Here is a 115,343-nt window from a genome sequence, read left to right on the forward strand (position 1 = left end):
GTGATGTGCGACTTGGTTTCGCCGATGGCTGGATAGACCACGGTTTCCGCCACCGGAATACCGTTGATCAGCTTCGAAATCCCAAGGCGCTCGGTCTTCTCGGTCAGGTTGACCGGCTTGCCATCCTTGAGCTGGAACAGGTAGCCCTGCATGACGAACTGGCCGTCGGCACTCGCGTACAACACACGGCTGCCCTTGAGCTTGACTTCATAGAGGCCACTCAACGGGCTGGCAGTGATGCTCTCCACCGGGGTCTCCAGTTGGAGGCTGCCGAGGCTCTTGCGGATCGCCTGTTCGGCCGCGTCGTCGGCCAGGGCGAAGGTACTGGCCAACGCCAGGGCGGCGGCGGCGAAAATCTGGATCAAGCGCATGGGAACTCCTGATAGCGGGCACGGGGCCAGACTGGTCTGTCCATTCTGAAACGGAGCGACTGCAAGCGCCCGCATAGCAAACCGCTAGAGCCTAACACATAAGCCCGGCCGGGCCGAAGCCCGTATGGATCAACCGCGCGGGTGATGCCTGGCATGCATGTCCTGCAGGCGGGCACGGGCGACATGGGTGTAGATCTGGGTCGTCGACAGGTCGCTGTGGCCGAGCAGCATCTGTACCACCCGCAGGTCCGCACCATGGTTGAGCAGGTGGGTGGCAAAGGCGTGCCGCAGAGTATGCGGCGACAACGACTTGCTGATCCCGGCGACCTGGGCCTGGTGCTTGATCCGATGCCAGAAGGTCTGGCGGGTCATCTGTTCGCCACGCTGGCTGGGAAACAGCACGTCGCTGGGTCGCCCGCCGAGCAGTTCGCCACGGGCATCGCGCAGGTAGCGCTCGACCCAGACGATCGCCTCCTCACCCATCGGCACCAGGCGCTCCTTGCTGCCCTTGCCCATCACCCGCAGCACGCCCTGGCGCAGGTTGACCTGCTCCAGCGTCAGGCTGACCAGTTCGGTCACCCGCAGACCGCAGGCGTACAGCACCTCGAGCATGGCGCGGTCGCGCTGGCCGATGGCTTCGCTCAGATCCGGGGCGTTGAGCAGGGCCTCGACGTCGGCTTCCGACAGGGATTTGGGCAGCGGCCTGCCCAACTGCGGCATCTCGACCAGCAGAGTCGGGTCGACGGCAATCAGCTTTTCCCGCAGCAGGTAGCGGTAGAAGCCACGCGCACCGGAGAGAAAACGCGCCGTGGAGCGTGGCTTGTAGGCCTGTTCCACGCGCCAGGACAGGTGGTCGAGGATCAGTTCCCGCCCGGCACTGGCCAGTTCCAGGCCCTTTTCCTGCAGCCAGCCATTGAACAGCGCCAGATCGCTCCGATAGGCATCGCGGGTATTGTCCGAGAGACCTTTTTCCAACCACAGGGCGTCGAGAAACTGGTCGATGAGAGGGTGATCGATGGCTGGCATAAAGACTCGAAACGCGTGACACGGCAAACGAAGTCAGAGTGCCCAAGGATAAAAATCCAGGCAACAAAAAAGCAGCCCGTAGGCTGCTTTTTTCTGCATCGGAAGCTGGACTCAGGCCAGTTTTTCCTTGATGCGAGCTGCTTTACCCGACAGGTCGCGCAGGTAGTACAGCTTGGCTTTACGTACGTCACCGCGACGCTTGACAGCCATGCTGTCGATTTGCGGGCTGTAGGTCTGGAAGGTACGCTCTACGCCAACACCGTTGGAGATTTTACGTACGGTGAACGCGCTGTTCACACCGCGGTTACGCTTGGCAATTACCACGCCTTCGAAGGCCTGCAGACGCGAACGATCGCCTTCCTTCACTTTCACCTGAACGACAATGGTGTCGCCCGGGGCAAAGGCTGGGATCTCTTTGGTCATCTGCTCGGCTTCGAGTTGCAGAATGATTTTGTTGGTCATGCTGTGCTCCTAAGGTAAATCGTCGGATCTACCATCGATACGTTGTTAACTATCGTCCCGCTCGCGGATGTATTCCTCGAGCAGCTTCTTCTCTTCTCCAGAAAGCGAGCGTCTTTCCAGAAGATCGGCGCGTCGTTCCGAGGTCCTGCCAAGGGACTGCTTCAGACGCCAACGCCGGATATGTGCGTGGTTGCCACTGAGCAACACGTCGGGAACACGCTGATCCGCATACACCTCCGGACGGGTGTAGTGCGGGCAATCCAGCAAACCATCCGTGAAGGAATCCTCCTCCGCGGAGTCCGCATGCCCTAAAGCTCCGGGCAGCAGTCGTGTAACCGCATCTATCAGGACCATCGCCGGCAGCTCGCCACCGGACAGGACATAGTCCCCAATCGACCACTCTTCATCGACATGCGCCTCAATGAAACGCTCGTCGATGCCTTCATAACGACCAGCAATGAGGATCAAGGCATCCTCTTTCGCCAGGTCGCGAACCGCCAACTGATTCAGCTGCCGGCCCTGGGGCGACAGGTAGATCACCTTCGCCGCCTCCCCCGCTGCCGCCTTGGCCTGAACCAGGGCATCCTCGAGAGGCTTGATCTTCATCACCATGCCCGGACCACCGCCAAATGGGCGATCATCCACAGTGTGATGTCGATCCGTCGTATAGTCCCGCGGGTTCCAACAGGTCAGTTGCAACAACCCCTGTTTCACCGCACGACTGCTGATGCCGTAGTCGCTGATGGCGGAAAACATCTCGGGAAACAGCGTAATCACTTCTACGCGCAGGCTCGCCATTGCTTAGAAGTCCGCGTCCCAATCCACCTTCATCTCGCCAGCGGCAAGGTCGACAGCCAACACGCATTGCTCGGTATACGGCAACAGGCGTTCGCGATCATCCAGGCTGCCCGGACAAGGCTTGACCACCATGACATCATTCGAGCCGGTTTCGAGCAGGTGATCGATCTTCCCGAGCAGTTGCCCGAGGGTGTCGATGACCTTGAGACCTTCCAGCTGGTACCAGTAGTACTCGCCGTCGGTCAGCTCAGGGAACAGGCTGCTTGGCACGCAGATCTCATAACCGGCCAGAAGACGGGCTTCTTCACGATCATCGAGACCCTTGAGCTTCGCGACCAGGAACTTTTCGTTCCCGCGTCCACTGACCAGCTCCACCTGTTTCACACTGCCCTCGCGCTTGAGCGTCCAGGTCTTGTAGTTCAACAGGTTCTTGATCGGATCCGTAAAGGAATAAACCTTTACTTCGCCGCGAACGCCATGAACAGAGTAGATCTTGCCGATAACGATCAGATCATCGGTAGAAGCAGGCGTCGCGTTCATATCGCTCAGGCCGCAGCCTTGGCGTTTTCCTTCAGCAACTGAGCAACACGCTCAGAAGGTTGTGCACCAACGCTCAACCAGTAGTTGACGCGCTCCTGGTTCACGGACAGACGAACTTCCTGGCCGCGAGCAATCGGGTTGAAGAAACCCACTTGTTCTTTGTGCGAACCGTCACGAGCGTTGCGGCTGTCGGTGACGGTCAGGTGGTAAAACGGGCGCTTCTTGGAGCCGCCAAGGGCAAGACGGATTGTTAGCATGTGAACATCGTTCCTGTAGTCGGTGCTGCAAATCTAAATGCACAGCGGGCATGGGTGCCCGAAAGGCCGCATATTCTAAGGAATATCCGGACTTTTGCCAATGCCTTTTTCCGGCGTCCAGCGCCGTGCAATAGAGACCTGCCATGAAGCCGTTGCGATGAACGGCGGATCAGCCCCCGCCAATGCGGGTTTGCTGGAGTTCCCCGCATCCCTGCGGGGCAACGCCGACACGACGGCCGGCGCAGATTCCTTACATTTTCGGTATGCCACCACCCGGCAGCATGCCACCAAGACCGCGCATCATCTTGGCCATGCCGCCCTTGGCGGTGAATTTCTTCATCATCTTCTGCATCTGCTTGTGCTGCTTGATCAAGCGGCCGATGTCCTGCACCTGGGTGCCGGAACCCAACGCGATCCGGCGCTTGCGCGAGCCGCTGATCAGCTCGGGATCGCGGCGCTCGGCCGGGGTCATGGAATTGATGATGGCTTCCATCTGCTTGAATTGCTTCTCCGCCGCATTCTGGGCGTTGCCCATCTGCGCCAGGTTCACGCCGCCGATGTTCGGCAGCTTGTCCATCAGGCCGCCGAGGCCGCCCATGTTCTTCATCTGTTGCAACTGATCGCGGAAGTCTTCGAGGTCGAAGCCCTTGCCCTTCTTCAGTTTCTTGGCCAGCTTGTCGGCCTTTTCCTTGTCGAGGGTCTGTTCGGCCTGCTCGATCAGGCTGAGCACGTCGCCCATGCCGAGGATTCGCGACGCGATCCGGTCCGGGTGGAAGGGATCGAGCGCTTCGCTCTTTTCACCCATACCGATGAACTTGATCGGCTTGCCGGTAATGGCGCGAACCGACAGCGCGGCACCGCCACGGGCATCACCGTCGACCTTGGTCAGGACCACGCCGGTCAGCGGCAGCGCATCGCCGAAGGCCTTGGCCGTATTGGCCGCGTCCTGGCCGGTCATGGCGTCGACGACGAACAGGGTCTCCACCGGTTTGATGGCCGCGTGCAACTGCTGGATCTCGACCATCATCTCGGCGTCGACGTGCAGGCGGCCGGCGGTGTCGACGATCACCACGTCGATGAACTTCAGCCGCGCTTCCCGGATAGCCGCTTCGGCGATGGCCACCGGCTTCTGGCTGATGTCGGACGGGAAAAAGGTCACGCCGATATCGTTGGCCAGGGTTTCCAGCTGCTTGATCGCGGCCGGGCGGTAGACGTCCGCCGACACCACCATCACGCTTTTCTTCTTGCGCTCTTTGAGGAAGCGCGCCAGCTTGCCGGCGGTGGTGGTCTTGCCCGCGCCCTGCAAACCGGCCATCAGGATGACCGCAGGCGGCACGGCGGCGAGGTTCAGGTCCTCGTTGGCCGCGCCCATCAGGCTTTCGAGTTCGGCCTGGACGATCTTCACGAACGCCTGGCCCGGCGTCAGGCTGCGCGAGACTTCGGTACCGACCGCGCGCTCCTTGACCGAATTGACGAAGTCCTTCACCACCGGCAGGGCGACGTCGGCTTCGAGCAACGCCATGCGCACTTCACGCAGGGTGTCTTTGATATTGTCCTCGGTCAGCTTGGCCTTGCCGGTGACATGGCGCAGCGTCTGCGAGAGACGGTCGGTCAGGTTTTCAAACATGCGCGATCCTTTGAAGCCACTGAGGTAATGGGCCGCCGGCGAACGGAAAAATGCGCCTGGCGAGCCTGCAGCGTGGGCAGATCGCGAATTATAACGAGACTGCGTGCGCGGCACTAGCGCCACGGTCTTTCGTGGACTGGCGGTTATATGCCAAACTCAGCCCCTTTCGGGCTTGCTTCACAGGACTTATGTCTCCTCTGTCACCCAGTTTTCTGACCAGCATTGCCGCAGCTTGCCTGTATGCCGCCGCGGCCCTCTATCAAGGCGCGCGTCTGCGCCAGCGCGCCAAGGCCGACAAGCGCCTGCTGGTCGGGCTCGGCGCCTTCGCCGTACTGGCCCACGCCATCGCCTTGTGCGCCCACCTGGCGACCCCGGTCGGCCTGGGCCTGGATTTCTTCAATGCCGCCAGCCTGATCGCCGTCGCGGTGATTGCCCTGACCCTGGTCGCCTGCCTGCGGATTCCCGTGGAGAACCTGCTGCTCCTGCTGTTCCCGCTGGGACTGCTGACCGTATTGCTCGCGCAGTTCGCGCCATCGGGCACGGTACAGATCATCGACGAGGAGCCGGGCATCCTCGCGCACATCCTGCTGTCGATCCTCGCCTACGGCATGTTCACCATCGCGGTGTTCCAGTCCTTGCTGCTGCTGTTGCAGGACCACCAGTTGAAGAACAAGCACCCCTCGGGCCTGATCCGCAACTTCCCGCCGCTGCAGACCATGGAAAGCCTGCTGTTCGGTTTCCTCTGGGCCGGCTGGACCCTGCTGTCACTGTCGCTGATCTCCGGCTGGCTGTTCGTCGAGAACCTGTTCGCCCAGCACCTGGTGCACAAGACCCTGCTGGCCTGCCTGGCCTGGGTGGTGTTCAGCGTACTGCTGTGGGGGCGCAACCGCCTCGGCTGGCGCGGGCACAAGGCAATCCGCTGGACCCTGGCCGGCTTCTGCCTGCTGATGCTGGCCTATTTCGGCAGCAAGCTGGTTCGCGAATACATCCTGCACATCTGACGGGCCGAGAACATGGACAACCTGCCCGCCGGGCCGATGCTCGCCGTATTGGCCCTGCTGATCCTGTGGTCGGCGCTGTTCACCGCCATCGAGGTCGCCCAGCATCTGCTCACGGCCCAGCGTCCGGCCTCCCGCGCCGGGGACAGGCCAGCCGCCCGCCTGAGCTTCCCGCGTGAAAGCCTGATCCTCTGCAACACCCTGTGCCGCATCGTCGTGGTGATCATCGCCACCCTGCTCTCGCTGCTGCTCTGGGGCAACCACGGCCCCTGGCTGGCCTGCCTGGGCAGTACCGTTGCCCTGCTCGTGCTGGCCGATTACCTGCCGCGCCTGCTCGCCGCCCGCTACCCCGAAGCCATGCTCGCGGTCGGCAATGCCCTGCTCGGCATTCCCCTGAAGATCGTCTATCCCGCGGCCTGGTTGCTGAACGGCAGCGCCCGCCTGCTGCTCAAGCCCTTCATCAGCAAGGCCGGCGCGGTCAGGCAGAGCGACGAGGACATGCCGCCGGTCGACCTGGAGGAGCCCGGCAAGGAACATTCGACCCGGCCACAGTTGCTGTCCGGGATTCACGCGCTGGACAACATCACGGTCAATGACATCCTGGTGCCGCGCAGCGAAGTGGACGGGATCAACCTGGACGACCCGATCGAAGACATCATCGTGCAGTTGCGCAACAACAAGCGCACCCGCCTGCCGGTGTTCCACAGTGATATCAACCAGGTCGAAGCGGTGCTCAACACCCGCCAGGTCCGCCATCTGCTGCCCGATGCCAGCCTGACCCTGTCCGCCCTGCTGAGCGCCTGCCATGAGCCCTACTTCGTTCCGGAAAGCACCCCGCTGCAATTGCAGTTGCTGAATTTCCACAAGCAGCAGCGGCGCCTGGGCATGGTCGTGGACGAATATGGCGAAGTGCTGGGCATCGTCACCCTGGAAGACATTCTCGAAGAGATCGTCGGCGAATTCGAAAACGAGCACAGCCTCGACAACCCGCACATCCACCCCCAGGCCGATGGCCGACTGGTGATCGAAGGTGCCGCCTCGATCCGCGAGCTGAACAAGAGCCTGGGCTGGCACCTGCCCTGCGACGGCCCCAAGACCCTCAACGGGCTGGTCACCGAAGCCCTGGAGACCATCCCGGAGAGCGCGGTCTGCCTGAAGATCGGCCGTTATCGCCTGGAGATCCTCGAAACCGAGGACAACAGGGTCAGCCGGGTGCTGGCCTGGCATACCAGCGCAGCCCCCACGCCTCCGTCTCCCTGACGAAGCAGCACCTTCACTTATGGGCATTCAGCCCTGTCTGCCCATGGTGCCGGCGAGAACGCCCTCGCCAGCAAGCCGGCTCCTGCAGGAGCGGGTGCTACACGGGTGAGCGGTGCTCTTGTTCGATGCATGGGCGGCTTCCTATAATCGAATCGGCTTACCCAGCCTCACCGGACCGCCTGCCCACCCGCAACCCGCCCTCCGGCCCTGCACGCTGCAACTCCCCCGGCGCCGGACAGAACCCCGACCGACCCGGCACAAGCCCTTATCCCTGGGTGTTCACTACTAACAATTCCTACGAGCAAGACTTTCAGGGAACCGCGTAATGACTTCCAGCACCACCCTCGACGCCCCATCGACCACACCGCTGAACTCCACTGCCCGGGTCGCGACCGCCAGCTTCATCGGTACCGCCATCGAGTTCTACGACTTCTATGTCTACGCCACCGCCGCTGCGCTGGTGATCGGACCGGTGTTCTTCCCCCAGACCGACAGTACCGCACAGATGCTGTCGGCGTTCCTGACCTTCGGCATCGCCTTTCTCGCCCGCCCGTTGGGCTCGATCCTGTTCGGCCACTTCGGTGACCGGATCGGGCGCAAGTCGACCCTGGTCGCCTCGCTGCTGCTGATGGGCGTGTGCACCACGCTGATCGGCGTGCTGCCCGGCTACTCCAGCATTGGCGCGTGGGCACCGCTGCTGCTGTGCCTGCTGCGCTTCGGCCAGGGCCTCGGGCTCGGCGGGGAATGGGGCGGCGCCGCGTTGCTGGCGACCGAGAACGCCCCCGAGGGCAAACGTGCCTGGTTCGGCATGTTCCCGCAGTTGGGCCCTTCGATCGGCTTCCTCGCGGCCAACGGCCTATTCCTGATCCTCGCCATGAGCCTCAGCGACGAGCAGTTCCGCTCGTGGGGCTGGCGGATCCCGTTCCTGCTCAGTGCCGTGCTGGTGATCGTCGGCCTCTATGTGCGCCTCAAACTCGAGGAAACGCCGATCTTCGCCAATGCCGTGGCACGTCACGAACGGGTGAAGATGCCGCTGGTCGAGCTGTTCAGCCGCTACTGGGTACCGGTACTGCTGGGCTCGGTGGCCATGGTGGTGTGTTACGCGCTGTTCTATATCTCGGCGGTATTCTCACTGAGCTACGGTGTCGCCAACCTCGGCTACAGCCGCGAGACCTTCCTCGGCCTGCTGTGCTTTGCCGTGCTGTTCATGGCGGCAGCCACGCCACTGGCGGCCTGGGCCAGCGACCGCTTCGGACGCAAGCCGGTGCTGATCGTCGGTGCGCTGCTGGCACTGCTGTCCGGCTTCAGCATGGAACCGCTGCTGGGCCACGGCTCGACCTGGGGCGTCGCACTGTTCCTGAGCCTGGAGCTGTTCCTGATGGGGGTGACGTTCGCCCCGATGGGTGCGCTGCTGCCGGAGCTTTTTCCCACTCACGTGCGTTATACCGGTGCTTCGGCGGCCTATAACCTGGGCGGTATCGTCGGGGCCTCGGCCGCGCCGTTCTTTGCGCAGAAGCTGGTGACAATGGGTGGTTTGAGCTGGGTCGGCGGGTATGTGTCGGCGGCGGCGGTGCTGAGCCTGATTGCCATTCTGCGCCTGAAGGAGACACGCTACAGCGATCTGGACAAGGTCGGCTGATAGCGGTGGGGTATGGCCGCCGTTGGCGGTTCGCGGCGGTGCGGCGTCCCGAGAAGCCCGGCTCCTACAGGTACGGCGGTGACCTGTAGGAGCCGGGCTTGTGCGCGAATAGGACGACGCGGTTTTAGAGTTCTACAACCACCGCCTGGGCCGCACGGGTCGCCTTGGCCCGCGCCGCTTCGATCGACTCGTCACGCGCCAGGGCCACGCCCATGCGGCGCTGGCCGTTGACTTCCGGCTTGCCGAACAGGCGCAGGGCGGTATCCGGCTCGCTCAGGGCTGCGCCGAGGTTGGCGAAAGCGGTCTGGGTCGACTGGCCTTCGACCAGGATCACGGCCGAGGCCGATGGGCCGAACTGACGGATCAGCGGGATCGGCAGGCCGAGAATGGCCCGGGCGTGCAGGGCGAACTGTGACAGATCCTGGGAAATCATGGTAACCATGCCGGTGTCATGCGGGCGCGGCGACACTTCGCTGAACCACACCTGGTCGCCCTTGATGAACAGCTCGACGCCGAACATGCCGCGACCGCCCAGGGCCTCGGTGACCGCCTTGGCGACCCGCTCCGACTCGGCCAGCGCCACCGGGCTCATGGCCTGCGGCTGCCAGGACTCCTGGTAGTCGCCCTTCTCCTGACGGTGGCCGACCGGCGCGCAGAACGTGGTGCCGCCAATGTGGCGCACGGTCAGCAGGGTGATTTCGTAGTCGAAATCGATGAAGCCCTCGACGATCACCCGGCCCTTGCCGGCACGCCCGCCTTCCTGGGCATAGTCCCAGGCCTTCTGCACGTCATCGACGCTGCGCAGCAGGCTCTGGCCCTTGCCCGAAGAACTCATCACCGGCTTGACCACGCAGGGGAAGCCGAGGTCCTGGACCGCCTTGGTGTAGTCCTCGAAGGTGTCGGCGAAGTGGTACGGCGAGGTCGGCAGCTTCAGCTCTTCGGCGGCCAGGCGACGGATGCCTTCGCGGTTCATGGTCAGTTGTGCGGCACGGGCGGTCGGCACCACGGTGAACCCTTCGGTCTCCAGTTCCACCAGGGTGGCGGTGGCGATGGCCTCGATCTCCGGCACGATGAAGTGCGGCTTCTCGGCTTCGATCACCGCGCGCAGGGCCGCGCCGTCGAGCATGTTGATCACGTGGCTGCGGTGGGCGACCTGCATGGCCGGTGCGTTCGCATAGCGATCGACGGCAATCACCTCGGCACCCAGGCGTTGCAGCTCGATCACCACTTCCTTGCCCAGCTCACCACAGCCACAAAGCAATACGCGAGTCGCGGTCGGCGACAGTGGAGTTCCGATACGGGTCATTTCAGGTCCTCGAGGAAACGGATCATCGAAGGCACCCGCTCACCGGGCACCTGCTGGGAAGAAAGGCGGGCATTTTACATGAACTGCGGCGGTTCGCCTGTATGGCCTGCGCCCCGTTCGGGCTATCCCTTCAGGACGTCCTGATGAACGGCCTTGCGCTGGCGCCAGGCCATGGCCAGCCAGACCACGGTGACCCCGGCGAACTTGGAGCCCAACGCGGTGAGAATCACCCCGGGCGTCAGGGCATCGATCAGACCGAAGAAGATGAAGGTATCCAGCGGGATGCTCAGGGCCGAACTGATCCACAGACGGTCGTGCAGAGGGCGCCGGGTGATGGTGAACACCAGCCAGTCGATGCACTCGGACACGGCGAAGGCCGTGGCACTGGCCAGGGCAATGGCCGGGTCGGAGGTGACGTAGGACAACAGCAACGCCACCAGCATGGCGACGATCGCACCATGGCCGAAGCGGGTTTGCACCATGTCCCGGAGCACGAACACCAACCCGCCCCAGGCCGACCAGATGATGTCCAGGTGCGGCGCGCTGGAAAACGCGAAGTTGATCAGCACGACGCTGGCGATGTAGGCGATGAGAAAGAACATGGAATGGACGGATTACCTGTCGATATAGCCGCACAGGGTACTGCAGGAGCCGGCGCCTGGCGACAACCGTGTGGGAGCCGTCGCCGGCCCAGGGACACTGCCGCCGGTGCAAATGCTGGACTGGGCGCAAGGCTTACGGGCGTATTCGCGGGCAAGCCCTGCTCCTACAAGGGACGGGCCGCATACAGAATTGGCGTTTGGCGCAAATCCCAGGGACGGGCCGCATACAGAATTGGCGTTTGACGCAAATCCCAGGGACGGGCCGCATACAGAATTGGCGTTTGACGCAAATCCCAGGGACGGGCCGCATACAGAATTGGCGTTTGACGCAAATCCCAGGGACGGGCCGCATGCAGAATTGGCGTTTGGCGCAAATCCCAGGGACGGGCCGCATACAGAATTGGCGTTTGGCGCAAATCCCAGGGACGGGCCGCATACAGAATTGGCGTTTGACGCAAATCCCAGGGACGGGCGTGTGCAGATTTGGCGTTTGGCGCAAATCCTGTAGGAGCAGGGCTTGCCCGCGAATACGCCCGTCAGGACACTGCGGGACTGGCTAACGTCCACAGAACGCCGGCCGCCCTGGCCCGCTCATGACAGCGCCCCAGCACCTCGCGTCGCTCGGCGTTGTCCATCCGCCCCCAGCGGCTGATTTCCCCTGCCGTGCGCTGACAGCCGGTACAGATGTCCTGCTCGTCCAGCGCGCAGATGCTCACGCAGGGCGAGGCCACCGGGCGTTCGGTCGTGCTCATGCCTGGTCTTCCTGCAGGTCCCGGGCATACCGTTGCGCGTTGTGCACGTAATGGGCCGCGCTGGCTTCGAGCATCTTCTTCTGCTGCTCGGTCAGCTCACGCACCACCTTGCCCGGCGAGCCCATGACCAGCGAGCCGTCGGGGATTTCCTTGTTCTCGCCGATCAGCGCATTGGCGCCGATGATGCAGTGCTTGCCGATCTTCGCGCCGTTGAGAATCACCGCGTTGATGCCGATCAGGCTGTAGTCGCCGACAGTGCAGCCATGCAGCATGGCGTTATGGCCGATGGTCACGCCGGTCCCGATGGTCAGCGGATAGCCCATGTCGGTGTGCATCACCGTGCCGTCCTGCACGTTACTGTTGGGGCCGATCAGGATCAGTTCGTTGTCGCCGCGCAATACGGCGTTGAACCAGACGCTGGCGCCCTCTTGCAGCCTGACCTTGCCCACCAGCACGGCATTGGGAGCCACCCAGCTCTGCGGGTGGGCTTCGACGCGAAAGTCGCCCAGACGGTATTTCATGCGGTAATCCTCACGGCTCGGGGTACGGCGCCATACTGACGATGGCTTGGATTCAGTGATTGATGAAGCGCTGCGGTGGCTGGTACAGGTCGATCCGGGTGTCATACAGCAGGTTGACCAGCTCGACGATCATGATCGCCGTCAGCCCCCAGATCTTGTACTCGCCATATCGGTAGCTCGGCACATAGCAGCTGCGGCCCTGGTAGTCGATGCGGTGGGTGTGCTCGCGCGGGTCCTCGCGAAAGAACGCCAAGGGCACATTGAACACTGCGGCGATCTCGGCATCGTTGGCCCGGTACTCGACGAAGTCCGGCACCAGGCCGACATACGGCGTGACCTTGAGACCGTACAGCGAGACCAGCGGGCTCAACGGCCCGACGATCTCCACCAGGCCCGGCGCCAGGCCGATCTCCTCCTCGGCCTCGCGCAGGGCGGTGAACACCAGGTCCGGGTCTTCCGGATCGCGCCGACCGCCGGGAAATGCCACCTCGCCGCCATGGGTCGAAAGGCCGCTGGCACGCAGGGTCAATACCAGTTCCGGCTCTTCGCTGCGCGTGATCGGCACCAATACCGCCGCCTCCGGAAAACGTCGGTCCGTTTCCAGAGGCCGGGGGGTATGCTCTCTTACACGTCGAAGTAGCTCATCCTGCATAGCTGATCTCGATGTCTGACTTACCCTGCATCATGCACCAAACCGTCAGACCGCCCAACCCCTCAACTGTTTCGTGAATGCACAACTTGCCGACAGGCAACGGCACACGCAAAAATAGGCGGATCCTCCAGAGAATAGCCCATGAAGTTCTGCAGCCAGTGCGGCAAACCGGTCAGTCAACGTATCCCCGAAGGCGACACGCGCTTGCGCTTTGTCTGCGACCACTGCCAGACCATTCATTACCAGAATCCCAATATCGTCGCCGGCTGCCTGCCGGTCTGGGGCAGCCAGGTGCTGCTGTGCCGACGCGCCATCGAGCCACGGCTGGGCTACTGGACCCTGCCGGCGGGTTTCATGGAGAACGGCGAGACCGTGGAGCAGGCCGCACGCCGGGAAACGCTTGAGGAAGCCTGCGCCCGGGTGAACGACCTGAGGATCTACACCCTGATCGACGTGCCGCACATCAACCAGGTGCATGTGTTCTATCGCGCCGAACTGGCCGACCTGGACTTCGCCGCCGGCCCCGAGAGCCTGGAAGTGCGCCTGTTCGAAGAGCACGAGATCCCCTGGTCAGAGCTGGCTTTCAGGACGGTCGGGCGTACCTTAGAATGCTTCTTCGCCGACCGCCCTACCCAGGAATTCCCGGTACGCAGCGAAGCCGTGCCGCCCATGATGCCGAAGGCGGCCGACCCACAATAAGCCGCTCTGCCACCTTTCCAGGGATATCGTTTCAATGCGTTGGTTGTTAGCCGTCTTCTGCCTGTCGTTCGCCACGCTGTCCCAGGCCTCCGCCGCCGACCCGCTGCAGGGCCGGACCATCGAAAAAGTCCTGGTTCTCAAGTCCGCCCACCAGTTGCAACTGATCAACGACGGCAAGCCACTGAAGACCTACCGGATCTCCCTGGGCCGCAACCCCAAGGGCCCCAAGCTGATCGAGGGCGACCGCCGCACGCCGGAAGGGTTCTACTGGATCGACTGGCGCAAGACCAGCGAGAAGTTCAACCTGTCGATGCACATCTCCTACCCGAACATCAGCGACGCCGCCCGCGCCCGCCGCGAGGGCGTCAACCCCGGCAGCATGATCATGATCCACGGCACACCGGACTCCGAGGACTACCCGGAGCAGTGGCTGCATACCCTGGACTGGACCGACGGCTGCATCGGCATGCGCAACGTCGACATGCGCGAGGTGTGGAACCTGGTCAAGGACGGTACCCTGGTGGAAATCCGCCCCTGAGCCTGCGTGCAACCACCCTGATACCACTCAATCGAGAAAAGCCCGGCATGCCTCCCATGCCGGGCTTTTTGTTACGCTCGGGAAAGACCACTGGCATTGACATGGTATTCAAGTGGTATTACCTTCAATGCCACTACCGAGCACAAGAACACCAATAACCGCATCGGAAAACCTGCATGGACAAGATCCTCGCCCTGCGACCTGACGAGTCCCAACCGACACCGCTGTACCTGCAACTGGCACGCAACCTCGAGGCCGCCATTCATGCCGGCCAATGGAAAGCCGAACAGGCACTGCCCTCGGAACGCAACCTGAGCGAGTTGCTGGGCATTTCCCGGGTGACCTCGCGCAAGGCCCTGGAGGTTCTCTTCGAACAGGGCCTGATCCGTCGCAACCAGGGCTCCGGCACCTTCATCACCCCACGGCTGGAACAGCCGTTGTCACGCCTTTCCAGCTTCAGCGAAATGCTCCGTTCCAAAGGCTTCGTACCCGGTTCCCAATGGCTGGAACGCCATATCACTCTGCCCAGCCACGAAGAACTGATCCGCCTGGCCCTCTCGCCCAGTGCCGAGGTTGCGCGCCTCAAGCGCCTGCGCAAGGCCGACGACACGGTGATGGCGATCGAGATGAGCACCCTGCCCGCCACGCTGCTCCCCGAACCGGAGAAGATCGGCGATTCGCTCTACGAATACCTGGACGGTATCGGCCGCCCCGTGGTGCGGGCACTGCAACATATCCGCGCGATCAATGCCTCGCCGGACTTCGCCGCCCTGGTCGGCATCGAGCCCGGTACCGCGATGCTGCTGATGACCCGCGTCGGCTACCTGGAGGACAACACCCCCATCGAACTGACCGACACCTATTGCCGCAACGACTACTACGACTTCGTCGCCGAGTTGCGACGCTAGCCAGCCTGGGGAAGCCACCATGTCCGAAGACAACATTCTGACCGCCCAAGGCTGGGTTCGCGGTCGCCTGATCCACCGGCAAGGCCGGGTGCTGCGCATCGAAGGCGAGCCCTGCGAGCCGGCCGACAACGACCTGCCCTACCTGCTGCCGGGCTTCATCGACCTGCATGTCCACGGCGGTGGCGGCAGGGACATCATGCAGGGTGGCGATGCCTTCGAGACCATCGCCCGCACCCACCTGCGCTTCGGCACCACCGCCCTGCTGGCGACCACCATGACCGCGCCATCCGAAGAGATCGGCGCGATTCTCGCCCAACTCGGCCCCTGTTGCGAACAACGCCCGCCAGGCACGGCACGTATCCTCGGCGTGCACCTCGAAGGCCCGTTCATCAACCCCGGCAAGCTCGGCGCCCAGCCGAATTTCGCCCACACCGCGATCGCCGCCGAAGTCGATGAATACCTGCGCCTCGCGCCGATCCGGGTGATCACCATCGCCCCGGAAATCGCCGGCCACGAACACCTGATCCGCAGCCTCAGCCAACGCGGCATTCGCATGCAGATCGGCCACACCCTGGGCAGCTACGAGGAAGGCGTCGCCGCCCTCGCCGCCGGAGCCAGCAGCTTCACCCACCTGTACAACGCCATGAGCCCGCTGCACCACCGCGAACCGGGCATCGTCGGTGCCGCGCTGGCCCATGCGCGCTACGCCGAGCTGATCCCCGATCTGTTGCACGTGCACCCGGGGGCGATGCGCGTAGCACTGCGCTCGATCCCCTGCCTCTACTGTGTGACCGACTCGACCGCCGCCGCCGGCATGCCCGATGGCGAGTACCGGCTCGGCAGCCACACCGTGACCAAGTGCCTGGGGGGAGTGCGGTTGGCCGATGGCACCCTGGCCGGCAGCACCCTGACCATGGACCAGGCCCTGCGCAACCTGGTGAAGATCGGCCTGCCCATCGCCGAAGCCTCGCAACGGCTCTCGCAGTTTCCCGCCGACTATCTCGGCCTCACCGAACGCGGGCGCCTGCAGCCGGGGAGCTGGGCCGACTGCGTGCGCCTGGATCGCTCACTGACACTGACCGCGGTAATGGTCGAAGGAGAAGCCGTTGACTTGCAGAATGCTTGAAGAGGCGCTGTCCTCCCATGAGGCGGTCAGCCGCCAGTTGCAGGGGCTCGATGACCAACTGATCGCCATCGGCGCGCGTCTGCGCGAGGGGCCGCCCCAGGTAGCGATGACCGTCGCCCGCGGCAGCTCCGACCATGCCGCCAGCTACTTCGCCTACCTGACCATGCAACAGACCGGCGTGCCGGTGGCCTCGCTGCCGATGTCGGTGGTCACCCTGCGGCACTCGCCACTGCAGGTCCACGGTCAGGCGGTGTTCGCCTTTTCCCAGTCCGGGCAGAGTCCCGACCTGGTCGACAGCCTGCACCTGCTGCGCGACCGCGGGGCCCTGAGCGTGGCCATGGTGAACGTCCCCGACTCACCGTTGCAGGCCGCCTGCGAATACACCCTCCCGTTGCTGGCCGGACCCGAACAGAGCGTCGCCGCGACCAAGAGTTTCATCGCCACCCTCAGTGCCAGCGCCCGGCTGCTGGGTTACTGGCAATACGACCCGGCATTGCTGGAGGCCGGCCGGGCCCTGCCCGAAGGCCTGCAACAGGCGGCGGCACAGGACTGGAGCCCGGCCCTGGAGGTGTTGCGCGCCAGCGAACGGCTGATGGTGATCGGCCGTGGCGCCGGCTTCGCCATCGCCCAGGAAGCCGCGCTGAAATTCAAGGAAACCTCGGCGATCCAGGCGGAAGCCTTCAGCAGCGCGGAGGTCCGTCACGGCCCGATGGCCCTGATCGAGGCCGGTTATCCACTGCTGGTCTTCGCCCCCCGTGGAGCGGAGCAGGCCGGGCTGCTCAAGCTCGCCAGCGACATGCGCCAGCGCGGTGCGCGGGTGCTGCTCGCCGCCCCCAGCGACATCGCCGAGCGTGACCTGGACCTGGTCTGCGCGCGCCACCCGGCCCTCGACCCGATCCTGGCGATCCAGAGTTTCTACGTGATGGCCGCGCAACTGGCCGTGGCCCGCGGCATGGACCCCGACCAACCGCGTCACCTGAGCAAAGTCACCCGTACCCACTGACGAGTACCGTGCCATGCATAACAACAATAATGAGCTCACCCTCGGCGCACCGCTGAGCGGTCCCGTAATGCCACTCCCGGCTATCGACGATGCCGTGTTCGCCAGTGGTGCCCTGGGCGAAGGCATCGCCATCGACCCGCTCAACGACAGCCTGCATGCGCCCTGCGCCGGGGTGATCGTACACGTCGCACGCACCCGGCACTCCCTGACCCTGCGGGCCGACAATGGCGCCGAGCTGTTGTTGCACCTGGGCCTGGATACCGTCGCGCTGCAGGGCGAAGGCTTTCTCCTGCTGGTCGGTGAAGGGGATCGGGTCGAGGCGGGCCAGGCCCTGCTGCGATTCGACCTGGACCAGGTCGCCCGCCACAGCAGGAGCCTGGTCAGCCCGCTGGTGCTGACCAATGGCGAACGTTACGAGCTGCGAACCCGACCACTCGACTCGGTCAAGGTCGGCGACCCCGTGTTGCAGGTCGTCCCACGCCAGTCGGCCCAGCCGTCGACGGCCATGGCGGACGACGGCGACGACGAGGTCCGCGGCAGTGCCCGGGTCGCCCACCGTGGCGGTCTGCACGCCCGGCCGGCCGCCCTGCTGCGCCAGACGGCACAGGGCTTCGACTGCAGCGCGCGACTGCATCTGGGCGATCGGTCGGCCTCTCTCGATAGCCTGATCGGCATCATGGGGCTGGGCGTCGAGGAACAGGCACAGGTGCAAGTCAGTTGCCGGGGCAAGGATCGTGAGGCAGCCATACAGGCCCTGTTGCAGGTGCTGCAAACGCCGTTGGCCGAAGACCACCACCACGCCGTCCCGCCCCAGCCAATCGCCATTCGGCCCGCCGAGGCCGGTGTGCTGCACGGGGTATGCGCCGCGCCAGGATTGGTCAGCGGTCCGTTGGCGCGGCTGCAGGCCATCCTGCTGCCACCCGACTGCGGCCCGCATGACGTCGAGGAACAACGGCAGGCCTTGACCGGCGCGCTGGAACAGGTGCGCAGGGAAATCCATACGACCCTGCAGCAAGCCATGGCGCGCGGGGATCATGCCGAACAGGCGATCTTCAATGCCCACCTGGCGCTACTCGAAGACCCGGCCCTGCTCGACATCGCCGACCAGGCCATTGCCCATGGCCGCGCCGCCACCCACGCCTGGAGCCAGGCGATCGAGAGCCAGTGCCAGGTCCTGCTGCAACTGGGCAATCCGCTGCTCGCCGAACGCACCAATGACCTGCGCGACCTGCGCCAGCGGGTACTGCGCATCCTGCTCGGCGACACCTGGCACTACGAACTGCCGCCGGGGGCGATCGTCGCCGCCCATGAACTGACACCGTCCGATCTGCTGCTGATCAGCCGGCAGAACGTCGCCGGGCTGTGCATGGCCGAAGGCGGGGCCACCTCCCATGTCGCCATTCTCGCCCGCGCCAAGGGCCTGCCCTGCCTGGTCGCCCTGGGTGCGCCGCTGCTGGAGGTCGCCCCCGGCCAGCAGGTGGTGCTCGATGCCGATCACGGCCGCCTCGAACTGACGCCCGACCAGGCTCGCCTCGACGGCGTCGCCATGGCCCGCGAGCACCATCAACTGCGCCGTCAGCGCCAGCAGGAACTCAGCCTCTCGCCGGCCCATACGCGCGACGGTCTGTCGATCGAGGTGGCAGCCAATGTCGCCTCGGCCGAGGAAGCCCAGCAGGCCCACCAGAGTGGTGCCGACGGTGTCGGCCTGCTGCGCACCGAGTTCCTCTTCGTCGACCGCCAGACCGCCCCCGACGAACGGGAACAGCTGAATGCCTATCAGGCGGTGGTCGACGCCATGGGCGACAAGCCGGTGATCATCCGTACCATCGATGTCGGTGGCGACAAGCAACTCGACTACCTGCCGCTGCCCGTCGAAGCCAACCCGGTGCTCGGCCTGCGCGGCATCCGTCTGGCCCAGGCCCGGCCGGAACTGCTGGAGCAGCAACTGCGGGCGCTGCTGCAGGTCAGCCCCATGCAACGCTGCCGAATTCTGCTGCCCATGGTCAGCGAGGTCGACGAGCTGTTGCCTATTCGCCGCTGCCTGGAGCGCCTGGCCGACGAACTGGGCCTCAGCGAGCGCCCGCAACTGGGCGTCATGATCGAAGTACCCTGCGCGGCACTGCTGGCCGGGCAACTGGCCGAGCACGCCGACTTCCTCTCCATCGGCACCAACGACCTGTCGCAATACACCCTGGCCATGGACCGTGATCATGCCGGCCTGGCGGCGCGAGTCGATGCCCTGCACCCGGCGGTGCTGCAACTGATCGCCAGCACCTGCGCCGGGGCCGCACGGCACCAACGCTGGGTGGGCGTCTGCGGCGCCCTTGCCTCGGACCCGCTGGCCACGCCGGTACTGGTTGGCCTGGGCGTCACCGAGCTGTCGGTGAGCCCGCCACAGATCGGCGAAATCAAGGAGCGGGTGCGCAGCCTCGATGCCGCCCAATGCCGCCGTATCAGTCAGTCGCTGCTCCAGCTCGGCAGCGCCGCGAGCGTGCGCGAAGCCTGCCACCAGCAGTGGCCACTGGACCGATAACAACAATAAGGAGAGCCAACATGTACCAGCTGTTTATCGAAGGCCTGCAACGTCTCGGCCGGGCCCTGATGCTGCCCATCGCCATCCTGCCGATCGCCGGCCTGCTGCTGCGCCTGGGTGACACCGACCTGCTGGACATCGCGATCATCCACGATGCCGGCAACGCCATCTTCACCAACCTGGCCCTGATCTTCGCCATCGGCATTGCCGTCGGCTTCGCCCGTGACAACAACGGCACCGCCGGGCTGGCGGGGGTCATCGGCTACCTGGTGCTGGTGGCCACGCTGAAGGTCATCGACGCCGGTATCAACATGGGCATGCTTGCGGGAATCATCAGCGGCCTGCTCGGCGGGGCGCTGTACAACCGCTTCAAGGACATCAAGCTACCCGAATACCTGGCCTTCTTCGGCGGCCGGCGCTTCGTACCGATCGTCACCGGCTTTTCCGCGGTCGGCCTGGGGCTGGTGTTCGGCCTGATCTGGCCGCCGATCCAGCACGGGATCAACAGCCTGGGACTGATGATGGTCGAAAGCGGCAGCATTGGCGCGTTCATCTTCGGCGTGTTCAACCGCCTGCTGATCGTCACCGGCCTGCACCACATCCTCAACAACATGATGTGGTTCGTCTTCGGCAGCTTCACCGACCCGGACACCGGCCGAGTGGTCACCGGCGACCTGGCACGCTACTTCGCCGGCGACCCCAGGGCCGGGCAATTCATGACCGGCATGTTCCCGGTGATGGTCTTCGGCCTGCCCGCCGCCTGCCTGGCGATGTACCGCAACGCCCTGCCCGAACGGCGCAAGCTGATGGGTGGCATCCTGCTATCGATGGCGCTGACCTCGTTCCTCACCGGCGTGACCGAACCCATCGAGTTCGCCTTCATGTTCCTCGCGCCGCTGCTCTATGTGGTTCATGCACTGTTGACCGGGCTGTCGATGGCGATCACCAACCTGATCGACATCCATCTCGGCTTCACCTTTTCCGGTGGTGCCATCGACATGGCCCTGGGCTGGGGCAAGTCCACCAATGGCTGGCTGGTGTTGCCGGTTGGCCTGGCCTACGCGGCGATCTACTACGCGGTGTTCGATTTCTGCATCCGGCGTTTCGACCTCAAGACCCCGGGACGCGAGATTATCGCCAATCCGGCGACCAACCAGACACTGGACGACAGCCAGCGGGCCGCAGCCTACATCCGCGCCCTCGGCGGCGCCGACAACCTGCTGACGGTCGGCGCCTGCACCACCCGCCTGCGCCTGGAACTGCGGGACCGGGACAAGGCCATGGACAGCGAACTGAAGGAGCTGGGTGCTCTGGCCGTGGTCCGCCCCGGCCAGGGCGGCAGCCTGCAAGTGGTGGTCGGCCCGCTGGCCGACGGCATCGCCGACGAGATCCGCCTGGCACTGCCCAATACCGCCACGCACCTCCCGGCAGCCAGCGCCCCAGTCGCCGTCGAGGTGAACGGCATCAGTCCCGACCAACTGCAACAGTGGCTGGACGCGCTGGGAGGCAGGGAGAATGTGCTGGCACTGGACTGTGTCGCCCAGACGCGGCTGCGGGTACAACTGGAGGATGTGGACAGGTTGTCCGAGGCCCAACTGAGTGCGCTCGGCTGCAAGGGTATCAGCCCGTTGACAGGCGGTGCCTGGCACCTGCTGATCGGCGTACAGGCCGCGGGAGTTGGCGAGGCCCTGCGGGCAACGCTCAGAAGTCGGCCAGACGCCAGACCTCATACGCCGGCGTTTCGTAGGGATGGCTCTGCTTGAGCGCCAGCACCACCGCCGCAATCAGTGAATCGTCGACGACCAGCTCGACCTTCCACTCGTCCACCTGCTCGACCACACCGGTCTGCCCGAGGAACGGCTGGCTGCCGTCCAGCGGGCGGAACTGGCCCTGGCCCAGCACCTGCCATGCGCAGTGGTCATAGGCGCCGATCCGTCCGCCACCGGCGGCGAATACGGCGCTCTTGACCTGCTCCACATGGCTGGGTGGAACGAAGAAGGCGAGCTTGTACATCGCCGGCTCAGTTCACCCAGACGCGCGCGTTACGGAACATGCGCATCCACGGTGCATCTTCACTCCAGTCGTCCGAACGCCAGGAGTTCTGCACGGCACGGAAGACCCGCTCAGGGTGCGGCATCATGATCATGACGCGACCGTCGCGGCTGGTCAGGCCGGTGATCCCGCGCGGGGAGCCGTTCGGGTTGGCCGGATAGGTCTCGGTGACCTTGCCGTGGTTGTCGACATAACGCATGGCCACGCAACCCGACAGATCGGCCTGCAGCAGCGCTTCCTCGCTTTCGAACTCGGCATAACCTTCGCCGTGGGCGATCGCGATCGGCATGCGCGAACCGGCCATGCCTTGCAGGAAGATCGAGTTCGACTCCTGGATCTGCACCATCGCCACCCGTGCCTCGAACTGCTCGGAACGGTTGCGCACGAAGTGCGGCCAGAACTCGCTGCCCGGGATCAGCTCGTGCAGGTTGGACATCATCTGGCAACCGTTGCACACGCCAAGGGCGAAGCTGTCGCTGCGCTCGAAGAAGCCCTGGAAGGCATCGCGGGCACGGCTGTTGAACAGTGCCGACTTGGCCCAGCCTTCGCCGGCGCCCAGCACGTCACCGTAGGAGAAGCCGCCGCAGGCGACCAGGCCCTTGAACGCGTTCAGGTCGACGCGACCGGCGAGGATATCGCTCATGTGCACATCGATGGCGCTGAAACCGGCACGGTCGAACGCCGCCGCCATCTCCACCTGGCCGTTGACGCCCTGTTCGCGCAGTACCGCCACCTGTGGGCGGATGCCCTTCTTGATGTACGGCGCAGCGACGTCCTGGTTCACGTCGTAGCTGGTCTTGTAGCTCAGGCCCGGGTTGCTCTCGTCGAGCAGGACGTCGAATTCCTGGTCGGCGCAGTTGGCGTTGTCGCGCAGGCGCTGGATGCGGTAGCTGGTTTCCGCCCACTGGCGCTGCAGCAGGCGACGCTCGCCGCTGAACACGGTTTCGCCGTTGAAGCTGATGCTGATCTCACCGTTGTTCAACGGCTGGCCGATCACCGAGACGCACTCGCCCAGGCCGGCAGCGCTGAACTGCGCCAGCACTTCGGCGGTGGCGTCCTGGCGAACCTGGATCACCGCCCCCAGTTCCTCGTTGAACAGGATGGCCGAGATGTCAGCGGCGGTTTCCGCGACGCCATCGAGGGTCAGGTTCAGGCCGCAGTGGCCGGCGAAGGCCATTTCCACGGCGCTGACCAGCAGACCGCCGTCGGAACGGTCGTGGTAGGCCAGCAGGTGACCATCGGCGTTGAGGCCCTGGATCACCGCGAAGAAGGCCTTCAGGTCTTCGGCGTCATCGACGTCCGGCGCCTGCTTGCCGAGCTTGCCGTGCACCTGGGCGAGAATCGAGGCGCCCATGCGGTTCTGGCCACGACCCAGGTCGATCAGGATCAGGTCGGTGGTGCCCTTGTCCATGCGCAGTTCCGGCGTCAGGGTCTTGCGGATGTCGGTCACGGGGGCGAAGCCGGTCACGATCAGCGACAGCGGCGAGGTCACGCTCTTGTCGACGCCGTCGTCCTTCCAGCGGGTGGCCATGGACATGGAGTCCTTGCCCACCGGAATGGTGATGCCCAGCTCAGGGCACAGTTCCATGCCGACCGCCTTCACGGTGTCGTACAGGCGCGCGTCTTCACCCGGATGGCCGGCAGCGGACATCCAGTTGGCCGACAGCTTGATGTCGGAGATCTTGCCGATACGCGAGGCGGCCAGGTTGGTCAGGGTCTCGCCGATCGCCATGCGACCGGACGCCGGGGCATCCAGCAGGGCCAGCGGAGTGCGCTCGCCCATGGCCATGGCTTCACCGGTGTAGACGTCGAAGCTGGTGGCGGTGACGGCCACGTCGGCTACCGGCACCTGCCAGGGGCCGACCATCTGGTCACGGGCGACCAGGCCGGTGATGGTGCGGTCGCCGATGGTGATCAGGAAGCTCTTGCTGGCCACGGCCGGGTGGTGCAGGACGCGCTCGATGCTGTCGGCGAGCGCCAGGCTGCTCGGATCGAAATCGTCGCCCAATTCCTCTTCGCGCTTGACCGAACGGTGCATGCGCGGTGGCTTGCCCAACAGCACTTCGAGCGGCATGTCCACCGGGCTGTTGCCGAAGTGACTGTCGGTGACGGTCAATTGCGGCTCGGCAGTGGCCTCGCCGACCACCGCGAACGGACAACGCTCACGCTCGCAGATCGCCTTGAAACGCTCGAAGTCGGCCGCGTCGACCGCCAGTACGTAGCGCTCCTGGGACTCGTTGCTCCAGATTTCGTGCGGGGCCATGCCCGGCTCGTCGTTGGGCACGTTGCGCAGTTCGAAACGGCCACCGCGGTCGCCGTCGTTGACCAGTTCCGGGAAGGCGTTGGACAGACCGCCAGCACCCACGTCGTGGATGAAGCGGATCGGGTTGTGGTCGCCCAACTGCCAGCAGCGGTCGATCACTTCCTGGCAACGACGCTCCATTTCCGGGTTTTCGCGCTGCACCGAGGCGAAGTCCAGGTCGGCCGAGCTGGTACCGGTGGCCATCGACGAGGCCGCACCGCCGCCCAGGCCGATCAGCATCGCCGGGCCGCCGAGCACGATCAGCTTGGCGCCGACGCTGATTTCACCCTTCTGCACGTGTTCGGCACGGATGTTGCCCATGCCGCCGGCGAGCATGATCGGCTTGTGGTAGCCGCGCACTTCTTCGCCGTGGGGGGTGTTGATGGACTGCTCGAAGGTACGGAAGTAGCCGGTCAGGGCCGGACGGCCGAACTCGTTGTTGAACGCGGCGCCGCCCAGCGGGCCTTCGATCATGATGTCGAGGGCGTTGACGATACGCTCGGGCTTGCCATACGGCACTTCCCAAGGCTGTTCGAAGCCGGGGATCTGCAGGTTGGAGACGGTGAAACCGGTGAGGCCGGCCTTCGGCTTGGCACCGCGACCGGTGGCACCTTCGTCACGGATCTCGCCACCGGAACCGGTGGAGGCGCCAGGGAACGGCGCGATGGCGGTCGGGTGGTTGTGGGTCTCGACCTTCATCAGGATGTGCACCGGCTCCTGCACCGCACCGTACTGGCGGGTTTCGGGGTCCGGGAAGAAACGGCCGGCGACGTTGCCGACGATCACCGAGGCGTTGTCCTTGTAGGCCGACAGGACACCTTCGTTGTGCATCTGGTAGGTGTTCTTGATCATGCCGAACAGGCTTTTTTCCTGGCTCTCGCCGTCGATATCCCAACTGGCGTTGAAGATCTTGTGACGGCAGTGCTCGGAGTTGGCCTGGGCGAACATCATCAGTTCGATGTCATGCGGGTTGCGCGCAAGGCCGGTGAAAGCGTTCATCAGGTAGTCGATTTCGTCTTCGGCCAGGGCCAGACCCAGCTCGACGTTGGCCTTCTCCAGCGCGGCGCGGCCGCCACCGAGGATATCGACCGCGGTCAGCGGCTTCGGCTCGGCATGGCTGAACAGGCCGGCGGCCTGCTCCAGGCTGCCCAGGACGATCTGGGTCATGCGGTCATGCAGGCTGGCGGCGATCAGTTCGGCCTCGGCCTCGCTGAACTGGCCGGCCACGTAGAAGGCGATACCGCGCTCCAGACGCTGGATTTTCCCCAGGCCACAGTTGCGGGCGATGTCGCTGGCCTTGCTCGACCAGGGCGAAATGGTGCCGAAACGCGGCAGCACCAGGAACAGACGACCGCTTGGCTCCTGAACCGGCACGCTCGGGCCGTATTTCAGAAGACGGGCCAGCACTTGCTGTTCGTCGCCGGTCAGGTCGCCGGTCAGGTCGCCGGTCACTTCGGCGAAGTGGGCGAACTCGGCATACAGGCCACTGACAGCCGGAACTTTCTGGCTCAGTTGCTCGAGAAGTTTGCCGTGGCGAAAGGCGGAAAGGGCAGGAGCACCGCGCAGGATCAACATCTTCGGGACAGCCTCGGGAAGGGGGTGTGCTTTGAGGCCGTGCATTCTAGCCTAAACCGCCCGCGACGGCACCCGAAACGGCATCCTCGCGCAGGCCGGATGTCGATTCACGCCTCGCTGCTTATTATTAAAAGGCATCAAAGGCATTCAAGACGGTTATTTTTGCTCTTCGGCGCTATCGCGAGGCCCCATTCCAGAGGCCTGCAGCCCTGCCCGGGATTCGCTAGCAGACCGGCACCCATCTGTCGAGATATGGCGGCCGAGGTCCTTTGCGTATACTGCGCACATGTTTTCCCAAACTGCTTTCCGCCAGCGCTGTGCCAAGTGGCTCATCGCAACCGGACTCTTCCTGATGCTCGGCGCCTGTGTTGAGAAACCCAGCACGCTCGAGCGCGTAAAGGAGGATGGCGTACTGCGCGTGATCACCCGTAACAGTCCAGCCACCTATTTCCAGGATCGCAACGGCGAAACCGGCTTCGAGTACGAGCTGGTCAAACGCTTTGCCGATGACCTGGGGGTCAAGCTCGAGATCGAAACGGCCGACAACCTCGACGATCTGTTCGGCCAACTGGGCAAACCCAACGGCCCGGTCCTGGCGGCCGCCGGCCTGGTGGGCAGCGACGAGCGCCAGCAGCAGGCGCGCTTTTCCCATCCTTACCTGGAAGTCACCCCGCAGATCATCTACCGCAATGGCCAGCCACGCCCCACCACGCCTGCGGACCTGGCCGGCAAACGCATCACGGTTCTGAAGGGCAGCACCCACGCCGAACAGCTGGCCGAACTGAAAAAGCAGAATCCCGCAATAGAATACGAAGAATCCGACGCGGTCGAAGTCGTCGACCTGCTGCGTATGGTCGACGAGGGGCAGATCGACCTGACCCTGGTGGATTCCAACGAAGTGGCGATGAACCAGGTCTACTTCCCCAACGTCAGGGTCGCCTTCGACCTCGGCGATGCCCGCAACCAGCGCTGGGCCGTGGCTCCCGGCGACGACAACAGCCTGCTCAACGAGGTCAACGCCTACCTCGACAAGGTGCAGAAGAACGGCACCCTGCAACGCCTGAAGGACCGCTACTACGGGCACGTCGATGTCCTCGGCTATGTCGGCGCCTACACCTTCGCCCAGCACCTGCAGCAGCGCCTGCCCAAGTACGAGAAGCACTTCCAGGCCGCGGCCAAGGAAGAAAAGATCGACTGGCGCCTGCTGGCGGCCATCGGCTACCAGGAATCGCTGTGGCAGCCGGACGTCACCTCCAAGACCGGCGTGCGCGGCCTGATGATGCTGACCCAGAGCACTGCCCAGGCCATGGGCGTGTCCAACCGCCTGGATGCCAGGCAGAGCATCATCGGCGGCGCCAAGTACCTGGCCTACATGAAGGACCAGCTCGACGAGAAGATCGAGGAGCCGGATCGCACCTGGTTCGCCCTGGCGGCCTACAACGTCGGCAGCGGTCACCTCGACGACGCGCGCAAGCTCGCCGAAAACGAAGGGCTGAACCCGAACAAGTGGCTGGATGTGAAAAAGATGCTGCCACGCCTTTCGCAGAAGCAGTGGTATCGCAAGACCCGCTACGGCTATGCCCGGGGCGGCGAGCCGGTGCATTTCGTCGCCAACATCCGCCGCTACTACGACATCCTGACCTGGGTGACCCAGCCGCAGCTGGAGGGCAGCCAGGTCGCCGAAGGTGCGCTGCACATACCGGGCGTGGACAAGACCAAGCCGACCGAGCAGCCGTCGCAGCTCTGAGTCAGGCCTTGGCCGCAGCCGCCAGGATCAGCGCCTTCATTTCCGCCACGGCCCCCTTGAAGCCGACGAACAGCGCATGAGCCACCAGCGCATGGCCGATGTTCAGCTCGTTGATCCCCGCAATCGCCGCCACCGCCTCGACGTTGTGGTAGTGCAGGCCATGCCCGGCATTGACGATCAACCCCTGGCCCACGCCAAACGCCACGCCATCGGCGATACGCTTCAGCTCCTCGGCCACCTCGGCCGGGGTTTCGGCATCGGCATAACGCCCGGTGTGCAGTTCAATCGCCGGAGCGCCAACCTGTTTGGCTGCCGCGATCTGCCGCTCGTCGGCATCGATGAACAGCGACACCTCGCTGCCAATCCGGCTCAGGCGCTCGACCGCCGCCCGAATCCGCTCGATCTGACCGGCCACGTCCAGGCCGCCTTCGGTGGTCAGTTCCTGGCGGGTTTCCGGCACCAGGCAGATGTGGGCCGGACGGATGCGCTCGGCAAACGCCATCATTTCCTCGGTCACACCCATCTCGAAGTTCATACGGGTTTGCAGCACATCCTTGAGCAGCAACACGTCGCGCTCCTGGATATGGCGGCGGTCTTCGCGCAGGTGCACGGTGATGCCATCGGCTCCGGCTTCCTCGGCGTCCAGCGCGGCCTTGACCGGATCAGGGTAGCGGGTGCCCCGGGCCTGACGCAGGGTGGCAACGTGGTCGATATTCACGCCGAGAAGGATGCGGGTGCTGGTGCTCACGGAAAGGCTCCTGAAGAGTGGAAGATTCGCCCCACAGCATACACGGGACGCAGGCCCGCACGTTCAGTTCCATCGATCAAATTCACGCAGCCGCCCTGCCCGCTCAGGGTTTGCGGAATAACTCGCGACTGACCAGCGGCTTGCCACCCAGATGCACGGCGAGCGCCTGGCGCATCAGCCGCTTGGCCGCAGAAAGAGCGCCGACCGCGCTCCAGTCAGCCTCGGCCATCGCCAGCAGCTCACTGCCCTGGAACAGCCCGGGCTGCAACAGGTAGACCCGTTCCAGACCGGCGTCGACCTGTAGCCGATACATGCCGTCCGCTGCCAGTGGCTCGCCATGGAGGTCCACGTTCAGGGCAAAGCCATAACCGAGATCGTCCAGCAGCCGCCATTCGAATGAACGCAGCAGCGGCTCCAGCGGACGGCCTTCGGCCAGGGCCAGCAGGGTCAGGGCGTAATGCTCGAACAGTGCCGGGTGCGGATCCTCGGCAGGCAGCAGGCGGATCAGCAACTCGTTGAGGTAGAGACCGCTGAACAGCGCGTCGCCGCTCAGCCACACGGCAACCCCGGCGCTCTCCATGCGGCCGACATTCTTCAGTTCGCTACGCCCCCGGAACTCGACCTCCAGCGGCACGAACGGCCGCGCCAGGGTTCCGGCCTTGCCCCGCGCATTGCGCAGCACCGCGCGCAGCCGGCCCTGGGGCGTGATGAAATCCACCAGGGCGCTGTTTTCGCGGTAGGCGCGGGAGTGCAGGACATAGGCCGGTTGGCCGGGTGGAGGATTGGCGGACATGAAGCCTCGCGGGGGAGCTTTTACTTGTGGGAGAGGCCAATCGAGATCAGTTGCCCGCGAGACAGGTCGGCGGGACCTGTCTCGCGGGCAAGCCCTGCTCCTACAGGAAGAGTTAGAGGTCGCCGTAGCCCAGCGAACGCAGGGCACGCTCGTCATCGGACCAGCCGCCCTTCACCTTGACCCACAGGTTGAGCATGACCTTCGAATCGAACAGCAGCTCCATGTCCTTGCGTGCTTCGCTGCCGATGCGCTTGATCCGCTCACCCTTGTCACCAATGATGATCTTCTTCTGACCATCGCGTTCGACGAGGATCAGCGCATGGATGTGCAAGGTGGCGCCCTGCTGCTTGAACTCCTCGATCTCGACGGTGATCTGGTAGGGCAGTTCCGCCCCCAGTTGACGCATGATCTTCTCGCGCACCAGTTCGGCGGCGAGGAAACGGCTGCTGCGGTCAGTGATCTGGTCTTCCGGGAAGAAGTGCTCGTTCTCTGGCAGATGCTGGGCGATCAGGCCTTCCAGGGTATCGAGATTGTGCCCCTGCTGCGCGGAGATCGGCACGATCTGCGCCTTCGGCAACTGCTCCTGCAACCAGCTCAGGTGCGGCATCAGCTCGGCCTTGTCCTCGATCCGGTCGGTCTTGTTCAGGGCAACGATCACCGGGCCCTCGACGTACTGGATACGCTCCAGGACCAGTTGGTCCTCATCGGTCCAGCGGGTACGATCGACGACGAAGATCACAACGTCGACGTCTTTCAAGGCCGCCGAGGCGGTCTTGTTCATGTAGCGGTTGAGCGCCTTCTCGTTGCTCTTGTGCATGCCCGGGGTGTCGACGTAGATCGCCTGGATCTCGCCTTCGGTCTTGATCCCGAGCATGTTGTGGCGGGTGGTCTGCGGCTTGCGCGAGGTGATCGCCAGCTTCTGTCCGAGAATGTGGTTCAGCAGCGTGGACTTGCCCACGTTCGGCCGGCCAACGATGGCGACATAGCCGCAGCGTGTTGCAGTTGAATCAGTCATTGCCATTCTCCACGCCCAGGGCGATCAGTGCTGAAGCGGCCGCCACCTGTTCGGCAATACGACGGCTGACGCCCTGCCCACGGCTCTTCTCGTTCAAAAGGGTGACTTCGCACTCGACGAAGAAGGTCCGGCAATGCGGCTCACCCTGGATATCCACCACTTCGTAACGCGGCAGCTCGCAGGCCCGCGATTGCAGGAACTCCTGCAGGCGGGTCTTGGGGTCCTTGTTGGTATCGACCAGCGTCAGGCTGTCGAACTCCGAGGCCAACCAGGCCAGCACGCGCTCACGGGCCACTTCGATGCCGGCATCCAGGTAGATCGCACCGATCAAGGCCTCCAGGGCGTCGGCCAGGATCGACTCGCGGCGGAAACCGCCGCTCTTGAGCTCGCCGGAACCCAGGCGCAGGTAGTCGCCCAGTTCGAAACCACGGGCCAGTACGGCCAGTGTTTCACCTTTTACCAGGCGTGCGCGCAAACGCGACAACTGACCTTCGCGGGCCTGGGGAAAACGCTCGAACAGCGCCTCGCCAGCCACGAAGTTGAGGATCGCATCGCCCAGGAACTCCAGGCGCTCGTTGTTGCGCCCGGCAAAGCTGCGGTGTGTCAGGGCCAGGAGCATCAGCTCCTGGTCCTTGAAGGTATGGCCGAGCTTGCGCTCGAGACGGCTCAGGGACAGGCTCACGGTTTACCCACGCTGAATTCGTGGTCGAATTTCACCACCAGATCGATATTCTGGATCAGCGCGACGCGCTGCTCGTATTTCAGATGGGCAAGAAATCGGCTGCCCTCCACCGTTACGTTTAACGCCTTGTTCAAATCCACATCCTGAATACTGTTGACCTGCATGCCACGGGCAACATGGGTGTAAAAGTCGTTGACGGTGGTCACGTCCGCCGCCTTGTCGGTTTCCACCGACATGATGATTTTCTTCATCGACAGATAGTCGAGGTAAAACGGAACCACCTTGAATGCCGTGCTGCTGACGAAGGCCACCAGCGCGAGGGCCAGCAACCAGCCCACAAACGACAGGCCCTTCTGGGAAGCGGCGGACCGCATAGTCACTCTCATCGTCTTCAAGTACCTGAAAAGCATTCGGCGCTGTATTCAACAGCGCCGTTTGGGCTACTTGATCAAGCCGACACGCGAAAAGGTCGGCATGCGGCTGAACTTGGGATCAGGCCAGCTCATCCAGACCGCGAAGGCCTTGCCGACGATATTCTCGTCGGGAACCATGCCCAGCAGCTCCTTGGGAATGTTGGGGTCATCCCAGTAGCGGCTGTCGTTGGAGTTGTCGCGGTTGTCGCCCATCATGAAGTAATGGCCGGCCGGTACTTTCCACTCGTGATCCGGCGGCGCGCGATAACGGCCCATTTCCTTGCGGATCAGGTGCTCGACGGCGCCCAGCTTCTCTTTATAGAGTTCGGCACTGCCCAGCATGCCCGGCTCGTTGCCCACCAGTTGCTCGGCCACCGACTCACCGTTGACGAACAGCCTCTTGTCGCTGGTGTAGCGCACCGTGTCACCCGGCAGCCCGACTACACGCTTGATGTAGTTGACGTTCGGATCGCTCGGATAGCGGAACACCATGACATCCCCGCGCTGCGGATCACCGACCGGGATCACCTTCTTGTCGATCACCGGCAGGCGAATCCCGTAGGAGAACTTGTTCACCAGGATGAAATCACCCACATCCAGGGTCGGTTTCATCGAGCCGGATGGAATCTGGAACGGCTCAACCAGAAACGAGCGCAGCACCAGCACGATGAACAGCACCGGGAAGAAGGACTTGCCGTACTCGACCAGCAAGGGCTCCTTGTTCAGCTTCTCGACCACGGCCACGTCAGGCTGCGCGACACTGCCCTGGTAGCTGGCGATCGCCGCCCGCCGCCGTGGAGCCAGAAAGACCAGATCGAGCAACGCCAACAGACCGCAGACAGCGACGGCAATGACCAGCAACAGCGGGAAATTTAGTGACATAGGACCTAACTATCCAACCTGAGCACCGCAAGGAAGGCTTCCTGTGGAACTTCCACGTTACCTACTTGCTTCATGCGTTTCTTACCGGCCTTCTGCTTTTCCAACAGCTTGCGCTTACGGCTCACGTCACCGCCGTAGCATTTGGCCAGTACGTTCTTTCTGAGCGCCTTGACGGTTGTCCGCGCCACGATCTGGCCGCCGATGGCGGCCTGGATGGCAACGTCGAACATCTGACGAGGAATCAGTTCTTTCATCTTTTCGGTCAACGCACGGCCTTTGTAGTGCGCGTTGTCCCGATGCACGATCAACGCCAGGGCGTCGACCTTCTCACCATTGATCAGCACGTCCAGCTTGACCAGGTTGGCCGACTGGTAGCGATCGAAATGATAGTCCAGCGAAGCATAGCCGCGACTGGTGGATTTGAGACGGTCGAAGAAGTCCAGGACCACTTCGTTCATCGGCAGATCGTAGGTGACTTGCACCTGTGAGCCGAGGAACAGCATGTCGTGCTGGATCCCGCGCTTTTCGATACACAATGTAATGACGTTACCCAGGTGCTCCTGCGGCACAAGGATGTTGGCCCGTACGATCGGCTCACGCATGTCCTCGATGGCGGACAGGTCCGGAAGCTTGGACGGGTTGTCGACGTAAATGGTTTCACCGTTCTTGAGCTTGAGCTCGAAGATTACCGTCGGCGCGGTGGTGATCAGGTCCAGGTCGTATTCGCGTTCCAGGCGCTCCTGGATGATCTCCATGTGCAGCATGCCGAGGAAGCCGCAACGGAAACCGAAGCCCAGTGCATCCGAACTTTCCGGGGTGTACTGCAGCGAGGAATCGTTGAGGGTCAGCTTCTGCAGGGCTTCGCGGAAGTCCTCGAAGTCGTCGGAACTGACCGGGAACAGGCCGGCATAGACCTGCGGCTGGATACGCTTGAAGCCCGGCAGCACGTCGACGTCAGGCGTCGAGCTGAGAGTCAGGGTGTCACCGACCGGCGCCCCGTGAATGTCCTTGATGCCGGCGATAATGAAGCCCACCTCGCCCGCCTTCAGGTCGGCGGTGGCGGTGTGTTTCGGGTTGAAGACGCCGACGCTGTCCACCAGGTGGATCTTGCCGGTCGACTTGACCAGGATCTTGTCGCCCTTCTTCACGCGGCCGTGGCGCACACGCACCAGGGACACGACGCCCAGGTAGTTGTCGAACCACGAGTCGATGATCAGCGCCTGCAGCGGATCGTCGATATTGCCTTCCGGTGCAGGAATGGTGGTCACCAGGCGCTCGAGCACCTCGTCGACCCCCAGGCCGGTCTTGGCACTGCAGGTGACGGCGTCGGTGGCGTCGATCCCGATGATCTTCTCGATCTCTTCCTTCACCCGCTCCGGCTCGGCCTGCGGCAGGTCGATCTTGTTCAGGACCGGCATGACTTCCAGGCCCTGCTCGATCGCCGTGTAGCAGTTGGCCACGGACTGGGCTTCGACACCCTGGCCGGCGTCGACCACCAGCAAGGCACCTTCACAGGCCGCCAGGGAACGGCTGACTTCGTAGGTGAAGTCGACGTGACCCGGGGTATCGATAAAGTTCAGCTGGTAGGTGATGCCGTCTTTGGCCTTGTAGTACAGGGTAACGCTGTGGGCCTTGATGGTGATCCCGCGCTCGCGCTCGAGGTCCATGGAATCCAGCACCTGCGCTTCCATCTCGCGCTCGGCCAGGCCGCCGCAGATCTGGATGAAGCGATCGGCCAGAGTCGACTTGCCATGGTCAATGTGGGCGATGATGGAGAAATTGCGGATATGACTCAAATCACTCACGGGTCAACACTCAAAAAGGTTGCAGGCAGACTGCCCGCCGAAAAATAGCCGGGAATTGTACCTGATGCGCAAGCAAGGCGTCACGTCAACCGGCGGGGCGACAGGTACAAAAAAGCCCCTGCCGGTCGGCAGAGGCTTTTTTCGGGCTATCCCGAGCGGTGCGAGGCGTCTATCCGGCGCGTCGCAGCAGCCAGAAGCCGGCAATCGCACAGATCCCCGCCGGCACCAGCACCGCGAACAGCGGCGGGAAGCCGAACACCAGGCTCGACGGGCCGAGCAGGTCCTGGGCGATGCGGAAGGTGAAACCGACCAGCACCCCGGTGAACACCCGCTGACCGAGGGTCACCGACCGCAGCGGACCGAAGATGAACGAGATAGCCATCAGCACCAGTGCCGCAGTGACCAAAGGTTGCAGGATCTTGACCCAGAACGCCAGCCAGTAGCGACCGTTGGCCAGCCCCTGGTCCGCCAGGTAGTGGATATAGCTCCACAGACCACTGATCGAAAGCGCCTCGGGCACCATCACCACGGTGCTCAGCAGGTTCGGCTGGAGGGACACGCCCCAGGTCTCCTGCGGCGTGTTGATGACTTCGGTGTGATCACCACGGAAATGGGTGGTGGTCACGTCCGTCAGGTTCCAGTGATCCTGTTCGAAGCGCGCCAGCTTGGCGAAACTCGAGGATTGCAGACGCCGCTGGTCGTCGAACTGGTAGCGGGTCACCCCGTAGAGCAGGCCATTGGGCTGCACGGCGTTGATATGGATGAACTCGTCACCCTGGCGGTGCCACAAGCCATGCTTGGAACTCTGGGCATCGCCGGAACCCTGGGCCAGCGCCCGGTCGGCCTGGGCCTTGCTTTCGGTGACCGGCGCCACGTACTCGCCTACCAGCACACCGACGAGCATCAGCACCAGCATGGGCTTCATCACCGCCCAGACGATACGCCCGATGGACACGCCCGCCGCGCGCATGATGGTCAGTTCGCTGTTGCTGGCCAGGCTGCCCAGGCCGATCAGGCAACCGATCAGCGCGGCCATCGGCAGCATGTCGTAGACCCGTCGTGGCGCGGTCAGCAGCACGAAGCTGAGCACGTCGCCCCAGGTGTAGGTATCGCTGATGTTGCCCATCTCGTCGATGAAGGCGAACAGCGAGGCCAGGCCGAGGATGATCCCGAGCACGGCCAGGATCGCCATGAACACGGCACTGCCAATGTAGCGGTCGAGCTTAACCACGAGCCATCTCCTTCATGCCGCGACGACTCGCCAGCTTCAAACGCAACGGTTCCCAATACAGCAGTCCCAGGCCGATCGCCAGGAACAGCCCATGCACCCACCACAGGCCGAGCAGCGGCGACAGCTTGCCCTTCTCCAGGGCGCCGCGGGCGGAAATCAGCATGGTCAGGTAGGCCATGTACAGCAGAATCGCCGGCAGCAGCTTGAGGAAGCGCCCCTGACGCGGATTGACCCGCGACAGCGGCACCGCCATCAGTGTGACGATGAACACCAGCAGCGGCAACGACAGGCGCCATTGCAACTCGGCAATCGACTTGCGCTCACTGCTGCCCCACAGGTCGTGGGTGGCCAGTGCATCGCGGTCGGTCACCTCGTTGCTGATTTCCGGTTTGTCCATCTGTACGCCGTAGGTGTCGTACTTGATCACCCGGTAGTCGGCCTGCCCCGGGCTGCCGTCATAGCGATAGCCATCCTCCAGGACCAGGAAACGATTGCCGTCCGGCTTGACCTCGAGGCGGCCATGGTCGGCAACCAGCACCGAGATACCACGGTCCTTCTTGTCCTGGCCCAGGCGCTTCTCGGAAATGAACACGCCACCCAGATGGGAACGGTCATCGGAGAGCTTTTCGGTGTAGGTGATGCGCGAACCGTCATTCAATGCCTGGAAGCGCCCCGGCTCCAGGACGTCGAACTCGGTCAGGGCATCCTGCTTGTTCAGCACCAGTTGAAACTGGTAGGCGCCCTGGGGGGCCAGGGACAGGCTCAGCCAGGCCACCAGCAGCGCCACCAGCAATGCCGGAGCCATGGTCATGCCGAGCAGCCGCTGCTGGCTCATGCCCGTGGCGGACAACACGGTCATCTCGCTTTCCAGGTACAACCGGCCATAGGCCAGCAGAATCCCGAGGAACAGACCCAGTGGCAGGATCAGTTGCAGGAAGCCGGGCAGGCGAAACCCCATGATCAGGAACAGCGAACCCGGGTCCAGGGCACCCGAAGCGGCCTGGGCGAGAAACTTGACGAAGCGCCCGCTCATGGTGATCACCAGCAGGACGGCGCTGACGGCACTCAATGTAACCAGGACTTCGCGAGACAGATAACGAAAGACGATCAAACCAGACACTCCAGGGTTGTCAGGCTAAGGCGGCCAAACAAGCAAACAGGGCGGCCTGCACTGCGAGCCACCCGAAAGGATGGCGCATTATCCTGTGATTGACCGCCCCTGTCACTGCGCACGCTCAACCGCGCACGCAAAGCTGCAACGCAGGGTTGTCAGCAGCGGTCGGCGAGGTTCAAACTGCCGCCTTTGTCGCTTGCGCGCCACAGTGTCGCCAAGCCACCCAGCGCAGAGCCCCGCTGTGCGCCAACTGACCTTATATTCAGGGACCCAGACATGGAACTGGTTGTAAAAAGCGTTAGCCCGGAAACGTTGAAGACCGCCACCCTGGTAGTCGCCGTCGGCGAAGGCCGCAAGCTCGGCCCTGTCGCACAGAAGCTCGACGAACTGGCGGGTGGCGCCATCGCTGCCATCCTCAAGCGCGGCGACCTGGCCGGCAAGGTCGGCCAGAGCCTGCTGCTGCAGAGCCTGCCGAACCTTAAGGCAGACCGCGTACTGCTGGTGGGCGTGGGCAAGGACGCCGAACTGGGCGACCGGCCGTTCCGCAAGATCGTCTCCAGCATCCTCGGTGCCCTCAAGGGCCTGGGCGGCAGCGACGCCGTGCTCGCGCTCGACGAAGTGGTGGTCAAGGGTCGCGACAGCTACGGCAAGACCCGCCTGCTGGCCGAAAGCCTGCTCGATGGCGAGTACAGTTTCGACGCCTACAAGAGCCAGAAGGCCGAACCGCGCGCCCTGAAGAAAATCACCCTGGTCACCATCAAGGCCGCCCAGGCCGAAGTCGAGCGCGCCGTGACCCATGCCAAGGCCATCGCCAGCGGCATGGCCTTCACCCGCGACCTGGGCAACGCGCCACCGAACGTCTGCCACCCGAGCTACCTCGCCGAACAGGCCAAGAGCCTGGGCAAGGCCCACAAGGGCCTGAAGGTGGAGATCTTCGACGAGAAGAAGATCAAGGAAATGGGCATGGGTTCGTTCTATGCGGTCGGCCAGGGCAGCGACCAGCCACCCCGCCTGATCGTCATGCAGTACCACGGCGGCAAGAAATCCGAGAAGCCATTCGCCCTGGTCGGCAAGGGCATCACCTTCGACACCGGCGGCATCAGCCTGAAACCGGGCGCCGGCATGGATGAGATGAAGTTCGACATGGGCGGTGCCGCCAGCGTCTTCGGCACCCTGAAGGCCGTGCTGGAACTCAAGCTGCCGATCAACCTGGTGTGCATCCTGGCCTGCGCCGAGAACATGCCGAGCGGCGGCGCGACCCGTCCGGGCGACATCGTCACCACCCTCAGCGGCCAGACCGTGGAGATCCTCAACACCGACGCCGAAGGCCGCCTGGTGCTGTGCGATGCCCTGACCTACTCCGAGCGCTTCAAGCCGCAGGCGGTGATCGACATCGCCACCCTGACCGGCGCCTGCATCGTCGCCCTCGGCTCGCACACCTCGGGCCTGCTGGGCAACAACGACGAACTGATCGAGCAACTGCTGAGCGCCGGCCGCCAGGCCGATGACCGCGCCTGGCAACTGCCGCTGTTCGACGAATATCAGGAGCAGCTGGACAGCCCGTTCGCCGACATTGCCAATATCGGCGGACCGAAGGCCGGCACCATCACTGCCGCCTGCTTCCTGTCGCGCTTCACCAAGAACCTCAACTGGGCCCACCTGGACATCGCCGGCACTGCCTGGATCAGCGGAGGCAAGGACAAGGGCGCCACCGGTCGTCCGGTTCCGCTGCTGACCCAATACCTGCTGGACCGTGCCAAGGCCTGACCCTGAGCCTGCCGGGCGGCGTCCGTCAACGCCGCCGCCCGGCCCGCGGAATTCCCCATGACCCAAGTCGACTTCTATATCCTTCCCAGCGCGGATCCCATGGCGCGCCTGGATTTTGCCTGCAAGCTGACCGAAAAGGCCTGGCGCCTGGGCCACCGGATCTACCTGCATTGCAGCGATGCCGCGCAGCGCGAGGAGCTCGACGCCCGGCTGTGGCGTTTCAAGGGCGAAAGCTTCGTGCCTCACGGCCCCGCCGAAAGCGAGCCGCAAGGCAGCGTCGTGCTGGGGCTGGGAGACGATCCCGGCCCTCACCAGGACCTGCTGGTCAACCTGGACAAGCGGGTCCCGCCGTTCGCCTCGCGGTTTGCCCGCATCGCGGAAGTGGTGGTGGAAGATCCGACCATCCGCCAGGCGGCGCGGGAGAGTTTCCGCTTCTACCGCGAACAGGGCTATCCTCTGCAAGATCACCGTCTACAGCGACTTTGAGCAATCCGATGGACACTCCAAAACAATCACAAAAGGCCGCTCCCCTGCTGGACGAGCTCGAGTCGATCCGCAAGCTGCTGGGTGACGAAACCCTGCAACCGCCGCTGCTGACCGAAACCGTCCCTGCCGAAGGGCAGATTCCGCTGCTGTTCGACATGGTAGGCAGCAAGACCAGGACCGAAGTTCAGGTCGAGGCCGCCAGGGTAGAGGCTCCAATCGAAGCCGACAGACCGGCCGTCACCCAGCCTGCACCGACGCCCGAGCCGGCGACCGCCGCTCCCGCCGCCGAACCTGCCCGTGGCAGGAACCAGGATGCCCTGCTGCATCTGGACAGCGAACTGCGTGCCGCCGCACAACTGATCATGCAGGATGTGATCGACGATTTTGCGCCGCATATCGAGGCCGAGATCAAGCGCCGCCTGGACGCCCGGATGGAGCGCCTGCTCAGCCAGTACCCTTCCTGAAATGAGGTCTACGCCCCGCGCCATATCCCCGTTATACTTGCCGGCTTTCCTGAATTAATGCCTAAGGGTCCCGCCGCGCATGGATAAGACCTACCAGCCGCACGCCATTGAAACTTCCTGGTACCAGACCTGGGAGTCCGAGAACTACTTCGCCCCGCAGGGCGCGGGTGACTCCTACACCATCATGATCCCGCCGCCGAACGTCACCGGCAGCCTGCACATGGGCCACGGCTTCAACAATGCGATCATGGACGCGCTGATCCGTTTCCGCCGCATGCAGGGCCGCAACACCCTGTGGCAGCCGGGCACCGACCACGCGGGTATCGCCACCCAGATGCTGGTGGAGCGCCAGCTCGAAGCCCAGGGCCAGAACCGCCACGACCTGGGGCGCGAGAAGTTCCTGGAGAAGGTCTGGGAATGGAAGGAGCAGTCCGGCGGCAACATCAGCCGGCAGATCCGGCGCCTGGGTTCGTCGGTGGACTGGAGCCGCGAGCGCTTCACCATGGATGACGGTCTCTCCGAGGCGGTCAAGGAAGCCTTCGTCCGCCTGCACGAGGATGGCCTGATCTACCGCGGCAAGCGCCTGGTCAACTGGGACACCAAGCTGCACACGGCCATTTCCGACCTCGAGGTGGAAAACCACGACGAGAAGGGTTTCCTGTGGAACCTGCGCTACCCGCTGGCTGACGGAGCCCGTACCGCCGAAGGCCTGGACCACCTGATCGTCGCCACCACCCGCCCGGAAACCATGCTCGGCGACTCCGCCGTTGCGGTGAACCCGAACGACGAGCGCTACAAGGCCCTGATCGGCAAATTCGTCGAGCTGCCACTGGTTGGCCGTCGCATCCCGATCATCGCCGACGACTACTGCGACCCCGAATTCGGCACCGGTTGCGTGAAGATCACCCCGGCCCACGACTTCAACGACTATGAAGTCGGCAAGCGCCACAACCTGCCGCTGCTGAACATCTTCGACAAGAACGCCAGCGTCCTGCCGGCCTGCCAGGTGTTCAACCTCGACGGCACGCTGAACGAAAGCATCGACGGCAAGATCCCGGCGCAATACGTCGGCCTCGACCGCTTCGAGGCGCGCAAGCAGATCGTCGCCGACTTCGACGCCGCGGGCCTCCTGGTCAGCGTCGACGATCACGCCCTGAAGGTGCCGAAGGGCGACCGTTCCGGCACCGTCATCGAGCCCTGGCTGACCGACCAATGGTACGTGTCGACCAAGCCGCTGGCCGAACCGGCCATTGCCGCCGTGGAGGACGGCCGCATCGCCTTCGTGCCCAAGCAGTACGAAAACATGTACTTCTCCTGGATGCGCGATATCCAGGACTGGTGCATCAGCCGCCAGCTGTGGTGGGGCCACCGGATTCCGGCCTGGTACGACGAGTCGGGCAAGGTCTATGTCGGCCGCGACGAAGCCGAAGTGCGTGCCAAGCACAACCTCGGCGCGGACATCGCCCTGCAGCAGGACAACGACGTTCTCGACACCTGGTTCAGTTCGGGCCTGTGGACCTTCTCCACCCTGGGCTGGCCGGAGCAGACCGAGTTCCTCAAGACCTTCCACCCCACCGACGTGCTGGTGACCGGCTTCGACATCATTTTCTTCTGGGTCGCCCGGATGATCATGCTGACCATGCACCTGGTGAAGAACGAGGACGGCACCCCGCAGGTTCCGTTCAAGACCGTCTACGTCCACGGCCTGGTGCGCGACGGCCAGGGCCAGAAGATGTCCAAGTCCAAGGGCAACGTTCTCGACCCGCTGGACATCATCGACGGTATCGAGCTCGAGGCGCTGGTGCAGAAGCGCACCACCGGCCTGATGCAGCCCAAGCTGCAGAAAGCCATCGAGAAGCAGACCCGCGCCGAGTTCGCCGAGGGCATCGCCAGCTATGGCACCGACGCCCTGCGTTTCACCTTCTGCTCGCTGGCGTCCACCGGTCGCGACATCAAGTTCGACATGGGCCGCGTCGAAGGCTACCGCAACTTCTGCAACAAGATCTGGAACGCCGCCCGCTACGTGCTCGACAAGGGCGAGGACTGCGGCCAGAACGGCGAGGCCTACGAGCTGTCGCTGGCTGATCGCTGGATCATCTCGCAACTGCAGCGTACCGAAGCCGAAGTGACCCGCCAGCTCGACCAGTTCCGTTTCGACCTGGCCGCCCAGGCGCTCTACGAGTTCATCTGGAACCAGTACTGCGACTGGTACCTGGAACTGTCCAAGCCGGTGCTGTGGGACGAGAATGCGCCGGTCGAGCGCCAGCGCGGCACCCGTCGCACCCTGGTGCGCGTACTGGAAGTGGCCCTGCGCCTGGCGCACCCGTTCATGCCGTTCATCACCGAGGAAATCTGGCAGCGCCTGGCGCCGCTGGTCGGTGCCGAAGGCAAGACCATCATGCTGCAACCGTGGCCGGTGGCGAACGAGGAGCGCATCGACCAGGCGGCCGAAGGCGATATCGAATGGCTCAAGGGCCTCATGCTCGGCGTGCGCAACATCCGTGCCGAAATGAACATCGGTCCGGGCAAGCCGCTGGCACTGTTCCTCAACAACGCCGGTGCCGAAGACCAGCGTCGCCTGAAGGAAAACGAGGCACTGCTGAAGAAGCTGGCCAAGCTCGAATCGATCACCGTGCTGGCCGCCGGCGAAGAAGCCCCACTGTCCGCCACCGCCCTGGTCGGCGAGATGGAAGTGCTGGTGCCCATGGCTGGACTGATCGACAAGGGCGCCGAACTGGCTCGCCTGGACAAGGAAATCCAGCGCCTGCAGGGCGAAGTCCAGCGCGTCGGCGGCAAGCTGTCCAACGCCGCATTCGTCGACAAGGCTCCGGCTGAAGTCATCGAGAAGGAGCGCGCCAAGCTCGCCGAAGCCGAACAGGCCCTGGGCAAGCTGGCCGAGCAGCACGCCCGGATCTCCAGCCTGTAAGGGTGTCGGGCAATGGAAAAGGGAGGCCTTCGGGCCTCCTTTTTTGTCTGCGCTGTCCCTCGCGCAGCACACGGCGGAGCGCCTTCAAGGCCGTACAAGGTGGCGAGAAGGATTGCGCCGGTCCAAAATAGTGCGCAATTGTTCTAGACTTTCCGCGCCCGAAGCAGAATAAAATCTCGAAAAAGCCATTTTATCGAGTATTCCTCTCAAATTTTTCTACAGGCTTGCCATCTTTCACCCCACTGGTTAGGGTTGCAAGCATGAAAACGTCCCATACCCTCATTCAGCGTCGTCAACACCGCAGTCTCTGCCTCGTCAGCGCACGACTGCCGGGCTGAATCGCGGTGCCTCATCCCCAGGCTTTTTCCTGACAACGCTACACCGGCTGGCCGCCTCTTTTCGGCCCTGACAAACAAGGAATTCCCCATGAGCATGCTCAAAGACCCGTCTTCGAAATACCGTCCATTCCCGGTGATCAACCTCCCTGACCGCACCTGGCCGTCGAAAACCATCACTGCCGCGCCGATCTGGTGCAGTTCCGACCTGCGCGACGGCAACCAGTCGCTGATCGAGCCGATGGACTCGGCGAAAAAACTGCGTTTCTGGAAAACCCTGGTCAGCGTCGGCGTCAAGGAAATCGAGGCGTCCTTCCCGGCCGCCTCGCAGACCGACTTTGACTTCGTGCGTACCCTGATCGAAGACGGCCATATCCCGGACGACACTACCATCCAGGTGCTCACCCAGGCCCGTGAAGACCTGATCGCCCGCACCTTCGAATCCCTGCGCGGCGCCAAGAAGGCCATCGTGCACCTGTACAACGCCACCAGCCCGTCGTTCCGCCGCATCGTCTTCAACCAGGACAAGCAGGGCGTGAAGGATATCGCGGTGAACGCGGCCAAACTGTTCGTCAAGTACGCCGCCCAGCAGCCGGAAACCCAGTGGCAGTTCGAATACTCCCCGGAAACCTTCAGCGCCACCGAGCTGGAGTTCGCCAAGGAAGTCTGCGACGCCGTGGTCGAGGTGTGGAACGCGACCCCCGAGAACAAGGTGATCCTCAACCTGCCCGCCACCGTCGAAGTGGCCACGCCGAACGTCTACGCCGACCAGATCGAGTGGTTCCACCGCAACATCAACCGTCGTGACAGCGTGATCATCAGCCTGCACACCCACAACGACCGTGGCACCGGCGTAGCCGCCACCGAGCTGGGCCTGATGGCCGGCGCCGACCGTGTCGAAGGCTGCCTGTTCGGCAACGGCGAGCGTACCGGTAACGTCGATCTGGTGACCGTGGCCCTGAACATGTACACCCAGGGTCTCGACCCGCAACTGGATTTCTCCGACATCGACGGCGTGCGCAAGGTGGTCGAGGAGTGCAACCAGATTCCGGTGCACCCACGTCATCCCTATGTCGGCGACCTGGTTCACACCGCGTTCTCCGGCTCGCACCAGGATGCGATCCGCAAGGGCTTCGCCCAGCAGCAGGCGGACGCCCTGTGGGAAGTACCGTACCTGCCGATCGACCCGGCCGACATCGGCCGCAGCTACGAGGCGGTGATCCGCGTCAACAGCCAGTCGGGCAAGGGCGGTATCGCCTACCTGCTGGAGCAGGAGTACGGCATCAGCCTGCCACGTCGCATGCAGATCGAATTCAGCCAGGTGGTACAGCGCGAAACCGATCGCCTGGGCCTGGAAATGACCGCCCAGCAGATCCACGCCCTGCTCCACAGCGAGTACCTGCAGGCCAACACCCCGTATGCGCTGGTCAGCCATCGCCTGCAGGAAGAGAACGGCAACAGCAGCGTCGAAGTCGAAGTGGCGAGCAAGGGCCAGGGCGAGACCAATCTGCACTGGCGCGGCAAGGGCAATGGCGCCCTGGAAGCGCTGGTGGCCGGCCTGCCGGTTCCAGTGGAGATCATGGACTACAACGAGCACGCCATCGGCGCGGGCACCAACGCCAAGGCCGCGGCCTACATCGAGCTGCGCGTGAACGGTGAACGTGCGGTGCACGGCGTGGGTATCGATGAAAACATCACCACGGCCAGCTTCAAGGCGGTGTTCAGCGCCCTGAACCGCTCGCTGAGCCAGTCGACCGCGAGCAAGGCCGCGTAAGCGTACGCCGTAGTGAAAGAGGCCCCGGGGTGAAAACCTTCGGGGCCTTTTTTCAGGGTGGGATTTTTGTCGAGTCAAAGGGCCCTTTCGCGGGCAAGCCACGCTCCTACAGGGCGGTGTGTAGGCAAATTTTCCGTACAACCCCGCCTCTGTAGGAGCGCGGCTTGCCCGCGAAAGGGCCAGCCTGCCGACCACCGAATCAGGTGAACTCGAAGCTGTCGGCATCCAGATTGGCCGGAAACCGCTCGCGATAGGCCGCCAACTCGGCGGCACTCAGGCTGACCTGGAACACGCCATCGGCCTCCCCCGCCCCCAGCAACGACTCGCCCTGGAAATCCAGCACCTGGCTGTCGCCGGTGTACGAAAAGCCCTTGCCATCGGTCCCGACCCGGTTCACCGCCGCTACATAGCAGAGGTTCTCGATCGCCCGGGCCGGCAACAGGCGATTCCAGTGCAGACGTCGGGCGCCCGGCCAGTTCGCGGTATAAAGCAGCAGATCGGTGTCATGGGCATCCCGACTCCACACCGGGAAACGCAGGTCGTAGCAGATCAGCGGGCGCACCCGCCACCCGTTGAGTTCGAACTGCACCTGGCGCTCGCCAGGGGTGTAGTGGTTGTGCTCGCCCGCCATGCGAAACAGGTGGCGCTTGTCGTAGTGCCAGACCTCGCCATCCGGCCGCGCCCACAGCAGCCGGTTGCGATGGCTGCCATCGGCGGCATGCACGATCACGCTGCCGGTGACCACCGCATCGAGCTTTTTCGCCTGGCGACGCAGCCACTGGGTGGTGGGGCCATTCTCCGGCTCAGCCAGGGTCCTGGACTCCATGGAGAAACCGGTGGTGAACATTTCCGGCAGGATGATCAGGTCGGCGCCGCGGGCCTGCTCCAGCAGCACCTCGAAATGCTCCAGGTTGGCCTGTCGGTCATGCCAGGCCAGGGACGTCTGTACCAGGGCCAGCTTCAGATCGGGCAACGTACTCAGATCACGCATAATTTCTCCGCCGCTTCACGCAACGTCTCCTCGCGCTTGGCAAAACACAGGCGAACCAGCCGCTGGCCCTCGGGCGGTGTCTGGTAGAACACCGATACCGGGATCGCCGCCACGCCATGCTCGCGGGTCATCCACATCGCCATGTCGACGTCGTTCAGGTCCGGGCGGATCTGCGAGTAATCGACCAGCTGGAAATAGGTACCCGCCACACGCCTGAAGCTGAAACGCGACTGGCTGAGCAGGTCGCAGAACAGGTCGCGCTTTTGCTGGTAGAACGCCGGCAGGCGCTGCACATGGCCGGGGTCTTCTTCCATATAGTCGGCCAGGGCGTACTGCAACGGAGTCACGCCGCAAAAGCTGACGTACTGGTGCACCTTGCGCAATTCGGCACTCAGGGCCGGCGGCGCGATCACGTAGCCGGTCTTCCAGCCGGTGACGTGGTAGGTCTTGCCGAACGAACTGACGACGAACGCACGCTGATAGAGTGCCTCATGGGCCAGCACACTGGCATGCGGCACATCGTCGTAGACCAGGTGCTCATAGACCTCGTCGCTGATCAGGTAGATGTCCCGATCGGCGATCAGCGTCGCCAACTGGTCCAGTTCGGCATGACTGATCAGCGCACCACTGGGGTTGTGCGGCGTATTGAGAATGATCATCCGGGTCCGCGGACTGAGCGCATCCTCGAGTTTCTGCCAATCGATGGCGAAGTCGTCGAGGCTCAGTTGCACGTGGATGCAGCGCCCGCCGGCCAGTTCCACCGAGGGCTCGTAGCTGTCGTAGCAGGGGTCGAAGACGATGACCTCATCGCCCGGCCGAATCACCGCCTGGATCGCACAGAAGATACCCTGGGTCGCCCCGGGAGTGATCGTCACTTCCGCATCGGCGTTCACATGGACGCCATAGCTGCTGAAGATCTTCGCCGCCACCTGCTGGCGCAGGGCCGGCAGGCCGGTCATCGGCGCATACTGGTTATGGCCGCTGGCAATGTGCCGGGCCACTGCATCGCGCAAGGCTTGCGGGCCATCGAAATCAGGGAAGCCCTGGGACAGGTTCAGTGCGCCGGTTTCCGCGGCGAGCTGGGACATCCGGGTAAAGATGGTGGTGCCGACATTCGGCAACTTGCTGGTGATCATGGGGCCGTTTTCCCTGCTGAACATCCGGCTCTACACGGCACGGGAGGGTTCGAGGATAACGTATCCACCAGGCATGAAAAAGGGCGCCATGGGCGCCCTCTTCCGAGTCCGGGATCAGCGCTTGTCGCGGCGCTTCTTCTCGGCTTTCTTGTGGTGCGACATGAGGCGACGCTTCTTGTTGACCTGACGGTCGGTCAGCGTGTTCTTCTTGCCTTCGAACGGGTTCTCGCCGCCCTTGAACTCGATACGGATCGGCGTCCCCACCAGTTTCAGCACACGGCGATAGGTGTTTTCCAGGTACCGCACATAGGAGTTCGGGACCTTCTCCACCTGGTTGCCGTGGATCACGATCAGCGGCGGGTTGGCACCACCGAGGTGGGCATAGCGCAGCTTGATCCGGCGGTTGTTGACCATCGGTGGCGCGTGTTCGGACACCGCGTCCTCGAGGATCTGGGTCAGGCGGCTGGTCGGCCAGCGGGTCACCGCCGACTTGAACGAGTTCTGCACCGACTGGTACAGGTTGCCCACGCCGGTGCCGTGCAGCGCCGAGATGAAGTGGATGTCGGCGAAGTCGACGAAGAACAGCCGGCGCTCCAGCTCGGTCTTCACGTAGTCACGCTCGCCCGGGGTCATGCCGTCCCACTTGTTCAGGGCGATGACCAGCGCGCGACCGGCTTCCAGGGCGAAGCCGAGCAGGTTCAGGTCGTGGTCGACCACCCCTTCGCGGGCGTCCATCACGAAGATCACCACGTTGGCGTCCTTGATCGCCTGCAGGGTCTTCACCACCGAGAACTTTTCGACTTCCTCGTGGATCTTGCCGCGCTTGCGCACACCGGCGGTGTCGATCAGCGTGTACTTCTCGTCGTTGCGCTCGAACGGGATGTAGATACTGTCACGGGTGGTACCTGGCTGGTCATAGACGATCACCCGGTCCTCGCCGAGCATACGGTTGACCAGGGTCGACTTGCCGACGTTCGGCCGACCGATGATGGCGATCTTGATGCCATCCTTCTCGCTCGGGCCCGGAATGCGCGTGGCCTCCTCGCCTTCGGCAACCTCTTCGGCCCCGCCTTCTTCAGGTTCCGCCTCGTCCCGAGGGAAGTCACCCAGGACGATTTCCAGCATCTGGTTGATACCACGACCGTGCGCGCCGGCGATCGGCAGCGCGTCGCCCAGGCCCATGGGGCTGAACTCGGCACGTGCCATATCCGGATCGATGTTGTCGATCTTGTTGGCGACCACGTAGGAACGCTTGTTGCGCTTGCGCAGGTGCTCGCCGATCATCTGGTCGGCAGCGGTGTAGCCGGCCTTGGCATCCACCAGGAACAGCACGACATCGGCTTCTTCAATGGCCAGCAGCGACTGCTCGGCCATCTTCTCGTCCATGCCGTGCTCGTCGCCGGAGATACCGCCGGTGTCGATCACAATATAGGAACGCCCCTGCCACTTAGCCTCACCGTACTGGCGATCACGGGTCAGACCGGACAGGTCGCCGACGATGGCGTCGCGACTGCGGGTCAGGCGATTGAACAGGGTGGACTTGCCGACGTTCGGTCGGCCCACCAGGGCGATTACGGGAACCATGCGGCTCTCCACTTCGTTATTTCAGAAAATACAAAAGCCGCTGCGTGGCAGCGGCTGGTGCTCGGGGGCGGCGCCGGAAGGTGCCGCAAACCTCGCAGAGCGAGGCCGCTTGGGGATTCCCCCAAGCATAGTCAAAGCCTTACTTGATGGTCAGGGCTTCCAGTTTGCCGCTGTTGCCATACACATAAATCATGTCACCCACCACCAGCGGACGAACCCGCAGGCCATCGCTGTCGATACGCTCGCGACCGACGAAACGACCGTCCACCTGGCTCAGCAGGTGCAGGTAGCCTTCGAAGTCGCCGACCGCCACATAGCTGGAAAACACTTCCGGTGCCGACAGTTGACGGCGGGCCAGGGAGTCGTTGCTCCAGATCGCGGTAGTGGAACGCTCGTCGACACCTTCGACGGTGCCCGAGGCCAGGGCGACGTAAACGCTGCCGAAGCCCTGGGCGACACCGGCGTAGCTGGAGGCATCACGCTGCCAGAGGATCCGGCCGCTTTCCAGGTCCAGTGCGGCCATGCGGCCCTGGTAGCTGGCGACATACAGGGTGCCGCCGGACAACAGCAGGCCACCGTCGATGTCGACCACACGCTCCAGTTCCGAACGACCCTGTGGAATCGCCACCCGGGTTTCCCAGGCCGGCACGCCGTTCTGGGTATCCAGCGCGACGACCTTGCCGGTCGACAGGCCAGCCACCGCCAGGTGGTTGGTCACCAGCGGTGCACCAGTGCCCCGCAGGGTCAGTACTGCCGGCGAGCTGTCGTACAGCCAGCGCTGGTTGCCGGTGGAGGCGTCGAGACCGATCACGCGGTCATCCTGGGTCTGCACCACCACCACGTCGCCGTTGGTTGCCGGCGGAGCCAGCACCTCGCTGGTGACGCGGGAGCGCCATTTTTCTTCGCCGCTGCCGGAATCCAGGGCAATGACTTCGCCCTTGAGGGTACCCAGCAGCACCAGGCCGTAGCCGACGCCGACACCACCGGAAACCGGCAGCTCCAGGTCCTTCTTCCACTTCACGTCGCCGTTCATGCGGTCCATGGCCACCACGACGCCGCTGTCATCAGCCGCGTAGAGGGTGTCACCGTCAACCGCTGGAACCAGCAGGTTGTAGATCTTGCCCTGGCCATCGCCAATGGAGCGGCTCCACTGCTTCTGCAGAACCACTTCTTCCTTGAAGGAAGTCAGCTCGGCCGGCGGCAATTCTTTCTTGCTGTTGCTGCTGCAACCCGCGGCCAGAATGGCCAGGGCCAGCAATGCTGCATGTTTCCAACGGATCACGTCACGCATCCCCTTTGGCCAGGTCGTCGAGCTTGATTTGTAAGCCACCGACCGCCGCTTCATCGGAAAGCGCCGCCTTGGCCTTTTGGTACGCAGCATGGGCTTCATCGTTACGACCCAGTTGAACCAGCAGGTCCCCCTTGAGTTCTTCGCGACTGGCCAGGAACGCCTTGTCGGTATCGCCGTCGAGCAGCTTGAGTGCCTCGTCGGCCTTGTTCTGGGCAGCCAGCACCTGGGCCAGACGCTGACGCGCGACTTCGCCCAGGGTGGCATTGACCGGCTTGTCGACCACGGCCTTGAGCTCGGTGGCGGCATCGTCCAGCTTGCCGGTGTCGACCGCGACCTTGGCGACGAACAGGCTGCCGTATTGCGCGTAGGCACTGCCGCCATACTGGGTATTGAGCTTGCCGGCCAGGTCGGCGACGCGCGCCGGATCAGGCTTGCCGTCCGGTGTCAGGGTGCTTTCCAGCAGTTCCTGGTAGAGCACCGAGGCACCTTGCGACTGGTTGTTCTGGTACTTGTGCCAGGCCTGCCAGCCGAACACCACCACCAGCGCCAGCAGGCCACCGGTGACCAGGGGTTTGCCGTTGCGCTGCCACCATTCCTTCAACTCGGCTACGTGATCTTCTTCGGAACTCGACACCCCAATACTCCTTATTCTCTAAATCGGCTGTTCTAACAGCTTCAACCCTGCACGACGCAGGTGGACAAGTGCTCGGAAAGAGCATCCCAGGCAATGCTTTGTTGCTCGCCCTGGCCACGCAGGGGTTTGAAACCTACCACTTGCTGAGCCAATTCGTCGTCTCCGAGGATCAAGGCGTACAGCGCACCACTCTTGTCAGCTTTCTTGAACTGGCTCTTGAAGCTACCGGCACCGGCATTGATCTGCAAACGCAGGTTCGGCAACCGGTCGCGGACCTTCTCGCTCAGGGCCAGTGCCGCCAGCTCGGCGGCCTCGCCGAAGGCGCACAGGTACACGTCGACCTGGCGGGAAATCTCTTCAGGCACCTGCTCCAGGGTTTCCAGCAGCAGGATCAGGCGTTCGATACCCATGGCGAAACCGACGCCCGGGGTCGGCTTGCCGCCCATCTGCTCGACCAGGCCGTCGTAGCGGCCGCCGGCACAGACAGTGCCCTGGGCACCCAGTTGGTCGGTGACCCACTCGAACACGGTCTTGCTGTAGTAATCCAGGCCACGGACCAGCTTGGGGTTGATCACGTAGGGGATGCCGGCCGCATCGAGGCGGGCCTTGAGGCCCTCGAAGTGTAGGCGCGACTCTTCGTCGAGGTAGTCGGCCAGCTTCGGCGCATCCACCAGCACGGCCTGGGTGTCGGCGTTCTTGGTGTCGAGCACGCGCAGCGGGTTGGTCTTGAGACGACGCTGGCTGTCTTCGTCCAGTTGGTCGAAGCGCGCGGACAGGTACTCCACCAGGGCCTCGCGATAGCGGCCACGGGATTCGCTGGTGCCCAGGCTGTTGAGTTCCAGCTTGACCGCGTTGCGGATGCCCAGCAGGCCCCACAGGCGCCAGGTCAGCACGATCAGTTCGGCGTCGATGTCCGGGCCGTCGATGTTGAACACTTCGCAGCCGATCTGGTGGAACTGGCGGTAGCGGCCTTTCTGCGGACGCTCGTGGCGGAACATCGGCCCGATGTACCACAGCTTCTGTTGCTGGCCGCCACCGCTGATGCCGTGCTCCAGCACCGCACGCACGCAGGCCGCGGTGCCTTCCGGACGCAGGGTCAGGGAATCGCCGTTGCGGTCCTCGAAGGTGTACATCTCTTTTTCGACGATGTCGGTCACTTCACCGATAGAGCGCTTGAACAGCTCGGTGAATTCGACGATCGGCGTGCGGATCTGCTTGTAACCGTAGTTATCCAGCAGACGGGCGACGGTGCCCTCGAAATAGCGCCACAGCGCCGTCTGCTCGGGCAGGATGTCATTCATGCCACGAATGGCTTGCAGGGACTTGCTCACAGATATTCCTTAAATTCTTCGATCAGCCGCGGGCGATGAGGGCCGCGTCGGCTTCGACCTTTTCGGCCGCCTTCTGCCGGATGAGCTTTTCCAGCTCCTCCACCAGGTTGTCATTCGTCAGTTTCTGCGACGGCTTGCCGTCGATATAGATCAGGTTCGGTGTACCGCCGGTCAGGCCGATATGGGCTTCCTTGGCTTCACCGGGCCCGTTCACCACACAGCCGATCACCGCGACATCCATCGGCACCAGCAGGTCTTCCAGGCGCCCTTCCAGCTCGTTCATGGTCTTGACCACATCGAAGTTCTGCCGCGAGCAGCTCGGGCAGGCGATGAAGTTGATCCCACGGGACCGCAGGTGCAAGGACTTGAGAATGTCGTAGCCGACTTTCACTTCCTCGACCGGGTCGGCCGCCAACGAGATGCGAATAGTATCGCCAATCCCTTCGGCCAGCAGCATACCGAGGCCGACCGCCGATTTCACCGTACCTGAACGCAAACCGCCAGCCTCGGTGATGCCCAGGTGCAACGGCTGGACGATTTCCTTGGCCAACAGGCGGTAGGCTTCCACCGCCATGAACACGTCGGAGGCCTTCACACTGACCTTGAAGTCCTGGAAGTTCAGGCGCTCCAGATGCTCCACATGGCGCAGCGCGGACTCTACCAGCGCCGCCGGGGTCGGCTCGCCGTACTTCTTCTGCAGGTCCTTTTCCAGCGAACCGGCATTGACGCCGATGCGGATCGGGATCCCACGGTCGCGGGCCGCATCGACCACCGCACGCACCCGGTCTTCACGACCGATGTTGCCCGGGTTGATCCGCAGGCAGTCCACCCCCAGCTCGGCCACCCGCAAGGCGATCTTGTAGTCGAAGTGGATGTCGGCAACCAGCGGCACCTTGACCTGCTGCTTGATCCGGCCGAAGGCTTCGGCAGCGTCCATGTCCGGCACGGAAACCCGGACGATATCGACGCCCGCCGCTTCCAGACGGTTGATCTGGGCCACCGTGGCAGCCACGTCATTGGTGTCGCTGTTGGTCATGCTCTGCACCGCGATAGGCGCATCACCGCCCACCGGCACCGAGCCGACCCAGATTTTACGCGATTCGCGACGCTTGATTGGGGATTCGCCGTGCATGACTTATTGACCTAGCTTCAGGCGAGCAGTCTCGCCGCTGGTGAACGGGGCGACATCGACCGCCTGCCCGTTGTAGGTGACTTGTGCGCCCTTGGCATAGCCCAGGCGTACCGCGAACGGCGGCTTGCCGCTGACTTCGAGCGAATCGCCCTTGCGCTTGAGGCCGCTGAACAGCACCTTGCCACCGCCGTCGGTGACCTGAGTCCAGCAATCGGCGATGAAGGTCACATGAACCTGCCCGGCGCCGGCCACCGGCACACTGGCCGCGGCGGCCGGTGCGCTTGGAGCGCCATTGACCGGAGCGGTCGGCGACACCGGCGACACCGGGCTCGGCGCCGGCTGTGGTGCAACCACCAGCGATTGCGCCGCATGGGGCACCGGCACCACGGCCTGGGTGGCAGGCGCTGCCGGAGCCGTCGGCGCTGGAGCCGCGGTTTCGGCGGCTGGCGCGGCCGGCTCCGCTTCCGGGCTGGACTGGTTCTGGGCGACCGCCTGGTCTTCCGGCTCGTCGATCGGATGAATCTGCGTGGTGCCGTCGGCGCTTTCGACTTCGACGTGCTCCATGCTGATCGCCGCCTGATCCTTGGTGCGCTGGCTGGTCTGGTCCTGCCACCAGACAAAGCCGCCACCGATCACGGCAATCAGCAGCAACAGGCTGACGATTCGCAAAATGGTGTGAGAAACCCGCACCGGCTCTTCGATGCGACCCAGGGCATGCACATTGCTGCCCTGGGAGTCGGTGCCGGTGCACTGGTCGAACTGCTGGACCAGAACGGTCTGGTCCATGCCCAGCAACTTGGCGTAGGCACGGATATAACCCCGGGCAAAGGTATGCCCTGGCAACTTGTCGAAGGCACCGGCCTCCAGGTTGCTCAGGGAGGTGCTCGTCAGGTTGAGCTTGAGGGCCACTTCGGCCAGCGTCCAGCCATTGCTTTCGCGGGCCTGACGCAGGGTCTCACCGGGATTTACGCGAGTGGCTGCTACAACTTCTGGATGCGCCGCTTTCATCATTGCTCCGACAGGTATTGCTGATATTCCGGCGTACCGGGATAGAGTCGTTTTAATTGCAGGCCGTAACTGGCGACCTTGTCGCGATCTTCGTAAATCTTCGCCAGGCGGATACCGAGCAGCAGACTACGGGCATTCTGCTCGCTGAGCTGGCTAAACCGCTCGTAATAATCACGCGCCGGCACATAATGCCTGTCTTCGTAAGACAACTCAGCCATTTCCAGCAAGGCACGTGGCTGCTGGCGGTTGAGTCGCAGGGATTTATCCATGTTCTGCCGTGCCAGCTCCCGATCGCCCAGGGCCAGGGCGGTCAGGCCGAGGTTCTCGTAGACCCGTGAACGCTCGGGATAAAGGCTGTCGGCGGCGGCTTGCTCGAAGCGCTCGTAGGCCTGCTTGTACTGCTTGCGCTCGTACAGGAAACCACCGTAGTTGTTGAGGATCCGCGCATCGTTCGGGCGCGAGGACAACGCCTTGCGAAAATGCTGGTCGGCCAGGTCCCATTCCATCTCGGCCTGGAACACCAGCGCCAGGGCAGCGTTGGCATCGGCATCGGAGCTGTTCAGTTCCAGCGCCTTCTTCAGGGGCACCTTGGCCTGCTCGGTCTGGCCCTGCTGCAGATAGCCGATGCCCAGTTGGACATAAGCCATGCGCGCCTCATCACGCCCCTTGCCGGTACTCATCGGATCGACATTGCCAGTCGAAACGCAGCCGGCCAGCAGGCCGGCGAACAGTACGGAGAGCGCTAGGCGCAGGGTCATGGAGTTCCTCTCTCAAGATCAGCTCAAGATCAGCTCAGGTTCGACTCGAAGCGCTGCGAGGCATATCGGCATCGGCGCTCAGTTCGCGCACCGCGATATAACGCTCGCTACGACGGGTGCGATCCAGCACCTGCCCGACCAACTGCCCGCAGGCAGCATCGATGTCTTCACCGCGAGTGGTACGCACGGTGACGTTGTAGCCGGCCTGGTGCAACAGATCCTGGAAGCGCCGGATCGCGTTGTTGCTCGGGCGCTCGTAACCGGAGTGCGGGAACGGGTTGAACGGGATCAGGTTGATCTTGCACGGCGTGTCCCTGAGCAACTCGATCATCTCGACCGCGTGCTCGGGCTGATCGTTGACATCCTTGAGCAGGGTGTACTCGACCGTCAGCACGCGCTTTTCGCCCAGGCTCGACATGTAGTTGCGGCACGATTCGAGCAGCATCTTGAGCGGGTACTTCTTGTTGATCGGTACCAGCTGGTTGCGCAGCGCATCGTTCGGTGCGTGCAGGGACAACGCCAGGGACACGTCGATGTGCTTGGCCAGCTCATCGATCATCGGTACCACACCGGAGGTCGACAGGGTCACGCGGCGCTTGGAGATGCCGTAGCCCAGGTCGTCCATCATCAGGTGCATGGCGGCGATGACGTTGTCGAAGTTCAGCAGCGGCTCGCCCATGCCCATCATCACCACGTTGGTGATGGCGCGGTCGATGGTCGCCGGGACGCTGCCGAAGGATTTGTTGGCAATCCACACCTGGCCGATCACTTCGGCGGCGGTGAGGTTGCTGTTGAAGCCTTGCTTGCCGGTGGAACAGAAACTGCAGTCCAGGGCACAGCCGGCCTGGGACGAAACGCACAAGGTACCGCGCTTGCCCTGGGGAATGTAGACGGTCTCGACACAGCTGCCGGACGCCACGCGCACCACCCACTTGCGGGTGCCGTCGCTGGAAATGTCCTCGCTGACCACTTCGGGACCGCGAATCTCGGCAACATTCTTGAGCTTTTCGCGCAAGGCCTTGCCCAGATTGGTCATGGCGTCGAAATCGTCGACGCCAAAGTGGTGAATCCACTTCATGATCTGACCGGCACGGAAACGCTTCTCCCCGATCGAGTCGAAGAATTTCTCCATTTCCGGCTGGGTCAGCCCCAGCAGGTTGGTTTTAACAGCAGATGTAGTCATGGATTCACCTTCACTCGTCAGCCGTGGCTTAGCGAGTGGTTACTTCAGTAGCAGCGAAGAAGTAAGCGATTTCGCGAGCAGCGGCAGCTTCGGAGTCCGAACCGTGAACGGCGTTGGCGTCGATGGACTCGGCGAAGTCGGCACGGATGGTGCCTGGAGCGGCTTCTTTCGGGTTGGTGGCGCCCATCAGTTCGCGGTTGCGCGCGATAGCGTTCTCGCCTTCCAGAACCTGGACGACAACCGGACCGGAAGTCATGAAGGCAACCAGGTCAGGGAAGAAGCCACGAGCGCTGTGCTCGGCGTAGAAGCCTTCGGCTTCGGCTTTCGACAGCTGCTTCAGTTTCGAAGCGACAACGCGCAGGCCGGCTTTTTCGAAACGGGTGGTGATCTCACCGATGACGTTTTTTGCAACAGCGTCAGGCTTGATGATGGAGAAAGTGCGTTGAACAGCCATGGTGTAACTCCAGAAACGATAATTTGCGAAAAATTAAACCCGCGAATTATACGCGGGTTCTTGGGTATTGCCTAACTCGGGTATTGCTTGATCTTACCGCCGGATCAGTCGCGCTCCTCGATCCAGCAGCCTTGGATGGCCTCAAGGACCTTCTCGCCACCACGAGCCGGATCGTCGTCGAAATCCGGCAGGTGAATGACCCAGTTGTGCAGATCAACGAAATTGACCGACATCGGGTCGACTTCCGGTTTGCTTTCAGCCAGCTGGATGGCGATCTCCAGCACATCAGTCCACTTCAAACCCATGATAGATCCTTGAATCAGTGCGGTGCTTCGGCAGCATGGTTGAGCGAATACTTGGGAATCTCGACCGTCAGGTCCTCGGTGCCGACGATCGCCTGGCAACCCAGGCGCGACTGCGCCTCCAGCCCCCAGGCGCGATCGAGGAAATCTTCCTCCAACTCATCGGCCTCTTCCAGCGAGTCGAAGCCCTCGCGGATGATGCAGTGACAGGTGGTGCAGGCACACACGCCACCGCAGGCGCTTTCCATCTCGATATGGTGCTCGTGGGCCAGTTCGAGGATCGAGATGCCGGGCTCGGCCTCGACCACCATGCCATCCGGGCAAAACTTCTCGTGGGGCAGAAAAATGACCTGCGGCATCGTTATTCCTCAATCTCGTTCAGGTTGCGTCCGGCCAGCGCGGCTTTCACCGTCGAATCCAGGCGTCGGGCCGCAAAGGCATCGGTCACTTGCGACAGACGCTTGGTCTGCTGCTCGATGGCGTGGCCATCGGTTCCTTTTATCAGTTCGCTCAGTTCCTGCACCTGCAACTCGATGACCAGGCGCTCCTCGGCGTCGAGCAGGCGCTCGCCATCCGCCTCCAGGGCGCCCTGCACCGCCTCGATCAGACGCTGGGCGTCGACCTGCTGCTCACGCAGCACGCGAGCGACCTTGTCGTCACCGGCGTACTGGAACGAATCCTTGAGCATCCGGGCGATTTCGCCGTCGGTCAGGCCGTAGGACGGCTTGACCTGGATGCTCGCCTCGACGCCCGACCCCAGCTCACGGGCCGAAACACTGAGCAGACCGTCGGCATCGACCTGGAAGGTCACGCGGATCTTCGCCGCGCCGGCGACCATGGCCGGAATGCCACGCAGTTCGAAGCGCGCCAGCGAGCGGCAGTCACTGATCAATTCACGTTCGCCTTGCAGCACGTGGATCGCCATGGCCGTCTGGCCGTCCTTGTAGGTGGTGAAGTCCTGGGCGCGTGCCACGGGAATGGTGGTGTTGCGCGGAATCACCTTCTCCATCAGCCCCCCCATGGTTTCGAGCCCCAGGGACAGCGGGATGACATCCAGCAGCAGCAATTCGCCGCCGTCGCGCTTGTTGCCGGCCAGGGTATCGGCCTGGATCGCGGCGCCAATGGCGACCACCTGGTCCGGGTCGATCTCGGTCAGCGGCTGGCGGCCGAACATCTCGGCCACCGCCTCACGCACACGCGGCACACGGGTCGAACCACCGACCATCACCACGGCATGCACGTCTTCGAGCTCGACGTTCGAGTCACGCACGGCACGGCGGCAGGCCTTGAGGCTGCGGGCGATCATCGGCTCGATCAGCCCGTCGAAGGCTTCACGGGTCAGCGGTGCACGCCAGTCGCCATAAACCACTTCGACAGTTGCCGCATCGGTCAGCGCTTCCTTGGCCGCGCAGGCGGCCTGCAACAGGCTGCGCTGCGCGCCCGGATCGAGATCCACCGACAAGCCGGCCTGCTCGATGATCCAGCCGGCGATCGCATGGTCGAAATCGTCGCCACCCAGGGCACTGTCACCACCGGTGGCCAGTACTTCGAATACCCCGCCGGTCAGGCGCAGGATCGAAATATCGAAAGTGCCGCCCCCCAGGTCATAGATCGCCACCACCCCTTCGGCGTGCTGGTCCAGGCCATAGGCCACCGCCGCAGCGGTCGGCTCGTTGAGCAAGCGCAGCACGTTCAGCCCGGCCAGACGTGCCGCATCCTTGGTTGCCTGGCGCTGGGCATCGTCGAAGTAGGCCGGCACGGTGATCACCGCCCCGACCAGTTCGCCACCCAGGGTCGCCTCGGCGCGCTGGCGCAGCACCCGCAGGATATCGGCGGAAACCTCCACCGGGCTCTTTGGCCCCTGCACGGTGTCGATGAACGGCATGTGCGACTCGCCGCCAACGAAGCGGTAGGGCAGTTGCTCGCCCAACTGCTTGACGTCCGACAGGCCACGGCCCATCAGACGCTTGACCGACAACACGGTATTGAGCGGATCACTGGAGGCCGCCAGACGGGCCGACAGGCCTACTTCGACGCGATCGGCGTGATAGCGCACCGCGGACGGCAGGATCACCTGCCCGTCGGCATCGGCCAGGGGCTCGGAAAGACCACTGCGCAATGCAGCGACCAGCGAATTGGTAGTACCCAGGTCAATCCCCACCGCCAGACGACGCTGGTGCGGCTGTGGGCTTTGGCCTGGTTCGGCGATCTGCAGTAGGGCCATGGTTATCTGGACTTATCTGGATATCAGGCGTGCGGCAGCACGGAGTTAATCGTCGAGGCGCTCTTCTAACTGGCGCACTTCGTAGGTGAGCTTGTCGAGAAACTGCATGCGCCGCATCAGGCGTTCGGCCTGTTCGCGTTGCGCAGCATCGCTCCAGCAAGCTGCGAAGCTGTCGTTCAATTCATCCTGGGCGACCTTCAGGCGCCGCTTGAACGCGGCAATGCCCGGCAGATCGGCGTCGTCCTGCAGATCTTCGAGTTCTTCACGCCACTGCATCTGCTGCATGAGGAAATCGGGATCGTGCACGGTGACCTCCACCGGCAGCTCGCCGCCATTGAGCGCCAGCAGGTAACGCGCGCGCTTGGGCGGACTCTTGAGGGTCTGGTAGGCCTCGTTGAGGCTGGCGGAACGCTCGAGCGCCAGCCGCTGCTCACGCTCGGAGGCATCGGCGAAACGGTCCGGATGAACGGCGCGCGCCAACTCGCGATAGCGCGCGGCCAACTGATCGAGGTCCAGCGTGAAGCTCGGTTGCAGCTCGAACAAGGCGAAATGACAAGGAGTACCCACGAATAGCCTCAGACGTTGAAGCTTTCGCCGCAGCCACACTCACCGCGCACGTTGGGGTTGTTGAACTTGAAGCCCTCGTTCAACCCTTCCTTGACGAAATCCAGCTCGGTGCCATCGAGGTAGGCCAGACTCTTCGGGTCGATGATCACTTTTTCGCCGTGACTCTCGAACACCTGGTCTTCCGCCACCACCTCGTCGACGAACTCCAGCACGTAGGCAAGGCCGGAACAGCCTGTGGTGCGAACACCCAGGCGAATGCCTTCACCCTTGCCGCGCCCGTCGAGGGAGCGTCGCACGTGTCGAGCAGCCGCTTCTGTCATGCTGATAGCCATCGGGGACTCCTTAGCTTTTCGCTCAAATCATCAACGCCGGATCGGTCAGATCAGGCCTTTCTTCTGCTTGTAGTCGCGAACGGCGGCCTTGATGGCGTCTTCGGCGAGAACGGAGCAGTGGATCTTCACCGGCGGCAGGGCCAGTTCTTCGGCCAGCTGAGTGTTCTTGATGGTCTCTGCTTCATCCAGAGTCTTGCCCTTCATCCACTCGGTCGCCAGGGAGCTGGAGGCGATAGCCGAGCCGCAACCGTAGGTCTTGAACTTGGCGTCTTCGATGATGCCCTGCTCGTTGACCTTGATCTGCAGACGCATCACGTCACCACACGCCGGGGCGCCGACCATGCCGGTACCGACATCCGGGTCCTCGGCATTCATCTTGCCGACGTTGCGCGGGTTTTCGTAGTGGTCGATGACCTTTTCACTGTAAGCCATGGTACTTATTCCTCACTCATCAGGGCCGCTCTCGACCCTGCAGCTACGCCAGACATCATTTGCCGCGTCGCTACAGGATCTGTATGTGGCGGCTTCTTTATTTAGTGTGCCGCCCACTCGATCTTCGAGATATCGACGCCATCCTTGAACATGTCCCACAGCGGCGACAGGGCGCGCAGTTTGGTGACCGCCTCGCAGACCTTCTGCGCGGCGTAGTCGATTTCTTCCTCGGTGGTGAAACGGCCGAAGGTGAAGCGGATCGAGCTGTGCGCCAATTCGTCGTTGCGGCCCAGGGCACGCAGTACGTACGACGGTTCCAGCGAAGCCGAGGTGCAGGCCGAACCGGAGGAGACCGCCAGGTCCTTGAGTGCCATGATCAGCGACTCGCCTTCGACGTAGTTGAAGCTCAGGTTCAGGTTGTGCGGTACGCGAGCGGTCAGGCTGCCGTTGACGTACAGTTCTTCCAGGTGCTCGACCTGCTTGAAGAAACGGTCGCTCAGGGCCTTGATACGGACATTCTCGGCAGCCATGTCTTCCTTGGCCACGCGGAAGGCTTCACCCATGCCGACGATCTGGTGGGTCGCCAGGGTGCCTGAGCGCATGCCGCGCTCGTGACCACCGCCATGCATGGTCGCCTCCAGGCGCACACGCGGCTTGCGGCTGACGTACAGCGCGCCGATGCCTTTCGGGCCATAGGTCTTGTGGGCAGAGAAGGACATCAGGTCGACCTTCAGCTTCTGCAGGTCGATCTCGACCTTGCCGGTCGACTGGGCCGCGTCAACGTGGAACAGCACACCGCGCGAGCGGGTCAGCTCGCCAATGGCGGCGATGTCGTTGACGGTGCCGATTTCGTTGTTCACGTGCATAACCGACACCAGGATGGTGTCTTCGCGCAGGGCGGCTTCGACCATGGCGGGGGTGATCAGGCCGTCTTCACCCGGCTCGATGTAGGTGACCTCGAAACCTTCGCGCTCCAGTTGGCGCATGGTGTCAAGGACCGCCTTGTGCTCGATCTTGCTGGTGATCAGGTGCTTGCCCTTGGTGTGGTAGAAATGCGCAACACCCTTGATCGCCAGGTTGTCGGACTCGGTGGCACCGGAAGTCCAGACGATTTCACGCGGGTCGGCGTTGACCAGGTCGGCCACCTGGCGACGGGCGTTTTCCACGGATTCCTCGGCCTTCCAGCCGAACACGTGGGAGCGCGATGCCGGGTTGCCGAAGTTTCCGTCGACCAGCAGGCATTCACTCATCTTTTGCGCGACACGCGGATCAACCGGGGTGGTCGCTGAGTAATCAAGGTAAATCGGCAATTTCATGGACTATCTCCTAAATCAGGCTGGCTGGCGCACCGCTGGCTCTCTGGCTGTCATTCGACGGCGGACGCTTCGATCTTATCCAGGCGCGGCGCCTTGCCATTACAGCGGCGCTGGTCCTGACGCAGGGCAACCTCTTGCACTTCACGGCGAGTGACAAGGTCTGCCAGACTGATGCCACTGAGAAATTCGTGGATCTGCAGGCTGAGGTCGCACCACAGGTGGTGAGTCAGGCAGGTGTCGCCGGAATGGCAATCACCCAGCCCCTGGCATTTGGTGGCGTCGACCGATTCATTCACTGCATCGATCACCTGGGCGACCTGGATTCCCTGCATGTCGCGCGACAGCTGGTAGCCGCCACCCGGACCACGGACGCTGGAAACCAGGTTGCTGCGGCGCAGCTTGGCGAACAGCTGTTCGAGGTAGGACAGGGAGATGCCTTGGCGCTCGGAGATATCGGCCAGGGACACCGGCCCGTGTTGCGCGTGCAACGCCAGGTCAAGCATGGCGGTCACGGCGTATCGGCCTTTTGTAGTCAGTCGCATGGACAATTACCACGGAGTTACGGAATGGGTACGAGTATGCGATTCCCGAGTATTTAAGTCAACTATAAGACCTAGTACTTTAGTCAGGTTTACCCGTAAAAGAGCGCGCGTATGATAGCAAAGTCAGCGCGTAATGGCATCGCGCTAGACCGATGGTTTTCGCGGGAGCGTTCAGATGACGTCCCTGACGATCCCGGAGTCATTCGCGGGCAAGCCCGCGAATGGACCCGAAAGCCCAACACAGGTCAGCCGGCCTTGGCCTCACCCTCGGCCTTCACCTCGGCAAAGCCCTCGCAGTGCAGCTCCGGCAGATCCTTGGCGCAATAGTTGCTGCCCAGATCCTTCAGCGCACCACACATCCCCTCCAGACGCCCATCGACCGCCTGCAGGTGATCGAGCATCTGCCCGATAGCCCGCGCCACCGGGTCCGGCATATCGCCACTCACCCCGTAGGCATCGAAACCGAGCTTCTCGGCCATCGCCTTGCGCTTGGCCTCCTGCTCGTCGTCGGACTTCATGATGATCCGCCCGGGAATACCGACCACCGTGGCACCGGCCGGGACCGCCTTGGTCACCACCGCATTGGAACCGACCTTCGCCCCGGCACCGACCGTGAACGGCCCCAGCACCTTGGCACCGGCACCGACCACCACCCCATCCTCCAGGGTCGGGTGGCGCTTGCCCTTGTTCCAGCTCGTGCCGCCCAGGGTCACGCCCTGATAGATGGTCACGTCATTGCCGATCTCGGCCGTTTCGCCGATCACGATCCCCATGCCGTGGTCGATGAAGAACCGCCGCCCGACCTTGGCACCCGGGTGAATCTCGATGCCGGTCAGCCAACGCCCGAAGTTCGACACCACCCGCGCCAGCAGCTTCCAGTTGCGCACCCACAACCCGTGACTCAGGCGATGCAGCCAGATGGCATGCATGCCCGGGTAGCAGGTCAGCACCTCAAAGGCATTGCGCGCCGCCGGGTCACGATGGAATACGCTCTGGATATCTTCACGCAAACGCTCGAACATCATCATTCCTTCCGCTTAAGGAGCTCGCCACGGGCCGCTTTCTGGGTTTCCGTGAGGATGCCACGCAAAATATTCATTTCCACCCGACTGATCGAGCTACGACCATACAGCCGGCGCAGGCGCGCCATCAGGTGCCGGGGCTTCTGCGGATCGAGGAACTCGATAGCCACCAGCGTCTGCTCCAGATGCTCGTAGAAGCGCTCCAGCTCATCCATGGTAACCAGTTCGTCACCCACATCATCCTTCTCGACCTTGTGCGGCTGACCTTCCAGCACCAGCCAGGCCATGCGCACCTCATAACTCAACACCTGCACCGCGGCCGCCAGGTTCAGCGAGCTGAAGCCGGGATCCGACGGGATATGCACGTGGTAATGACATCGCTGCAGTTCATCGTTGGTCAGGCCGGAATCCTCGCGACCGAACACCAGGGCGATCTGCGCCCCCTGCGCCGCCTCCTCGACCACCTTCACTCCGCATTCGCGCGGTTCCAGCATCGGCCAGGGCAGGCTGCGGTCACGGGCACTGGTGCCCAGCACCAGGGTGCAGCCGGCCAGGGCCTGCTCCAAGGTAGCGACGACTTCGGCGTTTTCAAGGATATCGGTGGCCCCGGAGGCCCGGGCGTCGGCTTCGGCGGAAGGAAAAACCCGCGGCTCGACCAGCACCAGACGCGACAGCCCCATGTTCTTCATGGCTCGTGCAGCCCCACCGATATTGCCCGGATGACTGGTATTGACCAGGACGATACGAATATTTTGCAGCACGACGAAGCGCTCTCGGACAAGGCAAAGGGGAGCAAATCTTACAGAAGCACTGGGGTTTGCGCCACGAAACCGAATGTCGTCCTTCACCGGCAAGACTTTTCTGTTAGAATGTTCGGCTTTCTTTAACACTCTAGGTGAAATGTCCATGCAGCCCATGCTGAATATCGCGCTGCGCGCCGCCCGCGCCGCCAGTGAATTGATCTTCCGCTCCATCGAGCGCCTGGATAGCATCAAGGTCGACGAAAAAGACGCCAAGGACTACGTGTCCGAGGTCGATCGTGCCGCCGAGCAGAAAATCATCGACGCGCTGCGCAAGGCGTATCCGACCCACGCCATCCGCGGCGAAGAAACCGGCTTCCACGCCGGCAGCGGCGAAGGCGAAGACTACCTGTGGATCATCGACCCACTCGATGGCACCACCAACTTCCTGCGTGGCATTCCACACTTCTCGGTCAGCATTGCCTGCAAATACCGTGGCCGTCTGGAGCACGCCGTGGTCCTGGACCCGGTTCGCCAGGAAGAATTCACCGCCAGCCGTGGCCGTGGCGCCCAACTGAACGGCCGCCGCCTGCGCGTCAGCCCGCGTACCAGCCTCGACGGCGCCCTGCTGGGCACCGGCTTCCCGTTCCGTGACGACCAGATGGACAACCTGGACAACTACCTGGGCATGTTCCGCGCCCTGGTCGGCCAGACCGCCGGCATCCGCCGCGCCGGTTCCGCCGCCCTGGACCTGGCCTACGTGGCCGCCGGTCGTTTCGATGCCTTCTGGGAGTCGGGCCTGTCCGAATGGGACATGGCAGCCGGCGCCCTGCTGATCCAGGAAGCGGGCGGCCTGGTGAGCGACTTCACCGGCGGCCACGACTTCCTCGAAAAAGGCCATATCGTCGCCGGCAACACCAAGTGCTTCAAGGCTGTACTGACAGCCATCCAGCCGCACCTGCCGGCTTCGCTGAAGCGCTAAGACGCCAGAACGAAAAAAGCACCCCGAGGGGTGCTTTTTTTGTGCCTGCGATTACTGACCTGGCTGCGCCGGAGCCTGGCTCAGAATCAGCCGACCGTCCTTGTCCACCGGGATCTGGTTGCCCGGATCACGGTCCATGCGTACCCGACCTTCCTTGCCGTCGAGCTGGTAACGCACGTCGTAGCCGACGATCTTGTCACTGATATCATTGACCGTGTTGCAGCGGGTCTGAGTCGTGGTGTAAGTGTCACGCTCCTGCATGCCCTCCTGCACCTTGTTCCCCGCATAACCGCCACCCACGGCACCGACCACGGTCGCCAGGGTCTTGCCACGACCATTGCCCACCAGGCTGCCGAGCAGGCCGCCGCCGACCGCACCGATCGCGGTACCGGCCAGACGGTGCTCGTCCTGCACCGGTTTCTGCCGGGTCACGGCAACATCCTTACAGACTTCGCGTGGCGTCTTCACCTGGGTTTTCACCGGCTCGACCGCCAACACTTGCGCATACTCAGGGCCGCTCTTCACCATGCTGTAGGTCGCAACAGCACCTCCGGCGGTGACACCGACAGCACCCAGCACAGCACCCACCAGCAACGACTTGTTCACGTGAACCTCCTGACCATCACAAGCGGAACCTTTCCGCATCTCTCCTAGCCTTGGAGCATGAAAAAAGGCGCGAGTTCAATACTCGCGCCTTTCAGGGCGACAGCCGGAGGGAGGACGGACGTCAAGGACGGTCGTCGATTTCCTTCTGGGTGTTGGCCGGAGGAATCAGGTCCTCGCTGCTCAGGTTCAGCCAGATCAGCACCACGTTGGCGATGTAGATCGACGAGTAGGTGCCCGCCAGAACACCGACGAACAGCGCCACGGAGAAGCCGTGCAGGTTGTCGCCACCGAAGAACAGCAGGGCCGCGATCGCCAGCAGGGTGGAGATCGAGGTTGCCATGGTCCGCAGCAGGGTCTGAGTGGTCGAGATGTTGATGTTCTCGATCAGGCTGGCCTTGCGCAGTACCCGGAAGTTCTCCCGAACCCGGTCGAATACCACGATGGTGTCGTTGAGCGAGTAGCCGATGATCGCCAGTACCGCCGCCAGCACCGTCAGGTCGAAGGTGATCTGGAAGAACGACAGGATACCCACGGTCACCACCACATCGTGCACCAGCGAGACGATGGCACCGACCGCGAACTTCCACTGGAAGCGGAAGGCCAGGTAGATCAGGATGCCACCCAGCGCCATCAGCATGCCGAGGCCGCCCTGGTCGCGCAGTTCCTCACCCACCTGCGGACCGACGAACTCGACACGCTTGACCTGTGCCGGGTTGTCGCCGCCGACCTTCTGCAGCGCCTCGGCCACCTGGTGACCCAGTTGCGGGTCTTCACCCGGCATGCGCACCAGCAGGTCGGTGGTCGCACCGAAGCTCTGCACGATCGCCTCGTGATAACCGGCGTCGCCCAGTTGCGCACGGACCTTGGTCACGTCCGCCGGACGCTCGTAGGTCAGCTCGATCAGCGTACCGCCGGTAAAGTCCAGACCGTAGTTCAAGCCCTTGTGGAACCAGCTGAACAACGCCAGGGCGGTGAGGAGCACAGTGACGCCGAACGCAACGTTGCGGACGCCCATGAAATTGATTGTACGTAACATGGCAGCCCCTTAAATCCACAACTTCTTGAAGTCACGACCGCCGAAGATCAGGTTGACCATCGCGCGGGTCACCATGATGGCCGTGAACATCGAGGTAAAGATCCCGAGGGACATGGTTACCGCGAAGCCCTTGACCGGACCGGTGCCCATGGCGAACAGGATACCGCCCACCAGCAGGCTGGTCAGGTTGGCGTCGACGATCGCCGTATAGGCACGGTTGAAGCCTTCGTTGATCGCCCGCTGAACGGTCATGCCCGCGGCGATCTCTTCGCGGATCCGCGAGAAGATCAGCACGTTGGCGTCCACCGCCATACCCATGGTCAACACGATACCGGCGATACCCGGCAGGGTCAGCGTCGCCCCCAGCAGGGACATCAGCGCCAGCAGCACGACCATGTTGAAGGCCAGCGCCACGGTGGCGATGATGCCGAAGAAGCGGTAGATCGCGATGATGAACAGCGAGACGAACAGCATGCCCCACAGCGACGCATCGATACCCTTGGTGATGTTGTCGGCACCCAGGCTCGGGCCGATGGTACGTTCTTCAGCGAAGTACATCGGCGCGGCCAGACCACCGGCACGCAGCAGCAGGGCCAGTTCCGACGACTCGCCCTGGCCGTTCAGGCCGGTGATACGGAACTGCGAGCCCAGCGGCGACTGGATGGTCGCCAGGCTGATGATCTTCTTGTCTTCCTTGAAGCCCTGTACCGCGACTTCCTTCTCGACGCCGTCGACCACCTGCTTGGTGTAGGTGGTGACCGGACGCTGCTCGATGAAGATCACCGCCATCTGGCGACCGACGTTGGTGCGCGTGGCACGACTCATCAGCTCGCCACCATGGCTGTCCAGGTGGATGTTCACTTCCGGGCTGCCGTGCTCGCCGAAACCGGCCTTGGCATCGGTCACCTGGTCACCGGTGATGATCAGGCCACGCTCGATCAGCGCAGGCGGACGCTTGCCCTCACGGAATTCGAATTCCTCGGAGGTCGCCTTCGACGCGCCCGGCTCGGCGGCCAGGCGGAACTCGAGGCTGGCGGTCTTGCCGAGGATCCGCTTGGCTTCCGCGGTGTCCTGCACGCCCGGCAGCTCGACCACGATGCGGTTGGCGCCCTGGCGCTGTACCAGCGGCTCGGCTACGCCCAGCTCGTTGACGCGGTTACGTACCGTGGTCAGGTTCTGCTTGATGGAGTATTCGCGAATTTCCGCCAGCTTGGCCGGGGTCATCGCCAGACGCAGTACCGGCTGGCCATTCAGGTCGGCGGGAACAATGTCGAAATCGTTGAAACCCTTGCGAATCAGGGCACGGGCCTGCTCGCGGGTATCGTTGTCGGTGAAGCCCAGCTGAATGGCACCATTGAGCTGTGGCAGGCTGCGGTAACGGACACGCTCCTTGCGCAGCAGGCTCTTGACGTCGCCTTCATAGACTTTCAGACGGGCGTCGACAGCCTTGTCCATGTCCACTTCCAGCAGGAAGTGCACACCACCGGACAGGTCCAGACCCAGCTTCATCGGGTGCGCGCCGAGGTTGCGCAGCCACTGCGGGGTGGTCTGGGCCAGGTTGAGCGCCACCACGTAATCGTCGCCGAGCGCCTTGCGCACGACATCCTTGGCTGGCAACTGGTCTTCCTGCTTGCTCAGGCGCAGCAGGCCATCCTTGCCGTTGGCGGCCAGGGTAGCGGCCTTGACGTTGATACCGGCATCGGTGAGCGCCTTGCTCGCCCGATCCAGATCGGCCTGGTTGACCTGCAGCGCCGTGCTGGCACCACTGACCTGGATAGCCGGATCGTCAGGGTAGAGATTGGGAGCGGAATAAATAAAACCGATCGCCAGTACCACCACGATCAGTACGTATTTCCACAGAGGGTATTTGTTCAGCATCACGCCGCCCGCTTATGACGCGGGGCGCCTTGCGCGCCCCGTCGATTGTTGAATATTGAAACTCAGATCGCTTTCAGTGTGCCTTTAGGCAGAGTGGCCGCGACGGCACCCTTCTGGAACTTCATTTCGACGGTATCGGAAATCTCCAGGACCACGAACTCGTCGGTCACCTTGACGATCTTGCCGGCGATACCACCGGTGGTCACCACTTCGTCGCCCTTGGCCAGGCTGCTCAGCAGGTTCTTCTGTTCCTTGGCACGCTTGGCCTGCGGGCGCCAGATCATCAGGTAGAAGATGACCAGGAAGCCGACCAGGAAAATCCACTCGAAGCCGCCCGCAGGACCAGCGGCAGCAGCAGGGGCCGCGCCGTCGGCGAACGCGTTAGAGATGAAAAAGCTCATTTAGCACTCCAGTTGCAAGAATACGATTCTGAAAAGTCAGTCCAAGGGCGGTACGGGAAGCCCGCGCTTGGCGTAGAAGGCATCGACAAAGGCGGCCAATGTACCCTGTTGAATAGCCTCGCGCAAACCAGCCATCAGGCGCTGGTAATGCCGCAAGTTATGGATGGTATTCAACATACTCCCGAGCATTTCGCCGCACTTGTCCAAATGATGCAGATAAGCACGGGAGAAGTTCTGGCAGGTGTAGCAATCGCAGGTCGGATCCAGCGGCGAATCATCATGGCGATGGAACGCGTTACGGATCTTCAGCACACCGGTGTCGACGAACAGATGCCCATTGCGGGCATTACGGGTTGGCATCACGCAATCGAACATGTCCACCCCGCGGCGCACACCCTCCACCAGATCTTCCGGCTTGCCAACGCCCATAAGGTAACGAGGTTTGTCAGCAGGCATCCGCCCTGGCAGGTAGTCCAGCACCTTGATCATCTCGTGCTTGGGCTCGCCCACCGACAGGCCGCCGATGGCCAGGCCGTCAAAGCCGATCTTCTCCAGACCTTCCAGGGAGCGCATGCGCAGGTTCTCATGCATGCCGCCCTGGACGATGCCGAACAGCGCCGCGGTGTTATCGCCATGGGCGTTCTTCGAACGCTGGGCCCAGCGCAGCGACAGCTCCATCGACACCCGGGCGACGTCCTCATCGGCCGGATACGGCGTGCATTCGTCGAAGATCATCACGATGTCCGAGCCCAGGTCGCGCTGCACCTGCATCGACTCTTCCGGGCCCATGAACACCTTGGCGCCGTCGACCGGCGAGGCGAAGGTCACGCCCTCCTCCTTGATCTTGCGCATGGCGCCCAGGCTGAACACCTGGAACCCCCCCGAGTCGGTGAGGATCGGGCCCTTCCACTGCATGAAATCGTGCAGGTCGCCATGCGCCTTGATCACCTCGGTGCCCGGGCGCAGCCACAGGTGGAAGGTGTTGCCGAGGATGATCTCGGCGCCGGTGGCGACGATATCCCGAGGCAGCATGCCCTTGACCGTGCCGTAGGTGCCCACCGGCATGAAGGCCGGGGTCTCGACGGTGCCGCGCGGGAACGTCAGGCGACCGCGGCGGGCCTTGCCATCGGTGGCCAGCAACTCGAACGACATACGACAGGTACGACTCATGCTTGATCCTCGGGTGCCGATGCCTGGGGTCCGGTCGGCGCGGGGTTGCGGGTGATGAACATGGCATCACCGTAACTGAAGAAGCGGTAACCGTTGTCCACGGCGGCCTGGTAGGCGGCCATGGTTTGCGGGTAACCGGCGAAGGCCGAAACCAGCATCAGCAGCGTGGATTCGGGCAGATGGAAGTTGGTGACCAGGGCGTCGACCACATGGAACGGCCGACCCGGGTAGATGAAGATGTCGGTATCGCCGCTGAACGGCTTGAGCACGCCATCGCGGGCGGCGCTTTCCAGCGAACGTACGCTGGTGGTGCCCACGGCGACCACCCGGCCACCACGGGCGCGGCAGGCGGCTACGGCATCCACCACATCCTGGCCGACTTCCAGCCATTCGCTGTGCATGTGGTGGTCTTCGATACGCTCCACCCGCACCGGCTGGAAAGTCCCGGCCCCGACGTGCAGGGTGACGAACGCGGTCTCGACGCCCTTGGCGGCGATCGCCTCCAGCAGCGGCTGGTCGAAATGCAGGCCGGCGGTCGGCGCGGCGACGGCGCCCAGGCGCTCGGCATAGACCGTCTGGTAGCGCTCGCGGTCGGCGCCCTCGTCAGGACGGTCTATATAAGGAGGCAACGGCATGTGGCCGACCCGCTCCAGCAGCGGCAGCACTTCCTCGGCGAAGCCCAGTTCGAACAGCGCGTCATGCCGGGCCAGCATCTCGGCCTCGCCACCACCGTCGATCAGGATCTTCGAGCCGGGCTTGGGCGACTTGCTGGAGCGCACGTGGGCCAGCACGCGATGGCTGTCGAGTACCCGCTCCACCAGGATCTCCAGCTTGCCGCCGGAGGCCTTCTGGCCGAACAGACGGGCCGGAATCACCCGGGTGTTGTTGAACACCATCAGGTCGCCCGGGTGCAGATACTCGAGCAGATCGGTGAATTGACGATGAGCCAGGGCACCGCTGGGCCCATCGAGGGTCAGCAGGCGGCTGTGGCGACGCTCGGCCAGCGGATGGCGAGCGATCAGGGAATCGGGGAGTTCGAAAGTAAAGTCAGCGACGCGCATGATGGGGGTTCGTCCAGCAGGGCCGGAAAGTTTAGCGGAATTCGCCAAAATTGACCATGAAAGGCAATTGACCAACGGTAGTCGCGTCTCTATACTTCGCCGCCATTGAGCCCTGATGGCGGAATTGGTAGACGCGGCGGATTCAAAATCCGTTTTCGAGAGGAGTGGGAGTTCGAGTCTCCCTCGGGGCACCAAGATTGAAAAAGACCTTGAATATCAAGGTCTTTTTTTTCGTCTGCAGAAAAGTCACCTGCCATGGCCACCGCGCTCGGCGGAGGAAAACGCCTCATGGAATCGCAACTGGAAACCGTCGCCCTGTTTGCCCTCAAGCTGGCCCACGAACGTGACGGCGGGAGCCCGCTTTTGCGGGATGACGTGGCGATGGGCGAGTACCAGAAGGACGTGTTCGAGCTGCTGGTGCGCCAGGGCGACGTCGAGGCGATCCAAGGCAAGCTCAATGCCTGCGTGGCCGTCGCGATGGACGCCGTGGGCGGGACGGACAAGCCCCTGGGGCGTGAACTGCGGCGACTGGCCGATGACTGCAACCAGGTACGGACCACCGCAGACATGAAGGCACCGCTTGGCTTGCTGAAGGATTACCTGAAAGACATTCAGTGACAAGCCTCACACGCCCCCTGTAGGAGCAGAGCTTGCTCGCGAAGAACGATAACGCGGTGAGCCTGCCGACACCCACCACAAAATCGCTACTTTCTGAGCCATCCAAACCTAAGCGCGGCGCAACATCCCCTGCGTAAGATCATCGATCACCGCCTTCCCCATCTCCCCCAGGTAATGCGCCGCCCAGGCATACCGCTCGCCGTCCTTTGCATCCAATGCCGCATCGAGCGACAACGCCTTGGCGCACTGCAACAACAGGGAAGCATGCTCCATGGCCTCCAGGATCGGCACATCGGCATTGACGCGGAACAGCTCGCGACCTTGGGAGCCGCAGGTGGAAAAGGTGACGGCACCGAGGGTTTTGATGGGGAATGGGGTCATTGGGCACCTCCGGCGAATGCCTGGGTGCTGGGGGTAACAACGGCAACAATCGACTGACGAGAAACGTTCATACGCTTGGCTCCTATATGAGAGAGCTACCACGTTCGTTTCCAGGCGAATGGGTGGCAGCTGTACGCAGGCTGGAAACCGGGGCAATAGGAAAACCCGGCAGACCCGAAGGCCTCCCGCGCACAGCCGCCATTACACGCAGATATTGACACAAAAAAGCGCCAGCAGTCGTGAAGGATGGTGGCGCCTATGCGCCTATTGCTCCACAGGTTTCCAGGCCTGATCGCTGAATTTTCAACGATATTCCGAGCATAGCGGGATACGCGGAGTGCCTCAAAAAGCGTTTGAAGCGAAATATTTCAGGGTAAAAAATCGTCACCTCTGCAGTGCCCTTCACCCCGAAACCACCGCAATCATGACGAATCTATAATCGCTCTATAATTCACTGTAATTCGCCCTGAGCAGAGGCATCGTCGATGCCCGAGAGTCGGTCATTACCGATATTCTGCGCGAAGTGAATCTACTGGCAGGACTCGACTGAAAGAATTTTTCATTAAACCCGCCCCGGCCGAAGCCAGGGCGGGCCACCTCAACGACCCTTACCGCTGGTCATCAAAGTGATCCCGTAGAAACTCATACAGGCGATAAGCCCGAAATGCGTTCACTACGAGGCTCCAGGTACGTCGCAGGATCTTTGACATACATTGGCCCTCCAGAGTGGGCCAAACCTCCAGCGTACTTACCGGAACACGTACGCCTTCGGGTCCACGCGAGGACTCGGTGAGGCGGCCGGGCTGATGGCCCCCTGAATGAATCCGGCACGGGTTACCAAGCCGTGTCAGGGGGACCTGAATGCGCGCGCGGGCCTGGCCGCCTCAGCAATGTTTTTCGCGCGAGAGCACCGACATCGTACCCGAGCATCAACCGTCAGATGTTTCTATCAGCTGCTTTCCTGGACAACTTTCAATCAAAACATTTCAGCCCCATCCCTCGACATAAAGGGCGTTGCACAGTCTCATCAGACTGGTTAGGATTAGGCCGTCCACGCGAGGACTCTGTGAAGCGAGCAAATCAGCCCTATGGCCGGATTTGCAAAAAAACCGCCCTACTAAGGCGGTTTTTTTTCGCCTCGTTTCCAGGTATCGGCCATAAGCATGGCCCGCCGTACACGTCGGCAACCTTCCTGACATTCCGACGCCCACACTGGACCCGATAATGGCGCTTCAGTAGCATGCCCCTCTTCCAATCCGCCAGCCAGGGATGCTCAATGCCGGTTCTTGCCTCCACCCCTTCACGCCTGTTGGCCACCACGACCCTGCTGCTATCAGCCCTGCTGGCCGGCTGCAGTGTCAACGGCACCTACCCGGATGCCACGGAACCGGACGCCGCGAAGCTGCGTTTCGTCGCCAACACCTCGAACGCCACCCTCGACTACTTCGACGCCGAGCACTGCGACGGGCAAACCACCGGAATCCTCAACAACATGCTGATGGGAGACACCAAGCGTCGCGCCGGCATGCTCAGCACACCACCGAAGGACGCCCGGGGCTACCTGGAAATCAAGCTCAAGCCCGGCCAGGAAACCCTGTTGCGGGTCAACACCCACGAGGGCTATTCGGTCTGTGGCAACGGCATCAACTTCAAGCCCGAGGCCAATGCCGAATACGAGCTGACCTTCGACTCCGGCAAGGGTCAATGCCGTACCCGCCTGCAACGGGTCCGGATCATCGACGGAAAGGAACAACGTACGCCTGTGCTGCACCTGGGCAAGGGCCTGCCCGCCTGTGCCGGACGCAATCCGATATTCCCCAAGCCGCCGGTGGCCCTGCCGGACACGCCACACCGCCTGGAACTGATGAACCGGATCATCGACAGCAGCCTGATCCCGAGCATGCTGCCCTCCCCGGAAGATGCCAGCAAGACACCGCTGGCGATGGCCAAGGTCGACAATCTGATCGCCGAGCGCAAGGCCAAGCTGGGTTTCACCCTGCCGGACGACTACTGGGCCCTGTATCGCCAGAACCTCCAGGCCTTCGACGCCGAATCCGCACAGCGCAAGGCACTGACCCTGCAGCGCTACAAGGATGAGTACCTGTCGCGCCTGCGCCCGTTGAAGGATGCGGAGCTGGAAGAGTGGGCCAAGCCGGAAGACAAGTCGGCCAAACCGACCAACAAGGCCGCGTTCGAACAGTACAAGTCGATGACGCTCTACTACTTCGAGGCCGGCAAGCAAGTGACGCTGGAGATCATCGAGCATCACCTGGACCGGATGGCGCAGATGGACCAGCGTTACGGGGTGTGCGAGCGCTACAGCGAATGCTGGAGAAGCTTCTGACGAGACACGTCGCGGCCCATCCGGACAACGACTGGGTGGGCCATTTCGATCGGCTGACGCCCCCTGGCCAATCCCCGCCCCGGCAACGGTCGATACCGGCGCCGGGCCACGAAGCCCCAACCCATTGCAGGGGCTGCCCGCCCCCTGTGCCCATGACACCCGCCTGAAACGCCCCCTTCTATACTCAATGGCAGTCGCGGAAAGAACCGTGCAAGTCGCTTTGGTGCCGATAAAGCCGGGGCGCCATGGCAATCTGGACTTTATGCCCTGAAGAGGTGCGGCAAAGACCGCACCGGGCCAAAAAGATGCCCGCTCAGGGTGCCTGGCCACCGGACATGCCACGATGCCGTGACGTGGTGTGAATGCCGCAGCCGACACTTTCGGACAGCCGACGACCTCGTGGCATGTCCGTAGCCGTGAGGATTGCCGTATGCCTGATGAGACGTTGCACCTGCCCCTGGTCAACCGCCTGCTGGAACGCCACAAGAGCTCCCCGGGCGCGCTGCTGCCGATTCTTCATGAAATCCAGGAAGGCATCGGCTATATCCCCGATGTCGCCATCCCCGAAATCGCTCATGCCCTGAACCAGAGCCAGGCCGAGATCCGTGGGGTGATCAGCTTCTATCATGACTTCCGTACCGCCCCCCCGGCCCGGCACATACTGCGCCTGTGCCGGGCGGAATCCTGCCAGAGCCGTGGTGCCGAACAGCTCGCGGCACAGCTGCGCGAGCGCCTGCAACTGGACGACCACGGCAGCAGCGCCGACGGGCGCATCAGCCTGCGTCCAGTGTACTGCCTGGGCGCCTGTGCCTGTTCACCGGCCCTGGAGTTCGATGGCCAGGTGCACGCACGGCTCAACGCCGAGCGCCTGGATGCGCTGCTCGATAGCTGCCGGGAGGACGCATGATGCCCAACCTCTACCTACCCGCCGACTCCCTGGCCCGCGCTGTCGGCGCCGATGAAACCGCCGCAGCCATCACGGCCCGTGCCAGTGCAGGCAATCTGCAGTTGGATCTGCAGCGCACCAGCTCGCGCGGCCTTTACTGGCTGGAGCCGCTGCTGGAAATCGACAGCCCGCAGGGCCGCCTCGGCTTCGGCCCCGTGACCGCCGCCGATGTCCCCTCACTGCTCGACGCACTACAGGGCGAACCGTCGGCCCACCCCCTGGCCCTCGGGCTGGTGGAAGAATTGCCTTATCTGAAAAGCCAGCAGCGCCTGCTGTTCGCCCGCGCCGGTATCACCCGTCCTCTGTCGGTGGAAGACTACCGGGCCCACGGTGGCTTCGAAGGGCTGGCCCGGGCCATCGCCATCGGCGGTGAACAGACCGCTACCGCCGTGTTCGATTCAGGCCTGCGCGGCCGCGGTGGCGCAGCCTTCCCCGCCGGGATCAAATGGCGCACGGTCCGCGCTGCCCAGGCAACGCAGAAGTACGTGGTGTGCAACGCCGACGAAGGCGACTCCGGTACCTTCGCCGACCGCATGCTGATGGAAGGCGACCCCTTCCTGTTGATCGAGGGCATGACCATCGCCGGCCTCGCGGTCGGTGCCAGCCAGGGCTACCTCTATGTCCGCTCGGAATATCCACAGGCGGTGTCGACACTGCGCCAGGCGCTGGACATCGCCCGCGAGGCCGGCTACCTCGGTGCCGATGTACTCGGTAGCGGCCAGGCCTTCGACCTCGAGGTCCGGGTCGGCGCCGGCGCCTATATCTGCGGCGAGGAAACCGCCCTGCTCGACTCCCTCGAAGGCAAGCGCGGCATCGTCCGCGCCAAGCCTCCCATCCCGGCGCTGCGTGGACTGTTCGGCCAGCCGACGCTGGTGCACAACGTGCTCACCCTGGCGTCGGTCCCGCTGATTCTGGCCAAGGGCGCACAGTTCTACCGCGACTACGGGATGGGTCGTTCCCTGGGCACCCTGCCTTTCCAACTGGCCGGCAATGTCCGTCATGGCGGCCTGGTCGAGCGGGCCTTTGGCCTGACGCTGCGCGAACTGGTGGAAGGCTACGGTGGCGGTACCGCCACTGGCCGGCCGCTGAAGGCGGCCCAGGTAGGCGGCCCCCTTGGCGCCTGGGTACCCCCGGAACAGTTCGATACACCGCTGGACTACGAAGCCTTCGCCGCCATCGGCGCAATGCTCGGTCACGGTGGTGTGGTGGTGGCGGACGACAGCCTGGACATGGCCCGCATGGCGCGCTTCGCCCTGCAATTCTGCGCCGAGGAATCCTGTGGCAAGTGCACACCCTGCCGCATCGGCTCGACGCGCGGCGTGGAAGTGATCGATCGGCTGCTGGCAGCCCCCGACCAGGGAGGCCGCGATGAACAGGCGATCATCCTCAAGGACCTGTGCGACACCCTGCAATACGGTTCGCTGTGCGCATTGGGCGGCATGACCTCCTATCCGGTGGCCAGCGCCCTCAAGTATTTCCCCGCCGACTTCGGTCTGCAGCCCTCGGAGGCCGATCAATGATCACTCTCTTCGATCCGAAAACCGATATGGACCTGGGCACCCCGGCCCGCGACAGCCAGGTGCAGGTCACCCTGAACATCGACGGCCAGAGCATCAGCGTGCCCGAAGGCACCTCGGTGATGCGCGCGGCGGCCATGCTCGGCACCAGCATTCCCAAGCTGTGTGCCACCGACAGCCTGGAACCCTTCGGCTCCTGCCGCCTGTGCCTGGTGGAGATCGACGGCATGCGCGGCTACCCGGCGTCCTGCACGACGCCCGTCAGCGAGGGCATGGTGGTCCATACCCAGACGCCGAAACTCGCGACACTGCGCCGCAACGTCATGGAACTGTACATCTCCGACCACCCACTGGACTGCCTGACCTGCTCGGCCAACGGCAACTGCGAACTGCAGACCGTCGCCGGCCAGGTCGGCCTGCGGGAAGTGCGCTACGGCTATCAAGGTGACAACCACCTGGCCGACACGAAGGACACCTCCAACCCCTATTTCGACTACGATCCGAGCAAGTGCATCGTCTGCAACCGTTGTGTACGCGCCTGTGAAGAAACCCAGGGTACCTTCGCCCTGACCATCACCGGGCGCGGCTTCGAATCGCGGGTCGCCGCCGCCGGCGGCGAAAATTTCCTCGACTCGGAATGCGTGTCCTGCGGCGCCTGCGTGCAGGCCTGCCCCACTGCGACCCTGATGGAAAAAAGCGTGGTCGAACTGGGCCAGCCCGAGCATGCCGTCATCACCACCTGCGCCTACTGCGGCGTCGGCTGCTCGTTCCGCGCCGAGATGAAGGGCGACCAACTGGTGCGCATGGTTCCCGACAAGAACGGCCAGGCCAACCACGGCCACTCTTGTGTCAAGGGACGCTTTGCCTGGGGCTACGCCACCCACCCGGATCGCATCACCAAACCGATGATCCGCAAGCACATCGACGACCCCTGGCAGGAGGTCAGCTGGGATGAGGCGGTCACCTACGCCGCCAGCGAGTTCCGCCGCCTGCAACACAAATATGGTCGCGACGCCATCGGCGGCATCACCTCCAGTCGCTGCACCAACGAAGAAACCTACCTGGTGCAGAAACTGGTACGGGCCGCCTTCGGCAACAATAACGTCGACACCTGCGCACGCGTCTGCCATTCGCCCACCGGTTATGGTCTGAAGCAGACCCTGGGCGAGTCGGCGGGGACCCAGAGCTTCGACTCGGTGATGCAGGCCGACGTCATCCTCGTCATGGGGGCCAACCCCAGCGACGCCCACCCGGTGTTCGCCTCCCAGCTCAAGCGCAGCCTGCGCCAGGGTGCCCGGCTGATCGTCATCGATCCCCGGCGTATCGACCTGGTGGACTCCGTGCATGCGCGTGCCGAACTGCACCTGGCCCTGCGCCCAGGCACCAACGTCGCCATGCTCAATGCGCTGGCCCATGTCATCGTCACCGAGGGTCTGCTCGACCAGGACTTCATCGACGCCCGTTGCGAAGGCGCTGATTTCACCCGCTGGAAAGAGTTCGTCAGCCGCGCGGAAAACTCGCCGGACGTGCTCGGGGTCATCTGCGGCGTGGCTGCCGACGACATCCGCGCCGCCGCCCGCCTCTACGCCAACGCCGACAACGCGGCCATCTACTACGGCCTGGGCGTGACCGAACACAGCCAGGGCAGCACCTCGGTCATGGGCATCGCCAACCTGGCCATGGCCACCGGCAACATCGGCCGCGAGGGCGTCGGCGTGAACCCGCTGCGCGGGCAGAACAACGTGCAGGGTTCCTGCGACATGGGCTCCTTCCCCCATGAGCTGCCCGGTTACCGGCATATCTCCAACGCAGCGGTGCGCAGCCAGTTCGAACAGGCCTGGAACGTCACCTTGCAACCCGATCCGGGCCTGCGCATCCCCAACATGTTCGAGTCTGCCCTGGCCGGCCACTTCAAGGGCCTGTACTGCCAAGGCGAGGACATCGCCCAGAGCGACCCGAATACCCAGCACGTCACCGCAGCGCTGTCGGCCATGGAATGCGTGGTGGTGCAGGACATCTTCCTCAACGAAACCGCCAAGTTCGCCCACGTGTTCCTGCCGGGCAGTTCGTTCCTGGAAAAGGACGGCACCTTCACCAACGCCGAGCGCCGCATCTCGCGGGTGCGCAAGGTCATGGAACCGCTGGGAGGCAAGGCCGACTGGGAAGGCACCGTGGCCCTGGCCAATGCCCTGGGTTACCCGATGAACTATCAGCACCCGTCGCAGATCATGGATGAAATCGCCAGCCTGACGCCGACCTTCACTCACGTCAGCTATGCGGCCCTGGAACGCCACGGCAGCCTGCAATGGCCGTGCAACGACGCGGCACCGAACGGCACACCGACCATGCACATCGAAGAATTCGTGCGTGGCAAGGGGCGCTTCATGATCACCGGCTACGTGCCCACCGAGGAAAAGGTCAACAGCCGCTACCCGCTGCTGCTGACCACCGGCCGCATCCTCAGCCAGTACAACGTCGGCGCCCAGACCCGGCGCACCGAAAACGTCGCCTGGCATGATGAGGACCGCCTGGAAATCCACCCCACCGATGCCGAGAGCCGGGGCATCAGCGAAGGCGACTGGGTCGGCATCGGCAGTCGTGCAGGCCAGACCGTGCTGCGGGCACGGGTGACCGAGCGGGTTGCCCCGGGGGTGGTGTACACCACCTTCCACTTCCCGGAGTCGGGAGCCAACGTCATCACCACCGACAACTCCGACTGGGCCACCAACTGCCCGGAATACAAGGTCACTGCCGTCGAGGTCAGCCGCGTCTACCAGCCTTCGGAATGGCAGAAACGCTACCAGGCGTTCAGCGACGAGCAGCAGCGCCTGCTGGAGGAACGCCGCCAGGCACGCGAAACCGGAACCCGAGCGGAGGTCCGCCGATGAGCACCGACAACCTGATCAAGATGGCCAACCAGATCGCCCAGTACTTCTCCAGCGAACCGGATCCGCAACAGGCCGTGCTCGGCGTGCGCAATCACCTGCAGATGTTCTGGACACCCGGCATGCGCAAGGAATTGCTTGCCTGGCAGATCGAGCACGCGGGTGCTGAGCTGCATCCGCTGGCGCGGGCAGCGGTCAGTGGGGCGGGTTGGGAGGCCTAGGAAGGCACTGGCCCCCTGGCCTGTGAGAGCAGGCCAGGGAGCATTCCACAAGATTACATCTCGGCATCAGCCTGCAACGGGCTAGCAGCCTGGACGCGGCGGGCCTCATCGCTGGCGGCATGATCGAGACGAATGCGCGCGGCCTGTCGCGACTCGCGCAACTGCCGTTTCAGCGTTCGCAACGGCGGCGCATAAAGAAAGCCGAACGACACACTGTTCTCACGCCCCTTCACCGCATGATGCAGCAGGTGCGCCTGATACAGGCGCTTGAGGTAACGATTGCGTGGTCGCGGCCGAAACGGCCAGTAGCGATGCACGATGCCGTCATGCACCACCACATAGATGATCCCGAAGGCTGCCACACCGGCACCGATCCACTGCAAGGGATCATGCCCGCTGTTCCCCGCCACGATCAGGCTCACAGCCACCGCCGCCAACACCAGCAGATAGATATCGTTGGTCTCGAAAGCCCCCAGGTGTTCCTCATGGTGCGAGCGGTGCAGGAACCAGCCCCAGCCGTGCATGACGTACCGGTGCGCCAGGTAGCCGACACCTTCCATCGCGACGAGGGTGCAGAGGAACAGGGCAAGGTGGGTCATCATGGAACGCCGTCGACTCGCAGGAACATCGGAATGCAAAGCGGGTGAGAAGCCGCCAGCATACCTTGCCGGAGACGAAAATCGAGCGCTGGAACGACGAGCGCTCAGATCTGCGCCTGCACCACCTCGATCCCCAACCGTCGATAGGCCTCGACATCGTCCATCAGATGCTGCTCGGTAATCATCGTCTGCAACCGCGCACAAGGTCCCACTACAAAAGGCTCCACCGCACCGAGCTTGTCCGCCGTGGTGACGGCCACCACATGGGAGGCGCTGTCGAGCAGCGCCTGCTTCACCGCCAGTTCCTCGTAGCGCGCACAGCTGATGCCGACTTGCGGATGAATCGCGCAGACGCCGGTAAACAGCAGGTCCGCCTTGATCCCCTGGATCAGCCGCACCGCCTCATGGCCGTCGACCGCCATGGTGGTGGGGTTCAGCGTGCCACCGGCAAGAATCACCGTGACGCCCTGATGCTCGGCCAGGGTCATGGCAATCATCGGCGAACAGGTGACGGCGGTGATGGACAGGCCCGCCGGCAATGACTGGGCGATCTGCAAGGTGGTACTGCCGGAATCGAACAGGACGATCTGCCCCTCCTCGATCCGTCGCACCGCCAATTGGGCCAGATGCCGTTTCACCTCGTTGGTCTCGGCGATCCGGGTGAAGTAGTCCTTGCCGGTGTCCTTGGGCCGGGGCAAGGCACCGCCATGCACCCGTTGCAACAGGCCGGCCTGGGACAGTTCGGCCAAGTCCCGGCGGATGGTGTCTTCCGACACCGCGAAATGCTGACTCAATTCCGAAGCCATGACCTTGCCGTCGCGCTCCAGCAACAGCAGGATCTTCTGCCGCCGCACAGGGGGCAATTCGGAGGAGGAATGGTGGTTTTGCATGACTTCGCCTGACTATGCATGTTTATGCCGAATTCAACAGAACTATATATCAGCGCCCCATTCGATCAAGCAAAAACACGACAACGACGGCGCAGGCACTCACACCAGGAGAAAGCCAATCACATGGCAATCCCTGCAGCATTTACCGGATACGGCAGCCAATATCGTCATTACTTTCAGCATCTGTACCATTTGGCTGTCGGAAACCTCCGAATCAGTGCCTAATTTGCCCTCGAACCCGCGTAATACTTGAGCCCCCCATCTTCGGGATTTAATATCCACGCCGCTTATGTCGAGCACTCAGTACCGGTTGCAGACCTGATCCACTCAGGGCCCCGCTGAGAAGAAAAACTAGAGAAGGTGAAGCAATGACGGGTGAAAACCTGACACCGGGTTTGCTCAAGCGCGGCTTGAAAAACCGCCATATCCAGCTGATTTCCCTGGGTGGGGCGATTGGTACCGGGCTGTTCCTCGGCTCCGCCGGGGTGCTTAAGTCGGCGGGCCCGGCAATGATCCTGGGCTACGCGATCTGCGGTTTCATCGCTTTCCTGATCATGCGCCAACTGGGCGAGATGATCGTCGAGGAACCGGTCGCCGGCTCCTTCAGCCACTTCGCCCACAAGTACTGGGGCGGTTACGCGGGCTTTCTCTGTGGCTGGAACTACTGGGTGCTCTACGTGCTGGTGGGCATGGCCGAACTCACCGCAGTGGGCAAGTACGTGCAGTTCTGGTGGCCCGAAATCCCGTCCTGGGTCAGCGCGGCAGTGTTCTTCGTACTGGTCAACCTGATCAACCTGACCAACGTGAAGACCTTCGGTGAAGCCGAGTTCTGGTTCGCGATCATCAAGGTGGTGGCCATCGTCGGCATGATCGCCCTTGGCGGCTACCTGCTGGTCAGCGGCGCCGGCGGCCCGCAGGCCACGGTCAGCAACCTGTGGAGCCATGGCGGTTTCTTCCCCAACGGCGTCAGCGGCCTGCTGATGGCGCTGTGTTTCATCATGTTCTCCTTCGGTGGCCTGGAGTTGGTGGGCATCACCGCCGCCGAGGCCAGCGAGCCGCGCAAGGTGATCCCCAAGGCGATCAACCAGGTGGTCCTGCGCATCCTGATCTTCTACGTCGGCGCACTGACCGTACTGCTGTCGCTGTATCCGTGGGACCAACTGCTGGTCACCCTCGGCGCTTCCGGCGACGCCTACAGCGGCAGCCCGTTCGTGCAGATCTTCGCCCTGATCGGCAGCGATACCGCGGCGCAGATCCTCAACGTGGTGGTCCTGACCGCCGCCCTGTCGGTGTACAACAGCGGCGTGTACTGCAACAGCCGCATGCTGTTCGGCCTGGCCGAGCAAGGCGATGCGCCGAAGTCGCTGCTGAAGCTGAACAAGCAGGGCGTGCCGGTTCGTGCCATCGGTGTCTCGGCGCTGGTCACCCTGCTCTGCGTGGTGGTCAACTACGTCGCCCCCCATGAAGCGCTGGAGCTGCTGATGGCGCTGGTGGTCGCGTCGCTGATCATCAACTGGATCGTGATCAGCCTGACCCACCTGAAATTCCGCAAGGCCATGGAGCAACAGGGCGTGGTGCCTGGCTTCAAGGCGTTCTGGACGCCGCTGAGCAACTACCTGTGCCTGGCCTTCGTCGCGCTGATCCTCGGCGTGATGCTGATGATCCCGGGCATCGCCGTGTCGGTCTACGTGATGCCGGTGTGGGTACTGTTCATCTACGGGCTGTACCGCCTGCGGGTGGCGAAGGGCTCGCCGCGCACGGCCTGATCATCTGCCTGAAGAACAAGGGGACCACACGGTCCCCTTTTTTGATCGTGCCCAGCCGGCGGCGCAGCCTGTGACAGCCGCCACAGCAGCACTCAAGGCGTCCCCGGATGCGGCGGTGGATAATCCCGCGCCACGTCCAGCGGCCAAGCGTAGGGCCCATCCCACAACTGCTCGTGCAAGGCGCCGATGCGCTCGGCCATCGCCTTGTCGTGCATCACCACTTCGAGGTTGCGCGAGTTGTCGAGGTAGCCGCCCAGCCAGTTGCTGGTGCCGACCCAGGCCACCTGCCCGTCGATCGCCAGGGTCTTGCTGTGGATAACCCGCGCGTAGGGAATGAAGCCCTGCGGGGCCTGGGGCAAGGTCACGATCTTGACCTGGACGTTGGGCAGTACCGCCAGGCTCTTGAGGTAGGCGACTTCCGGCGCGCCGGTGTTCCAGTCGGAGACCATCAGCTTGATCGCAACACCCCGGGCCGCCGCAGCGCGCAGCGCGTTATCGATCACCGGATAGTACGGGCGGGTCTTGTCCGGCCCGTAGGAAAGCGGCGCATAGTCGAGCAGTTGCACCCGTACCTCATGCTGGGCCTCGGCCAGCAGGCGCGGCAGTTCCTGTTGTGAATCGCCGACACCCGGCGGGTTGTAGCGCTGCGGGCTGGCGACCAGGTAATTGCCGCTGCGCACCGGCTCCTTGCCGGCCTTGGGCAACGGCACCGGTCTGTTCTCGCTCAGCGCGGCCTGGGCCTTCCAGTCCTGGTCGAAGATCGCCTGAACCTGGCCGACGAGGGTTTCATCAGTGATACGCAGGCCGGTTTCATGAATGTGCTCCAGCGAGCGCCAGTCGAAGTTCTGGCTGCCGACGAAAGCCTGCCTGCCATCCACCACCATGTATTTGGCGTGGATGATGCCGCCGCCCACGCGGGCATAGGGCAGCACACGGAAGGTCAGGTGGGGGATCTTGCGTAGCCGCTCCAGGGTGGCCTGATCGGAGAGCCTGAGGCCCTTCTCTTCCAGCAGGAAGCGGATCTTCACTCCGCGCTTGCCGGCGGCCTCGAGGCTTTCGATGACCTTGTCCATCACCGAATCGGGATGGTCGGCGGCATAGAACTGGCCGATATCGATGCGGCTTTTGGCACCGTCGAACAACTCGATCCATACCGGGCCAGGCTGGCGCAGGTCGGGAGCATCGAGTTCGGTGGCCAAGGGCACGGTGTGCACCAGCTCGATACCGGGAATGGAGAAATCCGCCTGGACCAGCGGACTGAGCAACAGGCCGAGCGTGGCGGCCAAGGCGACGCGCAGGCGCGTCATGGGAAAATTCTGAGTGAGTGACATGATGGCCTCGTACAGGAAGATCTGACGCAGCGTGCCTGAGGACTGCAGCCGCCAGTCATTCGATACCTGGCCGGCAGAAGCGCACGCGAGGCATCCGGGCAGGCGTTCCGGCGCGGGAGCGCGGGAACGATCGACACCGGATGCCGGGGGCTCAAGCCCTTTGCAGCTGCGCCGGGCTGCTGGCCCGCTGCGATACTTCACCCTGCACACGGGCACCGGTCGCCGCGCGGATCAGCAGCATCTTGAGCTGATCGTTGAGGCGCTCCAGGCTGTCCTGGAAGAAGTTGTGGAACACCACGCAGAACAGCGCGATAGCGATTCCCAGCCCGGTGGCGAACAGTGCCGTGCCGATACCCCCGGAGATCTGCCCCGGGTCGGACACGCCGGCACTGGCCAACGCCTTGAAGGTATCGATGATGCCGAGGATCGTGCCCAGCAGCCCCAGCAGCGGCGCCGCCGTGGTGATGGTCTCGATGATCCACAGGCTGCGGGCCAGCGGTGCGCGGCTGGCCAGATACTGGGTGTCGATCACATCGTCCAGGTCCTTGCGCGTACCGTGGCTGGCCTTCTGCGCCAGCACGGCGCTGGCCATGTCCAGCGGCAGGCTGTTGCGGCGGGTCAGTTCCGGCGGCAGGTCCTTCTCGCTGTGCACATGGGAGCCCAGGGCCTCCATCAGCCTGCGGGCCTGGCGGCGGACATAGGCGAAGTAGATGGCGCGCTCGATGGCGATGAAGATCGCGATCGCCAGGGCGGCGTACATCACATAGAACGTGATCTCGTGAAGCGTGTTCATGTCCATTGGCGGGTTACCTCTGTAGCGGATGGGACAGACATCAGAAATTCGCCTCCAGCGAGACGGTCACGGTGCGGTCCAGGCCGACGATGTAGGCCGGGTCGCCATCGCGGAAACCGCCGTAGGTCGCCGAGTTGGTCTTGGTGGTGTACACGCCGTCCAGGTACTTCTTGTCGAACAGGTTGTCGACGTTCAGGCGCAGGGTCGCGTCCTTGACCACCTTCTTGTCCACCGGCAGGTAGATACCGGCGCCGAGGTTGAACACGGTGCGCCCGGAGATCGCCTCGTCGTTGGTCAGGTCGCCATACAGCTTGCTGGTGTACTTGCCCCCGAAGGTGCCGTAGAACAGGCCGTCGTCGTAACCGATGTTGGCCGCCAGCATGTTCTTCGGCACGTTGGCGAACTGCTTGCCAGCGGTCGGCAGCAGGATCGCCTTGCCGGCGTTGTAGACGGTCAGATCGTCCTTCTGCTCGGCACGGGTGTAGGTGTACGAGGTGTAGAAGTTGAAGTGATGGGGCAGCAGGCCGCTCCACTCCAGTTCCAGGCCCTTGTTGTCGACGTTGCCGGCGTTGATGTCGGCGAAGTCGCCGTTGATGTCCTTGGACGACACCTGGCGGTTCTCGAACTGCATGTAGAACAGGGTCGCGGCGACGGTCATGTCGTCCTTGGTGTAGCGCCAGCCCAGTTCGTGGTTCCAGCTGGTTTCCGGCTTGGCGTCGATGGAGCCGGCGCCCTTGTCGTACAGCACGTAGTTCTGCGGTACGCGCATGTTGCGCGACAGGCTGTAGAACAACTGGTCGTATTCATCGAGCTGATATTTCAGGCCGGCGTTGGGCAGCAGCTTGGTATAGGTCTGGTTGCGCTTTTCCGGTTGCTCGGTGAGGCTGCCATGGTTGGTGCCGTCCCGCTTGACGTTCATGTAGGCCAGGCCGGCGACCAGGGTCCAGTCCGGGGTGAAGTACCAGGTGTCCTGGGCCCAGACCTTCTGTGCCGGGGTCACGGTGAAGCGGTCGCGCCCCTGCACGGTGTTGCCGTTGGCATCGACCACGTAGTCGGAATCCGGCCAGATGCTCTCCGGCTTGCCGTTGGACTTGATGCGGATGAACGGCTGGGTCTGGCTCTGGCGGGCGCGCTCGTACCAGTAGCCGAACTGCAGACTGTGGTCGCCCAGGTCCCAGTTCAGCTTGGTGGTGATGCCCGGACGCCAGGTCTGGGTCCGCGACGGCCGGTAGTACACGCCATTGTTCGGTGTACCGTCAGCGTTGTACTGGGCGCCAGTGGGCAGGTTGCTCAGGTCGAACACGCCACCGGCGTTCGAACCGCTGTTGAGGGCATAGGCCGAACTGCCGACACCACTGCCGTTACCCCAGTAGTAGTACGGGATCACCGACAGTGAGAGATTGTCGGCCAGCTTGAACTGGGTGTTGAGCACGCCGGTGAAGGTCTGGAACGGGTTCAGTGCCAGGCCGTAGTAGCTGTTGATCTTGCCGTTGCTGCCCAGGGCCGGCGTCTGCGGATACGGGTCGTACTTGCGCCCGTACTGCTGGAACTGCGCCTTGGTCAGTTGGCTGTAGCTGGTGTTTTCCTGCTCGTGGTATTTGAGGATCAGGTTCGCGGTGTTGCCGCCGCCCATGTCGAAGAAGCTGTTCCACTCGACCTTGTCGGCACGCTCGGCACCTCCACCGCGCCACTTCTGGCCTTCGGTGTGGGAGACCGACAGCCAGTTGCTCAGGCCGTTGATTTCACCGGTGTTCAGGCGGGCGAAGGTCTTGGTGGTGGCATGGCTGCCGACCACCTGCTTGACGAAGGCGCCGGTTTCCTTGGTCGGGCGAATGGTCACCACGCCGATGTTGCCGCCGCTGGAGCCGATGTGCGGGCCGTCGGCCTCGGAAGAGCCCTGGGTGACGAAGATCTGTTCGATGTTCTCCGGGTCGCCCAGCAGGTTGGCGTACAACGCGTAGTTGCCGGAGTCGTTGATCGGCATGCCATCGATGGACATGCCGACCTGGTCGGAGTTGAGGCCGCGCATGGTGAAGCGGAAGCTGCCCAGGCCGGTGGCGTCTTCACTGGAGATGTTCAGGCCCGGGGTGTACTTGAGCTTGTCGATGGCGTTGCCGGTGGCGGTCTGCTTGTCCAGCGCCTCCTTGGTCACGGTGGAGCGCCCCTTGATGCTGTCCTCCTGGACCATGTAACCGCCGCCCGCGGTCGCCTTGCCCTGCACGCCGATCACGCCGACGTCGCTGGCGGTGGTGTCGGCCATGGCCATGCCGTGGCCCATGCTCGCGGCAACGAGTGCCAGATGAATCCTTGTAAACCTCATCACTCTATTCCTGGTTATAGGTGCCTACTGCACGCTGTAATTGAAAGTGGCGGTGAAGCGTTGCTCGTTGCGTCCGCCAAAGGCTTGCTCGGGGAAAGGCTTGACCTGCCTGATGCGGTGCAGGCTGTTGGTCGCGGCCCGGTTGAGCAGCATGCTCGCGGCCGGGGTCTGGATCCCCGAGTCGAGAACGCGGCCCTGCCGGTCCACCAGCAACCAGACCACCACGTCGCCGCTGGGGCGTTCGAGGGAGGCCTGGCGCCCGGTGGGGTACTGCTTGAAGGCGTCCAGCTCGTTGCGCAGGCCCTTGAGGTAGCCGCCCTCCAGGGCCTGGCTGTCGACCTTCGGCGGTGCAGGCGGGGCCGGTGGCGTCGGTACCTTGGCCACCACCGGTTCGGCAGCCGGCTTGGTTTCCACCGGTTTGGCCTGCACCGGAGTCGGCGTCGGCTTGGCCACCGGTTTCGGCGTTGGCCTGGGCTTGGGTTCCGGCTTGGGCAACGGTTTGGGTTGCGGCTTTGGCGGCGGCGGAGGAGGCGCGGGTTCGGCCTCCTCGTCCTCGATCACCGGCGGCGGTGGCGGTTCTTCCACCACCGGCTCGGGAACCCCTTCCGGCTCAGGCTCGACCAGGGCCAGTTCCACCGCCGACTCGTCGTAGACCGGCTGGACCTTCAACGGCTGCGACGCGATCCCCAGGATCACCAGCGCCAGGGCGATCAGGGCCGGGACACTGCCCAGCAGCTGACGTGCACGAAACAGGATGTACATGATCAGGACTTGCGCGTGGCAATGGAGACGGACGTGAAGCCACCCAGACGCAAGGTGTCCATGACTTCCACCAGGCGGGCGACTTCCACGCCCTTGTCGCTGTTGACGATGATCGTCGACTTGCTGTCGGGCTTCTCGGCGGCCTTGAGCGCCGGCACCAGGGCCTCGACGGTCATGTCCTTGCCGTCCAGTTGCAACTGGCCGTCCGCGCCCAGGGTGAGGATGAATTTGTTCTGCGGCTTGAGCTGCTGCGAACTGCTGGCACTCGGCAGTTGGGTCTTCATGCCGAGCGCCGGAAGCACGTTCAGGCTGACCAGCACAAAGAACACCAGCAGGAACATCATCACGTCGATCATCGGGATCAGTTCGATGTGCGCCTTGCGCTTTTTAGGTTCGTCCCAGGTTCTCATTCGGCGGCCCCTTGTTGATTAGGGGCGCCAAGCTAGCAACGAAAAATGACCGATCGGTTAACTTTAATTTACGTTTTGAAGGCTCTAGAACGGACATTACAAACCATTACAGAGCATTTCCGACGCGTAATGAAACTGAAACCCGGGAGGGGCACTCTTGAAAACTTTTCTCAAATGGACTCCCCGATACCTGCCTCGGACAACCTCGTCCGGTGCCTCCGGGATAACGGTGACCGCCGTTTGAAACGGTACATAACCATATGCTTCTGCACGGACTCCTGCGTGACCATTGGCAACCCCTTTGACTGAACCCGCGAGTTTTTTCCATGAGCGATAGTGTTGTGCAACAACAGGACACAGGGCCGATCGACCTGGACCGCCGGCGCCTGCTCGGCGGCATCGCCGGCGCAGCGGCGCTGTCGATCCTCAGCCCGTTCGCCCGCAGTGCCGGGGTCGACTATCCCTTCACCCTCGGTGTTGCCTCGGGCGACCCATTGCCCGACGGCTTCGTCATCTGGACGCGGTTGGCCCCGCGGTTCAATGCCGTCGACGGCCGTGGCGGCCTGGAACGGCCGGTGCCGGTGCGCTGGCAGGTGGCGACGGACGCCGCCATGCGCCAGGTCGTCCGGCGCGGCGAGGTAATGGCCGACAGCCGCTTCGCCCATTCGGTGCATGTCGAGGTCGCCGGATTGGAGTCTGGCCGCCCCTACTGGTATCAGTTCGAAAGCCTCGGCGCCCAGAGCCCGGTAGGCCAGTCGCGCACAGCACCGGCGCTGCAGGCGCTGACCTCGGCGCGGCTGGGCTTCGTCTCCTGTTCCCACTGGGAGCGCGGGTACTTCAGCGCCTACCGCCACCTCGCCGCCGAACAACCGGACCTGGTGTTTTTCCTCGGCGATTACATTTACGACAGTTCCTATACCGATCCCGGAAAGGTCATCCGATCTCACGGTGCCGGCAACGCCAGGACCCTGGTGGACTACCGCAACCGCTACGCACTGTACCGGACCGACCCGGACCTGCAGGTGCTGCATGCCTGCGCGCCCTGCGCGGCGACCTGGGACGACCACGAAGTGCAGAACGACTACGCCAACCAGTGGTCGCAGGACCCGAACATTTCACCGCAGGCATTCCTCAGGCAGCGGGCGGCGGCCTACCAGGCGTTCTACGAACACATGCCGTTGCGCGCCAGCAGCCTGCCCCGGGGCCCGGACATGCGTATCTACCGCCGGCTCGACTATGGTCAACTGGCGCAGTTCCACATTCTCGACGGTCGCCAGTACCGCTCCGAGCAACCGTGCATCCCACCCAGCCGCAGCCGCCAGGGGCATGTCGCCGCGCCCGACTGCGTCGACCTGCGCGACCCGAAACGCACCATGCTCGGTTGGGAACAGGAAGCCTGGCTGGACCAGGGCTTCGCCCGCTCGACGGCACGCTGGAACGTGATTGCCCAGGATCTGCTGGTCGCCCCGATCCTGCAGCGCAACCCGGCCACCCAGGAACTGGGGCACTGGACCGATGGTTGGGACGGTTACGCCGCCACCCGTGACCGGGTGCTGCAATCCATCGAACGCACGAAGGTGAACAACCCGGTGTTCTGGGGCGGCGATATCCACTCGTTCTGGACCACCGACCTGCACCTCAATGGCGATGACCCGGATTCGAAGATCGTCGCCACCGAGTTCATCGGCACTTCGGTGACCTCCGACGGGCCACCGTTCGAGCTGTTCAACGCGGTGCTGCCGTTCAATCCCCATGTACGGTTTTTCGACAGCCGCCAGCATGGATATGTGTCAGTCGAACTGGAGCCGGACAGGATGACGACCAGCTTCCGGGCGATTTCCGAACGGGCCGATCCGCGGGCGACAGTGTCGACGCTCAAGCAGTTCGTGGTCGAGTCTGGACGGGCGGGGGCAATGATCCTCTGACGCGCTTGTGCTGCCCTCAGGGCAGCCGCGCATTGCCATCATAGGGCGTCTGCAGATCCCGCTCGGGAATCTCCCAGACGATCAGCTTCGGCGGTGTCTGGGCGAACGCCGGGCTCTCGAAGTAGGCCTTGGCCGCCCCGGAGAACTCGCCGCCATCCTTGGCGAAATTGCCCACCGGAGCACCGAGTGCCGCTTCGAGAAAGCCGACGAAGTTCGAGTTGCGCGAGAACGAGGTACCGATCAGCGCGGTATTCGGCAGGTTGCCGTCGCCGAACAGATCGTCGAGGTTGTCGCCACCGGCGGCCTCCTCGGCCCGTTCCTTGATCTGCGTCGCCGCGACGTTCTCGATCCGCGGCTGCAACGCCGTCGGCAGCCAGTCGATGCCCGCCAGGCGCACCAGGTCCCCCGGCCGCACGGCACTCGGCTGGGTCGTCAGGTCGAAGTGCTTGCGCGGCGTCGGCTCGAACTTCAACCCGGCGATCATCCGGGCCACCTGCTCCGCCGCCGCCTTCGCCCCGGCTTCGCTCCAGTGGGTATCGGTGCGCAGGTAGGCCGACTCGCCGACCGCCTGCAGGGTCGGGGTCAGGTTCAGGGCGGTGACACCCGCCCCCTGCAATGATCCCAGCCATTCATCGATGCGCGGCGCCAGCACGGCCGGGCGACTCAGCTTGCACAGTTGGCTGGCGACGATCCGGCTCTTGTCCGGCACCACCGCCACCACCAACTGGATACCGCGCTTGCCCAATGCCTGCTGCAACTCGCTCACCGCCTGGACCTTGGCCCGGGCATTGAGCGCGGCATTGCGGTTCAGGCGCAGCTCATCGGTGAGGAACAGCCAGCCCGGGCAGCCTTCGCGAACCCGAGGGCCAAGATCGCCGAAGGCCAGCCAGCTGCCAGCGCGCTCCAGGTCGGCCGCCTGCTTCGGCGCGGGCGCATCGGACAGGGTCTTGGCGAAACGGTGGGTGATCTCGCCGTGCAGCAGCATGTCCTGGGTGACGGTCTTGGGCAGGAATTCGAGCTTGCCCCTGACCATCAGCCAGACACAGGACGCCAGGCCCAGCGCCAGAAACAGCGTGAAAATCACCCCCGCCAACGGGCTGACGCGTAGCGCCAGCTCCGTGGGGGGCGTGGGTGCGGTCGACGGGGATTGCGTTGGCTTGGTCATCAGAACTGGAAGTACAGAAAAGGCACGGCTTCACGGCTGGCGATCAGAGCGAACGACAGCATGAACCCGAGCACGGGCCAGAGGGCCGCAGCCAGCGCAAACCACGCACTGCCGGCGAATCGTCTTTCACAACGCGTCTGCAACAACGGCGCCAGAATACACACCACCCCGAGCAACGCCGCCAGGCCGTGCACCGGCCGCAGGGTCACCGCCAACGCGTCGCCGAGGGCAAAACCGTGCTGGCCGAACTGCCCGCCGTACATGCTCAGCGCCGTGGCGAAATCCGGGGAACGGAACAGTGTCCAGGCCAGGCAGACGAACAACAGCGTCGCGGTGTGCGAAGCCCACAGCGGCAGGCCCGGCAGATTCGATCGCGACCAGGCGCGGTCGATACACAGCGCCACACCATGGGCCGAGCCCCACAACAGGTAGTTCCAGCTGTCGCCTCCGTGCCACAGGCCGGCGATCGCCATGGTCAGGAACAGGTTGCGATAGGTATTCCAGGTGCCCTTGCGATTGCCACCCAGCGAGATGTACAGGTAATCGCGCAACCAGCTGGACAACGACAGGTGCCAGCGCCGCCAGAAGTCCTGGATGCTGTAGGCCAGGTACGGACGGTTGAAGTTTTCCGGGAAGTGAAAGCCCAGCATCAACCCCAGGCCGATGGCCATGGCGCTGTAGCCGGCGAAGTCGAAGAACAGCTGCAGCGAGTACGCCAGGCAGCCGATCCAGGCATCGACGAACGACGGATTTTCCAGGTGAAAGGCCACATCGACCAGAGGTGACAGGGTGTCCGCCACCAGCACCTTCATGCACATGCCGATCATGAACCGGCGCGCGCCCAGGGAGAAATTCAGCCAGTTGAAATAGCGCTGGTTGAGCTCCCGGCGGACCCAGTCATAACGAATGATGGGACCGGCGATCGAGTGGCCGAACATGGAGATGTAGGTCGCGTAGTTGATGAAACTGCGCTCTACCGGCACCACGTGCCGATGCACGTCGACCAGATAGGAAATCGCCTGCAGCACGATGAACGACAGCCCCGCCGGCAGCGCCACCTTCTGCCAGGCCATGGGCATGGCCCCGTACCAGGTGATCAGCTCGTTCCAGGTGGCGGCCAGGATGTTGGCGTACTTGTACCAGCAGAGCACGGCGGTGTTGATCACGATCAACGCCACCAGCAGGCGCATCCGCCCGCGGCCGTCCTCCCGCGAGCGGTCGACCAGCAGGCCACCGACCCAGGCGAGCACGGTCAGCACCATGTGCAGGAACAGGAACAACGGACTCAGCCAGCCATAGAACAGCCAACTGCCGATCAGCAGGATCACGTTGCGCCAGGCCGGTCTTGCCAGGGCATAGACCAGCAGGAACGCAGGCAGGAACAGCGTCAGGAACTCGAGCGAGGCGAAAACCATGGCGACGGGTGCTTCCGATTCAGTTGGACACGCTGTCCGTGGCGGTAATGAGACGCGGCCCCGTCGGCGAAGGCAGTATCAACAGACTGTAACGCTTGTTGGCTTCCAGCGCGCCCAGTTCGACCGCCGCACCGACCGGCTTGCCGGCACAGACCAGCTGGACCGCCAGCGAGCCCCGTGGGTTGAGCTCCTGGCGCCGCGGGTTGCCCGCCGGCGCCTTCTGGAACAGGTCGACATCGCGTCCGGCCAGGTTGACCTTGGCCTCGGCGCAGCCGGACTCGGCATCGAACAGCGCCAGCGAAGCCTTGAGCTGGTTGGGAATGTCGAAGGCTTCGTTGACCACCAGTTGGCGAATGCCCTGCTGGCCATCGTCCAGGGCGAACACCGTGGCGAAATCGCCAGCCGCGACCTTCGCCTCCAGTGCAGCCTTGTGGCCGTCACGGCTCAGGGTGCCCTTGATCGCCTGGCCACCGGGCACCGGGATGAAGTCACTGACGACCTTGTCGCCTTCGAGTTTCAGGCTGGTCCTGGCGCCGTCCGGCGTCAGCTCCAGGGGGCTGGCGGAGACGTTGACGAAACGCAGGTAGGCCGAGTCCTGGGAAGGACCGGTGGGGTACAGCGCAATCTGCGCAGCGAACGCCGGCGCAATCAGCGCGGCCCCGAGCAGACCGCCGACAAGACCGAAAGTCCGTTTCACTTATTTGGCTCCCTTCACGGCACTGGCCGGCAGTTCGCTGATGGATTTGCCGATCGCCGCCGCCCAGGCCTTGTAGCCGGCGATGGTGAAATGCTGGCCGTCGGAGGTGATCCACTCGCCCGGCTTGGAGAACTTGGTCGAGTCGATGTAGGTGCACGGTGCGACCATGTTCGCCAGGGTGCCGGCGACCAGTTGGGTGCGCACCTGGTTCTTGCCGTAGGTGTTCTCGTTGGTGTTGCTGCCGTTGGCCTTGCCCCAGGCCGGCCCGACCCAGACGCACTTGGCGCCGCTGTCGGCGATCTGCTTGGTCAGCGCGGTCACGCTCTGGTAGGCCCAGACCTTGGGAAACGGCGTGGTCTTGTAGGAGGCCATGGTGTCACCCATGATCAGCACCACCAGGTCCGGCTTGTCCTTGGCGATCACGTCCTTGATCGGCTGGGTGTCCATGGTGCCACGGCTCATCACCTTGATCTTCTCGCCCGGGTCGCGGGTCGCGCCGCAGTCGAGCTTGAGTTTCGGCGTGACCCAGTCCGCCGGGTTGGCGCCACAGGCGCCGATCGCATGCACCTGGGCACCCTGCTGGGTCAGGTTGTCATACAGCGGGTTCATCAGCGAGTCGGGAAAACTCATGTGGCTTTCGCCAATCACGAGCAGGGTCAAACCAGCGAGCACGGAAGAAGCCATCAAACTTTCCTCGTTGAATCAATTCGAATAGGGGGAACCGAAGGGACTGACCGGCAGATCCATGGGGCCGTTCATGTCCTCGAAGGTGTAACGCAGATACACGCCACCGGCGACCTGGCGGTAATCGCTGGCATTGTCCACGCCAAGCGTACCGCCGAGGAAGAAGTTCGAACCGAACTTGTATTCGCCGGCCGCGTTCAGGCTGTAGCCGATGCCGGTCTTGTTCTCGCCGGAATAGCGCCCCAGGCCGACTGCCGTGGCATTGGCCTGGTACTCGCTGTGGCCGGGGAAGACGTCGGCGCTGTCCTGGCCGATATGCTGGACACCGATCGAGGACTTGATCCGGTAGGTGAAGCGCTCAGTGCGCTGCGACCAGCTGACCGGCACGCCCAGGGCGAAGAAGGTCTGCGGGCTGAAGTAGCCGCCATGACCGTAGGTGTAGAAATCCTGGTTCTCGGAGTAGCTCAGGGCCGAACCGCTGAGGCCGAGGGTGAGAATGCTGCCCGGCGTGTTGCGCAGGTACCAGTAGACACCGCTGCCCAGCTCGAAGCGATTGTTGTCGTCGACATTGTTGCCCATCAGCCGATGCGCCGAGCCGTAGCCGTAGGCCCCGAACTTCTGGTTGTCGTAGCCCAGTTCACCGCGCACGCCGTTGGCGGTGACGCCGCCCCACTTCTCGCCGGTACGCGGGTCGCGCGAGCCGGCGAACGAGGTCACGCTGTCGGTGACCACACGCCGCGAGGCGCTGACGCCATAGCTGAAGTTGGGGTTGGCGGCGAACGGCCGGTTGAGGCTGGCACCACCGATCGGCGTGCTGTAGGTGAAACCGATCGGGCTCATGCCGATATCGGCCTTGAACCCGTTGTCCTTGTCGCGATAGGCCACGGCCAGGCCGACCCCGCTGTCCTTCTGGCTGCCGACGAGCGCGGTGCCACTGGTGCCGAAGCGGGGCGAACCGTTGGCGCCGGGGCTACCCGAGTACAGGTAGACCGGCGTGACCTGCAGCGCGATGCTCGCCAGGTTCGAGCCGACGGGGAAACTGGCCTCGAACGGCGCCTCGACATCCGTCAGCTTGCCCAGGCCCTTCTCGCTGTTGTTGCTGCGCACGGTGAGGCCCTGGACCACATAACCCGTGCGGTCCTGGAGAATGTCGTTGAGCGCGACCTGGGCCGGGCTCAGGCCGGTGCTCGGTGCCGTATCACGGGCGTAGGTGTCGCGCGAGTACGGATCGCTGAACGGATTGGTACTGCGGCCGCCGACCGAAGCGGCCGGGACGGCCTGGGCCTTGCGCGTGACCGGCTCCGGAATCAGTTGCGGATCACCGGCGCTCAGGCCACTCGACGAACCGTCCACCGGTGGCGGGATCAGTGAAGCCTCGGCCAGCGAGGTGCCCTGGCGCCGCTGTCCGGCCAAGCCGACGAAGGGGTTGGACGATGCGGCGCTGCCACTGGCGACGCCGGCGACATAGGTGTCGACCCGCTGGCCGTTCTCGATCTCGATGGCCTTGCGCAGCAGGCGGCTGGCCTCGCCGGTCTTGCCCATCTCGCGGTAGATCCGCGCCGAGGCGGTGAGGGTCTGCGGCACGCCGGGTTCGAGCGCCAGGGCCTTCTCCACCGAGCGTTCGGCCAGCGAGTAATCGCGGCCCTGCATGGCGATATCGGCCAGGCCCAGCTGCAGCTTGGCATTGCCGGGGTCGGCCTTGATCAGCGGTTCATAGAGATTGCGCGCCTTGTCGACATTGCCGCTGGCGGCATACATGCGTGCCAGCGAGGAAATCGCCAGGCTGTCATTCGGACGCTGCTGCAGGGCCGGCGAGAGCATGTCGTAGGCGGCGACCAGGTCGTTCTTCTGGCGCAGTTCGTCGGCCTGCTTGACCCGGTAGAGAAACACCAGGTCCTCGTAGCGCTTGCTGGCGGTCTCGCTCATCGGCTTGCCCTGCAACTGGCGCAGGATCTCGCTGACCTCGGCATCCTGGTCGGCCTTGAGCAGCACGCCCGCATACAGCAACTGCAGGTCCGGGCTCGGGGCGGACTTGTCCAGCAGATCCCGCATCAGGCTGATGGCCTGGTCCGGGTTGCCGGCTTCGGCATAGGCGCTGGCCAGTATCGCCACGCGCTCGGGCTTGCCGCGGGTCAGCGGCTCGCACCGCCCCAGCAGGCCCCAGGCTTCCTGACGCAGGCCACGCCGGGCGACGTCCACCGCCATCTCGGTCTGCACGTGCAGGCGGATGTCCAGGTCCATCTCGTTCATGTCGGCGCTGCGCCTGGCCGCCGGAATCCGCGACAGGGTGCGCTGGGCCTTGCTCCACTCGCCCAGCTCGGCCGACAGCAGGGTGCTGGTGTAGAGCGCGTCCGGCTGGTCGGGTTGCTGCTTGAGCAGTTCGTCGATCAGGTCGCGAGCGACCTGGGCCTGCCCCTGGCGCAGGTAGACCCGCGCCAGGGCGAAGCGGATCCAGGGATTTTTCGGATCGTCGGCCAGGGCTTCCTTGTAGGCCCTCTGCGCGCCGTTCAGGTCGCCGCGGCGCTCGGCCAGCTTCGCCACCTGGGTGGCACGCAAGGCACGAATACGCACGCTCGACGCCAGGCGGGCCTGCTCGGCCGGCGACAGGCGGTCGATCAGTTGCAACGCTTCGTCGGACTTGCCGGCCCGCGACAACACGCCGATCAGCCCGCTGAGGGCATCGGGGTAGTTCGGATTTCTCGCCAGCACCTGGCGATAGCCGGCCTCGGCGGCGTCAAACTCGCCAGCCTGGGCATACCAGCCGGCCAGTGCCGTCGGCCCGGCGGGCTCGACCGAATCCCGGGCGATGGCCTGTTCGATCAGCTCCCGCGCCTGGGCCTGGCGGCCGCTGCGCTGGGCGTCGTTGGCGCGGTCGAGGAGGATCCAGTAACGCACGTCCTCGAGGGCACTTTTCCACTGCGCGCCGGCGCCGGTCCGGGTCGCCTGCACGAGGTAGTTTTCCGCCTCGCCGAGGCGCTTCTGCTGCTGGCGCAGGATGCCCATGCCCCCCAGGGCGTCGTAGTCGTCAGGCTTGTCCTTGAGGCGAGCCTGCAATTCCTGTTCGGCGGTCGCCAGGTCGCCGGCATCGAGCGCCTTGAGGCCACGGGCGACATGGGGGTCGCGCTGCCAGCCGGAACCCGTGCGGCCTTGGGCGATGCCCTTGTTCATCAGCGCGCGGATCTCGCTGTCGTCCGGGTGCGCCTGCAGGTACTGCTCGAACAGCGACACCTGGTCCCGCGACGGGGGCCCAAGCCAGACCAGGGCGAAGCGCCAGGTCTCGTCGGCGTTGCCGCCGATGTCCGGGTTGTGCGACAGCCGCGCCAGGGCACGGATGCCTTCCGGCCGGCTCTCGGGGTTGCGCGCCAGGTGCAGCGCCAGCCACAGGTCGAGAATCGCGTCGTCCGGACGCTCGCGGCGCAGGCGCTCCAGGCCGACACGGGCCTCGGGCCAGCCGCCGGTGGAGAACCCCAGGGTGTTGTAGTACTCGCGGGCGATCAGGCCCTGCGGCTGGCGGCCCTCGAACAGCTGCCGATAGACCGCGACGGCCTGGTCGCGCTCACCGGCATCGCTCAGTTCGCGGGCCTTTTCCAGCAGCTGCTTTTTTTCCGGCGGGCTCAGGGCGATGTCCTGCTCGAGCTGCAACGCCAGGCGCGGCTGCGGCTTGATCGCCTGCAGGCGGGCCAGGTAGTTCTGCGCATTGGCGATACGCTGGCGTTGCACCTCGATCAGGCCCAGGCCGTACAGCGCATCGGGCTGTTCGGCGTCCAGGTTCAGCAGCCGGGTCCAGGCCTCGGCCGCACGATCGGGTTTTTCCTTGGACTGCCAGTAGTAGCCCTGCTGGATCAGCAACGATTGCGGGCTGCCGCTTTCAGCGGCGAAGCCGCCGCCGGAAGCCAGGGCGGCACAGACCGCCAGGGCTAGGGTTTGCTGGCGCATGCGTCCTCCCAGGATACTTTCACAGTGCCGTCCTTGTTGAACTGATAGCGGTTCTCGCTCCAACCGAGAGAAAACAGGCTCAACATCACATGATAATACTGATGCTGCTGATAGGCCGGGTCAGCCGGGTTGGTGAAATGCGCAATCGCCTGGTCGACCAGCCGCTGTTGCTGGTCCGCCAGCAGCGGCAGGCCCTTGGCCCGCAGGTACGGCACCAGCGACGCCGAGAAACCGTAGGGGCCGATGCCTTCGGTGACACCGGTCAGCACCTGGACCTTCTCCGGCGGCACACCGGTGGACGCGGTGGACTGGGCCATGCCGTCGAGGTTGTCGAGAATCGGCTTGGCCAGCGGGTCGGCCGGCGAAGTCAGGCCGGCCCACAGGTAGGTACGGATCGCGTCATAGCTGCCCAGCGCATTGGTGAACTTGTCCACCACGAACATGCCCTTGTTGACGTCCGTACCGCGATAGCCGACCCAGTCCGGCACAAACCCGAAGCGGTTCATGTTCTTGTCGGCGATCATCTTCGCGGTGCTGTCGGCCACTTCCTTCCAGGGGCCCGACGGCAGCTCCCTGCTGAAGCGGCGCAGCAGCGGAATCGGCGTGTAGCTGGCATTGAAGCGCCACAGCTGATCGGGGTGTTCATAGCCCACCGGCCCCGGCAGGAGCATCTTGCCGAGCCCGGGGATATCGCGGATCAGGGTCTTTTGCACATTGTCCAGGATGCGCTGCGCATCGGCCCGGTAGGCCGGCTTTTTCCACAGCCGATCGGCCTCCAGCAGCGCGTAGGCGAACCACAGGTCGGCATCGCTGGCGGAGTTCCTGTCGATGATGCCCCAGGTGCCGGCAGGCGTCGGCCCCCACAACCAGCCGGGCAGATTCTGCGCGATGTTGGCACCGGCCATGTTGTCCCGGGTCCAGCGCCACAGGGCATCGAAAGTTTCGGGATCATTGGCGATCAGTGCGAAGAACATACCGTAGGACTGGCCCTCGGAACTGCTCTGGTTGGGGTCCATGCTCGAGCCTAGCATGCGCCCGTCTTTCTGCACGAAACGCTCGGCATAGTTCTTCCACAACGGCCAGTTCCGCACGCTGCAGCTCTCGGCGGCCTGCACCGCCACCGGAGCCAGCAGCGCCAGGGACAGCAGCCCACGACCCAACAGACGCCCCATGCCCGTCGAAGCCGGCCTGGCGGCGATAGCGCCAGCAGCCTGTACCGCCCTTTCACTGAAAAACCTACTGCGCATCACACCCACATCCATCGCCTTGCCCAAACTCATGACAAACGCTTCCGTGCCCGGGAACGCAGGAACACGAACAGCAGGAAGCTCACCAGCGCCAGCCCGCAGACGGTCACCAGCAGCATCCACAACAGGTTCTGCGACAGCATCCACTGCATCCGCTTGAACAGGCTCAGGTCGCCGACGTAGTACTGCTCATCGGCCACCAGCGAGGTGATGCGCTTGTCCTGCACCACCGCCAGGCTGCCCTGAATGGTGTCCTTGTACTGGTCACCACCGATCAGCGCGGCCGTGGCATCGGCCAGGCCTTCGGGTTTGCCGCTGGCGATCACCACCACGCTGCGCCCGGACTTGAGCGGCGACTCGAAACCGGCCAGGTAGGTGCTGCTGTTGGCGCCGCTGTAGGTCACCTGCAGCCGCGGCTTGCGCTGGTTGGCCTGCGGGTCGGGGCTGATCCAGTCACGCACGCGCAGGGTCAGGTCGGACAGGCTGAAACGATGGCCCGTGCCTTCGAAACCGGCTGGCAGATGGCTGGCCCACTGCTCCAGCAACGGCTGGTTGGCTCCCGAGGCGAACACCAGCAGGTCCTTGTCGCTGACCGCCTGCACATCCTTGGGCTGCACCACGGTCACCGCGGTCGCCGGGTAGCCGGTGGACTCGCCGAACCGGCCGAGCACCGTCAGGTACGCGCCCCACTCCTGCTGGCCACTGCCGTCCGGCAGTACCACGGCGCTCTGCGACAGATCCGCCAGGCGGGTGAACGGGAAGCCGCTGTCGTTGAACACGCCCAGGTTCGGCAAGGCGATGTAGTGGTTGAAACCGCGCAGGTCGAGGCTCGAATCCGGGTCGATCAGGCCGCGCATGTTGTCGATGATGATGTCGCGGCATTCGCCCTGCTTGATGTAGTCGAACATGAAGCGCAGTTGCAGTTGCGAGCGCGGCGACGCCACGCCCAGCGGCAGCAGCACGCGGGCTTCGCGCGGCAGGCTCTCATCCTTCTTGAGCATCGCCAGCAGGTTGTCGCCGCCGTCGAGGCTCTTGAGCGACGGCAATGGCATCGACTTCATGAAGTTGTTGTTCAGGCTCACCAGCAACGAGGAATTCGCCGACTCCTGTTGCGGGGTGTAGCGGTACTTCAGGTCCAGCGGCACACCGGCCTCGCGCCAGTTGAACAGGTCCGGCGGCAGGCGTACGGGAATGGTGATATTGCCGGGGTTGTAACCGGACACGCTGAGCTGCTTGATGTCGACCAGCTCACCCAGGCGTACCGGGCGATCGGACGGCAGCCAGTTCGGTGCGTCGTAGGGCTGGCGTGGGCTCAGCGGACCGAGGTGATCGATCACCACGCTGCTGCCTACCAGCGCCTTGCTGCCCATGGCCACCGCATTGGCGGCCAGCTTGAGTTCCGCGGCATCGCGACCGGCAACGATCAGCAGCTTGCCACGCGGATCGTTCGGGTTGGCCTGCAGGGTGACGGTCGCCCCTTTCAGTTCCGGGATCTGCAGGCTGCCCAGTTGCACGGCTTCCTTGCTTTCGACCAGGACGATGGCGTTGCCCTGCTGGGGAATCTGGCCCAGGACGCTGGTGAAGCTGGCCCCACGGTAGGACGCCAGTGCGCCCATCCACGACGACAGCGCGCCCGCGGCTTCGAGGGTGGCGTTATCCGGTTGCCGGGCAAACACGAACGGCAGGTTGAGCTGGCTCGCATCGCGACGGTCGAAGAACGGCAACGGCAGGATCGACAGGTCGTCCTTGAGCGGGATCGGCGAAACGCTGAGCTTGAGCTCGGAACCGACGTTGATCTTGGCCCACAGGCTGCTGTGCTGGGGGTCCTCGCACTGCATGGTGTAGTGCCCGATGAATTGCAGGCGCAGACGGTTGAACTCGGTGATCAGGTGCGGCGGGATATTCACCACCTGCTGCTGGGGCTGGCCGGCACCTTCCTTTGGCAGCGCCAGGCTGGCGGCGACTTCGTCGTTGACCAGCACGTTGATCTGCGACAGGTCGGCCAGCAGAGCCGGCGAATAGCTGTAGCTGAGCACCAGTTGCGCGCCATTGACCACCTCATCGGCGCGGATGTTGAAGTTCACCGCGTCGGAGGCCTCGACCCCCTGCAGGTTCATGGTGTCCAGGCGCCCCAATTGCTTGAGGGTCAGTTCACGGGTGTAGCTGTCGGCTGGTGGCTGCTCCGCGACAGCGGGCGCGACGGCCGTGGCTGCCGCCGGGCTGGCCACGGCCGTGTTGGCCGCCGCAGCCGCGTCGGCGTAAGCCATGTGAATCATTGCACCCAGGCACAGCACCGACGAAGCCAGGCGCATGAATGGGTGACGTGGGCAGCAGGTGGTGCTGCGATACGAGGATTTCATGGTCATGACTTGTCCATAAGAGGGTCGAGCGATTTCGAATTGGCAGATCTTGCAGCCAGGCGGTCACGAACCTGCAACACAGTGGCCTTGATCAGGGCGCCCATGCCGACCACACCGATGGCACTGACCTCGCGCAGGGCCGACAGTGGCGTATCGACCTTGCCGCTGCCCCAACTGGCGGCCCAGGTGTCGGCGCGGGAGAAAGTCATGCGCACCAGTTCGCTTTGCTGGCGCAGGGTCAACGGGTCGAACAGCGCCCCGAGGTACTGGCCCTTGCTGAACACCACCGTAGTATCGAATTGGCTGGTTTGCGAATTGCGGAACAGCGACACGCGAATGCGTTCACCGGCGGCCACCGTGGTGCCCTCCGGCAATTTGAGGCCGAGGCCGCGCTGGGAGAAGTCCTGGGTCATGCCGTAGACCTCGGTGCCATCGGCCAGCCCGATCTTGACCGGCAGTTCGGCACGGACCCGCGGTTCGGAACGGACCTGGCGGGTTTCGGAGGCCACCGCGACCGCGGCGCTGGTGATGATCAGGTTGTAGAGCGTCCAGACGCAGTTGATCAGCACGGTGATCTCGGTGTCGGGCTCGCCCCAGATGAGCTGCCAGATGCCGCACAGCAGCCCGATCAGGTTCAGCGCCAGCAGCACGATGTACGGCCGTGCCAATTTCCAGTCGAAATATTCCTTGTCGATGATGCCGCCCTTGTCGGTGACGTTGAAGCCACCGAACCTGGGGTTGACCAGCGCCATCAGCACAGGCGGCATGATGTACCAGGCCAGTACCGTCTCGTACACCTCGTTCCAGAACGAATGCCGGAAGCGCCCCTGGATGCAGGAGTTGGTCAGGTTGGAATGGAACAGGTGCGGCAAGGCGTAGGCGGTGATCATCAATGCCGAGGCATGGAAGATCTGCGCGCCGAAAATCAGGTAGGCCAACGGTGCGGTGAGGAACACCAGCCGCGGCAGGCCGTAGAAGAAGTGCAGCATGGCGTTGGCATAGCAGATGCGCTGGCCCAGGTTCAGGCCCTTGCCCATCAGCGGGTTGTCGACCCGGAAGATCTGCGCCATGCCGCGTGCCCAGCGGATCCGCTGGCTGATGTGGCGCGACAGGCTTTCGGTCGCCAGCCCCGCTGCCTGGGGAATCGCCAGGTAGGCGGTGTTGTAGCCGGCACGGTTGAGCTTGAGGGCGGTGTGGGCGTCCTCGGTGACGGTCTCGACCGCCACCCCGCCGATCTCCTCCAGCGGCTTGCGCCGCAGAATCGCGCAGGAACCGCAGAAGAAGGTGGCGTTCCACAGGTCGTTGCCGTCCTGCACCAGGCCATAGAACAGCTCGCCCTCGTTGGGCACGGCGCGGAAGGTGTTGAGGTTCTTCTCGAACGGGTCCGGGGAAAAGAAGAAATGCGGCGTCTGCAGCATCGCCAGCTTCGAATCCTTGAGGAACCAGCCCATGCCGATCTGCAGGAAGGAACGGGTCGGCACATGGTCGGCGTCGAACATGGCGATGTATTCGCCGTCGGTCACCTTGAGCGCTTCGTTGAGGTTGCCGGCCTTGGCGTGGAAGTTGTTGTCACGGGTGATGTAGTTGACCCCGATGCTGGAGCAGAACCGGCGGAACTCCTCGCGACGACCATCGTCGAGCACGTGGACACGCAGCTTGTCCTTCGGCCAGTCCATCGCCTGGGCGGCGAAGATGCTCAGCTTCACGATGTTCAGCGCTTCGTTGTAGGTGGGTATGAACACATCCACCGTCGGCCAGTCGCTCGGATCGCCGGCCAGCAGCACCGGGCGACGACGCAGCGGCCAGGCGGTCTGCACGTAGCCGAAGATCAGCACCACCAGCGCATAGAACTCGGCCAGGACCAGGCCGTAGCCGAAGAGAATGTCCAGCCAGCCTTCGAAACCCAGGGTGTCGGTCAGGCGCCAGTACAGGTAGCGCAGGGAGGCCACCAGCGACAGCACGATCAGTGCCAGGACCGGAAAGCGACCGGGCACCCGCTTGATCAGCAGGGCCGAACCGAAGCACAGCGACGCGAACAGGCACTGCGTATACAGGTCCAGTGGGGCACTGATGATGCCCACCAGCAACAGGCAGGCGCTGAGCGCCCCGACCCCGATCAGCGTACGACGCAAGGCGCTCGGCCACTGCTTGACGCGGGCCAGCCAGGCATTGAGGCGCAACTCTGAGCGCCCCGGGATCTGGGGCGTGAAATTGGGATCGATGGTCATGACAGATGAGACTCTTGCGTACCTTGTACGAGCAGTTCACACAACGAACCGGCCACGTCGAGAATGTCCTGACAGCCTCGGGTCGTCGGGATGTGCGCCAGCGGATTACGCTCGTAGGCCAACGCTTCGCCGAGGCAGTGGTCCTGACGGATCACGCCCAACAACTGTTTATCGGCTTTTCTTTTCAATACTTCACACACATCGAGGCTGAACTGGCGCGAAGTATCCAACTGGTTGATGACATACCTGCACTGCAGCGGGATCTGCCGTTGCCGGTAGGGCGCCAGCAGGCGGTCCATCTGCTCCAGGCTGGCATAGGACGCGGCATCGGCGAGCGTGACCACCACGGCGACATCGGCAATCGCCAGCGCCTGGGCCAGGTAGGTCGTAGCCCCGGAGGGGGTATCGATGATCACGGTGTCCTGTTCGCCCAACCCCAGTTCGGCCAGGTGCCGGGCCAGCCAGGTGGGATCGGCGCGCAGGCCGCTTTCGAAATTCACCCGCTCCTCTTCACTCACCAGGCCGTAGGCCAGGCAGTGGCAGGCCGAGAAACCGTCACGCAACACACGCCGCCAGTCCTGCTGCTGATAGTCCTGGGCAACGCCCGGCCACTGGTCGTTGCCGCCCAGGTGCAGGCACAGGGCATTCTGCGGGTCGAGGTCAAGGGCCAGGGTACGGCCATCGGCACGCTTGATCGCACTCGCCAGGGCCGCGGCCAGGGTACTCTTGCCGACGCCGCCCTTGGCCGAGACCACGGCAATGACCTTGGCTTTCAGCACCGGCTGCCCGCCGGCCTGGGCAGGGACATGGGTGGCACTTGCCTGGCGCTGCTGCTCGATTTCCGCCAGCAGGCGGCTCAGGGAGGTCGCGGTTGCCGCGGCGGCGGCGGCAACCGGAATCGGTACCGCAACGGCGGCCGGCGGCACGGCCGGAGCCGGAACGGGGTCCGCCGACGGCACGTCATCGGCCGCAACCGGGGTGGCACTTTGCGTCTCGTCGGGAACGGGGAGCGAAGGCCTGATCGGGGTTACCGGGGCCACCGGCTGCAATGTGTCCAGGGCCGCGATCAGTTGGCTCGCCGTCTCCTCGGCATAATCATAGGACGGCTCGATTTCGAGATAGCTTTCCGCACTGCCCCCGAATCTTTTGAACAGATTCGCGATATCGTCAGAACGATGCATGCAGGTGTCCCTTTGCGCAATAAGAATTCAAAACCAGCATCCAAAGGGACAAGCACCCACCCTGGTTGTACAGCGTCCATTATTCCCGACTGCTTCCCCTACAGGTAGTAGCAATATGATGGTGTCATTATTTTGCTGTCTAATTGATTTTATTCAGTACGATCAGGTGGTCAGCCAATATTTTGGCGAACAACTTTGAAACATGTCGAACAACCTGCAAACCCTGCCGTTGAGCCGTCCGCTCGCCTGTTGATCCGTGACAATGGCGCGCCGGTCCAATAGATTAAGCGCCCAAAAATGCCGCGGCATTTTGAGCCTTACCCCCTGTTAAATGAAATAGCGAAATTTCGATGCCTGACTCTCATACCGATGAAGCCGTAACCTCCTTGTCCGCCAAGCACGAATACGAAAACGCGATCAACCTTTCCCAGCATGTGGCCCAGGCCAAGACCATCAGTGAAATGGTGCTCGACGCCTTCCAGACGTCCAAGGAAAGCGAGGAAATCCGCGAGTTGCGCGCCCAGATCCGCCAGGCGCACGACCGTTTCGACGACGACAGAGCCTACGAACTCATGGGCCAGCTCAAGCAGCTCAAGGATGCCGAAGCCGCGGACCTCGCCGCGCTGGAAGACCTGGGCACGAAATATCCGATCACCCGGATCCTGTCCAGCTACAAGGACGACCCGGCCTTCCAGCAACTGGTCTATGGCCTGGCCCTGAAGGTCCTGAACCAGACCCACCAGGCGATCACCAACCCGAACGCCGGCAAGGGCAAATCGTCGCGGGCGAAGAAGGAAGCCGAAGTGTTCGTCATCAGCAAGGACGGCACCAGCGTCAATTTCCCGTTGCGCACCCCGCGCACCAAGGCCAACGCCGACCGTGAAGCGTTCGAATTCCTCGGCTTCGCCTTCGCCGGCCATGGCGACCTGGCCGAACTGCTGAACGAAACCTTTGTGGATAACGAGGGCAACGAACAGCCGGCGACCCGCAGGAACATCGTCACCGCGATTCAGCAGCAGACGGCGTTTGCCGGGTACAGCGTGGTTCAGCAGTAAGGAAGACTCGCTCGCCAGCGTGGGGCAGGAGCCCAAAGCCCGCTGCGCCTGGGCTGGCAGCACTTCAGTTCCGCCAGGACTTTCGCCCAGGCACAAAAAAACCCGCCGAAGCGGGTTCTTTTTTTGACCTGCCCAACATCCTGTCGGTAGCCATCCTGGCCAGGTCGATCTTCCTTGATCCTGCGCACATCCGTATGCAGCAGTGATGGGTGTAGATTAGGGCAACGACGGGGGTGGGCAAAGACGTGATCGCCAGTGCGTCGTGTAAGCCTTTGGCTATACCGCCACCGCGTCGCCCCCGGCATTGACGCAGGCGGCCGCCAGCGCACCCCGCACACCGGCGACGATCATTTCCACCTCCGCCGCATCGATCGTCAACGGCGGCAACAGGCGGATAGTCCTGCCCCGCGTGACGTTGATCAGCACGCCCTGCTCGCGGGCGGCGATCAGCGCCAGGTCGCGGATCGGCTGTTTGAGCTCGATACCGATCATCAAGCCCCGCCCACGGATCGCCAGCACCTGCGGGTGTTGGTCCAGTTCTTCCTGCAAACGCGTCAGCAGCCGCTCGCCCTGTTGCCGGGCATTGGCGACCAGGCCCTGCTCCTCGATGATATCGAGCACGGTACAGCCCACCCGGCAGGCCAGCGGATTGCCGCCAAAGGTGCTGCCATGGCTGCCCGGAGTGAACAACTGCGCCGCCTTGCCCCGCGCCAGGCAGGCACCGATGGGAATGCCATTGCCCAGGCCTTTGGCCAGGGTCATCACATCCGGGACGATGCCTTCGTGCTGGAAGGCGAACCACTGGCCGGTACGACCGACACCGGTCTGGATTTCGTCGAGCATCAGCAACCAGGAGCGCCGCTTGCACAGGTCGCGCACGGCCTTCAGGTAACCCGGCGGCGGCAGTTGCACTCCACCCTCGCCCTGGATCGGTTCCATCAGCACCGCGCAGATACGCTGGCCATGGCTGCGGGCCAGGCTATGCAGCAGTGGCAGGTCACCGAACGGTACCTTGATGAAGTCCCCCGGCAAGGCGTGGTAGCCCAGCCGCACCGCCGGACCATCACTGGCCGACAGGGTGCCCAGGGTGCGACCGTGGAAGGCGTTCTCCATGACCACCACCAGCGGCTGCTCGATGCCCCGGTGCCAGGCATGCAGACGGGCCAGCTTCAACGCGGTTTCATTGGCCTCGGCGCCGGAGTTGTTGAAGAACACCCGGTCCATCCCCGACAACCCGGCCAGGCGCTGCGCCAGCCGCTGCTGCCAGTCGATGGTGTAAAGGTTCGAGGTGTGCAGCAGCAGGCCGGCCTGCTCGCTGATCGCACTGACCAGCCGCGGATGGGAGTGACCGACGTTGGTCACCGCCACCCCTGCCACAGCATCCAGGTACTCGCGGCCGCCCTGGTCCCACAGGCGCGTACCCAGCCCCTTGACGAACCCCAGGTCGAGCGGTTGATAGGTGGTCATCAGGCAAGCGGCGGTCATGGCGGCGGGCTCCAGGCAATGAGGTGGTGCGGGCAGTATCGTTAGCCACCTGAGCTGGATAAACTCTGCAAAACTTCATTCATTTTGAAGCAGGAATTGATAATGGATCTGTTCCAGGCCATGCAGGTGTACGTAAAGGTGGTGGAAAGCGGCAGCATGACCGCCGCCGCCCTGGAATGCGGTATCTCCACCACCATGGTGGGCAACCACCTGCGTTCGCTGGAACAGCGCCTGGGTGTCAGCCTGCTCAACCGCACCACCCGTCGCCAGCGCCTGACCGAGTTCGGTGCAACCTATTACCAGCGCTGCCTGGAGGTACTGGGCCTGGTGGCCGACTCCGAACGCCTGGCGGAACAGGTACAGGGCGAACCGAGCGGTACCCTGCGGATCACCGCGCCGCTGACTTTCGGTTCCGAGCGCCTGGCTCCGGCACTGAGCGAGTTCGTGCGGCGCTATCCACGGATCAAGCTCGATGTGATGCTCAGCAACCAGCGCGAAGACCTGATCGACAGCGGTTTCGACGTGGCGATCCGCCTGGGTGTTCCCGAACCTTCGGCGCTGATTGCCCGGCCACTGGAAAACTATGCGCTGACGGTCTGCGCCTCACCCGACTACCTCGAGCGACGCGGCACACCCAAGGTTCCCCAGGATCTGGAGCATCACGACTGCCTGGCCTTCGCCTACCCGGCGGGAGACGACTGGCGGATGGTGGAAAAACAGTGGAGCCTGAGCGGCCCGGAGGGGGAGATACAGGTGCCGGTCAGCGGCCCGATGACCATCAACAGTTCCTCGGCGCTGTACCAGGCGGCACTGGCCGGCATGGGCATCGTGATGGTGCCGGATGCCCTGCTGCGCGACGATCTGCGCGAAGGGCGGCTGGTGCCACTGCTGGCGGACTACAAGCTGCCATCGCGGCCGATGAACCTGCTGTACGCCCAGGACCGCTATCGCCTGCCCAAGCTGCGCAGCTTCGTCGAGTTCGCCCTGGAGAAATGGGCAAAGCCCTGAGGCTTCACCCATTCCCGCGCAGGCTTACCTGGCGGTGGCCTTGGCCGCATCCTCGATGATCGCCGCCACCTTGTCCGGATGGGAGACCATCACCACATGGGACGCGCCCTTGATGTCCACGGTCTCCCGGGAACCGGCCCGGTCAGCCATGAACTTCAGCGCCGCCTCGGGGATGTTCTTGTCCGCCGAGCCGTAGATGAACCAGGACGGCAAAGTCTTCCAGGCCGGCTCGCCGGAAGCTTCCTTCAACGCCGCCTCGGCGATCGGCCGCTGGGTCGCCGCCATCAGCGCCGCCTCTTTCGCCGGTACATCGGCGGCGAACTGCGCCGGGAACTTGTCCTGCTGGATGAACAGGTCGACGGTGCCATTCTTCAACTGGACCGGTGGTGCCAGGGTCGGGCCCAGGGTACCGCCCGGGAAGCGACCGGACAGCTCGATGGCGGTCTCGCCCTTTTCCGGAGCGAAGGCCGCGACGTAGACCAGTGCCTTGACGTTGGACTGCCCGTGGACCGCGTTGGAAATGACCGCGCCGCCGTAGGAATGCCCCACCAGGATCACCGGCCCCGGCGTGTGTTCGACGATATCGGCCACATAGTCGGAATCACTCTTCACGCTGTGCAGCGGGTTGGCGACAGCGACCACCGGGTACCCCTTGGCCTGCAGGCGGGCGATCACCCCGTTCCAGCTGGACGACTCGGCGAAGGCACCATGCACCAGCACCACGGTTGCCTTCCCGGCCGGTTGCGCGGCCGCGGCCGAGCCGCTCCAGCCCAGGGACAGTGCTCCGGCCGCCAGGGCAACGGCAGCGAACAGTTTCGAGACAGTGGAAAGACGGGAGGTTTTCATCGGTAATTCCTTTCGTTTGAAGTGACTGGCCCGCCGACAGCGGCGGTGTGAACGTGGAGCCATGATGGCGAAAACACGTTTACGAATGGCGCCTTTTTGTCGATTATATACGGCAGATCGTCTAAAACCTGCCACGGAACCCCCTCCATGGACCGCCTCTCGACACTGCTCAGCCACTTCGGCATCACCGCCAATACCTTTCACAGCGGCCGCTTGCAGGGCCAGATCGCGATCGACGCCGCGCAACCCAGCGGCCATGTGCATCTGCTCAAGAGCGGCAGGCTCAGCCTGGAGGCCGGCGGCAGGACACTCCGTATCGAAGAGCCGAGCCTGATCCTCATTCCCCGCCCCCTGCCCCATCGGCTGCTCGCCAGCGAAGCCGACGCGGCGGAGCTGGTCTGCGCCTCGCTGCGTTTCGATGGCGGAATCGACAACCCGCTGTCCGTGGCCCTGTCCGACACCATCGTGATGCCGCTCGAGGCCGTGCCGATGATCGAGGGCACGCTGGACTGGCTGTTCGGCGAAGCCTTCGCCGAACACTGTGGGCGCGAAGCGGTGATGAACCGTCTGTTCGAACTGATGGTGATCCAGTTCCTGCGGCACATGATGGCCTACCACAGCATGACCACCGGAATGATGTCCGGCCTGGCCGACCTGCGTCTGGCACGGGCCATGACCATGATGCACAACCATCCGGAGCGGCCCTGGACCGTCGCCGAACTGGCCCGGGAAGCGAACATGTCGCGGGCCAGTTTCGCCGCGCACTTTCACAAGGTGGTCGGCCAGACGCCGGCGGACTACGTACTCAGTTGGCGGGTCAGCCTGGCCCAGAAACGCCTGCGCGAAGGTCGGCCGATCGCCCTGATCGCCGATGAGGTCGGCTACGAAAGCCCGTCGGCATTGGCCCGGGCCTTTCGCCGCAAGATCGGCGAAAGCCCGAGGGAATGGCTGGGGCGCCAGTCGAGCGAGCTCAAAGGCACCGTCCTGCCGCTTTGAGACGGTTGCCAGGGCACTTTCGCCCCGCCAACCGATCAGACCCTACACGGGCATCGCCTGCCCGCAGGCCGGCGCGCAGGCAAAACCGCCCACAGACCGATAGACGGATCGACCCACACTCATGTTCGAACACATCGACTTCAACTACCTGCTCGCCACCTATGGCTACTGGGCCATCTTCATCGGCTGCCTGCTGGAGGGCGAAACCATCCTGATTCTCGGCGGGGTGGCGGCGCATCAGCAGGTCCTGCAACTGTGGACGGTAATCTTCTGGGCCAGCCTCGGCGGCATGCTCGGCGACCAGTTGCTGTTCTGGGCCGGCCGCTTCTTCGGTGCCCGCCTGCTGCCGCGCCTGCACCGCCAGCAGACGGCGATCGAACGGGTGAGCGGACTGATCGTGCGCTACCCGCTGGCATCGGTGTTTTCCGTACGTTTTCTCTACGGCATGCGCCTGGTCGGCCCGCTGGTGATCGGCGCCAGCGGCCTGTCGCCGCTGCGCTTCAGTGTGATCAACCTGTTCGGGGCGGTGGTCTGGGCCACCCTGTTCGCCTCGGGTGGCTATTGGGCCGGCGAGTTCCTCGAAGAGTTGTTCGGCAACCTCAAGCCCTATCGCCTGCCCATCGCCATCGGCGTGGTGCTGTTGATGGCCGGTATCGCCCTGCTCCGCCGTCATCGGGCCCGACGCAAGGCGGGCCGGTCAGAGGCGAAACTGCCCGACCATCGCGCGCAGTGAGTTGGCCAGTTGCGCCAGCTCATGGCTGGAAGCGCTGGTCTGGTCGGCACCGGCCGCCGAGCGCAACGACAGGTCGCGGATATTCACCAGGTTGCGGTCGACCTCGCGGGCCACCTGGGCCTGCTCCTCGGCGGCGCTGGCGATCACCAGGTTGCGCTCATGGATCTGGCTCACCGAGGCGGTGATGGTCTTCAAGGCATCGCCCGCGCGCTCGGCCAGCACCAGGGTACTGGCGGCACGCCGGGAACTGGCCTGCATCGAGTCCAGGGCCTGGGTCGAGCTGCTGCGCATGCCCTGCACCATCTGCTCGATTTCCTGGGTCGATTGCTGCGTGCGGTAGGCCAGGGCGCGGACCTCGTCGGCCACTACCGCAAAACCGCGCCCGCTCTCACCGGCCCGGGCCGCCTCGATGGCCGCGTTGAGGGCCAGCAGGTTGGTCTGCTCGGCAATCGCCCGAATCACATCGAGCACCTTGCCGATGTCCTGGGACTGAACAGCCAGTGACTGCACCAGTTCGCCGGTCTGCTCCACCTCGCCGGCCAGGGCGTTGATCGCCTCGGCGGTTTCGCTGACACGCTCCTGCCCCAACCGGGCCGATTCGCTGGACTCGCGCGTGGCTTCGGAAGTGGACACCGCATTGCGCGCCACCTCTTCCACCGCGGCGGTCATTTCATTGACGGCGGTGGCCGCCTGTTCGATTTCGTTGTTCTGCTGCTGCAGGTCACGGGTGCTGCCAAGCGTTACCGCGTTCAGCTCGTCCGCGGCGGTCGCCAGTTGCACCGACGAGCCGCTGATACCCTGCAGGGTATTGCGCAGCGTCTGCTGCATGGTCGCCAGCGCCTCGAGCAGTTGAGTCACCTCGTCGTTGCCACGGGCCTCGATGTTCTGGCTCAGGTCGCCACGGGCGACATGCTGCGCGGCATTCAGCGCCTCGCCCAGCGGCTTGACGATACTGCGGGTGAGCAGCATCGCCAGGGCCACGGTGGCCAGGGCCGCCAGTACGATGAACAGGATGACGACGGTCCGCGAATTGCTGTAGTGCGCCTCGGACTTCACGCTCTCGGCCTCGACCCGCTTGCTGAACAGGCCGGCCAGGTCGTTGAGCTGCTTGCCGGAACCATCGACCACGGTCTTCATGTCCACCAGCAACAGCTTGATCAGTTCATCGCGTCGCCCCTGTTCGGCCAGGGTGAACGATTGGGCGATACCGGAACGGTAGGTGGCGAAGCTCGACTTGAACTGGTCATACAACTCACGGGATTCCGGTGTGGTCACCAGCTTGTCGTAGGCGACGATCTTTTCGCTCAGTTCCCTGTCGCGTGTGTCCATCTGCGAGCGGTACGTGGCGACGTTTTTCGGATCCGGGTCCAGGGCCATGCGCAGGGAGATCGTGCGGATGCGCAACATGAGCTCGCGAATCTCGTCACCCCCGCGAATGCTCGGCAGCCATTGGGTTTCCACCGCCACTTCACTGTCGCGGATACTCGACATCTTCTCCAGGGCAAACAGTCCGAGGAAGGCCACGAGGACCGCGATCAGGGCAAATCCGAGCGCTGCGCGCGGCGCGATATTCATTTGGCGAAGAAGCATGACGGCGGCCTTTTCCGGGGAGGATGCGAAGTGAAATAGCGCAGGCATGACTGCCGACGATTGGCAGGCTATCGGCAAGTCATACGACAACTTGAAGGGGCTTTTAAATAAAGAGGGACCCGTACCGCTCGCACAGGAGCGGCCAGAATCAATCAGGGAGAATTCGCACAGCGGGACAGGAACCCTCACTTTTCCAGCGGACACAAAAAACCCGCCGAAGCGGGTTCTTTGCCGACCATCACGACTCCTGTCGTCGGCCATCCTGGCCTGGGGTCTGTCTTCCATGACGCTGTACACATCCTTGCGTAGCAGCAGTGGGTAAAGAATAAGCCCCCGCAGCAAGCTCCGACAGAGGAGATCTCGGTGTCCCCATGTAAGCCTTTCGCCATACCTCGACCGAGCCCACGCCGGCCCCGCAAGCTTCCGCCGATCGCCACTCGTCCCCGCAAGCGCTCAACAGCGCACAGGCAGACCGTCGCACCGGATAGCCAGCGAACTTGCAAAGACCCTGGAGAGCGCAACACCCTGCAATCCAGCAGAGACTCCCTGCATACCTGACAGGAGGGCCGCTCCATGGACAGGGGATGCCCGACGGTTATGTGCCAAGAACCTCCCTCCCACCCTCAAGCATCACGGGTCCGCCTGCAATACGTCATTCGCTTTACAGTCACGACTTCAGTGATGCGATTTCGATGGTCAATATGAACTCGCCTCCCCTCTATCGCCAACTCGCCAATCACTACCTCAACGCGATCCAGAACGGAACACTCAAGACCGGTGAACGTTTTCCATCCATTCGCCTGATGATGGAAAAACATGCCATCAGCCTCTCCACCGCCGTCCAGGTCTGTCGTCAATTGGAGGACTACGGCGTGCTGGAGGCACGCCCACGTTCCGGCAACTTCATCCGCCAACCCGCCAAGCCCCTGGCGATCTCGACCGCCAACGAAGCGATACTGCCACTGGATACCAGTCATTACGTCGGTATCCACGAGCAGGTCTCCGCCGTGGTCAAGGCCAGCCAGCAGGCCTCGATCCAGGTCAATCTCGCCAGTGCCTACTGTGGCGCCCAGATCTATCCGCTGAAAACGCTCCAGGATCACATGGTCAAGGCCTTGCGCCAGGACCCGCACCTGATCGGCAGCCCCTCGCCGGCCAGTGGGGCGCGCCCGCTGCGCGATCTGCTGGCCCGGCGGGCGCTGGGTTCGAAGATCAGCATCACCGCCGACAAGATCGTCATAACCAACGGGGCCACCGAGGCCATCAACCTGGCCTTGCGCGCCGTGACGCAACCGGGCGACATCGTGGCGGTGGAGTCACCGACCTTCTATGGCCTGCTGCAGATTCTCGAAAGCCTGAATCTGCGGGTGCTGGAAGTGCCGACCCAGCCCAAGACCGGCATCAACCTGTTCGCCCTGGAGCAGCTGCTCCAGGGCCCGGAGCGGATCAAGGCGCTGATCGTCATCCCCAACCTGCACAATCCCCTGGGCAGTGTGATGCCCGATGCGCACAAGGCGCTGCTGGTGCAACTGTGCGCGGACTACGACACGGTACTGATCGAGGATGACACCTACTCGGATCTGGCCGATACCGAACAGCCGCTATCCGCCCTGAAAAGCTGGGACCGCCACGGCAACCTGATCTACTGCGCCTCCCTGAACAAGACGCTCGCCCCGGGCCTGCGGCTGGGCTGGATCGCTGCGGGGAAATGGCACGACCGGGTCGAAATGCTCAAGCACACCCAGTCGCGCAACTGCGAAATGCTGCCGCAACTGGCGGTCGACGCCTTCATGAAGACACCGTCCTACGAGCGCTACCTGCGCAGGCTGCGCGGGCAGCTGACGGAACAGAGAAAGCAGATGAGCGCCGCGATCCTGCAGCACTTTCCGGAAGGTACGCGCATCACCAGTCCCAAGGGCGGAACCCTGCTCTGGGTGGAACTGCCCCGGGGGCATTCATCGCTGGAGCTGTTTCACCAGGCGTTGCGGCAAGGTATCTACATCTCGCCAGGGATGATCTTTTCCAACTCGCGCAGCTTCGATCACTTCATCCGCATCGGTTGTGGAACGCCCTACTCGCCACGTATCGAAAACGCGGTGCAGACCCTCGGGCGATTGATTGCGCGCCAGGGCTGAAACGCCGATGCAGGGGGAAGCCTGCCGATGGAGCTTCCCCCTGATCGCTACACCCGATCCAGCGGATGCTCGTGCAGGCAGATGATGTGCGGGTCGCCCTGCCAGCGCGGGAAACGCTGGGCCACCTGCGGATCATGCCCCGGAATGACGTGATCCTCGCCATCCACCAACGAGTCGATGGTGGCAAAGGCCTCGAGGGTCTGGGCCATGTCATCGAGAATCGGGAACGGGCTGCGCAGGCGGATATTGGCCCACAGGTGCGCCGAATCCGAGGCCAGCACCACCCACCCACGCCGGGTCGGCACACGGACCACCTGGCTGCCCGGCGTGTGCCCGCCCACCGCGTGAATCGTTACCCCCGGAACGATCTCCGCGGTGCCGTGGTGCAGGCGCAGGCGCCCTTCGAACAGTGGCGGGATCGCCGACATCACGTCATCCACCTCGTAGGTCTTGCTGATCGCCCGATGGCTCATCTTCGGCCCGGTGCAGAACCGCAGTTCCTCCTCCTGCAAGTGGATGGTGGCCTTGGGAAACAGGCCCAGGTTGCCGGCATGGTCCCAATGCAGGTGCGTCAGGATCAGGGTCTCGACCTCGGCCGGATCGATTCCCAACCGCTGCAGCGACTCCTGCGGCAAACGGTACATCTCGCGGTTGCGACGATCCGCGGTGGCCGGCTGGAAGCAGGTGTCCACGACCACCACGTGCCGATCGTTGCGAATCACCCAGAAGTAATAGTCGAGCGGCATCGGCGCATTGGGATCGCCGCAGCAGGCATCGTAGAGAAAGTTCTCCCTGGCGGTACGCTGGGAGTTCGCCCCGACACGAATGGCAAACACCTCATAGACCGGAGACAGCGCTGGATTCGACATGCGGGCACTCTCCTCAGGCCGGTTGCGCGGCAGGCGCCGCCTTGACGGTCGAACTGAAATCGAAGTTCATCTGCGCGGTGATCCCCAGGTCCTCGGCCAGACGATACAGGCCGCTGTAGTCGCGCATGATCGCGCTGCCACGGCTGGCTTCGCGGGTGTCGCC

The 115,343-nt window shown here is 63.6% G+C and carries 102 protein-coding genes and 1 tRNA gene (2 of these 103 running past the window's edge); 31 read left to right on the forward strand and 72 right to left on the reverse strand.

Annotation, left to right across the window (positions count from 1 at the left end; genetic code table 11):
- From ACM62G_RS06130 to ffh, 7 genes are all read right to left on the reverse strand, one after another.
- A protein-coding gene (locus ACM62G_RS06130) for a DsbC family protein (RefSeq protein ID WP_419736861.1) crosses the window boundary here: on the reverse strand, window positions 1-371 show its 5' portion. 361 nt of this gene lie to the left of the window's left edge; the window shows 371 of its 732 coding nt (coding positions 1-371); its start codon is at window positions 369-371; its stop codon lies beyond the left edge, outside the window.
- A gap of 129 nt (window positions 372-500) precedes the next feature.
- Window positions 501-1,397 carry a site-specific tyrosine recombinase XerD gene (xerD, locus tag ACM62G_RS06135; RefSeq protein WP_419736862.1) on the reverse strand — a complete coding sequence of 299 codons (897 nt, stop codon included), beginning with the start codon at window positions 1,395-1,397 and terminating at the stop codon, window positions 501-503.
- A 111-nt stretch (window positions 1,398-1,508) separates the two neighbouring features.
- The gene (gene rplS / locus ACM62G_RS06140; RefSeq protein ID WP_017904968.1) at window positions 1,509-1,859 is read right to left on the reverse strand and encodes a 50S ribosomal protein L19; all 351 of its coding nucleotides are present in this window, start codon (window positions 1,857-1,859) and stop codon (window positions 1,509-1,511) included.
- Between the two features lie 45 nt (window positions 1,860-1,904).
- The gene (gene trmD, locus ACM62G_RS06145; protein WP_054059195.1) at window positions 1,905-2,657 is read right to left on the reverse strand and encodes a tRNA (guanosine(37)-N1)-methyltransferase TrmD; all 753 of its coding nucleotides are present in this window, start codon (window positions 2,655-2,657) and stop codon (window positions 1,905-1,907) included.
- Between the two features lie 3 nt (window positions 2,658-2,660).
- The gene (gene rimM / locus ACM62G_RS06150) at window positions 2,661-3,197 is read right to left on the reverse strand and encodes a ribosome maturation factor RimM (protein WP_054059196.1); all 537 of its coding nucleotides are present in this window, start codon (window positions 3,195-3,197) and stop codon (window positions 2,661-2,663) included.
- 5 nt (window positions 3,198-3,202) lie between these two features.
- Window positions 3,203-3,454, reverse strand: a complete 252-nt coding sequence (gene rpsP, locus ACM62G_RS06155; protein ID WP_017904965.1) for a 30S ribosomal protein S16 — start codon at window positions 3,452-3,454, stop codon at window positions 3,203-3,205.
- A 250-nt stretch (window positions 3,455-3,704) separates the two neighbouring features.
- Window positions 3,705-5,081: a signal recognition particle protein gene (ffh, locus tag ACM62G_RS06160; RefSeq protein WP_419736863.1), complete on the reverse strand. Its 1,377-nt coding sequence runs from the start codon at window positions 5,079-5,081 to the stop codon at window positions 3,705-3,707.
- A 188-nt stretch (window positions 5,082-5,269) separates the two neighbouring features.
- Between ffh and ACM62G_RS06165 the strand changes: the two genes are divergently transcribed.
- The 3 genes from ACM62G_RS06165 (at window position 5,270) to ACM62G_RS06175 (ending at window position 8,978) form a co-directional block, all read left to right on the forward strand.
- Window positions 5,270-6,082, forward strand: coding sequence for a cytochrome C assembly family protein (locus ACM62G_RS06165; protein ID WP_054059198.1), 813 nt, complete (start codon window positions 5,270-5,272; stop codon window positions 6,080-6,082).
- Window positions 6,083-6,094: 12 nt separating this feature from the next.
- Window positions 6,095-7,339 (forward strand): HlyC/CorC family transporter, encoded by a 1,245-nt coding sequence (locus ACM62G_RS06170; RefSeq protein ID WP_419736864.1) that lies wholly within the window; start codon window positions 6,095-6,097, stop codon window positions 7,337-7,339.
- A 325-nt stretch (window positions 7,340-7,664) separates the two neighbouring features.
- A complete protein-coding gene (locus ACM62G_RS06175; RefSeq protein WP_419736865.1) occupies window positions 7,665-8,978 on the forward strand; it encodes an MFS transporter in 1,314 nt (437 codons plus the stop codon).
- A gap of 124 nt (window positions 8,979-9,102) precedes the next feature.
- Here the strand turns inward: ACM62G_RS06175 and purT are convergent, their stop codons facing one another.
- The 5 genes from purT to ACM62G_RS06200 form a co-directional block, all read right to left on the reverse strand.
- Window positions 9,103-10,284 (reverse strand): formate-dependent phosphoribosylglycinamide formyltransferase, encoded by a 1,182-nt coding sequence (purT, locus tag ACM62G_RS06180; protein ID WP_419736866.1) that lies wholly within the window; start codon window positions 10,282-10,284, stop codon window positions 9,103-9,105.
- Window positions 10,285-10,406: 122 nt separating this feature from the next.
- Entirely contained in the window at window positions 10,407-10,886 is a 480-nt protein-coding gene (locus tag ACM62G_RS06185) for a preQ0 transporter (protein ID WP_273819387.1), read from the reverse strand.
- A gap of 536 nt (window positions 10,887-11,422) precedes the next feature.
- Entirely contained in the window at window positions 11,423-11,638 is a 216-nt protein-coding gene (locus ACM62G_RS06190) for a DUF1289 domain-containing protein (protein ID WP_054059203.1), read from the reverse strand.
- Complete coding sequence (locus ACM62G_RS06195; RefSeq protein ID WP_419736867.1) at window positions 11,635-12,159, reverse strand: gamma carbonic anhydrase family protein; 525 nt, start codon at window positions 12,157-12,159, stop codon at window positions 11,635-11,637. Before ACM62G_RS06195 ends, ACM62G_RS06190 begins: the two co-directional genes overlap by 4 nt.
- A 52-nt stretch (window positions 12,160-12,211) precedes the next feature.
- On the reverse strand, window positions 12,212-12,811 hold the full coding sequence (locus ACM62G_RS06200; RefSeq protein WP_419736868.1) for a CoA pyrophosphatase: 600 nt from the start codon (window positions 12,809-12,811) through the stop codon (window positions 12,212-12,214).
- Between the two features lie 141 nt (window positions 12,812-12,952).
- Between ACM62G_RS06200 and ACM62G_RS06205 the strand changes: the two genes are divergently transcribed.
- The 7 genes from ACM62G_RS06205 (at window position 12,953) to nagE (ending at window position 21,381) form a co-directional block, all read left to right on the forward strand.
- Window positions 12,953-13,510 (forward strand): NUDIX hydrolase, encoded by a 558-nt coding sequence (locus tag ACM62G_RS06205; RefSeq protein WP_054059206.1) that lies wholly within the window; start codon window positions 12,953-12,955, stop codon window positions 13,508-13,510.
- A 34-nt stretch (window positions 13,511-13,544) separates the two neighbouring features.
- On the forward strand, window positions 13,545-14,048 hold the full coding sequence (locus tag ACM62G_RS06210; RefSeq protein ID WP_054061877.1) for a L,D-transpeptidase family protein: 504 nt from the start codon (window positions 13,545-13,547) through the stop codon (window positions 14,046-14,048).
- Between the two features lie 176 nt (window positions 14,049-14,224).
- Window positions 14,225-14,956 carry a GntR family transcriptional regulator gene (locus tag ACM62G_RS06215; protein ID WP_419736869.1) on the forward strand — a complete coding sequence of 244 codons (732 nt, stop codon included), beginning with the start codon at window positions 14,225-14,227 and terminating at the stop codon, window positions 14,954-14,956.
- A gap of 19 nt (window positions 14,957-14,975) precedes the next feature.
- On the forward strand, window positions 14,976-16,082 hold the full coding sequence (gene nagA / locus ACM62G_RS06220) for an N-acetylglucosamine-6-phosphate deacetylase (RefSeq protein ID WP_054059209.1): 1,107 nt from the start codon (window positions 14,976-14,978) through the stop codon (window positions 16,080-16,082).
- Window positions 16,063-17,085: an SIS domain-containing protein gene (locus ACM62G_RS06225; RefSeq protein ID WP_419736870.1), complete on the forward strand. Its 1,023-nt coding sequence runs from the start codon at window positions 16,063-16,065 to the stop codon at window positions 17,083-17,085. The genes nagA and ACM62G_RS06225 overlap by 20 nt, the downstream gene beginning before the upstream one ends.
- Window positions 17,086-17,098: 13 nt before the next feature.
- Window positions 17,099-19,618 carry a phosphoenolpyruvate--protein phosphotransferase gene (gene ptsP / locus ACM62G_RS06230; RefSeq protein ID WP_419736871.1) on the forward strand — a complete coding sequence of 840 codons (2,520 nt, stop codon included), beginning with the start codon at window positions 17,099-17,101 and terminating at the stop codon, window positions 19,616-19,618.
- Between the two features lie 20 nt (window positions 19,619-19,638).
- Window positions 19,639-21,381, forward strand: a complete 1,743-nt coding sequence (gene nagE / locus ACM62G_RS06235; protein WP_419736872.1) for an N-acetylglucosamine-specific PTS transporter subunit IIBC — start codon at window positions 19,639-19,641, stop codon at window positions 21,379-21,381.
- Here nagE and ACM62G_RS06240 read toward each other — a convergent pair.
- A complete protein-coding gene (locus ACM62G_RS06240; protein WP_054061882.1) occupies window positions 21,320-21,631 on the reverse strand; it encodes a YqfO family protein in 312 nt (103 codons plus the stop codon). The genes nagE and ACM62G_RS06240 overlap by 62 nt on opposite strands.
- Window positions 21,632-21,638: 7 nt before the next feature.
- Complete coding sequence (gene purL, locus ACM62G_RS06245) at window positions 21,639-25,547, reverse strand: phosphoribosylformylglycinamidine synthase (RefSeq protein WP_419736873.1); 3,909 nt, start codon at window positions 25,545-25,547, stop codon at window positions 21,639-21,641.
- 286 nt (window positions 25,548-25,833) lie between these two features.
- Between purL and mltF the strand changes: the two genes are divergently transcribed.
- Window positions 25,834-27,294, forward strand: a complete 1,461-nt coding sequence (mltF, locus tag ACM62G_RS06250) for a membrane-bound lytic murein transglycosylase MltF (RefSeq protein WP_054061883.1) — start codon at window positions 25,834-25,836, stop codon at window positions 27,292-27,294.
- A 1-nt stretch (window position 27,295) separates the two neighbouring features.
- On the opposite strand, the gene pdxJ is transcribed toward mltF, so the two are convergent.
- From pdxJ to lptF, 9 genes are all read right to left on the reverse strand, one after another.
- Window positions 27,296-28,042, reverse strand: a complete 747-nt coding sequence (gene pdxJ, locus ACM62G_RS06255) for a pyridoxine 5'-phosphate synthase (protein ID WP_054059215.1) — start codon at window positions 28,040-28,042, stop codon at window positions 27,296-27,298.
- Between the two features lie 103 nt (window positions 28,043-28,145).
- The gene (gene recO / locus ACM62G_RS06260) at window positions 28,146-28,835 is read right to left on the reverse strand and encodes a DNA repair protein RecO (RefSeq protein WP_054059216.1); all 690 of its coding nucleotides are present in this window, start codon (window positions 28,833-28,835) and stop codon (window positions 28,146-28,148) included.
- Window positions 28,836-28,947: 112 nt separating this feature from the next.
- The gene (gene era / locus ACM62G_RS06265) at window positions 28,948-29,850 is read right to left on the reverse strand and encodes a GTPase Era (RefSeq protein ID WP_017904943.1); all 903 of its coding nucleotides are present in this window, start codon (window positions 29,848-29,850) and stop codon (window positions 28,948-28,950) included.
- Complete coding sequence (gene rnc / locus ACM62G_RS06270; protein WP_054059217.1) at window positions 29,843-30,532, reverse strand: ribonuclease III; 690 nt, start codon at window positions 30,530-30,532, stop codon at window positions 29,843-29,845. The genes era and rnc overlap by 8 nt, the downstream gene beginning before the upstream one ends.
- Window positions 30,529-30,906: a DUF4845 domain-containing protein gene (locus ACM62G_RS06275; RefSeq protein WP_054059218.1), complete on the reverse strand. Its 378-nt coding sequence runs from the start codon at window positions 30,904-30,906 to the stop codon at window positions 30,529-30,531. The genes rnc and ACM62G_RS06275 overlap by 4 nt, the downstream gene beginning before the upstream one ends.
- A 66-nt stretch (window positions 30,907-30,972) precedes the next feature.
- A complete protein-coding gene (lepB, locus tag ACM62G_RS06280; protein WP_054059219.1) occupies window positions 30,973-31,827 on the reverse strand; it encodes a signal peptidase I in 855 nt (284 codons plus the stop codon).
- 5 nt (window positions 31,828-31,832) lie between these two features.
- Complete coding sequence (lepA, locus tag ACM62G_RS06285; protein WP_020481066.1) at window positions 31,833-33,632, reverse strand: translation elongation factor 4; 1,800 nt, start codon at window positions 33,630-33,632, stop codon at window positions 31,833-31,835.
- Window positions 33,633-33,801: 169 nt separating this feature from the next.
- A complete protein-coding gene (gene lptG, locus ACM62G_RS06290; RefSeq protein ID WP_273826470.1) occupies window positions 33,802-34,863 on the reverse strand; it encodes an LPS export ABC transporter permease LptG in 1,062 nt (353 codons plus the stop codon).
- Window positions 34,856-35,974, reverse strand: coding sequence for an LPS export ABC transporter permease LptF (gene lptF, locus ACM62G_RS06295; RefSeq protein WP_054059221.1), 1,119 nt, complete (start codon window positions 35,972-35,974; stop codon window positions 34,856-34,858). Before lptF ends, lptG begins: the two co-directional genes overlap by 8 nt.
- 279 nt (window positions 35,975-36,253) lie before the next feature.
- On the opposite strand from lptF, the gene ACM62G_RS06300 reads away from it, so the two are divergent.
- From ACM62G_RS06300 to leuA, 5 genes are all read left to right on the forward strand, one after another.
- Complete coding sequence (locus ACM62G_RS06300; protein ID WP_419736874.1) at window positions 36,254-37,744, forward strand: leucyl aminopeptidase; 1,491 nt, start codon at window positions 36,254-36,256, stop codon at window positions 37,742-37,744.
- Between the two features lie 57 nt (window positions 37,745-37,801).
- On the forward strand, window positions 37,802-38,230 hold the full coding sequence (locus ACM62G_RS06305; RefSeq protein WP_054059223.1) for a DNA polymerase III subunit chi: 429 nt from the start codon (window positions 37,802-37,804) through the stop codon (window positions 38,228-38,230).
- A gap of 8 nt (window positions 38,231-38,238) precedes the next feature.
- On the forward strand, window positions 38,239-38,694 hold the full coding sequence (locus ACM62G_RS06310) for a DNA polymerase III subunit chi (protein WP_273826469.1): 456 nt from the start codon (window positions 38,239-38,241) through the stop codon (window positions 38,692-38,694).
- Between the two features lie 79 nt (window positions 38,695-38,773).
- Entirely contained in the window at window positions 38,774-41,620 is a 2,847-nt protein-coding gene (locus ACM62G_RS06315; RefSeq protein WP_419736875.1) for a valine--tRNA ligase, read from the forward strand.
- Between the two features lie 426 nt (window positions 41,621-42,046).
- On the forward strand, window positions 42,047-43,729 hold the full coding sequence (gene leuA / locus ACM62G_RS06320) for a 2-isopropylmalate synthase (protein WP_054059226.1): 1,683 nt from the start codon (window positions 42,047-42,049) through the stop codon (window positions 43,727-43,729).
- Window positions 43,730-43,928: 199 nt separating this feature from the next.
- Here the strand turns inward: leuA and ACM62G_RS06325 are convergent, their stop codons facing one another.
- From ACM62G_RS06325 to trmJ, 21 genes are all read right to left on the reverse strand, one after another.
- Window positions 43,929-44,720 carry an amidohydrolase gene (locus tag ACM62G_RS06325; RefSeq protein WP_273825581.1) on the reverse strand — a complete coding sequence of 264 codons (792 nt, stop codon included), beginning with the start codon at window positions 44,718-44,720 and terminating at the stop codon, window positions 43,929-43,931.
- Window positions 44,708-45,856 (reverse strand): pyridoxal phosphate-dependent aminotransferase, encoded by a 1,149-nt coding sequence (locus tag ACM62G_RS06330; protein ID WP_054059228.1) that lies wholly within the window; start codon window positions 45,854-45,856, stop codon window positions 44,708-44,710. The genes ACM62G_RS06325 and ACM62G_RS06330 overlap by 13 nt, the downstream gene beginning before the upstream one ends.
- A 114-nt stretch (window positions 45,857-45,970) precedes the next feature.
- Window positions 45,971-47,440 carry a ribosome biogenesis GTPase Der gene (gene der / locus ACM62G_RS06335; protein WP_419736876.1) on the reverse strand — a complete coding sequence of 490 codons (1,470 nt, stop codon included), beginning with the start codon at window positions 47,438-47,440 and terminating at the stop codon, window positions 45,971-45,973.
- 139 nt (window positions 47,441-47,579) lie between these two features.
- On the reverse strand, window positions 47,580-48,731 hold the full coding sequence (gene bamB, locus ACM62G_RS06340; protein WP_054061887.1) for an outer membrane protein assembly factor BamB: 1,152 nt from the start codon (window positions 48,729-48,731) through the stop codon (window positions 47,580-47,582).
- A complete protein-coding gene (locus ACM62G_RS06345) occupies window positions 48,724-49,365 on the reverse strand; it encodes a tetratricopeptide repeat protein (protein WP_017904927.1) in 642 nt (213 codons plus the stop codon). Before ACM62G_RS06345 ends, bamB begins: the two co-directional genes overlap by 8 nt.
- Before the next feature lie 41 nt (window positions 49,366-49,406).
- Entirely contained in the window at window positions 49,407-50,696 is a 1,290-nt protein-coding gene (gene hisS / locus ACM62G_RS06350) for a histidine--tRNA ligase (RefSeq protein ID WP_054059231.1), read from the reverse strand.
- A 22-nt stretch (window positions 50,697-50,718) separates the two neighbouring features.
- Window positions 50,719-51,828 (reverse strand): flavodoxin-dependent (E)-4-hydroxy-3-methylbut-2-enyl-diphosphate synthase, encoded by a 1,110-nt coding sequence (ispG, locus tag ACM62G_RS06355; RefSeq protein WP_054059232.1) that lies wholly within the window; start codon window positions 51,826-51,828, stop codon window positions 50,719-50,721.
- 3 nt (window positions 51,829-51,831) lie between these two features.
- The gene (locus tag ACM62G_RS06360) at window positions 51,832-52,836 is read right to left on the reverse strand and encodes a RodZ domain-containing protein (RefSeq protein ID WP_419736877.1); all 1,005 of its coding nucleotides are present in this window, start codon (window positions 52,834-52,836) and stop codon (window positions 51,832-51,834) included.
- Entirely contained in the window at window positions 52,836-53,594 is a 759-nt protein-coding gene (gene pilW, locus ACM62G_RS06365) for a type IV pilus biogenesis/stability protein PilW (RefSeq protein WP_054057271.1), read from the reverse strand. Before pilW ends, ACM62G_RS06360 begins: the two co-directional genes overlap by 1 nt.
- Window positions 53,595-53,628: 34 nt before the next feature.
- Window positions 53,629-54,777: a 23S rRNA (adenine(2503)-C(2))-methyltransferase RlmN gene (gene rlmN, locus ACM62G_RS06370; protein ID WP_054061890.1), complete on the reverse strand. Its 1,149-nt coding sequence runs from the start codon at window positions 54,775-54,777 to the stop codon at window positions 53,629-53,631.
- Between the two features lie 28 nt (window positions 54,778-54,805).
- Complete coding sequence (gene ndk / locus ACM62G_RS06375; protein WP_054057273.1) at window positions 54,806-55,231, reverse strand: nucleoside-diphosphate kinase; 426 nt, start codon at window positions 55,229-55,231, stop codon at window positions 54,806-54,808.
- Between the two features lie 104 nt (window positions 55,232-55,335).
- The gene (gene iscX / locus ACM62G_RS06380) at window positions 55,336-55,536 is read right to left on the reverse strand and encodes a Fe-S cluster assembly protein IscX (protein WP_054061891.1); all 201 of its coding nucleotides are present in this window, start codon (window positions 55,534-55,536) and stop codon (window positions 55,336-55,338) included.
- Window positions 55,537-55,550: 14 nt separating this feature from the next.
- Window positions 55,551-55,892: an ISC system 2Fe-2S type ferredoxin gene (gene fdx / locus ACM62G_RS06385; RefSeq protein ID WP_054057275.1), complete on the reverse strand. Its 342-nt coding sequence runs from the start codon at window positions 55,890-55,892 to the stop codon at window positions 55,551-55,553.
- Between the two features lie 2 nt (window positions 55,893-55,894).
- Window positions 55,895-57,757 carry a Fe-S protein assembly chaperone HscA gene (gene hscA / locus ACM62G_RS06390; protein WP_054057276.1) on the reverse strand — a complete coding sequence of 621 codons (1,863 nt, stop codon included), beginning with the start codon at window positions 57,755-57,757 and terminating at the stop codon, window positions 55,895-55,897.
- Window positions 57,758-57,802: 45 nt separating this feature from the next.
- Entirely contained in the window at window positions 57,803-58,324 is a 522-nt protein-coding gene (gene hscB / locus ACM62G_RS06395; RefSeq protein ID WP_054057277.1) for a co-chaperone HscB, read from the reverse strand.
- A gap of 8 nt (window positions 58,325-58,332) precedes the next feature.
- Window positions 58,333-58,656: an iron-sulfur cluster assembly protein IscA gene (gene iscA, locus ACM62G_RS06400; protein ID WP_017904917.1), complete on the reverse strand. Its 324-nt coding sequence runs from the start codon at window positions 58,654-58,656 to the stop codon at window positions 58,333-58,335.
- Window positions 58,657-58,701: 45 nt separating this feature from the next.
- Window positions 58,702-59,088, reverse strand: a complete 387-nt coding sequence (gene iscU, locus ACM62G_RS06405) for a Fe-S cluster assembly scaffold IscU (RefSeq protein ID WP_007929523.1) — start codon at window positions 59,086-59,088, stop codon at window positions 58,702-58,704.
- Window positions 59,089-59,189: 101 nt separating this feature from the next.
- Window positions 59,190-60,404, reverse strand: coding sequence for an IscS subfamily cysteine desulfurase (locus ACM62G_RS06410; RefSeq protein WP_054057278.1), 1,215 nt, complete (start codon window positions 60,402-60,404; stop codon window positions 59,190-59,192).
- 50 nt (window positions 60,405-60,454) lie between these two features.
- Window positions 60,455-60,946, reverse strand: a complete 492-nt coding sequence (iscR, locus tag ACM62G_RS06415) for a Fe-S cluster assembly transcriptional regulator IscR (protein WP_054057279.1) — start codon at window positions 60,944-60,946, stop codon at window positions 60,455-60,457.
- Window positions 60,947-61,191: 245 nt separating this feature from the next.
- Window positions 61,192-61,968, reverse strand: a complete 777-nt coding sequence (gene cysE, locus ACM62G_RS06420) for a serine O-acetyltransferase (RefSeq protein WP_054061892.1) — start codon at window positions 61,966-61,968, stop codon at window positions 61,192-61,194.
- Between the two features lie 2 nt (window positions 61,969-61,970).
- Window positions 61,971-62,729: a tRNA (cytosine(32)/uridine(32)-2'-O)-methyltransferase TrmJ gene (trmJ, locus tag ACM62G_RS06425; RefSeq protein WP_419736878.1), complete on the reverse strand. Its 759-nt coding sequence runs from the start codon at window positions 62,727-62,729 to the stop codon at window positions 61,971-61,973.
- 145 nt (window positions 62,730-62,874) lie between these two features.
- Here trmJ and suhB point away from each other — a divergent pair, with 145 nt between their 5' ends.
- Window positions 62,875-63,690 carry an inositol-phosphate phosphatase gene (gene suhB / locus ACM62G_RS06430; RefSeq protein WP_017904912.1) on the forward strand — a complete coding sequence of 272 codons (816 nt, stop codon included), beginning with the start codon at window positions 62,875-62,877 and terminating at the stop codon, window positions 63,688-63,690.
- Between the two features lie 51 nt (window positions 63,691-63,741).
- Here the strand turns inward: suhB and ACM62G_RS06435 are convergent, their stop codons facing one another.
- The 6 genes from ACM62G_RS06435 to queA all read right to left on the reverse strand — a co-directional run bounded on the left by ACM62G_RS06435 (window position 63,742) and on the right by queA (window position 69,842).
- The gene (locus tag ACM62G_RS06435; RefSeq protein ID WP_054057282.1) at window positions 63,742-64,296 is read right to left on the reverse strand and encodes a glycine zipper 2TM domain-containing protein; all 555 of its coding nucleotides are present in this window, start codon (window positions 64,294-64,296) and stop codon (window positions 63,742-63,744) included.
- 121 nt (window positions 64,297-64,417) lie between these two features.
- Window positions 64,418-65,332, reverse strand: coding sequence for a protein translocase subunit SecF (gene secF / locus ACM62G_RS06440; RefSeq protein WP_054057283.1), 915 nt, complete (start codon window positions 65,330-65,332; stop codon window positions 64,418-64,420).
- 9 nt (window positions 65,333-65,341) lie between these two features.
- Window positions 65,342-67,210: a protein translocase subunit SecD gene (gene secD / locus ACM62G_RS06445; RefSeq protein ID WP_419736879.1), complete on the reverse strand. Its 1,869-nt coding sequence runs from the start codon at window positions 67,208-67,210 to the stop codon at window positions 65,342-65,344.
- A 62-nt stretch (window positions 67,211-67,272) separates the two neighbouring features.
- Window positions 67,273-67,611, reverse strand: a complete 339-nt coding sequence (yajC, locus tag ACM62G_RS06450) for a preprotein translocase subunit YajC (RefSeq protein ID WP_054057285.1) — start codon at window positions 67,609-67,611, stop codon at window positions 67,273-67,275.
- Window positions 67,612-67,647: 36 nt separating this feature from the next.
- Window positions 67,648-68,763, reverse strand: a complete 1,116-nt coding sequence (gene tgt / locus ACM62G_RS06455) for a tRNA guanosine(34) transglycosylase Tgt (RefSeq protein ID WP_192842668.1) — start codon at window positions 68,761-68,763, stop codon at window positions 67,648-67,650.
- Window positions 68,764-68,777: 14 nt separating this feature from the next.
- Window positions 68,778-69,842 (reverse strand): tRNA preQ1(34) S-adenosylmethionine ribosyltransferase-isomerase QueA, encoded by a 1,065-nt coding sequence (gene queA, locus ACM62G_RS06460; protein ID WP_419736880.1) that lies wholly within the window; start codon window positions 69,840-69,842, stop codon window positions 68,778-68,780.
- 109 nt (window positions 69,843-69,951) lie between these two features.
- Here queA and ACM62G_RS06465 point away from each other — a divergent pair.
- A tRNA-Leu gene (locus tag ACM62G_RS06465) sits at window positions 69,952-70,036 on the forward strand.
- A gap of 94 nt (window positions 70,037-70,130) precedes the next feature.
- Window positions 70,131-70,460 (forward strand): hypothetical protein, encoded by a 330-nt coding sequence (locus tag ACM62G_RS06470; RefSeq protein ID WP_419736881.1) that lies wholly within the window; start codon window positions 70,131-70,133, stop codon window positions 70,458-70,460.
- 108 nt (window positions 70,461-70,568) lie between these two features.
- Here the strand turns inward: ACM62G_RS06470 and ACM62G_RS06475 are convergent, their stop codons facing one another.
- Window positions 70,569-70,841 carry a DUF3077 domain-containing protein gene (locus tag ACM62G_RS06475; RefSeq protein WP_419736882.1) on the reverse strand — a complete coding sequence of 91 codons (273 nt, stop codon included), beginning with the start codon at window positions 70,839-70,841 and terminating at the stop codon, window positions 70,569-70,571.
- A 1,276-nt stretch (window positions 70,842-72,117) separates the two neighbouring features.
- Between ACM62G_RS06475 and ACM62G_RS06480 the strand changes: the two genes are divergently transcribed.
- From ACM62G_RS06480 to ACM62G_RS06500, 5 genes are all read left to right on the forward strand, one after another.
- On the forward strand, window positions 72,118-73,185 hold the full coding sequence (locus tag ACM62G_RS06480) for a hypothetical protein (RefSeq protein ID WP_419736883.1): 1,068 nt from the start codon (window positions 72,118-72,120) through the stop codon (window positions 73,183-73,185).
- Between the two features lie 430 nt (window positions 73,186-73,615).
- The gene (locus ACM62G_RS06485; protein ID WP_419736884.1) at window positions 73,616-74,092 is read left to right on the forward strand and encodes a formate dehydrogenase subunit gamma; all 477 of its coding nucleotides are present in this window, start codon (window positions 73,616-73,618) and stop codon (window positions 74,090-74,092) included.
- Window positions 74,089-75,651 carry a formate dehydrogenase beta subunit gene (locus ACM62G_RS06490; protein ID WP_273825543.1) on the forward strand — a complete coding sequence of 521 codons (1,563 nt, stop codon included), beginning with the start codon at window positions 74,089-74,091 and terminating at the stop codon, window positions 75,649-75,651. Before ACM62G_RS06485 ends, ACM62G_RS06490 begins: the two co-directional genes overlap by 4 nt.
- Window positions 75,648-78,536, forward strand: coding sequence for a formate dehydrogenase subunit alpha (fdhF, locus tag ACM62G_RS06495; protein ID WP_054057294.1), 2,889 nt, complete (start codon window positions 75,648-75,650; stop codon window positions 78,534-78,536). Before ACM62G_RS06490 ends, fdhF begins: the two co-directional genes overlap by 4 nt.
- Entirely contained in the window at window positions 78,533-78,754 is a 222-nt protein-coding gene (locus ACM62G_RS06500; protein ID WP_419736885.1) for a formate dehydrogenase subunit delta, read from the forward strand. The genes fdhF and ACM62G_RS06500 overlap by 4 nt, the downstream gene beginning before the upstream one ends.
- Window positions 78,755-78,807: 53 nt before the next feature.
- Here ACM62G_RS06500 and ACM62G_RS06505 read toward each other — a convergent pair whose 3' ends face one another.
- Both ACM62G_RS06505 and ACM62G_RS06510 read right to left on the reverse strand, forming a co-directional pair.
- Window positions 78,808-79,356 (reverse strand): sterol desaturase family protein, encoded by a 549-nt coding sequence (locus ACM62G_RS06505; protein ID WP_054057295.1) that lies wholly within the window; start codon window positions 79,354-79,356, stop codon window positions 78,808-78,810.
- 101 nt (window positions 79,357-79,457) lie between these two features.
- Window positions 79,458-80,243: a DeoR/GlpR family DNA-binding transcription regulator gene (locus ACM62G_RS06510; protein WP_419736886.1), complete on the reverse strand. Its 786-nt coding sequence runs from the start codon at window positions 80,241-80,243 to the stop codon at window positions 79,458-79,460.
- Window positions 80,244-80,611: 368 nt separating this feature from the next.
- On the opposite strand from ACM62G_RS06510, the gene ACM62G_RS06515 reads away from it, so the two are divergent.
- Window positions 80,612-82,009 carry an amino acid permease gene (locus ACM62G_RS06515; protein ID WP_054057297.1) on the forward strand — a complete coding sequence of 466 codons (1,398 nt, stop codon included), beginning with the start codon at window positions 80,612-80,614 and terminating at the stop codon, window positions 82,007-82,009.
- Window positions 82,010-82,101: 92 nt separating this feature from the next.
- Here ACM62G_RS06515 and ACM62G_RS06520 read toward each other — a convergent pair whose 3' ends face one another.
- The 5 genes from ACM62G_RS06520 to ACM62G_RS06540 form a co-directional block, all read right to left on the reverse strand.
- A complete protein-coding gene (locus tag ACM62G_RS06520) occupies window positions 82,102-83,316 on the reverse strand; it encodes a phospholipase D-like domain-containing protein (protein ID WP_419736887.1) in 1,215 nt (404 codons plus the stop codon).
- Window positions 83,317-83,491: 175 nt separating this feature from the next.
- On the reverse strand, window positions 83,492-84,139 hold the full coding sequence (locus ACM62G_RS06525) for a MotA/TolQ/ExbB proton channel family protein (RefSeq protein ID WP_419736888.1): 648 nt from the start codon (window positions 84,137-84,139) through the stop codon (window positions 83,492-83,494).
- Window positions 84,140-84,173: 34 nt separating this feature from the next.
- Window positions 84,174-86,453: a TonB-dependent receptor gene (locus ACM62G_RS06530; RefSeq protein ID WP_273825533.1), complete on the reverse strand. Its 2,280-nt coding sequence runs from the start codon at window positions 86,451-86,453 to the stop codon at window positions 84,174-84,176.
- A gap of 24 nt (window positions 86,454-86,477) precedes the next feature.
- Window positions 86,478-87,215: an energy transducer TonB family protein gene (locus tag ACM62G_RS06535; RefSeq protein ID WP_419736889.1), complete on the reverse strand. Its 738-nt coding sequence runs from the start codon at window positions 87,213-87,215 to the stop codon at window positions 86,478-86,480.
- A 2-nt stretch (window positions 87,216-87,217) separates the two neighbouring features.
- Entirely contained in the window at window positions 87,218-87,625 is a 408-nt protein-coding gene (locus tag ACM62G_RS06540; RefSeq protein WP_419736890.1) for an ExbD/TolR family protein, read from the reverse strand.
- Window positions 87,626-87,951: 326 nt separating this feature from the next.
- Between ACM62G_RS06540 and ACM62G_RS06545 the strand changes: the two genes are divergently transcribed.
- Window positions 87,952-89,550, forward strand: a complete 1,599-nt coding sequence (locus ACM62G_RS06545) for an alkaline phosphatase D family protein (protein ID WP_419736891.1) — start codon at window positions 87,952-87,954, stop codon at window positions 89,548-89,550.
- A gap of 16 nt (window positions 89,551-89,566) precedes the next feature.
- Here the strand turns inward: ACM62G_RS06545 and ACM62G_RS06550 are convergent, their stop codons facing one another.
- The 9 genes from ACM62G_RS06550 to bcsQ form a co-directional block, all read right to left on the reverse strand.
- Window positions 89,567-90,715, reverse strand: a complete 1,149-nt coding sequence (locus tag ACM62G_RS06550) for an alginate O-acetyltransferase AlgX-related protein (RefSeq protein ID WP_419736892.1) — start codon at window positions 90,713-90,715, stop codon at window positions 89,567-89,569.
- On the reverse strand, window positions 90,715-92,130 hold the full coding sequence (locus ACM62G_RS06555) for an MBOAT family O-acyltransferase (RefSeq protein WP_419736893.1): 1,416 nt from the start codon (window positions 92,128-92,130) through the stop codon (window positions 90,715-90,717). The genes ACM62G_RS06550 and ACM62G_RS06555 overlap by 1 nt, the downstream gene beginning before the upstream one ends.
- 19 nt (window positions 92,131-92,149) lie before the next feature.
- Window positions 92,150-92,827 carry a cell division protein FtsQ gene (locus ACM62G_RS06560; RefSeq protein ID WP_419736894.1) on the reverse strand — a complete coding sequence of 226 codons (678 nt, stop codon included), beginning with the start codon at window positions 92,825-92,827 and terminating at the stop codon, window positions 92,150-92,152.
- Window positions 92,828-93,511: an SGNH/GDSL hydrolase family protein gene (locus ACM62G_RS06565; protein ID WP_054057307.1), complete on the reverse strand. Its 684-nt coding sequence runs from the start codon at window positions 93,509-93,511 to the stop codon at window positions 92,828-92,830.
- A gap of 18 nt (window positions 93,512-93,529) precedes the next feature.
- Complete coding sequence (locus ACM62G_RS06570) at window positions 93,530-97,447, reverse strand: cellulose synthase subunit BcsC-related outer membrane protein (RefSeq protein ID WP_419736895.1); 3,918 nt, start codon at window positions 97,445-97,447, stop codon at window positions 93,530-93,532.
- A complete protein-coding gene (bcsZ, locus tag ACM62G_RS06575) occupies window positions 97,429-98,619 on the reverse strand; it encodes a cellulose synthase complex periplasmic endoglucanase BcsZ (protein WP_054058146.1) in 1,191 nt (396 codons plus the stop codon). Before bcsZ ends, ACM62G_RS06570 begins: the two co-directional genes overlap by 19 nt.
- Window positions 98,620-98,723: 104 nt before the next feature.
- A complete protein-coding gene (gene bcsB / locus ACM62G_RS06580; RefSeq protein ID WP_419736896.1) occupies window positions 98,724-101,060 on the reverse strand; it encodes a cellulose biosynthesis cyclic di-GMP-binding regulatory protein BcsB in 2,337 nt (778 codons plus the stop codon).
- A complete protein-coding gene (gene bcsA, locus ACM62G_RS06585) occupies window positions 101,057-103,282 on the reverse strand; it encodes a UDP-forming cellulose synthase catalytic subunit (protein WP_273825522.1) in 2,226 nt (741 codons plus the stop codon). The genes bcsB and bcsA overlap by 4 nt, the downstream gene beginning before the upstream one ends.
- Window positions 103,279-104,463, reverse strand: a complete 1,185-nt coding sequence (gene bcsQ / locus ACM62G_RS06590; protein WP_419736897.1) for a cellulose biosynthesis protein BcsQ — start codon at window positions 104,461-104,463, stop codon at window positions 103,279-103,281. The genes bcsA and bcsQ overlap by 4 nt, the downstream gene beginning before the upstream one ends.
- A 350-nt stretch (window positions 104,464-104,813) precedes the next feature.
- Between bcsQ and ACM62G_RS06595 the strand changes: the two genes are divergently transcribed.
- Window positions 104,814-105,518 carry a hypothetical protein gene (locus ACM62G_RS06595; RefSeq protein WP_273825518.1) on the forward strand — a complete coding sequence of 235 codons (705 nt, stop codon included), beginning with the start codon at window positions 104,814-104,816 and terminating at the stop codon, window positions 105,516-105,518.
- A gap of 276 nt (window positions 105,519-105,794) precedes the next feature.
- On the opposite strand, the gene ACM62G_RS06600 is transcribed toward ACM62G_RS06595, so the two are convergent.
- On the reverse strand, window positions 105,795-107,003 hold the full coding sequence (locus ACM62G_RS06600) for an aspartate aminotransferase family protein (RefSeq protein ID WP_419736898.1): 1,209 nt from the start codon (window positions 107,001-107,003) through the stop codon (window positions 105,795-105,797).
- Between the two features lie 102 nt (window positions 107,004-107,105).
- Between ACM62G_RS06600 and ACM62G_RS06605 the strand changes: the two genes are divergently transcribed.
- Window positions 107,106-108,011 carry a LysR family transcriptional regulator gene (locus ACM62G_RS06605; RefSeq protein WP_054060141.1) on the forward strand — a complete coding sequence of 302 codons (906 nt, stop codon included), beginning with the start codon at window positions 107,106-107,108 and terminating at the stop codon, window positions 108,009-108,011.
- A gap of 24 nt (window positions 108,012-108,035) precedes the next feature.
- Here the strand turns inward: ACM62G_RS06605 and ACM62G_RS06610 are convergent, their stop codons facing one another.
- Window positions 108,036-108,857 (reverse strand): alpha/beta fold hydrolase, encoded by an 822-nt coding sequence (locus tag ACM62G_RS06610; protein WP_054060142.1) that lies wholly within the window; start codon window positions 108,855-108,857, stop codon window positions 108,036-108,038.
- Between the two features lie 147 nt (window positions 108,858-109,004).
- On the opposite strand from ACM62G_RS06610, the gene ACM62G_RS06615 reads away from it, so the two are divergent.
- Together ACM62G_RS06615 and ACM62G_RS06620 are read left to right on the forward strand one after the other, a co-directional pair.
- Complete coding sequence (locus ACM62G_RS06615; protein ID WP_054060143.1) at window positions 109,005-109,853, forward strand: AraC family transcriptional regulator; 849 nt, start codon at window positions 109,005-109,007, stop codon at window positions 109,851-109,853.
- Between the two features lie 121 nt (window positions 109,854-109,974).
- Window positions 109,975-110,586 carry a DedA family protein gene (locus ACM62G_RS06620; RefSeq protein WP_419736899.1) on the forward strand — a complete coding sequence of 204 codons (612 nt, stop codon included), beginning with the start codon at window positions 109,975-109,977 and terminating at the stop codon, window positions 110,584-110,586.
- Here ACM62G_RS06620 and ACM62G_RS06625 read toward each other — a convergent pair.
- Window positions 110,551-112,176 carry a HAMP domain-containing methyl-accepting chemotaxis protein gene (locus ACM62G_RS06625; protein ID WP_416771893.1) on the reverse strand — a complete coding sequence of 542 codons (1,626 nt, stop codon included), beginning with the start codon at window positions 112,174-112,176 and terminating at the stop codon, window positions 110,551-110,553. The genes ACM62G_RS06620 and ACM62G_RS06625 overlap by 36 nt on opposite strands.
- A gap of 701 nt (window positions 112,177-112,877) precedes the next feature.
- On the opposite strand from ACM62G_RS06625, the gene ACM62G_RS06630 reads away from it, so the two are divergent.
- A complete protein-coding gene (locus tag ACM62G_RS06630; RefSeq protein WP_054060166.1) occupies window positions 112,878-114,311 on the forward strand; it encodes a PLP-dependent aminotransferase family protein in 1,434 nt (477 codons plus the stop codon).
- 47 nt (window positions 114,312-114,358) lie between these two features.
- Here ACM62G_RS06630 and ACM62G_RS06635 read toward each other — a convergent pair whose 3' ends face one another.
- Both ACM62G_RS06635 and ACM62G_RS06640 read right to left on the reverse strand, forming a co-directional pair.
- Window positions 114,359-115,180, reverse strand: coding sequence for an N-acyl homoserine lactonase family protein (locus tag ACM62G_RS06635; protein ID WP_054060146.1), 822 nt, complete (start codon window positions 115,178-115,180; stop codon window positions 114,359-114,361).
- Window positions 115,181-115,193: 13 nt separating this feature from the next.
- Window positions 115,194-115,343 carry the end of a diiron oxygenase gene (locus tag ACM62G_RS06640; RefSeq protein WP_419736900.1) on the reverse strand. It continues 819 nt past the right edge of the window, so only the last 150 of its 969 coding nucleotides appear in the window; its start codon lies off the right edge, out of view; the stop codon is at window positions 115,194-115,196.

This window comes from Pseudomonas sp. COR18 (assembly GCF_048568395.1).
GTDB classification, from domain to species: Bacteria; Pseudomonadota; Gammaproteobacteria; order Pseudomonadales; family Pseudomonadaceae; genus Aquipseudomonas; species Aquipseudomonas fuscovaginae_B.

Bases quoted from the DNA above. Each gene is read 5' to 3' on its own strand.
- xerD (WP_419736862.1), bottom strand. From the start codon at position 1,397: ATGCCAGCCATCGATCACCCTCTCATCGACCAGTTTCTCGACGCCCTG.
- rplS (WP_017904968.1), bottom strand. From the start codon at position 1,859: ATGACCAACAAAATCATTCTGCAACTCGAAGCCGAGCAGATGACCAAA.
- trmD (WP_054059195.1), bottom strand. From the start codon at position 2,657: ATGGCGAGCCTGCGCGTAGAAGTGATTACGCTGTTTCCCGAGATGTTT.
- rimM (WP_054059196.1), bottom strand. From the start codon at position 3,197: ATGAACGCGACGCCTGCTTCTACCGATGATCTGATCGTTATCGGCAAG.
- rpsP (WP_017904965.1), bottom strand. From the start codon at position 3,454: ATGCTAACAATCCGTCTTGCCCTTGGCGGCTCCAAGAAGCGCCCGTTT.
- ffh (WP_419736863.1), bottom strand. From the start codon at position 5,081: ATGTTTGAAAACCTGACCGACCGTCTCTCGCAGACGCTGCGCCATGTC.
- ACM62G_RS06165 (WP_054059198.1), top strand. From the start codon at position 5,270: ATGTCTCCTCTGTCACCCAGTTTTCTGACCAGCATTGCCGCAGCTTGC.
- ACM62G_RS06170 (WP_419736864.1), top strand. From the start codon at position 6,095: ATGGACAACCTGCCCGCCGGGCCGATGCTCGCCGTATTGGCCCTGCTG.
- ACM62G_RS06175 (WP_419736865.1), top strand. From the start codon at position 7,665: ATGACTTCCAGCACCACCCTCGACGCCCCATCGACCACACCGCTGAAC.
- purT (WP_419736866.1), bottom strand. From the start codon at position 10,284: ATGACCCGTATCGGAACTCCACTGTCGCCGACCGCGACTCGCGTATTG.
- ACM62G_RS06185 (WP_273819387.1), bottom strand. From the start codon at position 10,886: ATGTTCTTTCTCATCGCCTACATCGCCAGCGTCGTGCTGATCAACTTC.
- ACM62G_RS06190 (WP_054059203.1), bottom strand. From the start codon at position 11,638: ATGAGCACGACCGAACGCCCGGTGGCCTCGCCCTGCGTGAGCATCTGC.
- ACM62G_RS06195 (WP_419736867.1), bottom strand. From the start codon at position 12,159: ATGAAATACCGTCTGGGCGACTTTCGCGTCGAAGCCCACCCGCAGAGC.
- ACM62G_RS06200 (WP_419736868.1), bottom strand. From the start codon at position 12,811: ATGCAGGATGAGCTACTTCGACGTGTAAGAGAGCATACCCCCCGGCCT.
- ACM62G_RS06205 (WP_054059206.1), top strand. From the start codon at position 12,953: ATGAAGTTCTGCAGCCAGTGCGGCAAACCGGTCAGTCAACGTATCCCC.
- ACM62G_RS06210 (WP_054061877.1), top strand. From the start codon at position 13,545: ATGCGTTGGTTGTTAGCCGTCTTCTGCCTGTCGTTCGCCACGCTGTCC.
- ACM62G_RS06215 (WP_419736869.1), top strand. From the start codon at position 14,225: ATGGACAAGATCCTCGCCCTGCGACCTGACGAGTCCCAACCGACACCG.
- nagA (WP_054059209.1), top strand. From the start codon at position 14,976: ATGTCCGAAGACAACATTCTGACCGCCCAAGGCTGGGTTCGCGGTCGC.
- ptsP (WP_419736871.1), top strand. From the start codon at position 17,099: ATGCATAACAACAATAATGAGCTCACCCTCGGCGCACCGCTGAGCGGT.
- nagE (WP_419736872.1), top strand. From the start codon at position 19,639: ATGTACCAGCTGTTTATCGAAGGCCTGCAACGTCTCGGCCGGGCCCTG.
- ACM62G_RS06240 (WP_054061882.1), bottom strand. From the start codon at position 21,631: ATGTACAAGCTCGCCTTCTTCGTTCCACCCAGCCATGTGGAGCAGGTC.
- purL (WP_419736873.1), bottom strand. From the start codon at position 25,547: ATGTTGATCCTGCGCGGTGCTCCTGCCCTTTCCGCCTTTCGCCACGGC.
- mltF (WP_054061883.1), top strand. From the start codon at position 25,834: ATGTTTTCCCAAACTGCTTTCCGCCAGCGCTGTGCCAAGTGGCTCATC.
- recO (WP_054059216.1), bottom strand. From the start codon at position 28,835: ATGTCCGCCAATCCTCCACCCGGCCAACCGGCCTATGTCCTGCACTCC.
- era (WP_017904943.1), bottom strand. From the start codon at position 29,850: ATGACTGATTCAACTGCAACACGCTGCGGCTATGTCGCCATCGTTGGC.
- ACM62G_RS06275 (WP_054059218.1), bottom strand. From the start codon at position 30,906: ATGCGGTCCGCCGCTTCCCAGAAGGGCCTGTCGTTTGTGGGCTGGTTG.
- lepB (WP_054059219.1), bottom strand. From the start codon at position 31,827: ATGTCACTAAATTTCCCGCTGTTGCTGGTCATTGCCGTCGCTGTCTGC.
- ACM62G_RS06300 (WP_419736874.1), top strand. From the start codon at position 36,254: ATGGAACTGGTTGTAAAAAGCGTTAGCCCGGAAACGTTGAAGACCGCC.
- ACM62G_RS06305 (WP_054059223.1), top strand. From the start codon at position 37,802: ATGACCCAAGTCGACTTCTATATCCTTCCCAGCGCGGATCCCATGGCG.
- ACM62G_RS06310 (WP_273826469.1), top strand. From the start codon at position 38,239: ATGGACACTCCAAAACAATCACAAAAGGCCGCTCCCCTGCTGGACGAG.
- ACM62G_RS06315 (WP_419736875.1), top strand. From the start codon at position 38,774: ATGGATAAGACCTACCAGCCGCACGCCATTGAAACTTCCTGGTACCAG.
- leuA (WP_054059226.1), top strand. From the start codon at position 42,047: ATGAGCATGCTCAAAGACCCGTCTTCGAAATACCGTCCATTCCCGGTG.
- ACM62G_RS06325 (WP_273825581.1), bottom strand. From the start codon at position 44,720: ATGCGTGATCTGAGTACGTTGCCCGATCTGAAGCTGGCCCTGGTACAG.
- ACM62G_RS06330 (WP_054059228.1), bottom strand. From the start codon at position 45,856: ATGATCACCAGCAAGTTGCCGAATGTCGGCACCACCATCTTTACCCGG.
- der (WP_419736876.1), bottom strand. From the start codon at position 47,440: ATGGTTCCCGTAATCGCCCTGGTGGGCCGACCGAACGTCGGCAAGTCC.
- bamB (WP_054061887.1), bottom strand. From the start codon at position 48,731: ATGCGTGACGTGATCCGTTGGAAACATGCAGCATTGCTGGCCCTGGCC.
- ispG (WP_054059232.1), bottom strand. From the start codon at position 51,828: ATGCACGGCGAATCCCCAATCAAGCGTCGCGAATCGCGTAAAATCTGG.
- ACM62G_RS06360 (WP_419736877.1), bottom strand. From the start codon at position 52,836: ATGAAAGCGGCGCATCCAGAAGTTGTAGCAGCCACTCGCGTAAATCCC.
- pilW (WP_054057271.1), bottom strand. From the start codon at position 53,594: ATGACCCTGCGCCTAGCGCTCTCCGTACTGTTCGCCGGCCTGCTGGCC.
- rlmN (WP_054061890.1), bottom strand. From the start codon at position 54,777: ATGACTACATCTGCTGTTAAAACCAACCTGCTGGGGCTGACCCAGCCG.
- ndk (WP_054057273.1), bottom strand. From the start codon at position 55,231: ATGGCTGTTCAACGCACTTTCTCCATCATCAAGCCTGACGCTGTTGCA.
- iscX (WP_054061891.1), bottom strand. From the start codon at position 55,536: ATGGGTTTGAAGTGGACTGATGTGCTGGAGATCGCCATCCAGCTGGCT.
- fdx (WP_054057275.1), bottom strand. From the start codon at position 55,892: ATGCCGCAGGTCATTTTTCTGCCCCACGAGAAGTTTTGCCCGGATGGC.
- hscA (WP_054057276.1), bottom strand. From the start codon at position 57,757: ATGGCCCTACTGCAGATCGCCGAACCAGGCCAAAGCCCACAGCCGCAC.
- iscA (WP_017904917.1), bottom strand. From the start codon at position 58,656: ATGGCTATCAGCATGACAGAAGCGGCTGCTCGACACGTGCGACGCTCC.
- iscU (WP_007929523.1), bottom strand. From the start codon at position 59,088: ATGGCTTACAGTGAAAAGGTCATCGACCACTACGAAAACCCGCGCAAC.
- ACM62G_RS06410 (WP_054057278.1), bottom strand. From the start codon at position 60,404: ATGAAATTGCCGATTTACCTTGATTACTCAGCGACCACCCCGGTTGAT.
- iscR (WP_054057279.1), bottom strand. From the start codon at position 60,946: ATGCGACTGACTACAAAAGGCCGATACGCCGTGACCGCCATGCTTGAC.
- cysE (WP_054061892.1), bottom strand. From the start codon at position 61,968: ATGTTCGAGCGTTTGCGTGAAGATATCCAGAGCGTATTCCATCGTGAC.
- suhB (WP_017904912.1), top strand. From the start codon at position 62,875: ATGCAGCCCATGCTGAATATCGCGCTGCGCGCCGCCCGCGCCGCCAGT.
- secF (WP_054057283.1), bottom strand. From the start codon at position 65,332: ATGTTACGTACAATCAATTTCATGGGCGTCCGCAACGTTGCGTTCGGC.
- secD (WP_419736879.1), bottom strand. From the start codon at position 67,210: ATGCTGAACAAATACCCTCTGTGGAAATACGTACTGATCGTGGTGGTA.
- yajC (WP_054057285.1), bottom strand. From the start codon at position 67,611: ATGAGCTTTTTCATCTCTAACGCGTTCGCCGACGGCGCGGCCCCTGCT.
- tgt (WP_192842668.1), bottom strand. From the start codon at position 68,763: ATGTCGTTCGAGTTGCTGGCCACCGATGGCAAGGCCCGCCGCGGTCGC.
- queA (WP_419736880.1), bottom strand. From the start codon at position 69,842: ATGCGCGTCGCTGACTTTACTTTCGAACTCCCCGATTCCCTGATCGCT.
- ACM62G_RS06470 (WP_419736881.1), top strand. From the start codon at position 70,131: ATGGAATCGCAACTGGAAACCGTCGCCCTGTTTGCCCTCAAGCTGGCC.
- ACM62G_RS06475 (WP_419736882.1), bottom strand. From the start codon at position 70,841: ATGACCCCATTCCCCATCAAAACCCTCGGTGCCGTCACCTTTTCCACC.
- ACM62G_RS06480 (WP_419736883.1), top strand. From the start codon at position 72,118: ATGCCGGTTCTTGCCTCCACCCCTTCACGCCTGTTGGCCACCACGACC.
- ACM62G_RS06485 (WP_419736884.1), top strand. From the start codon at position 73,616: ATGCCTGATGAGACGTTGCACCTGCCCCTGGTCAACCGCCTGCTGGAA.
- ACM62G_RS06490 (WP_273825543.1), top strand. From the start codon at position 74,089: ATGATGCCCAACCTCTACCTACCCGCCGACTCCCTGGCCCGCGCTGTC.
- fdhF (WP_054057294.1), top strand. From the start codon at position 75,648: ATGATCACTCTCTTCGATCCGAAAACCGATATGGACCTGGGCACCCCG.
- ACM62G_RS06500 (WP_419736885.1), top strand. From the start codon at position 78,533: ATGAGCACCGACAACCTGATCAAGATGGCCAACCAGATCGCCCAGTAC.
- ACM62G_RS06505 (WP_054057295.1), bottom strand. From the start codon at position 79,356: ATGATGACCCACCTTGCCCTGTTCCTCTGCACCCTCGTCGCGATGGAA.
- ACM62G_RS06510 (WP_419736886.1), bottom strand. From the start codon at position 80,243: ATGCAAAACCACCATTCCTCCTCCGAATTGCCCCCTGTGCGGCGGCAG.
- ACM62G_RS06515 (WP_054057297.1), top strand. From the start codon at position 80,612: ATGACGGGTGAAAACCTGACACCGGGTTTGCTCAAGCGCGGCTTGAAA.
- ACM62G_RS06520 (WP_419736887.1), bottom strand. From the start codon at position 83,316: ATGACGCGCCTGCGCGTCGCCTTGGCCGCCACGCTCGGCCTGTTGCTC.
- ACM62G_RS06525 (WP_419736888.1), bottom strand. From the start codon at position 84,139: ATGGACATGAACACGCTTCACGAGATCACGTTCTATGTGATGTACGCC.
- ACM62G_RS06530 (WP_273825533.1), bottom strand. From the start codon at position 86,453: ATGAGGTTTACAAGGATTCATCTGGCACTCGTTGCCGCGAGCATGGGC.
- ACM62G_RS06535 (WP_419736889.1), bottom strand. From the start codon at position 87,215: ATGTACATCCTGTTTCGTGCACGTCAGCTGCTGGGCAGTGTCCCGGCC.
- ACM62G_RS06540 (WP_419736890.1), bottom strand. From the start codon at position 87,625: ATGAGAACCTGGGACGAACCTAAAAAGCGCAAGGCGCACATCGAACTG.
- ACM62G_RS06545 (WP_419736891.1), top strand. From the start codon at position 87,952: ATGAGCGATAGTGTTGTGCAACAACAGGACACAGGGCCGATCGACCTG.
- ACM62G_RS06550 (WP_419736892.1), bottom strand. From the start codon at position 90,715: ATGACCAAGCCAACGCAATCCCCGTCGACCGCACCCACGCCCCCCACG.
- ACM62G_RS06555 (WP_419736893.1), bottom strand. From the start codon at position 92,130: ATGGTTTTCGCCTCGCTCGAGTTCCTGACGCTGTTCCTGCCTGCGTTC.
- ACM62G_RS06565 (WP_054057307.1), bottom strand. From the start codon at position 93,511: ATGGCTTCTTCCGTGCTCGCTGGTTTGACCCTGCTCGTGATTGGCGAA.
- ACM62G_RS06570 (WP_419736895.1), bottom strand. From the start codon at position 97,447: ATGCGCCAGCAAACCCTAGCCCTGGCGGTCTGTGCCGCCCTGGCTTCC.
- bcsZ (WP_054058146.1), bottom strand. From the start codon at position 98,619: ATGGGGCGTCTGTTGGGTCGTGGGCTGCTGTCCCTGGCGCTGCTGGCT.
- bcsB (WP_419736896.1), bottom strand. From the start codon at position 101,060: ATGACCATGAAATCCTCGTATCGCAGCACCACCTGCTGCCCACGTCAC.
- bcsA (WP_273825522.1), bottom strand. From the start codon at position 103,282: ATGACCATCGATCCCAATTTCACGCCCCAGATCCCGGGGCGCTCAGAG.
- bcsQ (WP_419736897.1), bottom strand. From the start codon at position 104,463: ATGCATCGTTCTGACGATATCGCGAATCTGTTCAAAAGATTCGGGGGC.
- ACM62G_RS06595 (WP_273825518.1), top strand. From the start codon at position 104,814: ATGCCTGACTCTCATACCGATGAAGCCGTAACCTCCTTGTCCGCCAAG.
- ACM62G_RS06600 (WP_419736898.1), bottom strand. From the start codon at position 107,003: ATGACCGCCGCTTGCCTGATGACCACCTATCAACCGCTCGACCTGGGG.
- ACM62G_RS06605 (WP_054060141.1), top strand. From the start codon at position 107,106: ATGGATCTGTTCCAGGCCATGCAGGTGTACGTAAAGGTGGTGGAAAGC.
- ACM62G_RS06610 (WP_054060142.1), bottom strand. From the start codon at position 108,857: ATGAAAACCTCCCGTCTTTCCACTGTCTCGAAACTGTTCGCTGCCGTT.
- ACM62G_RS06615 (WP_054060143.1), top strand. From the start codon at position 109,005: ATGGACCGCCTCTCGACACTGCTCAGCCACTTCGGCATCACCGCCAAT.
- ACM62G_RS06620 (WP_419736899.1), top strand. From the start codon at position 109,975: ATGTTCGAACACATCGACTTCAACTACCTGCTCGCCACCTATGGCTAC.
- ACM62G_RS06625 (WP_416771893.1), bottom strand. From the start codon at position 112,176: ATGCTTCTTCGCCAAATGAATATCGCGCCGCGCGCAGCGCTCGGATTT.
- ACM62G_RS06630 (WP_054060166.1), top strand. From the start codon at position 112,878: ATGAACTCGCCTCCCCTCTATCGCCAACTCGCCAATCACTACCTCAAC.
- ACM62G_RS06635 (WP_054060146.1), bottom strand. From the start codon at position 115,180: ATGTCGAATCCAGCGCTGTCTCCGGTCTATGAGGTGTTTGCCATTCGT.